Annotated in this window: 106 protein-coding genes, 15 pseudogenes and 1 riboswitch (1 of these 122 cut by a window edge); of the genes and pseudogenes, 51 read left to right on the top strand and 70 right to left on the bottom strand. The window is 69.2% G+C overall.

Annotated features, from left to right (window positions below; genetic code table 11):
* Window positions 1–283: 283 nt before the first annotated feature.
* Complete coding sequence (locus tag AB5J51_RS38505) at window positions 284–541, top strand: hypothetical protein (protein WP_369779919.1); 258 nt, start codon at window positions 284–286, stop codon at window positions 539–541.
* A 181-nt stretch (window positions 542–722) separates the two neighbouring features.
* Window positions 723–1,499, top strand: coding sequence for an SDR family NAD(P)-dependent oxidoreductase (locus tag AB5J51_RS38500; RefSeq protein WP_347878304.1), 777 nt, complete (start codon window positions 723–725; stop codon window positions 1,497–1,499).
* Window positions 1,500–1,707: 208 nt separating this feature from the next.
* On the opposite strand, the gene AB5J51_RS38495 is transcribed toward AB5J51_RS38500, so the two are convergent.
* From AB5J51_RS38495 to AB5J51_RS38455, 9 genes are all read right to left on the bottom strand, one after another.
* Window positions 1,708–2,520: an alpha/beta fold hydrolase gene (locus tag AB5J51_RS38495; protein WP_369779918.1), complete on the bottom strand. Its 813-nt coding sequence runs from the start codon at window positions 2,518–2,520 to the stop codon at window positions 1,708–1,710.
* Between the two features lie 354 nt (window positions 2,521–2,874).
* Entirely contained in the window at window positions 2,875–3,288 is a 414-nt protein-coding gene (locus AB5J51_RS38490) for a CBS domain-containing protein (protein ID WP_199828082.1), read from the bottom strand.
* Between the two features lie 60 nt (window positions 3,289–3,348).
* Window positions 3,349–3,681: a glutamate-cysteine ligase family protein gene (locus AB5J51_RS38485; protein ID WP_369780389.1), complete on the bottom strand. Its 333-nt coding sequence runs from the start codon at window positions 3,679–3,681 to the stop codon at window positions 3,349–3,351.
* A gap of 763 nt (window positions 3,682–4,444) precedes the next feature.
* On the bottom strand, window positions 4,445–4,921 hold the full coding sequence (locus AB5J51_RS38480; RefSeq protein ID WP_369779917.1) for a transposase: 477 nt from the start codon (window positions 4,919–4,921) through the stop codon (window positions 4,445–4,447).
* 536 nt (window positions 4,922–5,457) lie between these two features.
* Complete coding sequence (locus tag AB5J51_RS38475; protein ID WP_369779916.1) at window positions 5,458–7,008, bottom strand: long-chain fatty acid--CoA ligase; 1,551 nt, start codon at window positions 7,006–7,008, stop codon at window positions 5,458–5,460.
* A gap of 79 nt (window positions 7,009–7,087) precedes the next feature.
* Window positions 7,088–8,797, bottom strand: coding sequence for an aldehyde dehydrogenase family protein (locus AB5J51_RS38470; protein WP_369779915.1), 1,710 nt, complete (start codon window positions 8,795–8,797; stop codon window positions 7,088–7,090).
* Between the two features lie 82 nt (window positions 8,798–8,879).
* The gene (locus AB5J51_RS38465; protein ID WP_369779914.1) at window positions 8,880–10,235 is read right to left on the bottom strand and encodes an MFS transporter; all 1,356 of its coding nucleotides are present in this window, start codon (window positions 10,233–10,235) and stop codon (window positions 8,880–8,882) included.
* A 51-nt stretch (window positions 10,236–10,286) separates the two neighbouring features.
* Entirely contained in the window at window positions 10,287–11,210 is a 924-nt protein-coding gene (locus AB5J51_RS38460; RefSeq protein WP_053788179.1) for a TauD/TfdA family dioxygenase, read from the bottom strand.
* Window positions 11,211–11,356: 146 nt separating this feature from the next.
* Window positions 11,357–11,959, bottom strand: a complete 603-nt coding sequence (locus AB5J51_RS38455; RefSeq protein ID WP_053788178.1) for a TetR/AcrR family transcriptional regulator — start codon at window positions 11,957–11,959, stop codon at window positions 11,357–11,359.
* A gap of 491 nt (window positions 11,960–12,450) precedes the next feature.
* Here AB5J51_RS38455 and AB5J51_RS38450 point away from each other — a divergent pair, with 491 nt between their 5' ends.
* The gene (locus AB5J51_RS38450) at window positions 12,451–13,398 is read left to right on the top strand and encodes an NmrA/HSCARG family protein (RefSeq protein WP_369779913.1); all 948 of its coding nucleotides are present in this window, start codon (window positions 12,451–12,453) and stop codon (window positions 13,396–13,398) included.
* A gap of 148 nt (window positions 13,399–13,546) precedes the next feature.
* Window positions 13,547–13,608: riboswitch (guanidine-III (ykkC-III) riboswitch) on the bottom strand.
* Between the two features lie 7 nt (window positions 13,609–13,615).
* Here the strand turns inward: AB5J51_RS38450 and AB5J51_RS38445 are convergent.
* Complete coding sequence (locus AB5J51_RS38445; RefSeq protein WP_369779912.1) at window positions 13,616–14,302, bottom strand: helix-turn-helix domain-containing protein; 687 nt, start codon at window positions 14,300–14,302, stop codon at window positions 13,616–13,618.
* 3 nt (window positions 14,303–14,305) lie between these two features.
* Window positions 14,306–14,530: pseudogene (locus AB5J51_RS38440) on the bottom strand (HNH endonuclease); the annotation flags it as partial.
* Between the two features lie 233 nt (window positions 14,531–14,763).
* Here AB5J51_RS38440 and AB5J51_RS38435 point away from each other — a divergent pair.
* Entirely contained in the window at window positions 14,764–15,150 is a 387-nt protein-coding gene (locus AB5J51_RS38435; protein WP_369779911.1) for a hypothetical protein, read from the top strand.
* Window positions 15,151–15,487: 337 nt separating this feature from the next.
* Here the strand turns inward: AB5J51_RS38435 and AB5J51_RS38430 are convergent.
* Window positions 15,488–15,676 (bottom strand): annotated as a pseudogene (locus tag AB5J51_RS38430) (MerR family DNA-binding transcriptional regulator); the annotation flags it as partial.
* Between the two features lie 836 nt (window positions 15,677–16,512).
* Between AB5J51_RS38430 and AB5J51_RS38425 the strand changes: the two are divergent.
* A complete protein-coding gene (locus tag AB5J51_RS38425; protein WP_369780388.1) occupies window positions 16,513–16,941 on the top strand; it encodes a phosphatase PAP2 family protein in 429 nt (142 codons plus the stop codon).
* Window positions 16,942–17,021: 80 nt separating this feature from the next.
* A complete protein-coding gene (locus tag AB5J51_RS38420) occupies window positions 17,022–18,293 on the top strand; it encodes an IS256 family transposase (RefSeq protein ID WP_369776550.1) in 1,272 nt (423 codons plus the stop codon).
* Window positions 18,294–18,545: 252 nt separating this feature from the next.
* Here AB5J51_RS38420 and AB5J51_RS38415 read toward each other — a convergent pair whose 3' ends face one another.
* The 4 genes from AB5J51_RS38415 to AB5J51_RS38400 form a co-directional block, all read right to left on the bottom strand.
* Window positions 18,546–19,238 carry a DUF6766 family protein gene (locus AB5J51_RS38415; RefSeq protein ID WP_136224149.1) on the bottom strand — a complete coding sequence of 231 codons (693 nt, stop codon included), beginning with the start codon at window positions 19,236–19,238 and terminating at the stop codon, window positions 18,546–18,548.
* Between the two features lie 81 nt (window positions 19,239–19,319).
* A complete protein-coding gene (locus AB5J51_RS38410) occupies window positions 19,320–19,688 on the bottom strand; it encodes a hypothetical protein (RefSeq protein WP_369779910.1) in 369 nt (122 codons plus the stop codon).
* Window positions 19,689–19,759: 71 nt separating this feature from the next.
* The gene (locus tag AB5J51_RS38405) at window positions 19,760–20,236 is read right to left on the bottom strand and encodes a hemerythrin domain-containing protein (RefSeq protein WP_136224148.1); all 477 of its coding nucleotides are present in this window, start codon (window positions 20,234–20,236) and stop codon (window positions 19,760–19,762) included.
* 493 nt (window positions 20,237–20,729) lie between these two features.
* Entirely contained in the window at window positions 20,730–20,885 is a 156-nt protein-coding gene (locus AB5J51_RS38400) for a hypothetical protein (protein WP_168724221.1), read from the bottom strand.
* Window positions 20,886–20,996: 111 nt separating this feature from the next.
* Between AB5J51_RS38400 and AB5J51_RS38395 the strand changes: the two are divergent.
* Both AB5J51_RS38395 and AB5J51_RS38390 read left to right on the top strand, forming a co-directional pair.
* A pseudogene (locus AB5J51_RS38395) lies at window positions 20,997–21,312 on the top strand (cysteine hydrolase family protein).
* Window positions 21,313–21,386: 74 nt separating this feature from the next.
* Window positions 21,387–21,729 (top strand): annotated as a pseudogene (locus AB5J51_RS38390) (transposase); the annotation flags it as partial.
* Window positions 21,730–21,805: 76 nt separating this feature from the next.
* Here the strand turns inward: AB5J51_RS38390 and AB5J51_RS38385 are convergent.
* Window positions 21,806–22,132 (bottom strand): hypothetical protein, encoded by a 327-nt coding sequence (locus AB5J51_RS38385; RefSeq protein ID WP_053788214.1) that lies wholly within the window; start codon window positions 22,130–22,132, stop codon window positions 21,806–21,808.
* Between the two features lie 182 nt (window positions 22,133–22,314).
* On the bottom strand, window positions 22,315–23,325 hold the full coding sequence (locus AB5J51_RS38380) for an ATP-dependent DNA ligase (protein WP_369779909.1): 1,011 nt from the start codon (window positions 23,323–23,325) through the stop codon (window positions 22,315–22,317).
* A 170-nt stretch (window positions 23,326–23,495) separates the two neighbouring features.
* Between AB5J51_RS38380 and AB5J51_RS38375 the strand changes: the two genes are divergently transcribed.
* Window positions 23,496–23,843 (top strand): hypothetical protein, encoded by a 348-nt coding sequence (locus tag AB5J51_RS38375; RefSeq protein ID WP_369779908.1) that lies wholly within the window; start codon window positions 23,496–23,498, stop codon window positions 23,841–23,843.
* A gap of 163 nt (window positions 23,844–24,006) precedes the next feature.
* On the opposite strand, the gene AB5J51_RS38370 is transcribed toward AB5J51_RS38375, so the two are convergent.
* Window positions 24,007–24,420 carry a CBS domain-containing protein gene (locus AB5J51_RS38370; RefSeq protein WP_369779907.1) on the bottom strand — a complete coding sequence of 138 codons (414 nt, stop codon included), beginning with the start codon at window positions 24,418–24,420 and terminating at the stop codon, window positions 24,007–24,009.
* 198 nt (window positions 24,421–24,618) lie between these two features.
* Between AB5J51_RS38370 and AB5J51_RS38365 the strand changes: the two genes are divergently transcribed.
* Window positions 24,619–24,912, top strand: a complete 294-nt coding sequence (locus AB5J51_RS38365) for a hypothetical protein (RefSeq protein ID WP_369779906.1) — start codon at window positions 24,619–24,621, stop codon at window positions 24,910–24,912.
* Between the two features lie 610 nt (window positions 24,913–25,522).
* Here AB5J51_RS38365 and AB5J51_RS38360 read toward each other — a convergent pair.
* Complete coding sequence (locus AB5J51_RS38360; RefSeq protein ID WP_369779905.1) at window positions 25,523–26,428, bottom strand: DUF2199 domain-containing protein; 906 nt, start codon at window positions 26,426–26,428, stop codon at window positions 25,523–25,525.
* Window positions 26,429–26,718: 290 nt separating this feature from the next.
* Between AB5J51_RS38360 and AB5J51_RS38355 the strand changes: the two genes are divergently transcribed.
* On the top strand, window positions 26,719–26,856 hold the full coding sequence (locus tag AB5J51_RS38355) for a hypothetical protein (protein WP_369779904.1): 138 nt from the start codon (window positions 26,719–26,721) through the stop codon (window positions 26,854–26,856).
* Window positions 26,857–27,102: 246 nt separating this feature from the next.
* Here AB5J51_RS38355 and AB5J51_RS38350 read toward each other — a convergent pair whose 3' ends face one another.
* Window positions 27,103–27,765, bottom strand: coding sequence for a hypothetical protein (locus AB5J51_RS38350; RefSeq protein ID WP_240805268.1), 663 nt, complete (start codon window positions 27,763–27,765; stop codon window positions 27,103–27,105).
* 254 nt (window positions 27,766–28,019) lie between these two features.
* Here AB5J51_RS38350 and AB5J51_RS38345 point away from each other — a divergent pair, with 254 nt between their 5' ends.
* Window positions 28,020–28,496 (top strand): hypothetical protein, encoded by a 477-nt coding sequence (locus AB5J51_RS38345; RefSeq protein WP_369779903.1) that lies wholly within the window; start codon window positions 28,020–28,022, stop codon window positions 28,494–28,496.
* Between the two features lie 132 nt (window positions 28,497–28,628).
* Here the strand turns inward: AB5J51_RS38345 and AB5J51_RS38340 are convergent, their stop codons facing one another.
* From AB5J51_RS38340 to AB5J51_RS38325, 4 genes and pseudogenes are all read right to left on the bottom strand, one after another.
* Window positions 28,629–29,111 (bottom strand): hypothetical protein, encoded by a 483-nt coding sequence (locus AB5J51_RS38340; protein WP_369779902.1) that lies wholly within the window; start codon window positions 29,109–29,111, stop codon window positions 28,629–28,631.
* Window positions 29,112–29,970: 859 nt separating this feature from the next.
* Window positions 29,971–30,378 (bottom strand): PPOX class F420-dependent oxidoreductase, encoded by a 408-nt coding sequence (locus tag AB5J51_RS38335; RefSeq protein ID WP_369779901.1) that lies wholly within the window; start codon window positions 30,376–30,378, stop codon window positions 29,971–29,973.
* Window positions 30,379–30,837: 459 nt separating this feature from the next.
* The gene (locus tag AB5J51_RS38330; RefSeq protein ID WP_369779900.1) at window positions 30,838–31,068 is read right to left on the bottom strand and encodes a hypothetical protein; all 231 of its coding nucleotides are present in this window, start codon (window positions 31,066–31,068) and stop codon (window positions 30,838–30,840) included.
* 613 nt (window positions 31,069–31,681) lie between these two features.
* A pseudogene (locus tag AB5J51_RS38325) lies at window positions 31,682–31,802 on the bottom strand (transposase); the annotation flags it as partial.
* A 413-nt stretch (window positions 31,803–32,215) separates the two neighbouring features.
* Between AB5J51_RS38325 and AB5J51_RS38320 the strand changes: the two are divergent.
* The gene (locus AB5J51_RS38320; RefSeq protein ID WP_369779899.1) at window positions 32,216–33,079 is read left to right on the top strand and encodes a helix-turn-helix domain-containing protein; all 864 of its coding nucleotides are present in this window, start codon (window positions 32,216–32,218) and stop codon (window positions 33,077–33,079) included.
* 238 nt (window positions 33,080–33,317) lie between these two features.
* Here AB5J51_RS38320 and AB5J51_RS38315 read toward each other — a convergent pair whose 3' ends face one another.
* The gene (locus AB5J51_RS38315; protein ID WP_369779898.1) at window positions 33,318–35,048 is read right to left on the bottom strand and encodes an ice-binding family protein; all 1,731 of its coding nucleotides are present in this window, start codon (window positions 35,046–35,048) and stop codon (window positions 33,318–33,320) included.
* 1,128 nt (window positions 35,049–36,176) lie between these two features.
* On the opposite strand from AB5J51_RS38315, the gene AB5J51_RS38310 reads away from it, so the two are divergent.
* Window positions 36,177–36,638 carry a hypothetical protein gene (locus tag AB5J51_RS38310; protein ID WP_136224139.1) on the top strand — a complete coding sequence of 154 codons (462 nt, stop codon included), beginning with the start codon at window positions 36,177–36,179 and terminating at the stop codon, window positions 36,636–36,638.
* 85 nt (window positions 36,639–36,723) lie between these two features.
* On the opposite strand, the gene AB5J51_RS38305 is transcribed toward AB5J51_RS38310, so the two are convergent.
* Together AB5J51_RS38305 and AB5J51_RS38300 are read right to left on the bottom strand one after the other, a co-directional pair.
* The gene (locus AB5J51_RS38305) at window positions 36,724–37,155 is read right to left on the bottom strand and encodes a hypothetical protein (protein ID WP_369779897.1); all 432 of its coding nucleotides are present in this window, start codon (window positions 37,153–37,155) and stop codon (window positions 36,724–36,726) included.
* 75 nt (window positions 37,156–37,230) lie between these two features.
* Window positions 37,231–37,449: pseudogene (locus AB5J51_RS38300) on the bottom strand (ATP-binding protein); the annotation flags it as partial.
* A 218-nt stretch (window positions 37,450–37,667) separates the two neighbouring features.
* Between AB5J51_RS38300 and AB5J51_RS38295 the strand changes: the two are divergent.
* Entirely contained in the window at window positions 37,668–38,051 is a 384-nt protein-coding gene (locus AB5J51_RS38295; RefSeq protein WP_133899366.1) for a hypothetical protein, read from the top strand.
* A gap of 40 nt (window positions 38,052–38,091) precedes the next feature.
* Here the strand turns inward: AB5J51_RS38295 and AB5J51_RS38290 are convergent, their stop codons facing one another.
* Window positions 38,092–39,069 (bottom strand): helix-turn-helix transcriptional regulator, encoded by a 978-nt coding sequence (locus tag AB5J51_RS38290; protein WP_369779896.1) that lies wholly within the window; start codon window positions 39,067–39,069, stop codon window positions 38,092–38,094.
* A gap of 90 nt (window positions 39,070–39,159) precedes the next feature.
* Between AB5J51_RS38290 and AB5J51_RS38285 the strand changes: the two genes are divergently transcribed.
* Window positions 39,160–39,321, top strand: a complete 162-nt coding sequence (locus AB5J51_RS38285; RefSeq protein WP_369779895.1) for a hypothetical protein — start codon at window positions 39,160–39,162, stop codon at window positions 39,319–39,321.
* 250 nt (window positions 39,322–39,571) lie between these two features.
* Here AB5J51_RS38285 and AB5J51_RS38280 read toward each other — a convergent pair whose 3' ends face one another.
* Both AB5J51_RS38280 and AB5J51_RS38275 read right to left on the bottom strand, forming a co-directional pair.
* Window positions 39,572–39,787, bottom strand: a complete 216-nt coding sequence (locus AB5J51_RS38280; protein ID WP_369779894.1) for a hypothetical protein — start codon at window positions 39,785–39,787, stop codon at window positions 39,572–39,574.
* A 22-nt stretch (window positions 39,788–39,809) separates the two neighbouring features.
* A complete protein-coding gene (locus AB5J51_RS38275) occupies window positions 39,810–40,043 on the bottom strand; it encodes a hypothetical protein (RefSeq protein ID WP_369779893.1) in 234 nt (77 codons plus the stop codon).
* 31 nt (window positions 40,044–40,074) lie between these two features.
* Between AB5J51_RS38275 and AB5J51_RS38270 the strand changes: the two genes are divergently transcribed.
* Entirely contained in the window at window positions 40,075–40,287 is a 213-nt protein-coding gene (locus tag AB5J51_RS38270) for a hypothetical protein (RefSeq protein ID WP_369779892.1), read from the top strand.
* 277 nt (window positions 40,288–40,564) lie between these two features.
* Here the strand turns inward: AB5J51_RS38270 and AB5J51_RS38265 are convergent, their stop codons facing one another.
* The 4 genes and pseudogenes from AB5J51_RS38265 to AB5J51_RS38250 form a co-directional block, all read right to left on the bottom strand.
* On the bottom strand, window positions 40,565–41,179 hold the full coding sequence (locus AB5J51_RS38265; protein WP_369779891.1) for a GNAT family N-acetyltransferase: 615 nt from the start codon (window positions 41,177–41,179) through the stop codon (window positions 40,565–40,567).
* A 285-nt stretch (window positions 41,180–41,464) separates the two neighbouring features.
* A complete protein-coding gene (locus AB5J51_RS38260; protein WP_369779890.1) occupies window positions 41,465–41,836 on the bottom strand; it encodes a hypothetical protein in 372 nt (123 codons plus the stop codon).
* Between the two features lie 203 nt (window positions 41,837–42,039).
* A pseudogene (locus AB5J51_RS38255) lies at window positions 42,040–42,180 on the bottom strand (hypothetical protein); the annotation flags it as partial.
* Window positions 42,181–42,233: 53 nt separating this feature from the next.
* The gene (locus AB5J51_RS38250) at window positions 42,234–42,620 is read right to left on the bottom strand and encodes a transposase family protein (RefSeq protein ID WP_369779889.1); all 387 of its coding nucleotides are present in this window, start codon (window positions 42,618–42,620) and stop codon (window positions 42,234–42,236) included.
* Window positions 42,621–42,865: 245 nt separating this feature from the next.
* Between AB5J51_RS38250 and AB5J51_RS38245 the strand changes: the two genes are divergently transcribed.
* Together AB5J51_RS38245 and AB5J51_RS38240 are read left to right on the top strand one after the other, a co-directional pair.
* Window positions 42,866–43,378 carry a hypothetical protein gene (locus AB5J51_RS38245; protein ID WP_369780387.1) on the top strand — a complete coding sequence of 171 codons (513 nt, stop codon included), beginning with the start codon at window positions 42,866–42,868 and terminating at the stop codon, window positions 43,376–43,378.
* A 355-nt stretch (window positions 43,379–43,733) separates the two neighbouring features.
* Window positions 43,734–44,558, top strand: a complete 825-nt coding sequence (locus tag AB5J51_RS38240; RefSeq protein ID WP_369779888.1) for an IS5 family transposase — start codon at window positions 43,734–43,736, stop codon at window positions 44,556–44,558.
* Between the two features lie 254 nt (window positions 44,559–44,812).
* Here the strand turns inward: AB5J51_RS38240 and AB5J51_RS38235 are convergent, their stop codons facing one another.
* From AB5J51_RS38235 to AB5J51_RS38225, 3 genes are read right to left on the bottom strand one after another with little or no spacing between them, the layout of a single operon-like run.
* Window positions 44,813–45,208 carry a GNAT family N-acetyltransferase gene (locus AB5J51_RS38235; RefSeq protein WP_369779887.1) on the bottom strand — a complete coding sequence of 132 codons (396 nt, stop codon included), beginning with the start codon at window positions 45,206–45,208 and terminating at the stop codon, window positions 44,813–44,815.
* Between the two features lie 39 nt (window positions 45,209–45,247).
* Entirely contained in the window at window positions 45,248–45,748 is a 501-nt protein-coding gene (locus AB5J51_RS38230; RefSeq protein WP_369779886.1) for a transposase, read from the bottom strand.
* Window positions 45,709–46,755, bottom strand: a complete 1,047-nt coding sequence (locus tag AB5J51_RS38225) for an ISL3 family transposase (RefSeq protein WP_369780386.1) — start codon at window positions 46,753–46,755, stop codon at window positions 45,709–45,711. The genes AB5J51_RS38230 and AB5J51_RS38225 overlap by 40 nt, the downstream gene beginning before the upstream one ends.
* A gap of 357 nt (window positions 46,756–47,112) precedes the next feature.
* Here AB5J51_RS38225 and AB5J51_RS38220 point away from each other — a divergent pair, with 357 nt between their 5' ends.
* Both AB5J51_RS38220 and AB5J51_RS38215 read left to right on the top strand, forming a co-directional pair.
* Window positions 47,113–47,871, top strand: coding sequence for a GntR family transcriptional regulator (locus AB5J51_RS38220; protein WP_369779885.1), 759 nt, complete (start codon window positions 47,113–47,115; stop codon window positions 47,869–47,871).
* A 49-nt stretch (window positions 47,872–47,920) separates the two neighbouring features.
* Window positions 47,921–49,180, top strand: coding sequence for an MFS transporter (locus AB5J51_RS38215; protein ID WP_369779884.1), 1,260 nt, complete (start codon window positions 47,921–47,923; stop codon window positions 49,178–49,180).
* Window positions 49,181–49,429: 249 nt separating this feature from the next.
* Here the strand turns inward: AB5J51_RS38215 and AB5J51_RS38210 are convergent.
* The 4 genes and pseudogenes from AB5J51_RS38210 to AB5J51_RS38195 all read right to left on the bottom strand — a co-directional run.
* Window positions 49,430–49,672, bottom strand: a pseudogene (locus AB5J51_RS38210) (transposase); the annotation flags it as partial.
* A 3-nt stretch (window positions 49,673–49,675) separates the two neighbouring features.
* Window positions 49,676–49,798 (bottom strand): annotated as a pseudogene (locus tag AB5J51_RS38205) (IS630 family transposase); the annotation flags it as partial.
* Between the two features lie 17 nt (window positions 49,799–49,815).
* Window positions 49,816–50,625, bottom strand: a complete 810-nt coding sequence (locus AB5J51_RS38200; protein WP_369779883.1) for a hypothetical protein — start codon at window positions 50,623–50,625, stop codon at window positions 49,816–49,818.
* A gap of 585 nt (window positions 50,626–51,210) precedes the next feature.
* Window positions 51,211–52,395 carry an alcohol dehydrogenase catalytic domain-containing protein gene (locus tag AB5J51_RS38195; RefSeq protein WP_369779882.1) on the bottom strand — a complete coding sequence of 395 codons (1,185 nt, stop codon included), beginning with the start codon at window positions 52,393–52,395 and terminating at the stop codon, window positions 51,211–51,213.
* 331 nt (window positions 52,396–52,726) lie between these two features.
* Between AB5J51_RS38195 and AB5J51_RS38190 the strand changes: the two genes are divergently transcribed.
* On the top strand, window positions 52,727–53,116 hold the full coding sequence (locus AB5J51_RS38190) for a hypothetical protein (RefSeq protein WP_369779881.1): 390 nt from the start codon (window positions 52,727–52,729) through the stop codon (window positions 53,114–53,116).
* A 418-nt stretch (window positions 53,117–53,534) separates the two neighbouring features.
* Here the strand turns inward: AB5J51_RS38190 and AB5J51_RS38185 are convergent, their stop codons facing one another.
* Entirely contained in the window at window positions 53,535–53,873 is a 339-nt protein-coding gene (locus tag AB5J51_RS38185; protein WP_369779880.1) for an isoamylase early set domain-containing protein, read from the bottom strand.
* A 501-nt stretch (window positions 53,874–54,374) separates the two neighbouring features.
* Window positions 54,375–55,016, bottom strand: coding sequence for a DUF488 domain-containing protein (locus AB5J51_RS38180; protein ID WP_369779879.1), 642 nt, complete (start codon window positions 55,014–55,016; stop codon window positions 54,375–54,377).
* Window positions 55,017–55,261: 245 nt separating this feature from the next.
* Here AB5J51_RS38180 and AB5J51_RS38175 point away from each other — a divergent pair, with 245 nt between their 5' ends.
* The 4 genes from AB5J51_RS38175 to AB5J51_RS38160 all read left to right on the top strand — a co-directional run bounded on the left by AB5J51_RS38175 (window position 55,262) and on the right by AB5J51_RS38160 (window position 58,987).
* Window positions 55,262–55,891: a flavodoxin family protein gene (locus AB5J51_RS38175; RefSeq protein WP_369779878.1), complete on the top strand. Its 630-nt coding sequence runs from the start codon at window positions 55,262–55,264 to the stop codon at window positions 55,889–55,891.
* Between the two features lie 37 nt (window positions 55,892–55,928).
* Window positions 55,929–56,822, top strand: coding sequence for an SDR family oxidoreductase (locus tag AB5J51_RS38170; RefSeq protein WP_136224127.1), 894 nt, complete (start codon window positions 55,929–55,931; stop codon window positions 56,820–56,822).
* Entirely contained in the window at window positions 56,819–57,820 is a 1,002-nt protein-coding gene (locus AB5J51_RS38165) for a PHP domain-containing protein (RefSeq protein WP_369779877.1), read from the top strand. The genes AB5J51_RS38170 and AB5J51_RS38165 overlap by 4 nt, the downstream gene beginning before the upstream one ends.
* Window positions 57,821–58,006: 186 nt before the next feature.
* Window positions 58,007–58,987, top strand: a complete 981-nt coding sequence (locus tag AB5J51_RS38160; RefSeq protein ID WP_369779876.1) for an L-threonylcarbamoyladenylate synthase — start codon at window positions 58,007–58,009, stop codon at window positions 58,985–58,987.
* Window positions 58,988–59,005: 18 nt separating this feature from the next.
* Here AB5J51_RS38160 and AB5J51_RS38155 read toward each other — a convergent pair whose 3' ends face one another.
* Both AB5J51_RS38155 and AB5J51_RS38150 read right to left on the bottom strand, forming a co-directional pair.
* Complete coding sequence (locus AB5J51_RS38155) at window positions 59,006–59,641, bottom strand: carbonic anhydrase (RefSeq protein ID WP_053790705.1); 636 nt, start codon at window positions 59,639–59,641, stop codon at window positions 59,006–59,008.
* Between the two features lie 334 nt (window positions 59,642–59,975).
* Entirely contained in the window at window positions 59,976–60,425 is a 450-nt protein-coding gene (locus AB5J51_RS38150) for an SRPBCC family protein (protein ID WP_369779875.1), read from the bottom strand.
* A 281-nt stretch (window positions 60,426–60,706) separates the two neighbouring features.
* On the opposite strand from AB5J51_RS38150, the gene AB5J51_RS38145 reads away from it, so the two are divergent.
* Window positions 60,707–61,363, top strand: coding sequence for a hypothetical protein (locus AB5J51_RS38145; RefSeq protein WP_369779874.1), 657 nt, complete (start codon window positions 60,707–60,709; stop codon window positions 61,361–61,363).
* A gap of 273 nt (window positions 61,364–61,636) precedes the next feature.
* On the opposite strand, the gene AB5J51_RS38140 is transcribed toward AB5J51_RS38145, so the two are convergent.
* Entirely contained in the window at window positions 61,637–61,771 is a 135-nt protein-coding gene (locus AB5J51_RS38140; RefSeq protein WP_369780385.1) for a DUF5133 domain-containing protein, read from the bottom strand.
* A 450-nt stretch (window positions 61,772–62,221) separates the two neighbouring features.
* Here AB5J51_RS38140 and AB5J51_RS38135 point away from each other — a divergent pair, with 450 nt between their 5' ends.
* Window positions 62,222–62,389: a hypothetical protein gene (locus AB5J51_RS38135; RefSeq protein WP_168724217.1), complete on the top strand. Its 168-nt coding sequence runs from the start codon at window positions 62,222–62,224 to the stop codon at window positions 62,387–62,389.
* A gap of 7 nt (window positions 62,390–62,396) precedes the next feature.
* Window positions 62,397–63,346 (top strand): annotated as a pseudogene (locus tag AB5J51_RS38130) (oxygenase MpaB family protein).
* On the opposite strand, the gene AB5J51_RS38125 reads toward AB5J51_RS38130, so the two are convergent.
* Window positions 63,343–63,606, bottom strand: a complete 264-nt coding sequence (locus AB5J51_RS38125) for a hypothetical protein (RefSeq protein WP_369779873.1) — start codon at window positions 63,604–63,606, stop codon at window positions 63,343–63,345. The pseudogene AB5J51_RS38130 and the gene AB5J51_RS38125 sit on opposite strands and share 4 nt — an antisense overlap.
* 363 nt (window positions 63,607–63,969) lie before the next feature.
* Here AB5J51_RS38125 and AB5J51_RS38120 point away from each other — a divergent pair, with 363 nt between their 5' ends.
* On the top strand, window positions 63,970–65,541 hold the full coding sequence (locus tag AB5J51_RS38120; RefSeq protein WP_369779872.1) for an alpha/beta hydrolase: 1,572 nt from the start codon (window positions 63,970–63,972) through the stop codon (window positions 65,539–65,541).
* Between the two features lie 73 nt (window positions 65,542–65,614).
* Here AB5J51_RS38120 and AB5J51_RS38115 read toward each other — a convergent pair whose 3' ends face one another.
* From AB5J51_RS38115 to AB5J51_RS38100, 4 genes and pseudogenes are all read right to left on the bottom strand, one after another.
* Window positions 65,615–65,737, bottom strand: a complete 123-nt coding sequence (locus AB5J51_RS38115; protein ID WP_267887525.1) for a hypothetical protein — start codon at window positions 65,735–65,737, stop codon at window positions 65,615–65,617.
* Window positions 65,738–65,828: 91 nt separating this feature from the next.
* A pseudogene (locus AB5J51_RS38110) lies at window positions 65,829–65,939 on the bottom strand (DUF4259 domain-containing protein); the annotation flags it as partial.
* Window positions 65,940–66,028: 89 nt separating this feature from the next.
* Window positions 66,029–66,565 (bottom strand): IS5 family transposase, encoded by a 537-nt coding sequence (locus AB5J51_RS38105; RefSeq protein WP_369779871.1) that lies wholly within the window; start codon window positions 66,563–66,565, stop codon window positions 66,029–66,031.
* 178 nt (window positions 66,566–66,743) lie between these two features.
* Window positions 66,744–67,322, bottom strand: a complete 579-nt coding sequence (locus AB5J51_RS38100) for a dienelactone hydrolase family protein (RefSeq protein WP_369780384.1) — start codon at window positions 67,320–67,322, stop codon at window positions 66,744–66,746.
* Window positions 67,323–68,149: 827 nt separating this feature from the next.
* On the opposite strand from AB5J51_RS38100, the gene AB5J51_RS38095 reads away from it, so the two are divergent.
* Window positions 68,150–68,434, top strand: a complete 285-nt coding sequence (locus AB5J51_RS38095) for a chaplin (protein WP_369779870.1) — start codon at window positions 68,150–68,152, stop codon at window positions 68,432–68,434.
* 45 nt (window positions 68,435–68,479) lie between these two features.
* Here AB5J51_RS38095 and AB5J51_RS38090 read toward each other — a convergent pair whose 3' ends face one another.
* Window positions 68,480–68,710 (bottom strand): IS3 family transposase, encoded by a 231-nt coding sequence (locus AB5J51_RS38090; RefSeq protein ID WP_369780383.1) that lies wholly within the window; start codon window positions 68,708–68,710, stop codon window positions 68,480–68,482.
* 964 nt (window positions 68,711–69,674) lie between these two features.
* Between AB5J51_RS38090 and AB5J51_RS38085 the strand changes: the two genes are divergently transcribed.
* The 9 genes and pseudogenes from AB5J51_RS38085 (at window position 69,675) to AB5J51_RS38045 (ending at window position 79,970) form a co-directional block, all read left to right on the top strand.
* The gene (locus AB5J51_RS38085; protein WP_369779869.1) at window positions 69,675–69,977 is read left to right on the top strand and encodes a hypothetical protein; all 303 of its coding nucleotides are present in this window, start codon (window positions 69,675–69,677) and stop codon (window positions 69,975–69,977) included.
* Window positions 69,926–70,675, top strand: a pseudogene (locus AB5J51_RS38080) (RHS repeat-associated core domain-containing protein); the annotation flags it as partial. The gene AB5J51_RS38085 and the pseudogene AB5J51_RS38080, both read left to right, overlap by 52 nt.
* A 158-nt stretch (window positions 70,676–70,833) precedes the next feature.
* Entirely contained in the window at window positions 70,834–71,355 is a 522-nt protein-coding gene (locus AB5J51_RS38075; RefSeq protein WP_136224117.1) for a hypothetical protein, read from the top strand.
* 715 nt (window positions 71,356–72,070) lie between these two features.
* Complete coding sequence (locus AB5J51_RS38070) at window positions 72,071–72,682, top strand: NUDIX domain-containing protein (protein WP_369779868.1); 612 nt, start codon at window positions 72,071–72,073, stop codon at window positions 72,680–72,682.
* Window positions 72,683–72,816: 134 nt separating this feature from the next.
* Entirely contained in the window at window positions 72,817–74,682 is a 1,866-nt protein-coding gene (locus AB5J51_RS38065) for an ATP-binding cassette domain-containing protein (protein WP_369780382.1), read from the top strand.
* Between the two features lie 380 nt (window positions 74,683–75,062).
* Window positions 75,063–75,974 carry an NUDIX domain-containing protein gene (locus tag AB5J51_RS38060; RefSeq protein ID WP_369779867.1) on the top strand — a complete coding sequence of 304 codons (912 nt, stop codon included), beginning with the start codon at window positions 75,063–75,065 and terminating at the stop codon, window positions 75,972–75,974.
* 226 nt (window positions 75,975–76,200) lie between these two features.
* Window positions 76,201–78,576 (top strand): methyltransferase, FxLD system, encoded by a 2,376-nt coding sequence (gene fxlM, locus AB5J51_RS38055; RefSeq protein WP_369780381.1) that lies wholly within the window; start codon window positions 76,201–76,203, stop codon window positions 78,574–78,576.
* A 10-nt stretch (window positions 78,577–78,586) separates the two neighbouring features.
* A complete protein-coding gene (locus tag AB5J51_RS38050; protein WP_369779866.1) occupies window positions 78,587–79,135 on the top strand; it encodes a GNAT family N-acetyltransferase in 549 nt (182 codons plus the stop codon).
* 58 nt (window positions 79,136–79,193) lie between these two features.
* The gene (locus tag AB5J51_RS38045) at window positions 79,194–79,970 is read left to right on the top strand and encodes a PIG-L deacetylase family protein (protein ID WP_369779865.1); all 777 of its coding nucleotides are present in this window, start codon (window positions 79,194–79,196) and stop codon (window positions 79,968–79,970) included.
* Window positions 79,971–80,095: 125 nt separating this feature from the next.
* On the opposite strand, the pseudogene AB5J51_RS38040 reads toward AB5J51_RS38045, so the two are convergent.
* The 3 genes and pseudogenes from AB5J51_RS38040 to AB5J51_RS38030 form a co-directional block, all read right to left on the bottom strand.
* Window positions 80,096–80,242, bottom strand: a pseudogene (locus AB5J51_RS38040) (glycosyltransferase family 2 protein); the annotation flags it as partial.
* Between the two features lie 162 nt (window positions 80,243–80,404).
* Window positions 80,405–81,115, bottom strand: a complete 711-nt coding sequence (locus AB5J51_RS38035; protein ID WP_369779864.1) for a hypothetical protein — start codon at window positions 81,113–81,115, stop codon at window positions 80,405–80,407.
* Between the two features lie 265 nt (window positions 81,116–81,380).
* Window positions 81,381–82,073: a hypothetical protein gene (locus tag AB5J51_RS38030; RefSeq protein WP_369779863.1), complete on the bottom strand. Its 693-nt coding sequence runs from the start codon at window positions 82,071–82,073 to the stop codon at window positions 81,381–81,383.
* A gap of 394 nt (window positions 82,074–82,467) precedes the next feature.
* On the opposite strand from AB5J51_RS38030, the gene AB5J51_RS38025 reads away from it, so the two are divergent.
* Window positions 82,468–85,245, top strand: a complete 2,778-nt coding sequence (locus tag AB5J51_RS38025; protein WP_369779862.1) for an AAA family ATPase — start codon at window positions 82,468–82,470, stop codon at window positions 85,243–85,245.
* Between the two features lie 791 nt (window positions 85,246–86,036).
* On the opposite strand, the gene AB5J51_RS38020 is transcribed toward AB5J51_RS38025, so the two are convergent.
* Both AB5J51_RS38020 and AB5J51_RS38015 read right to left on the bottom strand, forming a co-directional pair.
* On the bottom strand, window positions 86,037–86,666 hold the full coding sequence (locus tag AB5J51_RS38020; protein WP_369779861.1) for a CAP domain-containing protein: 630 nt from the start codon (window positions 86,664–86,666) through the stop codon (window positions 86,037–86,039).
* 384 nt (window positions 86,667–87,050) lie between these two features.
* On the bottom strand, window positions 87,051–88,121 hold the full coding sequence (locus tag AB5J51_RS38015; protein ID WP_369779860.1) for a polyprenyl synthetase family protein: 1,071 nt from the start codon (window positions 88,119–88,121) through the stop codon (window positions 87,051–87,053).
* A 224-nt stretch (window positions 88,122–88,345) separates the two neighbouring features.
* Here AB5J51_RS38015 and AB5J51_RS38010 point away from each other — a divergent pair.
* Together AB5J51_RS38010 and AB5J51_RS38005 are read left to right on the top strand one after the other, a co-directional pair.
* Window positions 88,346–88,477: pseudogene (locus AB5J51_RS38010) on the top strand (ATP-binding protein); the annotation flags it as partial.
* A 366-nt stretch (window positions 88,478–88,843) separates the two neighbouring features.
* Window positions 88,844–89,110: a hypothetical protein gene (locus AB5J51_RS38005; protein ID WP_369779859.1), complete on the top strand. Its 267-nt coding sequence runs from the start codon at window positions 88,844–88,846 to the stop codon at window positions 89,108–89,110.
* 387 nt (window positions 89,111–89,497) lie between these two features.
* Here the strand turns inward: AB5J51_RS38005 and AB5J51_RS38000 are convergent, their stop codons facing one another.
* From AB5J51_RS38000 to AB5J51_RS37985, 4 genes are all read right to left on the bottom strand, one after another.
* Window positions 89,498–90,535, bottom strand: a complete 1,038-nt coding sequence (locus tag AB5J51_RS38000; RefSeq protein WP_369779858.1) for a hypothetical protein — start codon at window positions 90,533–90,535, stop codon at window positions 89,498–89,500.
* Window positions 90,536–90,666: 131 nt separating this feature from the next.
* Window positions 90,667–91,803, bottom strand: a complete 1,137-nt coding sequence (locus tag AB5J51_RS37995; RefSeq protein ID WP_369779857.1) for a hypothetical protein — start codon at window positions 91,801–91,803, stop codon at window positions 90,667–90,669.
* Window positions 91,804–92,140: 337 nt separating this feature from the next.
* Window positions 92,141–92,470: a contact-dependent growth inhibition system immunity protein gene (locus AB5J51_RS37990; RefSeq protein ID WP_369779856.1), complete on the bottom strand. Its 330-nt coding sequence runs from the start codon at window positions 92,468–92,470 to the stop codon at window positions 92,141–92,143.
* Between the two features lie 336 nt (window positions 92,471–92,806).
* The gene (locus tag AB5J51_RS37985) at window positions 92,807–93,076 is read right to left on the bottom strand and encodes a hypothetical protein (protein ID WP_369779855.1); all 270 of its coding nucleotides are present in this window, start codon (window positions 93,074–93,076) and stop codon (window positions 92,807–92,809) included.
* Window positions 93,077–93,821: 745 nt separating this feature from the next.
* Between AB5J51_RS37985 and AB5J51_RS37980 the strand changes: the two genes are divergently transcribed.
* Both AB5J51_RS37980 and AB5J51_RS37975 read left to right on the top strand, forming a co-directional pair.
* Window positions 93,822–95,861, top strand: a complete 2,040-nt coding sequence (locus AB5J51_RS37980; protein ID WP_369779854.1) for a protein kinase — start codon at window positions 93,822–93,824, stop codon at window positions 95,859–95,861.
* A gap of 639 nt (window positions 95,862–96,500) precedes the next feature.
* Window positions 96,501–97,241, top strand: coding sequence for a nucleotidyltransferase domain-containing protein (locus tag AB5J51_RS37975; RefSeq protein ID WP_369779853.1), 741 nt, complete (start codon window positions 96,501–96,503; stop codon window positions 97,239–97,241).
* 142 nt (window positions 97,242–97,383) lie between these two features.
* Here the strand turns inward: AB5J51_RS37975 and AB5J51_RS37970 are convergent, their stop codons facing one another.
* From AB5J51_RS37970 to AB5J51_RS37960, 3 genes are all read right to left on the bottom strand, one after another.
* Entirely contained in the window at window positions 97,384–97,665 is a 282-nt protein-coding gene (locus AB5J51_RS37970) for a hypothetical protein (RefSeq protein WP_369779852.1), read from the bottom strand.
* Window positions 97,666–97,682: 17 nt separating this feature from the next.
* Window positions 97,683–98,093 (bottom strand): hypothetical protein, encoded by a 411-nt coding sequence (locus AB5J51_RS37965; protein ID WP_369779851.1) that lies wholly within the window; start codon window positions 98,091–98,093, stop codon window positions 97,683–97,685.
* 396 nt (window positions 98,094–98,489) lie between these two features.
* The gene (locus tag AB5J51_RS37960) at window positions 98,490–99,137 is read right to left on the bottom strand and encodes a hypothetical protein (protein ID WP_369779850.1); all 648 of its coding nucleotides are present in this window, start codon (window positions 99,135–99,137) and stop codon (window positions 98,490–98,492) included.
* Between the two features lie 533 nt (window positions 99,138–99,670).
* Between AB5J51_RS37960 and AB5J51_RS37955 the strand changes: the two genes are divergently transcribed.
* Window positions 99,671–100,210 carry a winged helix-turn-helix domain-containing protein gene (locus AB5J51_RS37955; protein ID WP_369779849.1) on the top strand — a complete coding sequence of 180 codons (540 nt, stop codon included), beginning with the start codon at window positions 99,671–99,673 and terminating at the stop codon, window positions 100,208–100,210.
* Window positions 100,207–100,743 carry a transposase gene (locus AB5J51_RS37950; RefSeq protein WP_369780380.1) on the top strand — a complete coding sequence of 179 codons (537 nt, stop codon included), beginning with the start codon at window positions 100,207–100,209 and terminating at the stop codon, window positions 100,741–100,743. Before AB5J51_RS37955 ends, AB5J51_RS37950 begins: the two co-directional genes overlap by 4 nt.
* A gap of 5 nt (window positions 100,744–100,748) precedes the next feature.
* On the opposite strand, the gene AB5J51_RS37945 is transcribed toward AB5J51_RS37950, so the two are convergent.
* Window positions 100,749–101,504 (bottom strand): ASCH domain-containing protein, encoded by a 756-nt coding sequence (locus tag AB5J51_RS37945; protein WP_369779848.1) that lies wholly within the window; start codon window positions 101,502–101,504, stop codon window positions 100,749–100,751.
* A 506-nt stretch (window positions 101,505–102,010) separates the two neighbouring features.
* On the opposite strand from AB5J51_RS37945, the pseudogene AB5J51_RS37940 reads away from it, so the two are divergent.
* Window positions 102,011–102,330: pseudogene (locus AB5J51_RS37940) on the top strand (hypothetical protein); the annotation flags it as partial.
* A gap of 531 nt (window positions 102,331–102,861) precedes the next feature.
* On the opposite strand, the gene AB5J51_RS37935 reads toward AB5J51_RS37940, so the two are convergent.
* From AB5J51_RS37935 to AB5J51_RS37925, 3 genes are all read right to left on the bottom strand, one after another.
* On the bottom strand, window positions 102,862–103,833 hold the full coding sequence (locus AB5J51_RS37935) for a phenylalanine 4-monooxygenase (RefSeq protein WP_369779847.1): 972 nt from the start codon (window positions 103,831–103,833) through the stop codon (window positions 102,862–102,864).
* A 316-nt stretch (window positions 103,834–104,149) separates the two neighbouring features.
* Window positions 104,150–104,497: a hypothetical protein gene (locus tag AB5J51_RS37930; RefSeq protein WP_369779846.1), complete on the bottom strand. Its 348-nt coding sequence runs from the start codon at window positions 104,495–104,497 to the stop codon at window positions 104,150–104,152.
* A gap of 706 nt (window positions 104,498–105,203) precedes the next feature.
* A complete protein-coding gene (locus AB5J51_RS37925; RefSeq protein WP_136224234.1) occupies window positions 105,204–105,929 on the bottom strand; it encodes a peptidylprolyl isomerase in 726 nt (241 codons plus the stop codon).
* 514 nt (window positions 105,930–106,443) lie between these two features.
* Between AB5J51_RS37925 and AB5J51_RS37920 the strand changes: the two genes are divergently transcribed.
* From AB5J51_RS37920 to AB5J51_RS37910, 3 genes are all read left to right on the top strand, one after another.
* Complete coding sequence (locus tag AB5J51_RS37920; RefSeq protein ID WP_369779845.1) at window positions 106,444–107,310, top strand: hypothetical protein; 867 nt, start codon at window positions 106,444–106,446, stop codon at window positions 107,308–107,310.
* A 365-nt stretch (window positions 107,311–107,675) separates the two neighbouring features.
* Window positions 107,676–108,359, top strand: coding sequence for a hemerythrin domain-containing protein (locus AB5J51_RS37915; protein WP_369779844.1), 684 nt, complete (start codon window positions 107,676–107,678; stop codon window positions 108,357–108,359).
* 81 nt (window positions 108,360–108,440) lie between these two features.
* A complete protein-coding gene (locus AB5J51_RS37910; protein ID WP_369779843.1) occupies window positions 108,441–109,346 on the top strand; it encodes a TIGR03619 family F420-dependent LLM class oxidoreductase in 906 nt (301 codons plus the stop codon).
* Between the two features lie 18 nt (window positions 109,347–109,364).
* On the opposite strand, the gene AB5J51_RS37905 is transcribed toward AB5J51_RS37910, so the two are convergent.
* Window positions 109,365–112,032, bottom strand: partial view of a BTAD domain-containing putative transcriptional regulator gene (locus AB5J51_RS37905; protein WP_369779842.1) — the 3' portion only. It continues 767 nt past the right edge of the window; 2,668 of the gene's 3,435 nt are visible here — the last part of the coding sequence; the start codon falls outside the window, past its right edge; it ends in the stop codon at window positions 109,365–109,367.

Genomic DNA, 112,032 nt, shown 5'->3' with positions numbered 1-112,032 from the left:
TCCGAGGCCGGATGAACCTTGCTGGTCAGTCCGCCACGAGACCTGCCGAGCAGGGCTCCCTTCAGACGGAGCTTGCGGCGACGTCGGACGCGTCGACGATCGGCCTGTACGTTCTGACACGTCGGGGCCGCCCTTGCCTCCTACTTGCCGACCGGGTCGCGGCCGTCGAAACCGCGCCCCGGCCTGATGGGCCACGGTTCACCAGCGCAGCGCATGGTGTCGGCAACGGTTGAAACGAGGGCCACGGTCAGCGCATGAAAAGAGGGCGGCCGGTGGGGGTCTCGTGATCATCCTGGTTCCAGCGGTGCTGGACCAGGATGAAGCGGCCGACTCCTGGCCCGCGCCCGAGTCGGGCGAGGTGGACTGTCTGGTCGCCATCGCTGGTGCAGTCACCGAGGTTGACGGGCGACGCCGCGCCTGCCCACCGTACCCGGGTATCGCCCCCTCCGGGCTCGGCCGCGTCGTGTGCCCTCCGCAGGTCCGGGTGAACAATCCGTTCCGCTCGCCGACGGTAGCCGGTCCGCTGCCCGGCAGCGCTTGAAACGCAGACCGCCGGGCAGCCGCTTTGTGAAAGGACTCCCGACAGACGCCTCCGTGGAGGAAGCGCCGCCCCAAGGCGCTGCCGCTGCGGCGGTCAATGAATGCCAGTGGGACGGCCGACCTGTCGGTGCACCGTAAGAGAGGCCCAGAATGCCATGGACAAGACCTCGCACGCCCTTGCCGTGATCACCGGCGCCTCAAGCGGCATCGGGTTCGAGCTGGCCCGGGAGTTCGTCCGGCACGGATACGACGTGTTCGTCACCGCCGATGACGAACTTCTCGACGACGCGGTGGCCCGGTTGCAGCCCTACGGCACGCGGGTCCACTCGGCCCGCGTCGACCTGGCGGCCGCCGACGGCGCGGAGACCTTGCTCGCGGAGCTCCGCGCGCTCGGCCGGCCGGCGAGCACCGCCGTCCTGAACGCGGGGATCGGCCATGGTGGCCCCTTCCTGGAAACCGACCTCCCGGATCTGGCCCGCGTCCTCGACGTCAATGTCTTCTCGACCGTCTACCTGACTCACCAGCTGCTCAGCGACATGGCTCGGCGGGGCGAGGGGCGAATACTCATCGTGACGTCAGTGGCCGCCGAGATTCCCGGGCCGTACCACGCGGTCTACAACGCCTCCAAGGCCTTCCTGGAGTCCTTCGCAGAAGCCCTTCACAGCGAGGTGAGGGATTCCGGCGTATCTGTCACCGCGCTGATGCCCGGTGCCACTGATACCCGGTTCTTCGTGCGTGCGGGTCTGCTCGACACCCGCCTGGGGCGTGCGAAAAAGGACGATCCCGCGCTGGTGGCGCGCCAGGGCTACCGAGCGCTCATGGACCGGAGAACACGCAAGGTTGCGGGATCTCTGCGCACCAGGGCACAGCATTCGGTGACCCGGCTCCTCCCCTCGGGGGCACGTGCCGCCGTGCACCGCCGGTGGGCGCAGCCGCACGGCAGCCGAAGCCACCTCTGACCGCGCTCCGGCCCGGTCTCGCGGATCAAGCGACACGTGGGAGCCCCGTATCCACCCGCCGGCGCCACGCGAGGGCGGCGCGCGGGCGATGACCGTCACCGTTCGGCCAAGAGCGTGCGCTCCTTCCGCTACCTGGCTCCGGGCGACTACTTGAGCGCGCGTGCTTTGAGGCATGCCGTGTTGGCGAGGCCGCTGCCGCTATCCGCGCTCACTCGGCGGTGACGAAGTTCGCGATACGAAGTCCCCAGGTCTGCACGTCGGCGCGGGTGCGGGCAATGTGAAGTTCGGTCTGCGGTAGGTAGTGGGCCAGGGTGGCCGCCGTCGTTACGGGGTGGCCGGGGTCGTCCGCCCACGTCAGGATCAGTACCGGGCGCTCCAGCGCGGCGAGCGCGGTGGTCGGGGGCAGGTCGGATCGGGCCAGGCCGCGCAGAACGGCGGGCAAGATCAGCTCGGGTGGCGTAGGAGGGAACTCCGGGACGTCGGCGGCGGCAGCGGGGCGGCGCGCCTCGCCCCTGGTAGCGAGCCAGTGCTCGGCTCCTTGCCGCTCGATGGTGTCGGCGGCGGCCCGGTTGGCGCGGGCATACCCCTCCCGGGTCGCCCAGGCGGTCGGCGGGAGCAGCAGCACCAGCCGGGAGAAGCGGTCCGGCTGCCGGACGGCGGCGTGAAGGCAGGTGCCGCAGCCCATCGACGCGCCAATCGCGTCGACGGGCTCCCGGGCGTCCAGGTGATCGAGCAAGCTCATCAGGTCATCGGCGAGAGAGACGTAGGTGTAGTCCTCATCGACGGGCCGGCCGGTGGAACGGCCGTGCCCGCGTGCGTCGTAGCGGACCAGGCGCCGGCCCGCCCGAAGGACCGGCTCCCAGTCGAAGAGGTTCATCCTGTGCTCGACGTCCTGGCTCGTGAACCCACCGTGCGCGTACACCGCCAGGAGCCCTTCGCCTGCGTCGTCGTACACGAGCTCGGCCCCGCGGTGGCGGAACCGGCCTTCGGTGACCGGCCCCGTCTTGGGCGTCGTCCCCATACTTCCGCCTCTTTCCGCCCTCGGGGGCTCCCAATCCCCCCACTGCGAGGTGAAGAGCCGACGTCCGAGCAGATACGGGCAAGTCGCCGTCGACAGGGTGCTCAAACGGTGCTGGCGGCATGAGCGTCGCGGACCACGCCTATTGCGGCCCATCGGACGAGCAGTACTGCGGTGATGAGTGCGGCGGCAGCGATGGCGTACGTCCGCCAGGAGTGCTGAGCCGCGGAATTCCTTTCGGTTTCAGCCAGGTGCCGGGCAGGCCACAACGAACTATGGAGGTGCGCGTTGGACGGCAGCGGGCTCTCAAGTGGGATCGCCCAGGAGGAGCCGGTGCGTCCTCCGCGGCAGCGGTCGTCAGCTGGAGATGGCTTCGAGGAGATCGCCGACCTGGGGATCGGGCAGGGCGCGGGCCACGTCAGCCTGGGCGACGATTCCGACCAGGTCGTGGCCGTCGATCACTGGCAACCGCCGTACATGGTGCTCGGACATGGTGCGGAGGATCTCGGAGGCGTCGTCGTCGGCGCCGATCGTCACGGCTTCGCCCTGTGCAAGCTCGCCCGCCTTACAGCTCGCCGGGTCCTTACCCACAGCGAGGACCTTGGTGACGATGTCCCGGTCGGTGATCATGCCCTTGAGCTTGTGGTCGGTGCCGCAGATCGGCAGCGCACCGACGTCAAGGCGTGCCAACTTCTTCGCCGCCTCCAGCACGGTGGATTCGGCATCGATACATTCAGGTTCCGGAGTCATGATGTCGCGTGCGGTAGTCATCACAGCCATCCCGTCTCGGAGGATCGAAAGACTCTTAACGGGCCCCTGCCCCTTCCTCCATCACCTACGCATCAAACAGGCTCGTGTCCCTGGGATAGGGAGCGGACCAGGACGGGTGCGATGTGGTGCATGAGCGCGTACACGACGTCGCCACTCCACCAGCGCATCCGAGTGCCGCCCGTAGTCGGCGAGCCCGGCGAAATGCGGGGTCGGAACGCTGACCGCCCACCGGCCGAAGACAACGGTGCGCCAACTGGCGAAGCTGGTGTCCCGACTGTCCCGGAACGGCGAGTTCACGGACACGGCCAGCAGGGTCGGGAGCCAGGGCCGGAGCCGATTCAGCACGGCCACGCTAGTGTCGCGTCGGGACCGCCCACGTGGACGTGCATGCATCCTCAGCTGCTCGTCAACCAGCTGTCGCGCCTCGCCTTCCATCCGAAAGTACGCGCGGCGTAGCCACAGCAAGTGGCCTCCGGCCTCACCAAGCTGCCGACACACGGGAGCCTCGATCTGGGCCTGGAGCAGCTCCTCCTGCACCTCGCTCTCCCCGGCGAGGGGAGCGATACCGGCCGTACCGCGCACTTCCTCCACAGCGGAGCCCGTATGCCCTGCGGGCCGACCAGCACATGCTCTTCCTCGACTCCCACGGTGATCATGTCTTGCGGCTACCCGCCCGCTCTTTGATCACCCGCAGCCTGGACCGCTCAGGTTGCGGGCCGCGGGCTGCGGGCCTCCTCGAATGGCGCGGCGCGTCCCCGTACCGGGTGCGGGCCTGCCGCACGGCGGCCGACACCGTCGGCGACCTGCCACCGGGTCCGGTGGACGCCGCCGAGGCCAGACAGCAGCGTGCGGTGGGCCCAGTCACCGCGGAGGTGATCTCCCAGGCATCGACTGGCGCGGTACCGCGCTACCCGGCCCGCCTGGAGGCCGAGGCCGACCCGGACGCCCGTGCCGGCTGGCACCTGGCGGCGGGGGGACTGCCACCTGCACTCCGACTGGTCGGACGGCGGCAGCCGCTGCATCGATCGCCCTCGCGTTGCCGGACGGCATGGACGCGCGGGCGATCTTCTCGGTCAGCTCCAGGTCACGGACCGCACGGGGGCCGGGAATGCCGTTGCGGCGGGCATAGAAGGCTGTGCGGGAGACCTTGAGCAGATCACACGCGCGCTTGACGTTGTGGATGCTCTGCTTCTCCGCCTCGATGAACGGCTGCACCGTCACCGGTCGCCTTCGCGAAGAAAGCCGTCGCACGCTTGAGGATGTCGACGTCCTCGCGCAGGCGGCGGTTCTCCCGCCGCAGCGCGGCCAGCTCCTCGCGCTCGCTGCTGGTCAGCCCGTCACGCCCGCCCGCCTCGACCTCGGGCTTGGCCCAGTCCCGCACCGCGGTCTCGGTCAGGTCGAAGTCCTTGGCTATCTGACCGACCGAGCGGTCACCGCGCCGGCACAGCTCGACGATCTCGGCCTTGAACTCCGACGTGAACGAACGGCGAGGGCGAGGCTTCTCGAGCGGCGGTTGCCGTTTCCGGCGGAAGGGGCGCGGCTGTGTGAGCCGGCCGAGCTCACGCAGGCGCGGCTCGCGGGCCGCCGTGAAGACGACGCAGACGGTGAAGAACCGGGGGAACGGCCGCTCCATGCCGAAAGGCCCCGACCAGCCGGGGGGGGTGGGCTGGCCGGAGCCTGCCCGGGCCGGCGGGGGGGCGCTCGGGGGCACGCGGGGCAGAGCCGCAAGGGCAGGTCACTTAACAGCGGATCCCCCGACTCCAGCCGAACGATCCTCGCAGGCGAACACCCGCCAAGCCCGCCGGACATGCATCCCGGCGGATACCACGCGCACGGACCGCGCGCGGGCCGGTAAGGATTGGGCGCTGTTCCAAATTCCTGGAACAGCACCCCCGGCCCGCATCCTTGACCTGATGGACCGGCGCAATATGAGTTGCTCGGGCCTGCCCGGTCTCGAAGCGACTGATGCTTGCTGGGCGGGCGCGAAAGGACTCGCGCAGCGGCCTGGGGCCGGCTGACAGCTCGCGGTCCAGGAACCGGCGCAGCCGAGTATGGGAATTGGGCACTCCGGAGGTCAGGCCCTCCGCAGGCCACCGCCTCCACAAGACATCGTCCCCGCTGCTGGGACGAGAGTCCGTTTGCTTGTCGAGCTGAGTCGATCGTGCGGTCCTACGCGTCCCTCAGCTCGCGCTTGAGGATCTTGCCGGTGGCATTGGTGGGCAGGGCGTTGCGAAACTCCACGAGGCGGGGGTACTTGTAGCCCGCCATCTCGTCCCTGCACCAGTCGATCAGCTCCTCCTCGGTGAGCGTCGCGCCTGGGGCGCGGACCACGCAGGCCTTGATCTCCTCGCCGTGGCGGTCGTGGGGCACGCCGATGACGGCCGCCATGCTCACGTCGGGATGAGTGGCCAGTATCTCCTCGATCTCCCGTGGGTACACGTTGAATCCACCGCGGATGATCATGTCTTTGGCGCGGTCGACGATGTAGAACCAGCCGTCGGCGTCCCGGCGGGCCAGGTCGCCGGTGCGGAACCAGCCGTTGCGCATCACCTCGGCGGTCGCCTCGGGTCGGTTGTAGTAGCCCTTCATGATGTTGTGGCCGCGGACGACGATCTCGCCGATCGCGTCGACGCCCTGGACCGGTGTCCAGTCCTTGTCGATCAGGTCCACCTCGACGCCCCAGACGGGGCGCCCGATGGAGCCCGGACGCACCTCCTCGCCGGGCGGCACGAAAGTCGCCGCCGGGCTGGTCTCCGAGAGGCCATATCCCTCCATGATGGTGACCCCGAATCGCTCACTGAACCGGCGGTGGACGTCGACCGGCAGTGCCGAGGCTCCCGACCCGGCCATCCGCAGGTTCTTGGCGATCAGCGACAGGTCGACATCGGGCGCCTCCTCTTCGAGCAGGGCCCAGTACATCGTGGGAACACCCGCGAAGAAGGTGACCGCATGACGCTGCATCAGGGCCAGCGCGGACGAGGCGTCGAAGCGTGGCAGCAGCACCAGCGTCGCCCGCGAGGCGAGGCCGGCGTTCATCTGGACGACCTGGCCGAAGGAGTGGAAGAGCGGCAGCGTGATCAGGTGCACGTCGTGCTCGACTTCGCCGAACAGCTTGTGGCAGGTCAGCACATTGAGCATCACGTTGGAGTGGGTGAGCTCGGCGCCCTTGGGCCGGCCGGTGGTGCCGGAGGTGTACAGGATGAGCGCGGTGTCACCGGACTCGGTGGCCACCGTCTCGAAGTCCGCGCTCTGGCCGGCCAGCGCCGCGGTCAGGGTCTCGGCGCCCCCGATCGGCGAGAGCTCGGTGGGGGCGGCGGTCACCAGGAAGAAGTCCTCGCAGCCGGGGGTATCACCGAAGCCGGACCAGCCCTCCTGCCCCATCGGGAGGTCTGCGGTGCCCTCGAAGCAGAAGTAGGCCTTGGCCTCGGAGTCCGCGAGGTGGTACGCGATCTCCCGGCCCTTGAGCAGCACGTTGAGCGGGACGACCACCGCGCCGGCCTTGAGGATGCCGTAGTAGGCGATCGGGAACCAGGGGAGGTTCGGGCAGGACAGTGCGACCTTGTCTCCGGGCTGGATGCCGCGCGAGCGCAGCAGGTTGGCCACCCGACGGGCGGCCGTGTCCAGCTCGGCGTAGGTCAGCCGCTGGGTGCCCAGCACGACTGCCGTGCGGTCGGGCACGGTGCGGGCGCTGTTCTCCAGCAGGGCGGCGAGATTGAGCATGAGGTCTCCGTTGGGGATGCTTCTGTGAAGCCGTAGGCGTGGCGGCTGCGGGGGTCGGCAGGACCGAGGGCGGTCGGGGTCAGCCCCGCAGCGCGGCGGCGAAGAGTGCGGGCAGTTTCGTCAGGCTCGGCGCCGCTGTGAAGCGGGTGAGGCGCTGCACCGTGGTCAGCGCCGTGCTGTGGGTGACGAAGTACGGGGGGCGCGGGGACAGCGACGGGTCGCCCGTGACCAGGCTGCGGGGGGCCGGTGTGAACGGGGCGCGCAGGACTGTCTTCTCGATGTCTTCGAGCATGAAGGCGTTGTGCACGAAACCGATGCCGCTGCCGATGTCCTGGCGGGTGTGGCCGGGGTGGGCGCCCCACGGTGTGAAGCCGAGGAGAAAGCCGACTCCCGACCAGCAGTTGACGCCCAGTGTGCCGTAGCGCAGATCGGCGATGGCGGTGCGCACCGTCTCCCGGTGGGCCTTCTCGGTCTTCGGGTGGACGATCAGGGTTGCGCCCAGGGTGCCGGGCAGGGTGTCGTTGGCGAAGTCGACGGCGTGGCGGAGGAATTCGGCCGGGGTTGCGCCGGGCAGGCGCAGGACGCCCAGGGCGCTGCCGAAGACCTCGTCGGTGATGAGGACGTCGTCGTGGTGGTCGGTGATGTCGGGGACGAGCAGCCGGCAGTCGTCGCCGTGTGTCTCCGCCTGCGGGTGGGCGTCGCGCACTGCGGCGAGACGGTCTGCGGCGCCGGGGTAGTAGTCGGTGCGCGGGGGCAGATCGCGCAGTACCCGCCGGATCTCGTCGAGCAGCCTTTCGGCGCCGTCCCAGTCGCGCGGCAGGACCAGGATCTGGCTGGCGATGCAGTTGTGGCCGGAGTTGTTCATCTTGCTGGTGACGATGTGCTCGGCCTGGAAGCGGAAGTCGGCTTCGCTCCATGGGCCCGGCGCCACGATGCACGGGCTGACGCCACCGAGTTCGCTGCTGAAGGGCTTGGCGATCAGCGGGAGGTCGTCTCGGCGGCGTTGCTCCGCTTCCTCGTCCGTGCCCCAGACGATGGCGTCGTGGGTGCGATCGCTGCCGGTGACGTGGATGGTGTCGATGCCGTCGTGGCGGGAAAGATAGCTGCCTTCGGCCGCGCCGCCGTCGACGAAGCGGACCCAGCCGCGTCCGACGAACTCGGCGAAGACGTACTCGAAGTGGGGGCGGAGATAGTCGTTGACCGGGTTCATCTTGGCGATGACGACCTGGCCCTCGGCGTAGAGCTTGTGCAGGATGTCGAGCGCCGTGATGGCGGCGACGTTGCCGGCGCCGAGTACCAGGGCCAGGGCCGGGTCTCCCTGCCTACCCCGGTACTCGCCCGCGGCGCGCTCCCGCGCCTGCTCCGCCGTGACGCCCGGGCGCATCCACACCTGCGCCCGGAACCCGTTGAGCAGCAGGGTGTCCCAGCCGGTGGCGGGAAAGACGTCCACCCGGGTGCGGCCGTGCTCCTGGTGGACAGCCTTGGCTTCCAGCGGATCCCGGCCCGCGGCTATCCGGCGCAGGACGTGTAGGAGCGCCGCGGTGTTCTGGGCCAGGGCCCAGGGGCCGCCCATCCAGTCTTCCGCCGCCCAGGAGGAGTCCGGTTCGTACCCTTTCGCGTGGGAGCCCGCAGCGGCCATCTCGGCCGCACGAGCGATGACACGCGGCAGCAACCGCTCCAGGAGGGCGATGCGTTCGGTGAGCGGGGTGGTGGACCAGGACTCGGCGTTGCCGCGCACCTGGGCCACGGTGCGGTCGAGGAAGGAGGTGTCGAGGGCGCTGGTGTTCAACGTCGTCCCTTGCGGAAGGTCGGGAGTGGGAAGGGCGGGGCTGCCCCGTGCGCTGTGACCAGGAGCAGGCCGGTACGTGTCGTCACACGGAGAGCAGGCGGGCGTCGCGGTCGGGGTTGATCAGTGTGACGGCGGCGGTTCCGCCCGCCAGGAGCAAGGCACCGGTGATCAGGACCGCGTACTGGTAGCCCCCCGCTCCATGGGTGTCCACGAGGCTGCCGATCAGCGTCGGGGCGACCAGACCGGCGGTGGTCACCGCGGCATTCATGAGGCCCAGGGCGCCGCCGCGACGATTGGCGGGAGCCAGCTCCATGATGGTGGTGGCGGCGATGCTGCCCATCGCCCCAGCGAGGCCGAATGCGCCGATCAGCAGCACGACGGTCACGGCACCGGCCGGGGCGACGGACAGGGCCAGACAGGAAACTCCGGAGGTGAGCAGAAGGGCGCCGCCGACCCAACCGCGGGCCCGCCGGCTCGTGATTCCGCGGCGCAGCATCCATCCGGTCAGGCCCGCTTGTGCGAGCACCAGGATTCCGCTCAGACCCCAGAACAGCATCAGCAGCTGTGTGGACACGGCCGAGGAGTAGCCCAGCCCGTCACGAAGGTAGGAGGGGAGCCACACCAGGGCGAAGGCGATCACCCAGTAGGTGCTGAAGTAGCCGATCGTGACACCGATCCAGGTGCGGGTCGCGAGGATTCGGCGGTACGGCATCTTGGGCTGTGCTTCGCCCGCGGTCCCGGTCCCGGCCTCCTTGCCCGTCCCCGGCCCGTCGTCGGAGACCGCCCCGGCCGGGGAGTCGTTGTCCGACATGGTCGCGTACGGGCCCTCCCCGCCGAAGGGGATCCACAACAGCGTCCACACCGCGCCGGCCAGCGCCACCGCGGCTACGGCCGAGCGCCAGCCATGATGGTTGATCAACCACGTCAGCACGGGAGCGGCGACCAGGACCCCCAGTGTGATGCCCAGGACGATCAACGCCCCGGGCAAGTTGCGCCGGTGGTTCGGGAACCAGGACAGGGTCGTCTGCTGGGCGACCGGGTAGGCGGGCCCCTCGGCGGCGCCGAGGAGAACACGTGAGGCGATGAGCACCGCGAGCCCTCCCCCGACGGCCAGTGGCGCCTGGGAGACGGACCACAGGACAGCCATGATCAGCAGCAGCCACTTCGGCCGTACGCGGTCGGCGAGCAGCCCCACCGCGGCGCCGGAGAGCGAGAACAGCAGGAAGAAGGCGCTGCTGGCGAGCCCGAAGGCCGATGCCGACAGGCCGAGGTCCTGTCGAATCTCTTCCGCGGCCAGACCGAGCACGGACTTGTCGGCGAAATTGATCATCATGAAGACGACGAGCAGCGCCGTGACGATCCACGCGCGGCCTCTCGTTCCGCTCGGCGCCATCGGGGGGCCGGCGGGCACAGCAGGTGCGACGTCGGTATCGGTCACAAGGGCTCCGCGGAGACTGGATGGGGAGGGGAGGACGGGCCGGGAGCTCGATCAGGAGAGCGGGACGCCGGCGATCGCGATGCGCTCCATGACACGGCGCTGCGGGAAGTAGTCGTTGATCGCGTAGTGCTGGGTGGCGATGTTGTCCCAGATCGCGACGGAGCCCGGCTGCCAGCGGAAGCGCACCTGGTACTCGGGAATGCGGGCCTGGAGGACGAGCTCGCCCAGCAGTTCGCGGCTTTCCACGTCCGACAGGCCGAGGATCCGGGTGGTGAAGGGCTCGTTGACGTAGAGCAGCTTGCGGCCGGTGCGCGGGTGGCGGACGACCACCGGGTGCTCGACGGCCGGCAGGTTCTCACGGTGCGCCGCGAGCTGGGCCTCGGTCATCAGCGACCCCCAGCTGGGCACCCAGTCGTGCACTGCGGTGAGGCCTTCGATGCGGTCCTTCATGGACTCGGTGAGGTTGTCGTAGGCGGCCGCCATGTCGGCCCACATGGTGTCGCCGCCGGCGGACGGAACCTCGACGGCGCGCAGGACGGAGCCGAGTGCCGGCGCGGCCATGAACGAGTGGTCGCTGTGCCAGATGTTCTCGGTGCCCATCGCCATGGCGTCCTTGGCCAGACGGGAGACGCCGACGGTGTTGCCCTTGGGAAAGAAGGGGTTCGGCTCCGGCTCGCCCCACAGTCCGGAGAAGGCGAGCTGGGCCTGCGGGTCGAAGGCTTGCTGGCCGCGGAAGAACAGCACCTTCCACTCCAGCAGGGCCTGCCTGATCTCCGCCGCGAGGTCCTCGCCGATCGGGAGCGAGAGATCGACGCCCTCGATCTCGGCGCCGATGTGCGGCGTGAGCGGGCAGATGTCCAGAAGGAGGTAGTCGGGCTGCTCCGCGCCCGGCGCGATGCGGTCGAGGGTGCGCTTCCCGTAGTGCATGAGCGGCTTGTCGAGCGCAGGGGCGGGGGTGGTGACGGCGCTGTCCATGAGGCCTCCGTAACGAGAGACGGAAAATCGTTACCGGAAGTATCGTTATTGAGTCATGGGGAGGCAAGAGACCTGGTGCCACGAAAATATGAAGCCGGAGGCCGGAGGCCGGAAGCCGGAGGCCGGAAGCCGGAGGCCGGAAGCCGTCAGCCGCCCGCGCTGACCGCCCGGGCGACGAGATCGACCAGCGCGTCCACGAAGCGGGCGTCCGGCAGCTCCTGCTCACCGATCAGCCGGAAGAGCAGTGGTGCGGCCACCAAAGTGGCCGCGGCCCGGACGTCGGTGCCCGGGTCCACGTCACCACGGGCGATCCCCCGTTCGAGGATGCGCCTCGTCTCGCTCGTGATCCGCTCGGTGTACTCCGCGTACTGGGCCCGGCCCGCCCCGATCTCGGCCGCCGCACCGATGAGGCCCGCGATCAGCCGGTCGGAACCCGGCAGCCGGTAGGCCTCCAGACGAGCGGTGAGCACGAAGCGGAGCTCCGCGCGGAAGTCGCCCAGATCAGGCACCGACAGGACGCCGATGCGCGTCTCGGCAGCAGCGATGATCAGCTCCTGCTTGGTGGGCCAACGCCGGTAGATGGCGGGCTTGCTCACCCCGGCCCGCGCGGCGACGGCATCCATCGTGACCGCCTCGATCCCCTGCTCGGTGACCAAGTCCACGACCGCGTTGAGAACGGCACGTGTGACCCGCTCCTCCCGCGGTCGCCCCGGTCCCCGCTCCGTACCGCGCGACTGCGTATCCACCATGCTCCGAGCCTACGATCTCCACCGACCCATGTGGACCAGGGGGTGCGTAGCGACCGACGTTCAGCCGGGGATCAGTCGCCCAGAACTGATGGGCTGACTCGCGGGTGATTGGGTGTGCGGCCTGAGGTCTGGCTGCGTGTGACAACGGGCTTCCGGAAGGCGATGGCGTACCTGTGGCAGGCCCTCATCCGTGCTGCCGGCCGGTTGCACAGCGCCGTCGTCGCGAAGTTCGAGGGCCTCATCGCCGAGCCCCAGCTGGGCGAGCCCACATGGTGTCGTCGGAACCACTTCGTACGGGGAGTTCATGACCGCGGGCGGCTTGTTGCGCGCCTTCCCGCGGCCGCACCCCCATGCACGGCCGCCCAGGGAAAGGTGCGCCCATCCGGGCGGGGTCAGCGTGTATCGCCGGTCGGGGTCAACCCCGTGGACATAGGTTCGCAGCGGAATGTGCCTGGCTGGGCACCTAAGTAAGTAGGAAGTGAGTGCCGGCGATGACCGAGCAGCGAACCGTCACCGTCTTCGGCGCGACGGGACACCAGGGAGGCTCACTCGTACGGGCGATCCTCGCGGACCGGGACAGTGGATTCGTGGTCCGCGCGGTGACCCGTCGGCCGGACTCGGACCGGGGCAAGGAGCTGGAACGGCTCGGGGCCGAGGTGGTCCGGGCCGATCTGGATGACGAGGAGAGCCTGGTCGCGGCACTCGAGGGCGCGTACGGGGCGTACCTGGTGACCAATTTCTGGGAAGACATGGACGCGGCGCACGAGAAGGCGCAGGCCGCGGCCCTGTCTCGGGCGGCGTCGCAGGCGGGTGTGCAGCACGCCATCTGGTCCACCCTGGAGGACACGCGCGAGTGCATTCCGCTGGACGACGGCCGGATGCCCACGCTCCAGGGCTCGTACAAGGTCCCGCACTTCGACGGCAAGGCCGAAGCAGACCACTACTTCACCGACGACGGTGTACCGACCACCTTCCTGCGCACCACCTTCTACTGGGAGAACCTGTTCGAGGCGTTCGCCCCGGAGCGCGGCGAGGACGGCGCCTTCGAGCTGAACTTCCCGATGGGCGACAGCAGACTCTCCGGCATCGCCGTCGACGACATCGGCAAGACGGCGCTCGCCATCCTCAAGCGCGGCACCGACTTCATCCCGGCCACTGTCAGCATCGCGGGCGAACACCTGCCCGTCGCCGCCATGGCCGCGGCGCTCTCGGAGTCACTCGGGGAGCCCGTCCGCTACCGCCCCCTGACGCCGGCCGCGTTCCGCGCGCTGGGCTTCCCGGGCGCCGACGAGGCCGGCAACATGTTCCAGTTCTACGCCGATTGCGAGGCCCGCTTCACGGGTGCCCGCGACCTCGACGCCGTCCGCGCCCTCAACCCGGCCCTCCAGGACTTCTCCACGTGGCTGGCCGCGCACCGCGACAGGTTCCACTGGAGCTGAGGGCTGCGAGCACCGTCAGTGTGCAGGTGGGCACGGTGGTTCTGTACAGGCTGCGGGTGAGTGGCGCGGTCATGGCTTTCGGCCCGTCTCGCTCGACGGGGACGCTGTCCCGGTGCGGGCAGCGGACGGCGCTGGTCGGGCAGCACCTCGCGCGTCGTCGTGCGTCACCGGGTACGGCACATCTCGTCCGGGGCCTTGGAACCGGCCGCCGGAAAATTCAAGGCGGCCGCCCGGCGCCTGACGGTGGTGATCTTTCCTCACCCGCCGTCGGCCCCGCCGCGATCCGGAGCCGCGGGCCGGTGCCGGTTGCGGTACGCCCCGGGAGGCATGCCCTCCCACCATGTGAGGCACGGACCAGGGCCGTCGCGCCGCTCAGACCGGAGAGGGGGGCGATCCGGTCCAGCGGCAGGGCTGTGGTCTCCAGCAGCCGCCTGGTCCGGCCGTGGCGGGCCGCGTCCAGGAGCGCGCGCCACGCCGTGCCCTCCGTGTGCAGGGCCCTGCGCAGGGTCCGGACGCTGAGGTTGAGCTCCTTGGCGGGAGCCTCGTGGCCCGCTCCCGCGAGTGCGGCGTGTTCCAGCCGCTGCCCTACGCGCTCGGCGACGTGGCGACCTCGGACAGCTGGTGCAGGAGCCGGTCGGCGTAAGCCCGGTGCAGGGCGTTGAGCGCCGGATCGTACAGGGGGCCGGCGCCTGTCGAGGTCCTCGTTGGCGACCGTGATCGCGTTTTCCCGGGCGTCGAAGGCGACGTGGCAGCCGAGGACGCGGACGTAGGACTCTGGCGACCCCGCAAGGGGGTGGGCGAAGACACGGCCAGGGGCGCCCAGTCGTCCCCGGCGATCCAGCGGGGCGGGCGGTGCGTGGAGGGCCGCCACTCCACGCAGGCGGTGGCCTTTCACGCACCGCATCGGCTACGGAGCCGGGGTGAACTCCACGACGGTGTCGCCGCAGCCGGCGGCGATGTCCAGCAGCCGCTCCCGCTCCGCCCCATCGGCGGCCAGGCCCCAGCGGAGCTTGGTCGCCGTCCACTCCGCGGCGTACCGGCACAGCGCGTCCGGCGCCGGCGGCAGCCACTGCGCCGGGTCCCGGGCCGCCTTGGATCGGTTCGAGCGGGCGGTAACCGCGAGCAGGGAGGACAGTGGCAGATTCGGCCACGCAAGGAACGACGGTTGTCACCGGATTGGCGCGCTACCTGTCACCAAGCGCGCGTGAAGCAGGGCAGGTGTCACCGGCCCGGTGCTGCATCGGCACCCCGAGCAGTGCAGTTGTCCAGGCCCTGTTCTCGCGCAGCTACGGCGAACGGACATGTAAGCGCGGGCCGCGCGTCGCACAGCCCGGACGGGCAGGTCCGACGTTAACGTCGGGCGCCATGACGGAGCCCATCTTCCACATCGACCGTTCGGACATTCTCGACGGCAGCATCGAGGAGGTCAGGGTCAGGATGCGCGATCTGGCCGCGTTCGCCGAGGAGCGTGAGCCGCAGCTGATCGCCTACCACTTCTACGTCGATGAGTCCGAGTCGACAATGAGCGTCATCGCCGTCCATCCCGACACGGCGTCGATGGAGCTCCACCTGGAGATCGGTGGGCCGAAGTTCCGCGGCTTCGGTCCGTTCATCCGGATGAGGTCCATCGACCTGTACGGCAGACCAAGCCCGGCAGTCGTGAATCAGCTCCGCCAGAAGGCCGAGATGCTCGGCGGTGCCCCCGTCACGGTCCACACCATCGAAGCCGGCTTCAGCCACCTGAACGGCTGAAGCCCCAGAACCGAGGTCTTCCCCCCCGGCCGAGTCGACCATGGCAGCCACACAGCGCTACATGTCCGTTCGCCGTGGCGATACGAGAACAGGGCGGTCTCGACAGTCCGCCCGTGTGCCGGAACACGCTAGTTGTCACCGGGGGTGGAGCGTGGCCGTGGCCTGCGTGTTGTCCAGGTGGCAACTAGCGTGTCCCGGCACAGCCCGGCGCCGTGCCGGGCGTGGACTCGCTGCCCCTCAACAATCTGGCGAACACTTCGAAGGACCCCCTGAGTTCGTCCGTCGCTAATGAGGGCTGGGCCGGGGGGCCTGACCAGTTCCCTGTCCAACCTCGACATGCGGCGATCCGCAGCTGGTAACGGGAGTAGCGGCGGTGGCCGCCGGCGGAGCGGAGCGGGGTGATGAGGCGGGCTTCGCCCAGAGCACGGAGGAAGGCCTGGGTGGCGCCGAGGATTTCGGCGGCCCGGCCCATGGTGCAGGCGGGGTAGTCGTCGTCGAGACGGCCGAACGAGTCGTCTGCTGTCACATGGAACCCCTCTCTCGTGGAACGCGTCGAGGGCCCTGGTGCCGTACGGCACCAGGGCCCCGAAGGAACTGCTACACCATCTGCCGGCCCTGATCCTGCGCCGGGCTACTGTGTCCGCGGGTCCGACCGGAATGCTGCCGGGGCCGCGGGGATCGCGTTTGCTTGACCGGAGACCACCTCACTATCGATGTCCTGCGGTACCCGGACTCGACTTCCGCCCGGGCGATCCTGATGGCGCTTTGTTCCTCCGTTTCTTCCCTCGGTGATCGACTGCATCTTGCTGTACTGCGTATTGCTGGTGAAGCGAACTGTTGAGCGGCCTGTCACAGCGCCACTCTCCGGCAGCCAGCCCCGTCGCCCATCCTGCGGCTGCTCTGGCTCAGAACCCCACTGCCGAACCTCCCGGTGCGCGCGCCCGCAGCCGACGCCTTCACCGAGGTACTGCTCACTGACTTCACTGCTGGGTACTGCGAACTGCATTTTCAGGTACCGCTTCAGGTACTGCCACTGCGGGAACTGCGGTACTGCTTGCGGCGACCCCTGATCACTGCGGGTCACCCGGTCCGGTCGTCAGTCCCGTCACCGTCCTGCAACCGCGCTGGCTTCGAGACTCCACCACCGCACCGTTCTGCATGCTGCAACTGCGGGTCCTGCTGCCCGGCAGTTCGTCTCTGCCAGGCCATTCGTTCTCTCTGCGCTACGAGAGAAACCATAACCACGCCACCGTCCAATGTCTACTGCGGCCGTAATAGATTTACTCATCCGGCGGATAAGGAGAGAGTCCCCGGACCCCACGGCCACTCCCCAGCCCTGCCCAAGCCCGGACAAGGAAGGCCATCCACGCCCCGCTGCTCCACCCGCAACGTCCCGCCCAGCCGGGCCGGGCCAGCCCGGGCCACCTCAACGACGCGTACCACGCCTCGCCTTGGCCTGCCCCGATGCAAGAACTGAGACCTCTCAGCCCCGCTCTGCAACGCAGACAGGCGATGCGATCTGGAGCAAATCACAACTCGCGAGGCATGGCCTTGGCCCGAGCAGCTCGCTCCTCCTTCCCATCCGGGCACGCCGCTGCTGCCGTCGCCTTCGCCGCCGCCGCTCCCTCGTGGCCACTGGCCGCCGCCGCGTGCGCCGTCCCTACGCTCCTGGTGGGACTCGAACGGATCCACGCCGGGGCGCACCACCCCTCCGACGTCGCAGCAGGCACCGTCATCGGCCTGGCCTCCGCCGCCCTCGTCCGCGCGGCGCCACGCCTGGAGCGTGTCTGAAAGATCGTGTAAGTCCGTGATGTGGAAGCCTGGCCCGGGGCTCGGCCTCGGGCCTGTGGGCCAGGCGGATCGGACGAGTCATGGCAGACAAAGACGAAGCGGCCGCGTCCGTGGCCGGCGACAAGACGGTCGACGAGGTGGTCGAGCGGCTGCTCGACAAAGCTGACTCCTCGGGAGCGGCCCTGCTCGGCGAGGGCGGGCTCCTGACGGAGATCACCAAGGCTGTTCTGGAGCGGGCTCTGGAAGCCGAGATGAGTGAACACCTCGGCTACGAACGCGGAGATTCCGCAGGTCACGGCTCTGGAAACTCCCGGAACGGGACGTCGCCCAAGAGGGTCCTGACCGATGCCGGCGCCGTCACTTTGGCGGTGCCCAGAGACCGCAACGGTGAGTTCGAGCCGCGTCTGGTCCCGAAGAACGCCCGCCGGCTGGCGGGATTCAACGACCGGATCCTCTCGCTCTACGCGCGCGGGATGAGCGTGCGCGACATCCGCTCCCACCTCGCCCAGATCTACGGAGTCGAGGTCAGCCCAGACCTGATCAGCAAGGTCACCGACGCCGTGATCGACGAGCTCGTGACCTGGCAGAACCGGCCCCTCGACGCGGTCTGGCCGATCATCTACATCGACGCATTGTGGGTGAAGATCCGTTCTGGCTCGGTGACATCGAAGCCGGTTTACCTGGCCGTCGGCGTCGACATGGACGGCCGCAAAGACGTCCTCGGCTTGTGGGTTGGAGCCGAGGGTGAAGGCGCGACCACGTGGATGGCGGTGCTGTCGGAACTGCGGAACCGGGGTATCGAGGACGTGTGCATCGTCGTCTGCGATGGTCTGAAAGGCCTGCCCGACGCCGTCACCGCGACCTGGCCCAAGGCCACGGTCCAGACGTGCGTGATTCACCTGACCAGGGCCTCGCTCAGACTGTCGTCCGTGCGGGACCACCCGAAGCTGGTGCCGGCTCTGAGAGCGATCTACACAGCGCCGACCGAGACGGCCGCCGAACAGGCCCTTGACGCGTTCGAGGCCTCTGACCTGGGCGAACGCTACCCGGCGATCGTGCGGACCTGGCGGTCGGCCTGGCCGGAGTTCACTCCCTACCTGGCGTTCCCACCGGCCATAAGGACGGTGGTCTACTCCACGAACATGGTCGAATCGATCAACTCGCGGCTCCGCAAAGCCACCCGCAACCGCGGCCATTTCCCCTCGGAACAGGCAGCGTTGAAGGTCCTCTACCTCGCAGTCCGCGAGCAGATCAACCCCAAAGCGCGCGATGCCAACCACGTCGCCCCACACTGGAAGGAAGCGCTGAACCAGTTCTCACTCTTCTTCGAGGACCGGCTCAGCATCCAATGACACCAACCGACTTACACAAGATCGCTGACACGCCCCACGCCTGCTGCTGAGCGGATAGGTCGGCACGTGGGCAGGGCAGGCGCTCCTCGCCTGGGGGGCGAGGGCTGTGCCTGGGCACCTGTGGTGCCTGCCGGTGATGCGGACCGGGGCGTCCGATGAGCCTGGGCACTGATCCCGCTCAGCCGAGTCCGCAGCTGGTTCGGCCCTGCGTGCTGCTTTCATGACCGGCCGGTGTTCGTGTCGCGCGTGGGTTCAGCCCTCGACTCCGGTGGAGGTGTGGGGGGCGCCGACGGGCTTGGATTCCGGGGAGCCGCGCTGGCGCAGGTAGACGGAGAGGATGGCCATGGCGGCCACGGCGAGGAGTTCCGACTGCCAGTTCTGCAACGATCGGTTCCAGAAGTCGGCGGAGGCGAGGTAGCCGCCCCAGGACACCGGGGGCAGGAGGTCGCGCAGCTGCCGCTCGTTGTAGGCGGCCGTGCCGGCGATGGACTGGGCGAGCCAGGACAGCACGAAGAGCAGGGCCATCACGGTGCCCAGGGATCGCGAGTACAGGCGTTGGCGCCAGTCGTTGGTGCCGGCCCAGCGGGGTGAGTCGGCATGGGCGTGGTCGCCGATGCGTTGCTCCTGGTCGCTTTCCGGTCCTGCCTTGTGGAGTTCCTTGGATTCGGGCGAGCCGCGCTGGAGGAGCCAGACGGTGCCGAAGATGTAGAGGAAGAACTGCAGGAACTCCGACTGCCAGTTCTCGGTCACGTCGACGGCGAAGTCCGAGGACATCAGGTACTCGCCGAGGGTGAGCTGCTGGAGTCCGTCGGTGGCGAGGTCCTCGTTGAACCCGGCGTGGCCGGCAAAGGCCTGGCCGGCCAGGACGATGAAGAACGCGCCCCCGAAGGCCAGAGTGAGGCTGTTGTCCCGCCAGAACCCGCCCCGGCGGCGGTCGCCGTTCACCGGTGCATCGCCCCGATCGCCATGAAGTAGCCCAGGCCACCCAGGATCGTCACCAGACATGCGATGAACAAGGCCCGCACGTCAGTCTCCCTTCAGCGAGCACCGGTAGGGCTTGTCGGCCTCGGGTGTGCAGCCCGCTGCGACCACTTTCCACCCGTCGTCGAACTGCGACAGGAACAGGGTGTCGTCGCTCAAGCGCAGCAGCGCCTGCCGTCCGTACAACTGCGTACTTTGCACGTCACCGGCGGTGGGCAGCTCCTGGCCCTGCAGGGCCGGGCCGCAGGGTTTGCTCTCGTCTGCTTCGAGCTGCCGGCGCGTCTGTGGGGCGAGGAGTGCGCACGCGCGGGGGTAGTCGGTGGCCGCGAGGGCCTGCTCGAAGGCGGTGCCGGCCTGCCGGGCTGCGTCCAGCCGCGGCGCGGGCGCCCCGCACCCGCACAGCGCCACCACCACGGCAGCCAGAAAGGTCGGGACGGGACAGCAGCGCCGGATACGCAGGTAAGGGTGGGGAGGCTCGGGGCAGATCACTTGCTGGCTGCGCTGGGGACGGCGAGCGGATCACGCGGGGCCTTGTTCTTCTCGGCTTCGAGCTGATCGCCGAGCTCGGTGAGCCGCTTGCGGCCCATCGCCTTACGGACTTGCGGGAACCACTCCTGCTCTTCCTCTTCGACGTGGTGGCGGACGTTCTCCATGAGGACGCTCATCTTCGCCTTGAAGCGTTCGTCGGCGGGATCCATGTTCTTCAGCTCGGAGAGCATCCATACGACGGCGTGGTGTTCCTCGATGCTCTCGAGAATGTGATCGGTGGTCTCGGGGGCGGCTTCACGGGCGGCGGGATAGAAGATGCGCTCCTCGACCCACGCATGCACGGTGAGCTCTTCGATCACCTCGTCGGCGATCGTCCGCCGCTCGGCGACATCGTCGTCACCGGTCTTCTCGAACCGCTTGAACAGCTTCTCGACCGTCTTGTGATCATCGCGCAGCAGCACGATCGCGTCCATGTCCGTACCCTCCACCGCGGCCTAAGGGCACCCGTGCTCGGGGACCAGCACCACCATGACTCCGCAGATGAGCGCGAGACCCGTTCAGACACAGAACACCGTCAGAGACCGCCCGCCCGGACCAACAGGGCATCGTGCCCGGAAGGGCGGGGTTGTCGTGCCGTGACGGTCCGCGGATGCGCCCGCAGGGCGCGCGCCCGGGCTGCGGGCACTGAGCTCGGGGCTGATGAGCGCAAGGCTCGGCACGCGGGTAGGCACTGTTCGACGCCCGCATGCACGGCCGGTCTCCGGGCAGGCGCCCGACGGCACATCGTGCCGTCTCGCTCCCGTTCGGGAGGAGTGCTGATCATGCCGAGCACACGCGAGATCATGACCCTGGGGGCACGGGCAGCGGGCGCCGGGGACAGTGTTCTGGACGCGGCGAAGAAGGCGACCGACGGAGGCAGCGACGCGCTGCCCATCTGCGGCACCGATAACGAGACCCTCCTTCCTGTCAGGCTGGCGACTTCGTCCAGGGCGAAGCCGCCACCCTCGGCACCGGCAGCGACGCCGCCGAGGCAGCCCTGCGGACGATGACCGAGCACAAGGCCGTCGGCTGCCCGCCCTGCGCGGACACGCCCTCGGCGGCGTCGTCGCCCAGGCCTGCCATCGCCCGCACCTTGCCCAGCCCCCAGAGCCGGATCTCATCCCCCCTGACCGCCGATTGAAGTCACGCGCCCAGTCACTCCCGTGGCACCAGCGGCTGAGAGGCGGCGATCCCATGACGAGCACGGCGCTCATCGTGATCGACCTGCTGAACACCTACGACCACGAGGACGCCGACGCCCTGGTCTCCTCGGTGCGCGAAGCGCTGCCCGACGCCCCTGAGCTACCTGCTGGGCCAGCTGGACGTGCGCCGACTCGTCCTGTGCGGACAGGTCACCGAGCAGTGCATCCTCTACTCCGCGCTCGACGCACACATACGGCACTTCGACGTCAGCATCGTCCCCGAGGCCGTGGCCCACATCGACCCCGAGCTCGCCAGGGCCGCACTGCGCATCACGCGGCCGCCGGTCTGGGCGCCCAGGCCTTGGTAGCCGGCGTCGGCCAGGATCTCCACCGGACTGCTTTCACACCAGCAGACCGCCACCCGCGGACCCGGTCAGCCACAGTGACCCAGTTGCTGCCGCTGCTGGACGGCGTCCCAGCAGTTCGGGGCCGGCGAGGACGCTCCCCGCCGCAAGCCCCGGCGTCTGTATGCCGATCGGGGCTACGACTTCCACAGGTACCACCGCCTGCTGTGGAAGCGCGGCATCAAGCCCGTGATCGCCCGACGCGGGGGCGCCCACGGCTCCGGGCTGGGCAAGGTGCGCCGGGTCGTCGAGCGCGCCTTCGCCTGGCTGCACCGGTTAGCGGCTCCGCATCCGCTACGACGACGCGCGGATCTGCACTACCGCCTGCTCGAACTGGCCTGCAGCCTCATATGCCTTCGCCGTCTCCGAACTTCATTCTGAAAGATCAGTGAGGGGCAACATGCCGGAGTCGGTGGCAGGGCGGCAAAGTCGGGTCCTGCCCATGGAGGGACTGAACTCAAGGGAGGTCGAAGGTGATGCTTTCCGCACCGTCCCCGTCCGGCGCCTCCGTGAGCGTGAGAGTTCCATCCTCTGCCTCGAAGACTCTCACCAAGATCCCGCCGTTGTCCTCGCCGGGAAACACCATGGAGAAGTAGGGGTCCATCTCCATGAGGAAGTCCCAGCCCTCGCGCTGAGTCGTGTCGAGGGCATTGGCATGCTGACCGGTTGCCCGCCACGTACCGACCGCGTCGACAGTGACGGTGATGTCGATGTCGTACTCCTCAAGGCAGGTCGCGTGATTGGCCCACCATTCGAGGCGGGCCTGACCCACGAATCCATCCATGAACACACTATGCACGTGCCCACGCCGGACAGGGGAGTCTGTGCGGCTGCCGGCCATCGTGGGTCAGGCCGTGAGACAGAGCTGCATGGGCCGGCCGGACAGGCCCTCGCCTCAACCGGCTGCACCTCATATGCCTTCGCTACCTCCGGATCCCATTTTGAAACCATCAGTTAGCCGGGGGCCTAGCTGGGGTCTACGCTGAACAGCGGCACCTCCTCCACGGTCACGTCCAGGCGCAGCCGTTTGAAGCGGACCGGGTGACGGAAGACGCCGCCCCGGTCGAGGGCGGTGTCGGCGCTGATCTCCGCAACCAGTTCGGGGTGTACGAGGGTCACCTCCAAGGTGTCCCGGCTGCCCCACGCCGAGGCAAACCGGCGGCCTTCCCAGGGATGTCCGGTATCGGCCGCGGTCACGTTGCCCCCGACCAGGCGTGCCATCTCGGCACGGAGTGGTGCCGTGCGGCCGATCGGGCGGAGGTGGCCCTCGGCGTCGCGGCGGCCCAGCAGGAGGAGCTGGGGTCGGATCAGGATGCCGGTGATCGCTCCGATGATCGCTTCTGTCGTGTTGCGGCGGCGCAGTTTGTACCAGCCTCTGTGCCCGGGCCGGTAGGGCTGGTTCATGGCTTTGACCACGATGCCTTCGACCCCGGAGATGTCGGTCCACGACTCCAGCCACTGCTGCGCCTTGATCAGGTCCGTCGTCATCGGGCACACCGTCCAGGGCGTCGCCAGCCGGTGCCCGGCGAACAGGGCTTCTAGCCTGAGGCGGCGTTGCCGGTAGGGGTAGCCGGTCAGCTCGTGTCCGTCCTGCTGCAGGATGTCGAAGGCGATGAAGAACGCGGGCAGGGAGGCAGCGAGCCCGCGCGCGCTGCGGCCGCGGGCAGCGCTGCGGTGCTGCAAGCCCTCAAACGACAGCCTGCCCGCCTTCGTGTCCCAGACGACGAGCTCCCCGTCCAGGACCAGGCCGGCGGGCAGCTTGTCCGCTGCGGCGACGAGGTCGGGGAACCGGTCCTGGATCAGCGACCCGCGCCGGGTCTGCAGCAGCAGCTTGCCGTCCGGCGCGGTGGGGGTGAACAGCAGCGCCCGGTAACCGCCGAACTTCTGCTCGAACGCGAGCTCGCCCAGCACACCTGGGCCTGGCACCGACTCCACGGCCTGCGCCAGCATCGGCTCCACCGGCGGATCCAGCGTCACCCCAGGGCCTCCCTCACAGCTCGCCCCTCTTCCAGGGTCGCCCGGCCGCCCGGGTGTACGCGGAAGTCCGGGCCCGGATCCGGCCAACACGTTGCGGGCAGGCTGCGCCCGGCATTGGCGGAGCCTGTCACTACAGGGCTGGCAGGCGCGGGAGCCCTACAGTTCGGTGCGTGAATGATCAGGAAGCGCAGTTCCTGGACGCCGTACGGACCGTGCTGCAGGAAGCCGGATTCGCCCCCGCCGCGGCCGGTGCGGAAGGCGTCCACGTCATCCAGCACGCCCGCGGCGTGATGGTCGGCTGGATGCCCCAGGAGATCCAGCGCCTGTGGGCACGGGTGCGGGCACGGCGCCGCGGCCCCCGCCGCACCCGCACCGTCAACCGAAACGACCTGCCCGGACTGCGCCAGGCATTCGGACTCGCCCTCGCGGCAGCCTTCCGCAACGCCGGCTTCACCGTCGAGGACCGGGGTGACGAATGGCTCCTCGTCATCAACCCCGCCCACCGGCCCGAACTCTGACCCTCTACGGCCCTCGGCACCGGCGGGGCCGCTGATCACCACCTGGCCTCTGCCACCACCAGCGTCACCGCTCGGACCGGGAGTTCGCAGGGCTCCTGTTGAGCAGGGGGCCTCCGAACCTCAGCCGCGACACGGGCAACAGCGCACGGGCATGGCGGGAGCGTCAGCTGGAGATCGCTTCGAGGAGATCGCCCACCTGCGGGTCGGGCAGGGCGCGGGCCACGTCGGCCTGGGCAATGATGCCGACCAGGTCGTGGCCGTCGATCACTGGCAGACGGCGTACGTGATGCTCGGTCATGGTGCGAAGGATCTCCGAGGCGTCGTCGTCGGCGCCGATCGTGACGGCCTCGCCCTGTGCGAGCTCGCCCGCCGTGCAAGTCGCCGGGTCCTTGCCGACCGCAAGGACCTTGGTAACGATGTCCCGGTCGGTGAGCATTCCCTTGAGCTTGTGGTCGGTGCCGCAGATCGGCAGTGCGCCGACGTCGAGGCGTGCCAGTTTCCGGGCCGCCTCCAGAACGGTGGATCCGGCGTCGATGCATTCAGGTTCCGGAGTCATGATGTCGCGCGCGGTGGTCATCACCGTCTCCTCTCGTCTCTGCTGGGCGACTGCCCCACCTCCCGCCACCTACGCGTCCGCAGTCCGCCGTGTCCCCAGGGCATCCGTCGGGATCAAACCAATCGCGGCCGGGTTCCGGCACCTGGGAGGCTGATCGCCGCCAAGCAGACGGGCGAGACGATCGACAAGGCCGAGCCCGCGCCGAAGCCCACCGGCGCCGTGGACCTCATGGAGGCCCTGCACGCCTCCGTCGAACGGGCCCTCAGCCCCAAGGACACCGGCGAGAAGGCCAGCACCTCCACCAACCTTGCGAAGGGCACGGGGAAAGGGTCGGGCGGCGTGAAGAAGCGCACCACCCGCTCTCCGGCAACCTCCCGTTCGCGTTCGTTGCAGTCGCTGATGAAGGCGGAGCTGTACGAGAAGGCCACCAAGGCCGGCATCCGCGGCCGCTCCGGCATGAGCCACGACGAACTCGCCGACGCCCTCGCCCACCACCGCGCCAAAAGCGGCTGAGCAGCCGGTGCGGCCGACCGCGTGCAGCCGGCCGTCCTGGTCGTAGCGGCCCAAGAGGAGCAGCCAGGGGCGGGCCAGCGTGCCGGTGATCGCGCCGCCGATCATCTCCGTGGTGTCGCGTCTCCACTGGCGCATCGCGTTGACCGTGGCCTGCCATGTCTTGAGCGCACCGGCCTCAGAGTCGGCCACGCAATGCGCCTGAAGAGCGAGGACAGCAGTGCTGAAGGCGAAGTCGATTCTCTCCGCCGACACCTCGAGGCGCTCGACGCGGCGCGCCACCCGCGCGCTCATCCGCTCGGCGAGTCCAGCTGCATCGGGCCCAGCCACCAGATGACGGGCAACGGGCACAGCCACGGAAGGTCCCCTTGCTTATGTCGCATCACCTCGGAGTTCCAGCCGCAGCCGCCCGTGCGCTGACGCCTTCGCGACACCTCCCGCTGGCGCAGCATCCGACGGGCCGGGACGATGGGCGGCACCCGCCTTTGTTCCCCTTGGCCTCGGGGGCGTCGCGACGGCCGACCAGGCCCTCGGAACGTCGCACACTGACGCCCCGTCCGGCCGCTCTCGACGACCTGGTTCGCCCCCGGCGCCCTACGGCCTTTCTTTCGGGTCAGGACGGGTCAGTCCATTCGAGGGACCGCCAGACCTGCTGGGCCCAGGCGAGGTCGACGGGGTCTTCGTGGGTGCAGAACAGCCCGGCGGCGGTGCCGGAGGCCGGCACCGTGAATCCGTAGAACTCGTGTCGCTCCCGGCCGTGGTCGTCCGGGGTCAGCCAGAAGGCGTGGCGGAGGCCGCCGGGCAGAGGCTCGGTGAGCCGCTGCGCGGGAAGCTTGTCGGGCGCGCCGGCGAGCAGTGCGGACAGGAAGTCGTCGGAAGTGCGCCCTGGGGTGTCGTCCGTGAACACGGTCACGGCGGCGCTGCGGTCCGGCCCGGCGAACTGGTCCGCTCCGTCGGCGAACCGGGCGGTGAGGCCTGCGGTGCGGACGATGGACCAGTGGTCACCGAGGTCGGTGCGGACGTCGACGGGAAGCTGGTGCGGGAAGCGGCTGAGGACGTGGTCCCGGTCCCAGATGTCTTCCAGGACCCGGGCGGCCGTCGGGTGGTGGCCGGCGACGAGGTAGGGCAGCTCCTCGGGGTCGGCGACCCGGGCGGTGAACGGGACGCCCAGCAGGTCGTCGCCCCAGGGGCGAATCTTGTTGGCGAGCATCCCTCTGAAGGCGAGATCCGCGTAACCGTGGTCCTCCCACAGGTCGTGCGCCTTCCGGAGCGTGGCCTCGTCGACCTCCAGCCATATGCCCAGGACCAGCTCCGTGTCGTGCGTCAGCCGGATGGGCAGCAGACAGCGGATGAACGAGCCGGCGCCGTCAACCCGGAGGAGCGCGGAGGGGCCGGGCCGATGCCGGGCCTCTTCGGGTGCGCTGAGGGCAGCGTCGGGCAGGTTGAATCCGACGTCGATGCGCCGCTCGTGCGTAAGGGAGTCGCCGCAGCAGGAACAGGAGGGAATATGGCTGGTCACGCCGCCAGCCTAGGCAGCGGCCGCACCGCCCCGACGCCCGGGTGCGCCCACCGCCCGCTCGCTAACCGGCGACGACCGCCCTCTCATCCGGCCCCCGCTGCAACCCGTCCCCGACGTCATCCCCCAACGGCCCATCCCTGCCTCCTGGGCCACCCCCGGCAGCTCACGCGCCACCGAGCACTGACCCGGCGCCCGGGGCGCGCCGAGACGGGGTGACGAGACGGGCGGCAAGGCGTTGATCTGCTCATGGAAGAGATGCTCGACGCCCTGCTCGACGGAGCCACCGAACCGTGCCTGAAGCAGATCAGCGGGAACGAGGCCCGCGCTCTGATGATCCCCTCGGCGTCCTCGAGGAGCACGCCCCTGACGAGGAGATCCGCCGGTCCGCAGGCGAGATGCGCTTCCGTATCGGCTCTCGCCTCGCCTGACCCCCTGGGAGCGCCCCGCGGCGGCCGCTGGCACCGTGCAGGAGGTCAGCTCCTCTGGCGTGCCAGTCGGTATGCCTCTTGGAGGAGTTGGAAGGACTTGTGGTCGCCGTCGCTGGTGTCGGGGTGCCACTCGAGCGCGGCTGTTTTGTACACGCTTGTGGCCGTCTGGGGCGTCCGAGCACAGCGGAGCCGCCGGCCGACAGGGGCCGCACATACCCGGCCCAGTGCGAGGGGAAGCGGCGGCGGTCAGCCGATCGGCTGCCGGGACTCGGCTCGCACCTTCAGGGTGGTCTCGGCGACCTTGGCCAGGTCGACGGACCCGGGCTTCTGCGCCACGATCTCCGGGGTGACCACGCCGACCGAGGCGCCGGTGTTCTCATCCGCCCAGGCGCACATCGGCAGGGTGCTCTCGGCGCCGCCCTGACTCATGGTCAGCACCTGGCAGGACAGGGTGATGCCGGAACCGGGGGGCGTGATCTCCCGGGCGGGGACCGCCAGGGTCGCGCCTTCGGCGTCCGCCGCGCCGCCCAGCATCTTCCTGCGAGCGCTCTCGGGGTCCTTGAACTGGCCGTACATCCCGGAGAAAACCAGGGCACTCTGTCCCTTCGGGGAGTTGGAGTTGTACTGGCCGACGACCGGCATCGGATTGCGGATCTTCGAGTCGTAACTGCCCTTCAGGGCTTTCTTTCCCTCGGTGTCCGACAGGTCCTGGACCAGCTCGTACTTGCCGTCCAGCATGGTCTTGGGAACGGTGAGCCGGTACCGGGCCTCGGGGAAGCCGGTTCCGCTCGCCAGGGATCCGGCCCCCGCCAGCAGCTTCACGCCGAATCCGAGGACGCCGAGCACCACAAACGAGCCCGCGACGATCCCGATCACCCTGCCCGGCCGGTTCTTGCGCGGCGGGCCCATCGGGGGCCGGCCCCACACACCCTGACCGGCATACTGCTGTGGCGGGAAGGGGTGACCCGGGTAGGGGTGACCCGGGTAGGGCTGCTGGTGCGGATGGGGTGCGGACTGCGGGGCCGGCTGCTGTCCACCGTACGGATTCGGGGGCTGCGGAGACCCGTAAGGGCCAGGGGGTTGCGACATGCTCATGCCCGAACGCTACGTCAGCCCCGCATGCCGGAGCGGGCCCGGGGTGCGCCGGTCGTAGGGTTCACTGGGTGAGTGACATCTATGAGCTGATGATTGCCGTCGACCTGAGGGACGAGATATCCGAGCTGGAGCTCGCCGAGCTGAGCTGGCATCTGGGGACCGGGCCCCAACCTGAGCGCCTGTCCATCGTCACCGAGTTCCCGGTCGTCGTGGAGGACGACTCGGGGATCCCCGAGATTGAGGACGATCCCTATCCACTGCTGGCCGGGCACGGCACGGCCTGGCGGGTGGGTGGTGTGCTCTGCTCGGCACTGACCCGTCGCGCGGACCCGCCGTGGAAGGGCTGGTCGCTGACATCCCGCCAGGAGATCCACCCAGACGAGTTCGAGAAGGTCGGCGAGCTGCTCTGCTGGCTGGCCACAAGGGCTCACGACACGCACCTGCTCGGGGATAGCGCAGTCGGGATCGGATCCCTCAGGTTCTATGAAGCCGACGCTCCGGATGCACTTCAGGTCAAGAGCGGGCAGGTCAACTGGCCGACCTGAAGAGTGGTGAGGAGCCTCCTCCAAGCCGTCGCGCGCCGGGCGGCAGTGCTCAGAAGCGCCAAACCACCCCCAGGACACCGGCGTGGCCGGCTCAGCAGACCTTGCGGTGTTCGCGGATGGTGGCGACCTCGCCTAGAAAGGGAGACCGACCAGGCCCCATCGGCAGGCGCCGGCCTCCGTGGCCACGTCGCCCCATTCGCGCAACAGCGCTGCGGCGGCGTCGAAGCCGGTGGGCCGGCCCGCCCAGCCGGCGGCCTCGGCTTCGAAGGGCCCGCGCAGTTCCTCCAGCCGGGGCGCGGCCACCTGCCAGGAGCGGGCCAGCTCCGACACCTCGTCGGGCGCGCTGAGCAAGCGCACCCGGGGACGCCACGGAGCGGGGTCGTCGGGGAAGCCGCGCGCGGCGGGCCGTTCCTCCTCCGCGGCGGCCGTGGGGTCCGTCCCCTTGAGGTCGTCCGGGTCGTCCCAGAACAGCGCCGGCCATGACCCGGACGGCCGCGTCAGCCGAACCGTGCCAGTGTCGGTGGGCCGCATCACCATTCGGGGCGGCGGCGGCACGGCCGCGCGGTGCAGCAGCTGCGGGTAGGTGTGCGCGCTGGCCTCAGTTGCGTCGGACAAGACTTGAACGGTGACGGACAGCGCCTCACGCTTCGGCGTAGAAGATGCACGCACCCTTAAGGTCAACTGGACAAGCCAGCAACCGACTTACGGAGCAACCATGAGGATCAGAACCACCCTTGCAGCCCTCACAGCCGCCCTTACCATCATGGCTGCCACCGCAACCCAGGCCACCGCGCACTTCTCCCCGCCCTTCCCCACGTACTGAGTTGGCCGGGTCTGCGGAACGCAGGGCCTCCATGCCGCCTTCGCGTCAGGCATGACGCCAGCATTCCACCGACCGCACGCTCACCCGCAGGTCCGTCGCGATCAGCGTGGCCTCCTCACCCGCCGCGAGCCGCTGGCCGGCCTGGAGCCGGATCCCCACACGAAACGCCCGAGTTCAGCGGTCAGGCTCCCACCACACCCCAGGGTGGGGAATCGCGTGAGCATCTCTGGGGAGCGACCGAGCGCGGGGCGGGGAAAAACCAGGGAGCCTCATCAGAGTCAGCCGAGGAGAGCGGCACGGTGCCAGGGGCGCCCGTGGTGACCCGCCCCCTGGTCGGCGCTCTCTGGGGCCCGGGGCGGATATCGCGAACCGCTGACCGGACGTCACCAGCCGCACGTGGAGCCTTTGTTTGGGGCGGCCGGTGGTACTGCTACCCCCGGAGAGCCGGGCACCGGGCCTCACCCGCGCACGCCATATCGGCACGGCCGCCGCCGACCCTAACCGCCAGGAACAGGACCTGGTCCCCCGCCCCTGCTCGCGGTACCCCGAGCCTGTCGTCCCTCGAATCAAGCCGGAAAGTTCAGCGAGCAGGACACAGCTGCGCTCGGTAGCGGGGCTGGGGGCTGTCTCCCGTGATCGGCCGGACGGTTCCTAGAGCGAGCCGACGACCTTGTCCGGGGTGACGCGGACCACGACGCGCTCCGCGTCGTCGGCGGAGGCCGGATTGAAGTCCGCGTAGTCCTTGCCCGTGTACTTGCGTGAGAGCTCGTTAATCAACTCCTGGCCGCCCTCCCTGGTCACGGTGGCGGTACCTCGCACTTCGACATAGGTGTACGGCGCATTGTGCGGGTTGATCATGACAGTGATGCGCGGGTCGCGCCGCAGGTTCTTCTCCTTCCTGCGGCCGACCGTCGTGGAGATCAGCAGATCGTCCCCGTCACGGCCGAGCCAGGTCACCGACAACTGCGGCCTTCCGTCAGGCTGGATGGTCGCCACCGTCGCAAAGACGGGAGTGTCATCGATGATCTTCTGAAGATCGCCGGAAAGCGCGGCAGACACGAACGGCCCCTTCCACCGGGATGCCGCGCCCCAGTAGCGCGACAGCCACACACAGGCAACAAAGCGTCAGCTTACTGCGACACAGAGTCACACACGGTCACCGCTTCCACCCTTCCGTACCGCCCACGTCACCCGGCGCCCGCAGTGCCTCCCGGTCCGTGTGCCTCTCGAAGGACGATGCGGACCACGTCGTCACTCAAAACGTCCTCCAGACGTCGGGCCGCCTCAGAAGCGACCGCGCCCAATTCTCACCGGCGCCCGACGCCCGGCCCCCTGCCCGTCGGGGACGCCCGCGCTGACCCGCTCCCCAGGCCGGCGCCCCCTGGGGCCCGGGGCGGATAACGCCGACCACTGACCGGCCATCACCGGCCGAGCGCAGAGCAACCGGGCACCGGGCCTCACCCGAGCACGCCATATCGGCACGGGCCGCCGCCGACCCTGACCGCCAGAGACAGAACCTCAATCCCCCAGCCCCTCCCCCACCCGAGAGCCCTCGCCACCCGCTACGGCATCAGCACCCGCACCGCCGAACACCCAGTTCTCATGTTCTGCGGCATGTTCCAGAAGGAAGTCATGACCCTGCACTGGATCGCTCCCCGCCAGTGGGAAGCCGGCCAGGAAGACCTGAGGGCCGGTGACTGCATCCGGAGCGATGCATGCAAGCTTGCCTGCGTCGTAGAACGCCTTCACCCGTTCGGAAAGTCTTCCTGCTCGTGCGGACCGCCAACCCGCGCCGGGGGTCGGCGGCCAGCAACGCCTCAGCGACTTCGGCTGGCAGCATTCCGAACCTCAGCGGCCCCACACCGGCTCCGGAAAGCATTTCCCAGCGCTCCCGTTCCACATCCGCACTCATCCAGACCCTCCCCCTGGCCGGCTCGGGTCCGAGTCCGTTACCCAGCCGCAAATCGCCAAGGGCAAAGGTGCCAACTCAACAAGGCAGACACCAAGTGGGATAGTCGTTCACACCGCGGTCGGCTTCCTGGACCAGCTGGCGCGGGACCCTTGCGGGTCAGGCGCCGGGTCATGAGGGTGTTGAGTGCCCGGGTCAGGTGGGCCTCGGAGTTCTGGGGCAGCCGTTCGTCGTCCCGGACGTTGCGGCGGGATTTCATGATCCAGCGGAGGTGCGTTCGACTTTCCAGCGTCGGGCAGGACGACGAAGCCTTTCGCGCCGCGGGGCCGGGAGCCGGTTCTGAGCGTCATCCTCAGGAAGTCCTCGGACCAGTTCACGAGCTGGCAGGCGTAGGCGGAGTCGGCCCAGACCTGGGTGATTGCGGCTGCATCACGCGCAGGCGCCGGAGAAGCTCGCGGGCCGCGTCACGGTCGGTCATGTCGGCGGGTGTCACCGTGATCATCACGGGGAGGCCGAGGGTGTCCACGGCGATATGTCTCTTGCGCCCGTTGATCTTCTTCGCGGCGTCGAAGCCGCGGGTGGCCTTGGAGACGGTATGCCCGTGGCGCATCCCCGACATCAGGGACTTTTCGCGCGATGCGGGCCGGGCGGTCGGCGCGGTCCAGCGTGCCTCGACCGACAGGACCGTGACAGTTCTCGCAACAAGGGCCGACTGTGCGAAGGCGGGTCTGGGGGCGATCCCTCTGAGCTGGCATATTACGAAGAGCACAATCCGGCATTCGTAGACGAAAAAGCAGCATGAGGATATTCAAATCCTTGTTATTCGAGCAATAGAATATGGCCAGTCGGGTGAGAATTAATGCGAACCGAGGCCGCCATTCGCCCGGCTCTAATCGTCGTGCGCGACACGTCGCCAAAGCGGATCCAGCCGACCCGGCCGTGGCAATCTGCGCCTGTGCAAGGTTTTCGAGCGGAGGTGCGCGTCCTGTGAGTGCCACTGTCAATCCCACCGTCAGCAGGCGCCGGCTGGGGTCGGAGCTACGACGGCTCCGGGAGGTCAGCGGTATGACGGCACAGCAGGTGGCGGAGCGCCTGCTGATCTCCCAGCCCAAGATCAGCCTTCTGGAGAACGGCCGCCGCCTCGTCAAGCCGCGCGATGTGCGCGATCTCTGCGTGCTGTACGGAGTTCAGGATCAGCGGCTGATTGACCATCTGATGCAGCTGGCCACGGAGGCGGGTCACCAGGGCTGGTGGAACTCCTACGGCGACATCCCGTACGGCGCCTACATCGGTCTGGAGGCCGAGGCGGCCGCGATCCGGCTCTACGAGCCGCTGGTGGTCCCCGGCCTGCTGCAGACCCCCGCCTATGCCCGGGCGGTCATCGCAGGAACGATCCCTCATGTCACGCCCGAACAGGCCGCCGCACGCCTCCAGGTGCGGCTACGACGCCAGGACCGGCTGGGAGCCCCGCGGAACCCGCTGCGCTTATGGGCCGTACTGGACGAATCGGCGCTGCGGCGCGTCGTAGGCAGCCGCGAGGTCATGCGCAAGCAGCTGGCCCATCTGACCCACCTCGGTGCCCAGCCGCACATCACCTTGCAGGTCCTCCCTCACGATGTGGGTGCGCACCCGGGTGTCTCGGGGCAGTTCTCGCTGCTCGAGTTCGCCGACGCCACCGATGCGAGCGTGGTGTATCTGGAAAGGTTCACCAGCGACCTCTATCTGGAGAAACGTTCCGACGTGCGGCTCTACAGCGATATGTATGCGCACTTGCAGGCTCAGGCGCTGCGCCTGGATAGTACGCGGCGTTTCATCAACGAAGCCATGAAGGCGTACGCCGGCCCGGGATGACGTGAGGGCGGATCTTGGAGCTGATCACTCGCGAGCGCTACTGAGCCCCTGGACGATGTGTCCAGGGGCTCAGCCGCCGAACGGCGGACGGGACGCCCTACGCGCTTGACCGGGTTTCAGCCCCTGCCGCCGACCCGTACGCAGCAGTCGGTGACGGGAGGGCGGAGCGTTGGCCGATCCGGCCGAGTGCTCGAGACCCGAAGGGGCAGGGGCGTGAGGTGGTCACGTCTGCGAGGGGCTAGTCCTGTCGGGTTGCCGTACCCCGCCGGATTCTCTTCATGGTGAAGAGGACCGAGCCCGCGACGAATGCCAGCGCTGCTGCAGAGGCGGCCATGATGCCGGTCCCGCTGCTTGAGCCGGCCCCCGCCGGCTGCTGGCCGGTGGCGGCGCTCACGTGGGCGAAGTTGACGCTCCTGGCCGCCTGGCCGGGACCCTCGTCACCGGGATCACCGGGACCCTCGTCACCGGGATCGCCGGGACCCTCGTCACCGGGATCATTGTCTTGGCTGTTCGGCAAGAAGTCGGCCCACGGCGGCTTGCCCTCGTCGTGGTCGTCCTTACCGTTCTCGCCCTTGCCGTGGTCGCCGTCCTCGTCCTTGTCGTGGTCGTGGCGGCCGTTCTCGCCCTTGCCCTTGTCCTTGTCCTTGTCGTGGTGGCCGTCCTTGTCCTTGTCCTTGTCCTTGTCGTGGCCGTGGTGCCCCTTCTCGCCCTTGTCACCGCGAGGCCCCTTGGGTCCGGCGGGCCCGGTGGGCCCGACAGGCCCGGTGGGTCCGGCGGGCCCGGTGGGTCCGACAGGTCCCGCGGGTCCTGCGGGTCCGGTCGGGCCGGGGGCACCGGGGGATCCAGGAGCACCGGGGCTACCGGTCGGGCCGGGAGCACCCGTCGGGCCGGGGGCGCCAGGGGATCCGGGAGCACCGGGGCTACCGGTCGGGCCAGGAGCACCCGTCGGGCCGGGGGCGCCAGGGGATCCGGGAGCACCGGGGCTACCGGTCGGGCCAGGAGCACCCGTCGGGCCAGGAGCACCCGTCGGGCCGGGAGCACCAGGGGATCCGGGAGCACCGGGGCTACCGGTCGGGCCAGGAGCACCCGTCGGGCCAGGAGCACCCGTCGGGCCGGGAGCACCAGGGGATCCGGGAGCACCGGGGCTACCCGTCGGGCCAGGAGCACCCGTCGGGCCAGGAGCACCCGTCGGGCCAGGAGCACCCGTCGGGCCAGGAGCACCGGTCGGGCCAGGAGCACCCGTCGGGCCGGGAGCACCGGTCGGGCCGGGAGGACCGCTCGGACCGGGAGGACCAACGGCGCAGGTCGGCACCGTAATGGTGTTGTTGTCCATCGTGACCGCGGCCTCACGCGCCAGGGCGCGGCCTTCGATCACGGCGCTGTTGTTCAGCGTGATGGACTGCATGGCCAGGATGGTGCCCTTGAACTGGGTGGTCGTGCCGAGGGTGGCGGAGCTGCCCACCTGCCAGAACACGTTGCAGGCATTTGCTCCGTTGATGAAGGCCACGGAACTCGACGAAGCCGTGGTCAGGGTCGAGGGGATCCGGAAGATGAAGACGGAGTTGGGGTCGCCCTGGCCGTCGAGGGTGACCGTCCCGGTGAGCTGCAGGGACGGCGGGGACGCCGGAGCCGTGTAGACGCCGGGCGTCAGCGTCAGTCCGCCGATCTCGTCCGAAGCGAGAATGGTCCCGGGCCCCCGGCCTGCCGCGTCGTCGTAGGCGACGACGAGGTCGGACTTCGCCTGAGCGGCGGCGGCGTTGGGGGCTACGCGAATTACTCCGTTGACGATGCCGGGCGGGAAGCCGGTCACCGATGTGCCCGGATAGAGGCCCAGGTCGCCGTTGATGACGGTGGGGTTCGTGTTGGTGACCGTCGAACCGGCCAGGACCCCGTAACTGGCGGTGGTCCCCAGCAAAACGGGAGCTTCTGCGGCGTGGGCGAGGGTCGGGACCAGGGCGGCCGACGCCACGAGCGCTGCGGGGAGGAGGGCAAAGGCTCCCCGTTTGAGCAGACTGCGTTGAGGGCTTGTGTCGGGTGGAGCCGACCGGATGACATCCAATGCCATAGCAGGACCTTCCTTGTTGCTTCGATCCTCAGTCCTCCCGGAGGAGGATTCCGAGCGCCCGCGACGATGACTGCTCAGGGCCGCAAGCTCCCTACCTGCCCGGCGCGCAGGCTCGCTCTGAGGGGGACCCGCAGAACGACTCCCTGCCAGAGGTGGCGATGCGCCGTCACCCGGCAGTATTGACGCATATTTCAGGGCAATAGACCGCAAAACGAAAAAAGAGGCTGCATGAGTGACGCAGCATCAGGCAGGCGGATGTGCCACACACTCGTGCGAATCAGTGGGGTGATCACAGTGGGGAGCGCGCGCGGACAGGCCGGATCTGATCCGCTTGACGTACGAGATCAGCGGCCCAGGTCCCGAAGCCGTCGAAGCAGGCGAACGCGGCGGGGTGGCCTGCGGCGAAGGCGAAGCGTCCAAGCGAGGCCAGCCCCTACGCGTTTGCAGATGACCGTGGACAGGGACACGTCGACGGCCCCGTTCGTGTTTCAACGCGTCGTCGCACACGAAGAGACGACCGGGACCCAGGCGCGACCACAGCCCGTGTGCAACGGGGGTGTCGCCGTCACCCCCGCCTCATCGCCGCGCAGAGAGTCGTCTAACAGCGGTGGAGAGCTCCCGCCGGGGCTGGTCCTGGATGGTGAGCTGCTGGTCTGGGGTCCGGAAGCGGGCCAGCTGTCGTTCGAGACGTTGCAGCGCCGAGCTGCCGCCCGAGCTCGTAGCGTGCCCACGCTCGCGATCCGCATGGAAGTTGGCGGCGGGGTAGTGGTCCGGACCCGGCTGCTGTGTGTGATCCTCTGTTGCTGCCCCGGTCGCGGGGGAGCACAAAAAAGGGGGGGAACACTCATGCGAAACGTACTTCGCGCCGCCTTCGGGGCAGCGATATTGCTGGTCACGGCCTCTACGGGCTGCTCAGGCGGGGAAGGGACCGCTGCGAAGCCGTCGGCCACTCAAGCCTCCGCCTCGACCGCTGCGCCGACTCCCTCGCCTCCGGATCTGACCGCGGTGATCAACCGGAGCCGTACCACCCTGATGGCATCGGGGGCAGTGGGCCCCGACGCCCCCGGCTCCCAGGGCCTGATGCTGGTCGAGGCTTGGCCAACCGGCGCCGCCTACGCCTGGGAGACGTCCGACCGGCGCCTGTGCTGGGCGTCGGTCGGCGAAACTGGCTTCTCCGAGCGGGCCTGCGCCACCGATCCCATGGCCATCGGAAACTCGCGCGGGGTGGACCGGCTCGCAACCCTCTTCACCGATGGCTGGGTTCGTCTCTTCGCTACCGACCACCAGCAGGTGACCTCTGCGACGTGCAGCGGCGAACCCCTGGAAGTCCGCCGGGTCGGTACCGTCGCGGACGGTGCCCGGACCCTGTACGCGGTGTGGTTCCCGGACTACACGAAGGGCAGCATCACGTTGCTCCTGAGCCACGACGGCACGACGTCCAAGGCTCCGCTCCAGCTCAGCGACGCCGGCGACCGCACCTGTGCCCCTTCCTAGGACCTGTCCAACCAGTCCTGCCCGGAGCCAGACGAAACCGGTCCGGCCCCGGGCAGGCATTTGTCCGGCCCCTTTCTGCGCCGGGTCACCAGCACAACCGCGGGTCTTGTACGTGCTCCGGCGAGTGCCGGTCCTCTCCCCTGCCCAGACCGGTCCGGACCAGGAAGCCGGGATCCACGTCCCACGGCGAGGAAGCGCAGTGCACCCGCTGGGTGCCGGGGATCCCCACCTCCACGAGGACTCCGTCCCGGAACATCCACAGACCGAACAGGTCATCGTCCTCGTCGTGCAGCATGACCTGGACGCAGGCGGGCTCGTTCCAGGGCAGGGACTCCAGGTCCTTGAGCACCCCGAGGCGCCGGTTCCACCGCTCGAATTCGATGTGCCAGCCCCCGACGAACATGGGGATCTGCACGAAGCAGCCCTGCCAGGTGCGGGCTTCGTCCGGCCGCGTCAGCGGCTCCATCACCTCATCCTCGTACCGGGCCAACACGATGACCTGCGCCATTCTGCTCATGCCCACATGTCACACCGCGCTGGGCACCGAGGTCAAACGGTTTGGGACCCGGAGCCGTCGCGGTTCCTTCGTCACCGCGGCGCCTGGCGAGACGGGCAGCAGGCCGATGTCGACGATGATCAGGTCAGACCGGACGATATTCGCGAGGGCCCGGGTGATGGAGTCGTCTGCGTGGTGGCAGCGGACGAGGGCTCCGAGGTCCTCGATGGTGGAACCAGGCGACGGTCAGGCCGGCTTCGACCGCGGACTGCCCGAGGGCTTCGGTGAATGGCTCTTCCCCGTGCCCGACGGGCCGCGGGCGGGCTGCAACGGTCCATGGTCAGGGTGCCGGCTGGTCACCAGCCAAGCGCGCCCGTCGGGCACCCATAGAGGCGCTCGACGCACTCGCGCGGCCGAGGACGGCGGCGTGCACTGATGCGGCGCCGGCGCCTGCTTCGTTTTCCGGCTCGGCGCGTGAGGATCTCTTCGCGCAGCGGCTTTCGCCTGCGCCGCCGGGTCGCTGGAGTAGTTACATGCCACCCACACCGACCACACCGACCACCGAGCCTCCCGAGGACGGAACCAACGACGATTGCGAGCGGGTGCGGCGCATCTTGGCCCGAGCCGGTTTCGACACGACGTCGAAGTGGGGCGACGGCCTGCGTGTGTGGAGGGCGCCGGAGGGGGTCATGGTGGGGTGGGTTGCACGTGAGGTGCTGCGGCCGACCGTTCAAGTCCACGGGCACGAAGAAGACTTTTCCCGATTCACTTCGCTGGCCGGCCTGCACAAGGCGCTCCAGACTGCCCTCGCCGTGATTCTGCGCGAAGCGGGTCTCGATGTCGCCACGCGCGGGAATCAGCTCGTGGTCGTCTGGCCCGGGACGGCGTCGCCGACGGGCGAGGAGGCGGACGGTTAGGCCGAGGGGGACCACAGGGCTGGCAACCTGTGGTCCCTGGTCAGGATTCGGCCAGCGTGCGCCGGGGAGGGCCTCCGTAGGCGGCGCGGTAGGCGGCGGAAAAGCGTCCCTGGTGATGGAAGCCCCACCGGTTGGCGATGGCCGTCACCGTGTCGCGCGACGGATCCGCCGCGAGCAGGTCGGCATGGGCGAGAGCCAGCCGTACGCGGCGCAGGTAGGCCGTCGGAGTCGTCCCGAGGTGGCGTCTGAACGCGTACTGGAGGGCCCTCGGCGTGACGCCGGCGGCTGCGGCCATCTCGCCCAAGCCGATTTCGGCATCCGGCTCCGACTCGATGAAGGCGACCGCCCGGCGTACGGTCTCCGGCGTCGCGTCCCGGGTGTCCGCGAGCACGGGCTCGGGGCGGGCGTTATTGGGGAAGGTGGCGAGGACGGTGGCGGCGAGCATCCTGGCGACGGCGTCGATCACAAGGGGTTCGCTCTCCACCGGCAGGGCCGGGATGCTCTCCTCGACGTAGTCGACGGTCCTCTTCCACTGAGCGGCCAGGGCCTCGGAGGCCGGAGTGAAGCGGGTGAAGCGTAACGGGCGGGCGGACCCTCCGGGCATGCGGCCCGCGAGCTGTTCCAGCAGGGCAAGCGGAACCGTCACGGCGCGCAGCTCGGCCGCTTGCACGCGGCCCGCGTAGGGAAGGTGGGGCTGCGAGATCGCGAGGACGTCGCCTGGCCCGGCTTCGGTAACGTCGTCTGCGCACTCGCGTGCCATGCGGCCGCTGACCACGTGCGTGATGGCCACCGCCCCCAGGGGGTCTGTGGTGTAGGCGTAGTCCGTCGGCAAGGACAGGGTGCTGAGCGACACGGGACCGGCGGCGGTGCGGGTGTACCAGAAGGAGCTGTGCGGGGCAGGTGCCTTCATGCGCAGGCTCGTTCCGTACGCCGCCCTCAGCCAGTCGCGGGCGACGTCCACGTCGGTTGTCCGGACGCTCTTGATGCCGGGTGGGTCCGCGTGTGGCTGATCAGGCATGGTGGTGAGCGTCCTCTTCAGCAGGGAGCGCGGCACGGCGGGTGCGGCCGACAGTGCGTGCCCCAGCATACGTCGGGAACGCTGGAGCCCTTGCTGCTCGGAGCGCTGGTCGTCGTGGTCGTCACGGTGGTCGTGTCGGCCGCGGCCGTCCTCGTGACCCGCCTGACGATGAAGGGCACCCGCTCCGAGCACCGCGCGCGGGTTCTCAGGGGCGCCACGGAGGTCATCCGGACCGTCCGGGGACGGGAGTGAGCCACCTCCGCACCCGCCTCGGCACCCACATCGCTTCGGCGGCCATGGGGGCGGCGGTACGGCCCGTTGCCAACTCCTCGATGTCGCGCGGCGAACGCCGCGACCTCCGGCTCCAAACGCTCGAGGTGGGTCAGCCGATCGCGCAGCACTGTGCGCAGATGCTCAGCCTCGGCCCGGTCGGCGGTCAGACCTGGGCGCGCCGCTCCAAGCGCGCCAGGGCCTGCCCGTCGGCCGACCGGGCATGCGCCGCTCAGTCCCGCGCACTCATGGCAAGGATGTCGTTCACCGATCCCAGGTGGCCCCTGAGCTCTTCACGAGCGGCCTCGCCCTCCGCCGTGGCCAGCTCATGCACACCAGTGAAAACGGTGTCGGAAAGGGCTCTGAGCCTGTACCCGGTACCAGTGAAGTGCGCCGTGACCCATTTGTGCGTCACCTCGTCGAGCGCCAGCAGCCGTGCGTCGACCACGTCAGGCTCCAGTGCTGCGGCCTCAAGACAGAGGCGGCCAGTGCGAGGAACGGGTCGCGAGTTCGCCGGGAAGCGGGATGCCCACCATGTCTGCGAGCAGGTCGCGCAGCTGCTCACGGAGCTCGGCCATCCGCTCGGCGGCCGCGGCTTCCCGCTGGGGCCGGGAGGCGAACTCCCGCCCGGGACCGGTCGAGTAGTCCTCGGCACTCATGACCCGTTTGACCTCGCGGTCCCACCAGGTGAAGGCGAAGGTCACTCACGCGACGGTAGTCGTCGGGCAACGCGCCTTGACCGTGCTCGACCTCGCCGCCGGCCATCTCGCCGCCGGACGGGTCGAAGCCGCGTTCGCGCTCGCCGGGCGGGCGCTGGAGACGGGACTCAAGTACCGGTCGGGACGGATCGTGGACCGGGCGCGGGCGGTCCGCCGCTCCCTCGCGCTCACCTCTCCGCCCAAGGTGGTGCGGGAGTTCGATGCGCAGTTGCGCGACGTTTACCTGTAAAGCCAAGAAGGAGAAGGGGTTGAGCGTGCGGGTTGGGATCACCGGACACCGGGGACTGAGCACCGAAGGCGAGCAGCGGGTCCGGGCAATACTCGCTCGGTGACCGCAGGGGCCACAGCCAGCGCAACCAACACCCTGCAAGAGGCACCCAGCGGCAGCACTCCAGGTGACCACCGCCCTGAGCACCCCGCCGGCCCGCGCCGCCGCGCCGTCCCGGCCGCGACGCGAGGGCCCGGGCACTGCACGGATCCGTCCGCAAGGTCAAACGTCGGGTGTGTCAGAGCCGTCTCGTGGTGAACAAGGTGGTCCCGTGTACCACGTCCACTTCCTTCCGATCGGTCTCGGTGAACCCGACCTTGGCCAGCACTCTGCGAGAAGCAGTGTTCCAGTCCCAGACCGTGGCCCACAGACGTTCGTACCCAGACGATCGCGCCCATTCCAGAACCGCCAACGAGGCCTCGGTCGCGTATCCCTGACGCCACATTCGGCGTAGCAGCTCGAATGCCAGTTCCGGTTCCCCTACCGATCCTCGCCCGCTGTCGACCAGCCCGCAATAGCCGATGACGTCACGAGACGCCTTCCGTTCGACCGCCAGCAACCCGGTCGACCACACCTTGTTGGTGCGGATCGAATCCTCGAGCTCCGCGACCGTGGGGTGTCCGTCCGCGTCGATTCGGCGGTGCGGCGGCACTCGTGGATCACGTTCGGTCCACAGTTCACGCTGGACGACAGCCTCGTCTACCCGCCAAGGTCTGAGCAGCAGCCGACTCGTCTCGAGTAGAACCTCGCTGCCCGGCGCGCCAACAGTCATGACAGCAACCATCTCACGGGCGAACGCGCTGGCGTGCCACGGGGCATGGCGCCGATCGTAGACGCTCGATATGCCGGACAACCGAGATCCATCCCAGAGCGTCCCTTGACCTGTGCACGTTCGGCTGTACCCGGTGGGACAGGTTGACCTGCTGCGCCGACATCCCGCTTCTCGGACACGGCAGTGCCGTCATTTCTCGGTTCTGGCACAGACCTTGGGGAGTCGTTGCTGAGTGTCACTGAAGCAGGGTCACTATGCAGAGTAGTTCGAATCCGGCTCGACCGTAGAGCCGCCTCTTGATCTTCTTGATGCGGTTCACGGCGCCCCCGATGCTGCCGGAGCTCCAGTCGAGGGTGAGCCCGGCTGTCACGGCGTCGAGGTCCCGGAGCAGGTGGAGTGCGAAGCCGGTGAGGCCGGGTAGTTGGCTGGCATCGACTGTGGCCGGGGCGGCGCGTCGGACGGAGCCGTGCGGAGGGTGGCGAGGTGGGCGCGGACCATAGCGTAGGTGACGGGAGCTTGCTCGGCAACCAGTTCGCTGTGCAGGTGGGTGACGCTGGTACATCCCTCGGTGAATCGTTGCTGCAGGTAGGGCTCGTAGGGGTCCAGTCTGCTGGGCCGGGGCCGGTTCTCGTGGAAGGTGTCCTGCCAGCGTGCGGCGGACGCGTACCGGAGCACGGTGTTGAGGCCGCAGCCCAGGTACCGGGCGATCGCCCGGCGTGAGTGGCCTTGGGCGAGCAACTCGTGGACCAGGTGTGCGCGGCCTTCTTGCGCTCGGCCCGCCGGCCGACGGGTCCGAGTCGCCCAGCAGCCGACCGGAGTCCGGGCAAGTCGTCTCCAGCAGCACGCCGCTGGGCGACGGGTTGCGCACAGCCGCGGTGGGCGGCGACGCAGGTCTCCACGGCCCGGCCGAGGCCCTGCCACAGATGGAACCGGTCAGCGACCTGCAGAGCGTCGGGGGCGCCGCGCCGGGCACCCTCGGCGTAGGCGCCCGCCCGGTCCCGGCAGATAATCTCCACGCCGGGGTGTCGGATCAGCCACGCGGCCAGCGACCCGGCCTCACGTGTCGGGAGGACATCGACCACGCGGTGGTCTTCGATGCTGGTGAAGACGGTGGAGTAGGTCTGGCCGCGACGGATCACCGTGCGTACCGGGCCGCCAACCGGGAGAACGGCTCGGCGAACGCCCGGCGCGGACAGTCCGCCGCCCCACACACGAAACGCCGGACCACCAACCGGATCACGACGCCCTGCTCAGCGAGTGGAAGATCCTTCAACCTGCGCTGATGGCGGTCATGCACCCGGTCCGAGAAGCGGCCGCAGTCCGGACACTCCGCCCCGGCCACCCTGCCTCTCGCCACCACCTCGACCAGGCCGAACGCGGCAGCCACCGCCTCGACATCCACGTTGGCGATCCCGTCGAACACGAGCGAGTCCCAGAACGATGCATCGGTCTGCATGACCAGCACCATCACCGTCCACAGCCGACCACGAAAGAGACGGCCGAGGACCTGACGCAGCGTCATTCCCGGCTGTCAGACGGACAGGCGTACGCGGTCTCACGCGACCCAGCCCCTCCGAATCGAACATCCAGTAACCGGGAACATTCACCAGGTTGGTCGCCATAGACGATCGCCGGAGGGTTGGACAACCCAGCTGTCGGGTGATTGGGGGCCTCTTCAGGTCCTACCTCAGTGGGCGCACCGTCCCCCCGCAGGGGTAGGCAGCCCGCCGTAGCGGACGATGCGCAGCAGCGGTGTCCGAGGCCAGCATGTACGTCATGACGACAGCCAACGCTTCCCTCCCCGCCTTCGCCCCCGCGCCTGTCTGGGCTCGCCGCGCTGCCCACGCCATAGCCCTCTGCGCAGTCCCGTCCGGTCTGTGGCGCATCGCGATGGCCTCCGGTGTCTATGTGGGCTACAGCGACCAGGTGCTGCGCGACATCTTCGACATCCCGGGATGGGGCATCGCGTACGTCGTCGGCCTCTCCGTCCTTGCCGAGGTAGCCGCTCTGTTTCCGCTGCTACTCGTCAGCGACCGTTGGCAGCCGCTGCGCCCCCGGGCCCTCGCCACGCTGGCCTGGACCGCCTCGGGCGTCCTGGTCCTGATGGCGCTGTGGCAACTCGTGGTCGCCTTCACCGTCGAAAGCCAGACGTACATGTCGAGCGATACGGCACTGACCGTCTGGTGGCTCGCTTTCGCCCCGCTGTTCGCAATCCCTGCCCTGATGGCCGCGGTGACCTGGTCGTATGCAAAACGGCTCCGGGCATGGGGACAGGCATAGCCCTCACCGAGTGATGGGCATCAGCTACTCCCCTTTCTCGCGGCTTCCCGATCTGACAAGCGTGGTCGATGGCTGGGCTGCAAGGGCGGCGGGCCCTTAGTGAGCGTTTTGGTTATGTTCGCGCTGGTCTGATGCGGTTCTGAACCGCCGGTGCCGCAGAGTTGTCGTGCCGTCTGTGCTGGAATATGGCTTTTCTGAAGAGCAGTCGGCAGACGAAGTGACCCCGTTAACCCCGGAACATCCCGTCTCAATTACACATGCCCTACTTCGCGACATATCCAGGACACCTGCCAACGCTCCCGATGCCACCGCACACGCCCTCCCCGACAGCTCCAAGCGCCGGTATCCCCACATCATGCGACCACCCCGGCCCTACCCCAGCGACCTGTCCGACGCGCGATGGGAACTGATCCGCCCCACTCTCGAAACCTGGCGCCAGGCCCGCGCCGGAATCCGCCGGCCCCACCACGACCTGCGGGCCCTCATGAACGCCATCCTCTACGTCGACCGCACCGGCATCCCCTGGCGCTACCTACCGCACGACTTCCCACCCTGGCAGAGCGTCTACGGCTACTTCGCCCACTGGCAAAACGACGGCATCTTCGACCACCTCAACGGCCTCCTGCGCAGCCTGCTCCGCCAGGCCGAAGGCCGCGAACCAGAGCCCACCGCCTGCCTGCTCGACTCCCAAAGCATCAAGACCTCAGCCAACGTCCACCTCACCGACCAGGGAATCGACCCCGCGAAAAAGATCATCGGACGCAAACGGCACATCGCCACCGACACCCTCGGCCTCCTCCTGGCCGTCCTCGTCACCGCCGCCAGCGTCCACGACTCCACCGCCGGCACCCATCTCATCGACCACCTCGCAGCCCGCCATCCCACCATCACCAAAGCCTGGGCCGACAACGGCTACAAGAACAAAGCCATCGAACACGCCGCCACCCGCGGCATCGACCTCGAGATCGTCCAACGCGACCCCCACACCCGCGGCTTCACCGTCCAACCCCGCCGCTGGGTCGTCGAAAGAACCCTCGGCTGGCTCATGCACCACCGCCGCCTGGCCCGCGACTACGAAACCCACCCACACCGATCAGCAGCCATGATCCAAATCGCCGCCATCAACCTCATGACCCGACGCCTCACCCACCAAAACACCCCCAACTGGCGCGACACCTGACCCAAATGAAACAGACAACCGAGAATCAAACGCTCACTTAGCACCACCGCCAACCCGGTGAACGTCCTCGGTCATAGCACTAGGTGACGCTCCGCGACCTCTCCCAAGATCTGTGCCAGAACCCGAGAACGGCTCTGGTGCACTTCCTGTGGTGCAGTCACTCCCGGTGACGTCTGAGATTGGGTCAGGGGTCTGGCGAGGGCTTGCTGATACTGCTTCTGACCCTGTGCATCCTGGCCCAGGGCCTGGTCCAGTTACAGGGCGATCAGTCCGGCTGTCGTCTGCTTGAAGCCGCAGGCGTCGAAGTAGAAGGAACGAAGGTGCTCCTCGAAGTCAACGTGGAGCCACTCGCACTTCGCGGCACGAGCTTCCTGAACCGCTGTTGCAACCAGCGCGCCTCCAACACCGTTCCGCTTGCGATGCTGGGCGACCACCGTGTCCAGGACGAAGGCGTGAACTCCGCCGTCCCAGACCACGTTGACGAAGCCGATCAGCGAGCCGTCTTCCCAGGCGCAGACCCAGCCGAGGCTGTGGCGCTCAAGTCGTTCTCGCCAGTCAGTCTGAGTGACCGGGTGGTCGAAGCCATCAGCATGCAGCGCGTTGAGGGCGGTGTTTTCGAAGGCGCCCCGCCACTCGTACTCGATCGTCACTCCTCGATCTTAGAGTCCGGGCCAGGTCCAGCAATCGAATTACGGAGCGAGGAGAACTCGCTTGCGGAGGAGTTCGAAGCCGGCGCGACCGAACATCTGACGCTTGAGCATCTTGATCCGGTTGACGTGGCCTTCGACGACGCCTGAGCTCCAGGGGAGTGTCAGGCCGGCAATGACGGCGTCGAGGTCGCGTTCGAGGTGCTGGGCGAAGTGACGGAGGCTGGGCAGGTCGGTAGTGGAGGTGGCCGCTTCGATCCAGGTCGGCAACTGGTCGCCTTGGAGGTGGGCGACCATGTGGCCGAAGGTACGCACGTGCTCGGCGAGTGCTGTCGGTTCGGGGCAGTTGGCCAGGACGGATTTGAGCTGGAGCCGGTCGATTTCGGTCAGGGCGTCGGGGTGGGTGAGGATCCAGCGCGTGACGGCGCGGGCCGACGGCGGGCGGGGGCCGACCGGTTGGGGCTTGCCGCGGAGGTTCCTGCTGACGTAGTCGCGGACGCTGGCTAGCCGCGGGGATAGCCCTGTTCCTTGATCTCCTCCCATAGCTTCCAGGCGTTGGTGCAGCCTTCCTGCCGGCGCTGATCGAGGTAGGGCTTGTAGGCGTCGAGCCTGGTCGCACGGTTTTGCCACTGACCGGTGAACATCTCCTCCGGGCTGGCGGCGCGGGAGAAGCGCAGGATCGTGTTGAGGGTCATCCCGAGCTGCCGGGCGACGGACCGCTTGCTGTGGCCGGCGGCGAGGAGTGCGTGGATGGTGGCGTGCTTGGTGCGGGTGCGCTCGGCGAACCGGTGCCCTGTCGGCCAGGGCGATGACGCAGTCGGCTCTGGTTCCTCCTGGGATTCCTCCGGTTGTTCCTGCGCGGGACGTAGGCAGCTGCGGTGCCGGCAGACGCATTTCTCGGCGGCTTCGCCCAGGTTGTGCCAGAGATGCCATCGGTCGGCGACCTGGAAGGCCTGCGGGGCGCCGCGGGTGGCCCCCTCGGCAAAGAAGGGAGCCCGGTCACGGCAGACGATCTCGATGGCGGGCCGCTCGGCGAGCCAGGCCGCGAGCGTGTCCGCCTCCCGGCCCGGAAGAAGGTCGACCGGTCGACGTATCTCGACGCCGACGAGCACGGTTCCGTAGACACGGCCCTTGCGCTGGGCGTACTCGTCCACGCCGACGACGCGGGGTGCTGCGGAGGCGGGGTCCGGAAGCGAGGCGATCAGCCTCAGCAGGGTGTTCCGGCTGACCGAAGCCTTGAAGGCGTCCGTCATCCGGGCGCCGGCCCGGCCCGCGAGCGCAAGACCGACCGGCACCAGCGTCGACCGCAGCCGCTCGGTCCGTCGCCCGAACCTGCGAGTGAGGCCCGGTACTTGCTCAGCGAAGGTCCTGCGCTCGCAGGATTCTTCCTCGCAGACGAACCGCCGCATCCGCAACGACACCACGACGAACTTGCCCGCCGTCGGCAGATCACGAGGGAAGCGCATGTAGGAGCCGTGTATTCGCCCTGACCGACATCCACATCCCGGACAGGCCGCCCGCCCTGCGGTCGTACGGGCCCCGACTCGCACGACCGCGTCGGTCACCTCGACCGACTCCACCAACACGCCCTCGACCGAGGAAAACAGCAGCTCGTCCAACTCCGGCAGCACTTCGTTGACGGCGAAGGGCTGTCGACCACGCCACCAACCAGCCGGGCGCTTTTCGGGCGAACTCACCCTTTACCACACGGAGATCAACAGTCACCCTGCGTATGCACCCACAGGGAGTGGACCAGAGCCCGTTCTCGTGGACAGAGCCAAACTTCTGTGGGCGCATGATCGCCGAGGGTATTTCTACTCCAGCAGCTTTCACTCGGTGCAGTAGCTTGCCAACGCTCCGCTAGAAACAACCAATTGCCATCGAGTGAAACAACCGGAGGGTCGCCCATGCCCCGAGAGGCGCCGTACCTCGCAGTAGCCGACGTGCTACGCGCAAGGATTCTCGCGGGAGAGTGGGAGATCGGGGAGCGTCTGCCCTCCCGGGCACGGCTCGCCGTGGAGTACGGGGTCGGACGCAACGTCATGCAGAGGGCTGTGGACCGCTTGATCATCGACGGTCTCCTCGAGGGACGCGCCGGCTCGGGCACCTACGTCCGCATGCCGCGAGAGCGTCTGCGGCTGGTCCGTTCGCGGCACCGCGAACGCCGGGAGGTCTCTCCCCTCTGGCAGGACAGGAGGGAGCGGGGCAGGGCCGACGCCTGGGATTCACACAGTCAGGTGCGCGTCCCCGCCCCCGAGCCAATCGCCGAGCGGCTCGCCATCAGCCCTGGGGACCTCTGCGTCCATACGCATTACGAGTTTCTCGCCGACGGGCAACCCGTGCAGCTTTCCGAATCCTGGGAGCCGATGGCTATCACGGATGGAACGCCGGTTGTGCTGCCCGAGATGGGTCCCCTGGCGGGGAAGGGGGTGCTCGAGCGCATGCGTTCCATTGGCGTGGATATCTCCACTGTGGTCGAGGTGCCACGCCCAACTCGTGCCACCCAGGTGCAGGCGAACCTCCTGGGGATCAGCATGGGGGACCTCGTGCTTCAGATCGAGCGGACCATCTTCGACACGGACGGACGTCCGGTGGAGACGGCCGACATGGTCATTCCGGATGTACGCCGGGAAGTGGTCTACGAGTTCGGAGTCGACCGTCCGTAGCCGTTGAAGCCATTACAGAGACATCACAAATTCGACAGTAGGGTATTCCATGCCAAAACCATCCCGGCTCGGCCTCTTATGCGATCGGGACTTTGGGCGACTATTTGCTGCCACTGCGCTTGGTCAACTAGGCGACCGCATCATCTTTCTGGCTTTACCTCTGGTCGCCGTCGCGGCATTGCATGCAGACGAGTTCCAAGTGGGGTTACTTACCGCGATGACTGCGACAGGATCGCTTTTGGTCGGGCTGCCAGCAGGCGCGTGGGTGGACCGCATGCGGAAGCGATCGGTGATGATCTGCACTGATCTCACTCGCGCCCTGGTCCTCTTGGCGATACCGGTGGCGTGGTGGGCAGACGCTCTCACCGTCTGGTGGCTATATGCAGTCGCCTTGGTTCATGGAGTGTTGACTGTTTTCTTCGATGTTGCGTACGTCAGCTATCTCCCGCACTTGGTGGGACGCAGAAATCTCGTGGAAGGAAACTCAAAACTGTCGGCAATACGGTCGGCTACTAGTATCAGCGGGCCGACTGTGGCAGGGCCGCTAATCGGCCTGATTGGAGCTCCTGCAACGCTTTTGGTGAGTTCGGCTGGGATGGTCATGTCGGGGCTGCTTGCGGTCACCATCCGGAAGCGCGAGCAAAAGCCAGAGCCGAGTGAGCACCCTCAGCTGGCCCGAGAGATCAGGGAAGGGCTGAAGTTCGCAGTCGCGAACCATATCCTGCGTGCAATCATGCTGGGGGATGCGATATTCAATCTCTTCCTGGTCGTGTATCAAACCATGTTGCTGGTATTTTTGGAACGGGAGATGGGGCTCCAGTCCTTTGCTATTGGCCTCATGCTGTCGGGAATGGGTTGTGGTGCCTTGCTGGGCTCACTGCTGGCGACCAGGGTCTCGAAGCGGGTCGGGCGCGGTCGGGTCATCTGGCTCGCGTCACTGGCCACCTGTCCGTTGACCGTCCTCATGCCGATGGCTCGAGCGGGTTGGAGCGTGTACGTGGCTGCGATCGGACTCGCAGCTCTTTCACTGGGCGGAGTCGTCCGCGTGGTGGCTCAATCAAGCTTCCAACAGGCCCTGACACCGGATCGGCTTCTGGGCCGGGTGAGCGCAACAGCCCGATTCGTTGCCTGGGGCGGTATCCCTCTCGGTGGGCTTTTGGGCGGAGCCTTGGGATCTGCATTCGGATCAACAGGCACCTTGTGGATTGGTGCAGCCGGTATGACGCTGAGTGTCCTCCCCAACTTCTTGTCGCCGCTTCGAACAATGCGCGCACTGCCCACGGAAAAGGCCCCCGAACTTGCGCGTTGAGGGATCGGGTGTCCCCAGGCCAGGGCGATGGTGGCGGCGCCGGGCCAAGTCAGTCCCCCAGGTCCTTGGCGGGTGGTCTGATGACTGTGACGCCATCATGGCCTCCAGGGCTGGGCGCAGGGCTGCGTTCTCCACGGTGAGGCGACGCCGGATGTGATCCTCGTAGATGAGGAGGTGACGGGTGAGATTCTCCTTCTTCCCGTCGTAGGTCAGCGGTTGACGTCCTCGGCGCCGGCGCCGGTGCGCGACCACCGGCCGGTTCACCCCTCCGCTGGGCAGCCTCTCGACAGCCGGGCGGATCACCGTGCCCTCGATGACCGGCAGGAGCCCATCGTGCTCCAGCCACGCCGCGCGGTGGGCCAGGCGCGGGTGGAGCCGGTCCCAGGCCCGGGCGGTGGCGGTGCCGTAGCGGCTGGTAGCAGTGGTGGTAACCGCCTGCTCGGTGTCCCAGGTGGCGGGGTCGCCGAAGACGAACTCAGCTTCATCCGGCGGTCAAGAGGCCAGGAGCATCATCGCCCGCCGGAACCGCACAGAGTTGGTACTGCCCCACCGCACGATCTGCTGCAGCTTCTGCCCCTCCCGCTCGGACGGGCTGCGATCCCGGCCTTCAGCCAGGATCCCGATACGAACCCCTACTAATTTCCTTTTGACACTATGTACGGATTTTGAAACATGTCGGAAGACAAGCTGAGCTCTCTGGAAACTACCACAGAGTTGATCTTCAAGCTATTGCGGAAGTGGGCACCTTGATTCGAGTCAAGGCATTTGACGTCCCATTCCTTAAGCGTAGCGACCTGTTCGTATTCAGATTGTACGCATTCGAGTTGATCCAGCGGCACAGAGCATCCGCCAGCCGTATTCAATTCCCCTCGATGCGAATCCGTAACTCCGACCGCGTGACTCCCCCCACCTCCGGCATTTGCTACGCCAGAATATCCCTCGTAATACGAGCTGGAGTGGACGGCGCAGCTCCCGAACGCGAACATCGGCAGGCCAAATTTGTCGAATGTGTCACGATTGAGCACTGCCCGCGCGGTTCCGATCTTGATTTCTGGCTGGAACTTCCTGTTGTGCACAAAGATGCCCACCGACAGTACTTCGCCGGTCGGACTCACCAGTAGCTGAACCCTCTCCCACTCCCGGTCATATTGATGGATCGTGTTTCCTGAGGGAAGCGGCATCTTGTAGTGAGGTTTTTCCTTCATGATCTCGATGGCGCGCGTGAACGTTTCGCCTGGTCTCAGTTTTTGGATGAGGGCCTTCTCTTTTTCGAGTGGAGTTTCCTTTGTGATGTACTTGAAGGTCACCGCGACTCCTGTGATCACGGCGATGAGCGCGGCCAGTCCCGCGAGCACCCGCTCCACCGTGTTCCAGTTCCGCCAGGAGTGCCGACGCGCCCAGGAACTACGTTGGCCTTCCCCGCCCTGGTCGTCATTCGTCTCCATGCCGGTACCTCGATCCGTGGCCGACCCCCTAGTCAGGGTCGCGTGGAGATCAGCGGGGCGCAGTTGGGGAGGGGCAGAACGGGGGAGGCGGCCGCCTTCGTGACGACGAGGGCCAGGGTGTTCGGTAGTCCCGCCGGGTGCTGCGGCGGCGCCTGGTGCTGGTGGGGCAACCGGCTCGGTACACCGAGACGGAGGCCCGAACGTCTGAGACGCACCCAGGCGTCCCGGGCGCCTGGGGTCGTCTCGGGGTCCGTCCAGCACAGCACGACAAGTCCAGTGCTCATTGGACAGATGCAGTGCACAGTCACACGAGCGGCCCGGTGGCCTGCACTCGCGCCACAAATCGAACGTGATCAAATATGGTTCTGCCCGAGTTTGGTGGGATCGGGCATCGTCGCCGGGGTCAGAGGGATCCAGACCGGTTTGGGGGCGACGGCGTTGGCCCGGTTGCGTCGTTCGGTGAGCATCGGCGCCAGCCCATGTGGAGAGAGATCATCGCGGGCTTGGCATCGCGTAGGTCGTGGGTGCACGGGCGCTGCCGGGCCGGCGACGGCGACCCCTCGTGGCGGGGCGCGGGGCCGGTTGTCAGGGCTGGAAGAGGACCTTGACGGTGTTGTTGTTCTTGGCCTGGAAGTCCGCGTAGGCGGTGGGTGCCTCGTCCAGGGGGAGGTGGTGGGTGGCGAAGCCCTCGACGCCGAGGGGATCGCCGTCGGTGAGCAGCGGCATCAGGTCGTCGACCCAGCGGCGGACGTTGGCCTGTCCCATCCGCAGCTGGATCTGCTTGTCGAACATGGTCAGCAGCGGCAGTGGGTCGGCCATTCCGCCGTAGACGCCCGACAGGGAGATCGTGCCGCCTCGGCGTACTAGGTCAATGGCCAGGTAGAGGGCTCCGAGCCGGTCGACGCCGGCCTTCTTCATGAGCGTGGCGGCCAGGGCGTCGGGCAGCATACCGGTGAGGGTCTGGGCCGCCTTCACCGCGCTGCTGCCGTGGGCTTCCATGCCGACGGCGTCGATCACGGCATCGGGGCCGCGTCCCCCGGTGGCGTCGCGGACGGCATCGGTGAGCTGGTCACCGTACTGGCTGAGGTCGAACACGCGGGTGCCGTGTCCGGCCGCGCGGGCAAGGCGTTCGGGGACGAGGTCGATGCCGATGACGGTGCCCGCGCCGCGGTGGGCGGCAAGGCGGGTGCACATGTCGCCGATGGGTCCCAGGCCGAGGACGGCGACGCTGCCGGCGGGTGGGATGTCAGCGTAGACGACGGCCTGCCAGGCCGTCGGGAGGACGTCCGAGAGGTAGACGAAGCGGTCGTCCGGCGGCCCGTCGGGGACGGGGATGGGGAGGGTGTCTGCGAAGGGGACGCGCAGGTATTCGGCCTGTCCGCCGGGAATCTGCCCGTATAGCTTGGTGTAGCCGAAGAGACTCGCGCCGTTGCCGTGTTCGCGGACCTGGGTGGTCTCGCACTGCGAGTGCAGCCCCCGCTCGCACATGAAGCAGGTACCGCAGGAGACGTTGAACGGGACGACGACCCGGTCACCCACGGCGAGGTGCTTGACGTCGGAGCCGACTTCGGCGACGACTCCCATCGGTTCGTGGCCGAGGATGTCGCCTGCGTCCAGGAACGGGCCCAGCACTTCGTAGAGGTGCAGATCGGAACCGCACAGCCCGGTGGTCGTCACCTTGATGATCGCATCGGTGGGATCGGTGATGCCCGGATCGGGGACGGTCTCCACTCGCACGTTCCGCCGTCCCTGCCACGTCACTGCCTTCATCACGCCTCCAGCCCTAGGGTGGTTTCGTGCTCCGAATCCCCGGCGCCTACCCCGGGCGCCCGGCGATAGCGCGCAGCGCCGCCATGTTGTGGCGGCGGGGCGGCGGCCGGTCAGACCCATGGGCACCCGGCCTCCAACGCCTTGCGAGCCAGCAATCTGACAGGTTAGGGGCAGGATCAGCAGGCACCCTGCCTATGCGCCGGGCGAGCTCGCTGCACGCTCTTCACGCTGGCCGCGACCACCTGGCCGAACGGTGGGACGATGTCATTAGGCAGCGGTAGACACGCGGGAAACTGCGCGCCCATCCCCGAGACAGACAGCAGGCCAGGCCATGACGAAACAGCCGAAGCCCTCCCAGCCCAAGCACGGAGAGGGCCCCAGCCGCCACGAGGGCACCAAGCAACACGGCTGGTCACCGGACGTCGACGAAACCCGTCAGCAGGACAACCCGAGCGCCCACCGCTCGTTCCACCCCGACAAGTACGCACCAGCCAGGGGCCCTGAACCGGCGGTCTCCAAGGAAGAGGCCGGCGACCCCCACGGCAACCCTGTCAAGAGCCGCGGCAAGCGCGGGGAGGACCAGAGCAAGGGCTCCCGGGAGAAGGGCATGCACGATCTCGGCCCCCGAGGCCACTCCCAACGCCCCAGCGGAACCAAGGACGCCTCGGCCACCACCAGCATCAACCCGAAGGACCCGCCCGGCACACGCAGCGCCGGATAGCGGCAGCACCCAGCACCGCGATCAGCTCACCGCCGCCCGGACCGGGTCCTGGCTCGTCGACGCTCAGCCAGATCTCCTCACCGCTCTCGCGCACCTCGAGCAGGGAAAGCGCTCCGGTCAGATCGAGCAGGCGGCGCAGCTGTGCCGCCAGGGGCCCCGCCCATCCGGTGGGCGCAGGTCATGCCCTTGAGCTCTTCATCGCCGCCGCAGATCGCCAGCGCTCTGGCGCCCATCCGCGTCATCTTCTTCGCGACCTCAAGGAACTTCTCTTCGGTACCGATGCCCTTGGCGGCCCCGGTCAGCTCGCGAGCCGTGGTGGTTGGAGGTTTTCCTCTCGCCATCCGGCAGGAGCCAGCGGCCCGGCCGGTCGGAGGGCAGGGGTCAACTGCTTGGGTGAGTCCGCGCCCGAGGTGTCGGATCAGGTGTGCAGGAGGCTGTTGGTGCCGTCGTGGCCATCGGCGTGGTCTTCGTTGAACCAGTAGTCGCCCGCCGCCAGGTAGCGGAAGGAATGCACGCTCCTCGCCGGCAAGGCGACCGTGACCGCGCGCTTGCCGTCGCTGCGCGGTTCAGGGGTGTGGGCGCCTGGCTTCCAGCCGTTGAAGTCACCGACGACGCTGACCGCTCCGGGCGGAGTGTCGGCGGGCAGGACGAAGGTGACCTGAGCACGGTCCTTGAGACCGGGGGGCTGTTTCCGCTCATCCTGCGGTTCGCGCCGAGCCGGGCACCTGCCCGCGGCCGCTCGGCGCACCGGCTTCACCCGCCCGGTGCCACCAGCGCGTGCACGGCACGCCCCCGGCGTCGGAGCCCGGCTGGACCTGGCCGCCAGGGGAGCCGGGCCGTGACGGTCCTGGGGGTGAAGGCGTGCCTGCGGTGAGCACCCGGTGGCAGGAGCCGGGCCCGGGTGCGGTCAGTGGCTGAGGGCGCTCTTGAGCCGCTGCTTCGTCATTGTCGAGCGTCCCTCGATGCCACGCTTCTTCGCCTCCTGGTACAGCTCGTCCTTCGTGCGCTCCGACGAGCCGCCGCCGCGAGACCTCTCACCGCCCTCTGCGAGGCGGACTTCCCCTGCCGACAGCGAGCATGGCGCGCACCAGCGTGACTCGGCTCTCGCATTCGCCGCCGGATCTTCTCTGCAGCCGCTACGAGCGCAGAGCCGGCCTCCATCAAGGACTGCTGGGCTGACGGCCAACATCACCCGGATCCGGTGGCTGGAGATCATTCCGGAATGATCAGTTAGGCCCCTGAACAGCGGAGGCGCCCACTAGCTTGGACGGATATCCGTGACTGGCAGGCCGTGCTCGGCACGCAAGCGCTCGGCCACGAGCGAGCGGTGACATGCCTCCGGATCGCGCTCGACGCAGAAGAGGGCGGTCGCCGAGCCGCTCGGAAGCTCGGCCACGAGCGCGCCGAGGTCGAACGGGTCGAGGATCTCCAGGGTGTAGCGCTGGATGTACTCGGGCGCGAGCGCGACCCGGTTGCGCTTGCCCACACCTTGGCGGTCGTCCTCGCGGTACTGGAGATGACGCAGTTCCGTCGTCGGCGCCAGCTCCTTCACGTGCCGGTAGCCGATGTCCTCCGCGGCAAGCGCGCGCTGGAGCCGCACCGAATTCGCCCATGAATACTCGGGGCCCCGAACGCCACGGCGCTGGCGAAGGTCGAGCAGCAGCCCCACGCCCCCGCCGGCAAGCTTCTCGAGGAAGGCTCCGGCTGTGAAGCCGTAAACGCCGATCGTCGCGATGCGTCCCATCACCGCTCCCCTCACTCCCCCACTTTGCCAGCGCGCGGTGCGCACCGCGGCCCTCGCGCACCGCAACGCCGTGCACGTGGCCAAGCGGCTGCTGCGGTCGGTGGCCGCGGCCGACGAGGGGCGCATGCTGATCACCTCTTCCATCGCCTCCACCATGCCGGGCTCGTTCCAGGCCCCTATTCCGCCGTGCCGACATGTTCGCGGGCAAGGACAAGCTCGTCGCCGGATCGCCGAAGACCAGGGCGCAGGGCCTGGCCAACAAGGTCCTGCCTGCCCCGCAGCTCAAAGCAGAAGGACACCGCCGGATGTCCCATGAGCGGCCCCTCCGTCACGACCCTCGATCGGCGGGTATCACCGTGACGGGGCGGGATAGAGCATGACCATCGGGGTAGCCGGATCACATGGACACCACCACCGGAACCACGCCACTGCGCGCTGTCGCGCTGGTCTGCACGCTTTCGCCGTCGCCGAAACGGTCCAGCTCGCAGTTGCTGGCCGAGCAGACCATGGCCGCCTTGGCCGATCACGGCGTTACCGGGAAGGTGATCCGGATCGCCGACCACGACGTCAAACCAGGCGTCGAGGTCGACATGGGAGAGGAGGATTCCTGGCCGGAGATCCGCGACACGATCCTGGGCTGCGACATCCTGGTCCTGTCCACGCCCATCTGGCTGGGGCACCCCTCCAGCCTCGCCCAGCGCGTCCTGGAACGCCTCGACGCCGAACTCGGTGAAAGCGACGACGAGGGCCGCATGCTCACCTACGGCAAGGCCGCGGCCGTGTGCGTCGTCGGCAACGAAGACGGCGCCCACCACGTCAGCGCCGACCTGTTCCAGGGTCTGAACGACGTCGGTTTCTCCCTCGCTCCGAACGCGGTCACCTACTGGGTCGGCGAGGCCATGCAGGGCACCGACTACCAGGACCTCGACAAGACCCCCGAGAAGACCGCGGCCACGACCAGGACCCTTGCCGCGAACACCGCGCACCTCGCGCGCCGTCTCAAGGCCGCCCCCTACCCGCCCTCTTACTGACCGCCGTCCCACCCGTCCGAGCCGGAAGGAGACCGCGATGACTTCCCACGAGCAGGCCCGCCTCACCGATCCGGTGGGGCTGCACCCCCGTCCGCCGTTTCCCGAGCAGGACCAGGACCATCCCGGCTCGACCGAGGCGATGAAACCCCGCCCCGACCACGGTGAGGACACCTACCAGGGCCACGGCCTACTGAACGACCGCAAGGCCTTGGTCACCGGAGGGGACTCCGGGATCGGCCGCGCCGTCTGCCTGGCCTTCGCACGGGAAGGCGCCGACGTCGTCTTCACGCACCTGCCCGAGGAAGCCGAGGAGGCGGAGGAGACCGCCCGACTGATCCACCAGGCCGGCCGCACAGCGGTGGCCGTCGCCTGCGACATCCGGCACGAAGCCGAGTGCACCGCCCTCGTCGACAAGGCAGTGGGCGAACTGGGCGGCATCGACCTGCTCGTCAACAACGCCGCCTACCAGATGGCCCAGCCGGACGGGATCGAGGCGATCACCACCGAGCAGTTCGACCGGGTGATGAAGACCAACCTGTACGGGATGTTCTGGCTCACCAAGGCCGCGCTGGCCCACATGCCGGCCGGCGCCTCGGTGATCAATACCGCATCCGTGCAGGGCTACCAGCCCAGCCCGCACCTACTCGACTACGCCATGACCAAGTCCGCGATCATCTCCTTCACCCACAGCCTCGCCCAAATGCTCGCCGAGCGCGGCATCCGGGCCAACGCCGTGGCTCCCGGACCGGTGTGGACCCCGCTGATCCCCGCGACGATGCCCGACCCGACGAAGTTCGGCGAGCAGTCGCCGTTGGGCCGGCCCGCACAGCCGGCGGAGATGGCACCCGCGTACGTCTTCCTCGCCTCCGACCGGGCCTCCTACATCACCGGCGAAATCGTCAACGCCACCGGTGGAACACCCCTGCCATGACCCCGGACGAAGCGCTGCGCCGGATCGCCTTCCTCCTCGAATGGCGCGGGGCGTCCCCGTACCGGGTGCGGGCCTTTCACACGGCGGCCGACGCCGTCCGCCACCTGCCACCGGGCCCGGTGGACGCCGCCCAGGCCGCACGGCTGCGCGGGGTGGGCCCGGTCACCGCCGAGGTGATCGCCCAGGCATCGACCGGCGCGATGCCGCGCTACCTGGCCCGCCTGGAGGCCGAAGCCGACCCCGCCGCCCTGGCCGGCTGGGACCTCGCGGCTGCGAGCACCGGGGACTGCCACCTGCACTCCGACTGGTCGGACGGCGGCAGCCCGCTCGAGACCATGGCCGACGCGGCCCGCGCCCTGGGCCACCAGTGGGCCGTTCTGACCGATCACTCGCCGCGGCTGACGATCGCCCACGGACTGAGCCCCGAGCGACTCGAAACCCAACTGGAAGCCGTGGCCGCCGTGAACTCCCGGATGGGCCCGGATTTTCGGCTGCTGACCGGTATCGAGTGCGACATCCTCGAGGACGGCTCACTCGACCAGGAGGAGGGCCTGCTGGGCCGGCTCGACGTCGTCGTGGCATCCGTGCACTCCAAGCTCCGCTCGGAGCCCGAGCCGATGACCGCCCGCCTGCTGGCCGCGGTGAGCAACCCGCACGTCGACGTCCTGGGCCACTGCACGGGACGGATCATCACCGGCCGGGGGCGCCCGCAGTCCCGCTTCGACGCCGAGGCCGTATTCGCCGCGTGCGCAGAGGCGGGCACCGCCGTGGAGATCAACTGCCGACCCGAACGGCGCGACCCGCCAGACGACCTGCTCGTACAGGCCGCCGCCGCGGGCTGCCGCTTCGCCGTGGACACCGACGCCCACGCCCCCGAACAGCTGCACTGGCAGAGCACGGGCTACGCGCGCGCCGCACGGGTCGGCCTGGGCGCGGACCGACTGATCACGACCTGGCCTCTCGGGCGGCTGCTGACCAGCAGGAGCAGCCGCCCGTGAACCACCCCTGTCTTCCCGCCGCACGGCGGTACCCGACCCCGCTCCACGTTCAGCTTCTGCCCCTGAGGTCACGCTGGCAGTGGACGCCGGTCCGGGGCGGCATGATGGGGTCCGCAAGACGTGCGTGGCCTCGTCTCGTGTGCCGGCGAGGGCATGGATGTGGGAGCGAAACAGTGGAGTAATGCGATGGTGACGGCAACGACCAGCGACATCGAGAAGGCAGCCGAGGTATTGCGCGCCGGCGGTCTGGTGGCCCTTCCGACCGAGACCGTCTACGGCCTGGGCGCGAACGCGGAAGACCCCGTCGCCGTCGCGCGGATCTTCCAGGCGAAGGGGCGCCCGCCCTCTCACCCGCTGATCGTCCACATCGCCGCTGCAGAGCACCTGGACGACTGGGTCGAGACCGTGCCCACCACCGCGCGTCTGCTGGCCGAACACTTCTGGCCGGGACCGCTGACCCTGGTCCTGCGGCGCGGTCACCGGGTGCCCCTGGAAGCGACAGGTGGGTTGGAGACGGTGGCCGTGCGTGTGCCGGACCACCCAGTCGCCCTCGCCCTGCTGTCGGCGTTCGGGGGCGGCGTCACGGCCCCGTCCGCCAACCGCTTCGGCTCGGTCAGCCCCACCACCGCGGGCCACGTCCGCCTGGAGCTTGGTGATGCCGTCGACTTCGTGCTGGACGGCGGCGCGTGCGAGGTCGGCGTCGAGTCGACCATTGTTGACGTCACGGGCGACATCCCGAGCATCCTGAGGCCCGGCGGTGTGACCCGCGAGGACCTCGAAGCGGTGCTCGGGCGTTCCATCGGGGTGCCCTCGACGAATCATGTCCGAGTGCCGGGCCAGCACCCGTCGCACTATGCGCCAAGTGCGCGGGTCGTCCTGGTCGAGCCGGAGAGGGTGGTGGCCGAAGCCGAGCTCGCGCAGATGGCGGGGCACAAGGTTGGCGTCTTCGTTCCTGCCTCCTTCGCCGACGCTGCGGTCAAGGCGCACGCCGTGGTGACGATCCCCGATTCGATGGACGCCTACGCGCACGGCTTGTACGGATACCTGCGCGAGCTCGATCAACAAGGATGCGACCTCATCATCGCGTCCCTCCCGGTGGAGGACGGGTTGGGGCTGGCGATCGCCAACCGGCTTCGCCGGGCCGCCGGGCCGCGACCCTCCCGGTGAGCGGCCCGGCCCGGACGGTCAGGAAGCGGTGGGAGTCGCCGTAGCGAGGCCGCGGGCGGTGACGAGCTGTGCACTGCCGTCGGCCAGCCTGTAGGACAGCCCCACCACGCCCAGCCGGCCGTCGGCGACCCGCTCGGCCAGGACGCGGGAGCGCTCCAGCAGCAGGTCCACCGTGTGCTCGATGTGCTCGGCCAGTATCTCCTCGGCCGTCTCACGTCCTGCGGCGCGGGCTGCCAGCACGCTCGGGGTAACCCGTTCGACGACGTCACGCACGAATCCGCCCGGCGTCTGCCCGTCCTCCAGGGCCGAGCAGGCCGCGGCGACAGCGCCACACGAGTCGTGGCCAAGGACGACGACCAGCGGCGCGTTGAGGACGCTTACACCGAACTCGATGCTTCCGAGCACTTCCGTACCCGCGACATGCCCAGCGGTGCGGACCACGAACAGGTCGCCCAGGCCCCGATCGAAAATGATCTCGGCGGCCAGCCGCGAGTCGGAGCACCCGAACACCACGGCGAAGGGCTGCTGGGACGGCGCAGTCTCGGTGCGGCGGGTGGCGTCCTGGTTCGGGTGCTCGGGGGTACCGGAGACGAAACGCTGATTGCCGGCCAGCAGCAGGTCATAGGCGTTGTCAGGCATCTGGATCTCAGTCATGTCCGCAGCCTACGAGGCGGCACCGGCCTCCGCTGACTGGGCCCGCGGCAAGGCGACGAGTCGGGCAACGCCGCCGGCCCCAGCATCACCCCCAGACGCCGGGCGAGGGCGCCCTCGGCTCAGAGCCTGCGCGCGTGGCTCAGCTGCCGGACCCGTGCGGCGTCCCCGGCAGGTCACGGGGCAGGGCCCCGGGCACGATGCAACGCCCGGGGCCTCCTCAGCCGACCGCTGTCTCAGCGGAGCCACCCCGCTCCTCCATCACCGCCAAGGCGGGAGGCTGCGGTGTAGGGGCCCGGCCAAGCGGGGTGATTTCGAGCAAGGCCGGCTCCTGGGATCAGACTTCGCCGCGCCAGGAGCCGGTCTCGCGGCCGCGCTCCTCGATGTACGCCTTGAACCGCTTCAGGTCGCCGGTGATCTGCCGCTTCACGAAGCCGAGCTTGTCGCCGACGTTCTCCGCGATGCCCTCCGGGTCGTAGTCCAGCTGCAGCATCACCTTGGTCTTGGCCTCGTCCAGGCGGTGGAAGGTGACCACGCCGGCCTGCTTCACTTCACCGCCCAGCGTCGTCCACGCCACCCGTTCGTCGGGAATCTGCTCGGTGATCTCCGCCTCGAAGTCCTTTCGCACACCACCGATCTTCGCCACCCAGTGCGTCATCGTGTCGGTGCGCTGCTCGATCCGCTCGACCCCGTCCATGAAGTGGGGGAACGATTCGAACTGCGTCCACTGGTTGTAGGCGGTCCGCACGGGGACGTCGACCTCGACGGACTCTTCGACCTTCGACACGAAAATCTCCTTTCCTCTTCACCGGTCAGGCAGAACGCCCGGCCTCCGGGGAGCCTTGCCCCCACCGCGCCCTTGCCCGCAATCCCTTCACTCATGACCCCCGAATGACGGCGAGGGTGAGCACCGTCAGGCCGGGTTGCACGGGCAGTAGGGCCGCTATGCGGCGACCATCGCGCGACCGGGACTGGTGAAACGGTCCGGACGGTGGCTGCGGCGCTGGTCCCGTCTCCGTCGATGGTGCATTTGCCATGCGCACGCCAAAAATCTAGGGTCGGTGCATTGTGATCATCTACACGGGGGTCCCCGCCATCATGCGCATCCAACGGATCGTGGCCGTCAGCACCGCAGCCCTGCTCTGCCTCACGGCCCTGACTGCGTGCGGCAGTGACGAAGGGAAAGACTCCCTCAATGATTACCTGGACAATCAGGCGCCCGCCAAGAATGGCGGCACCGACGGACCGGGCGGCTCCGACGGCAACGGCAAGGCCAGACTGCCCAAGGCGGGCTCGATGGCGAAGGCCGCCCAGATCGTCAACGGGTATGGCGATTGCAGCGACATCTCCACCGACCCTCACGACGACGACTTCTTCCCCGGTGACGAGACCTACGACAGCAAGTGGGCCGTCAGCGAACGAGGGGCCTGCGGCAAAGGCACCCGCATCTTCATGATCAAAGATCTGAAGACCTTCCAGGCCACGTACAAGGCTGAACTCGACGCAGACCGAAAGGAAAGCCCGAACAAGGGACACCGCGGCAAGTTCCTCCTCGGCCAGGACTTCGCCGTCCTACCCGACCAGAAGCCTGTCATCCGCAACGCGATCAAGCCCGGCGGGCTGCTGATCCTAAACTGCCACCCCGATTTCAACCCTCCCAGCGGCTACCGCAAAGACCCCGCACTCGTGAAGGGCTGCGTCCTGACCGACTACTTCGAAGACTGACCGACACCCGAAGGGCGACCGGCTTGAGGCGAGGGCAGCAGGCGGTTCGCTTCCGGGCGCGGCCGACAGCTCCTCGCAGACGGACCCTTCGGAGTGTCCCAGCAGGCATGGTCCGGGCCAGCCGGCGGGCCGCTTCCCGCGGCAGGCAATATGGGGGGCTCCCGTATGCCACCGGGCGCCCAGCGATTCCATGCTCTAAAAGCAGCGCATGATCTGCTGCTCCCCCAGGGTGTGAGGAGGGGGAAACACCCCGTGGTGCGCCGCCCCGCAGGCTCAGGCCCCGGTGTACTGGAGGGCTTCGCGCACTGCCTCGGAGGCGGTTGGCCGGCCCATGAGGACACACAGAGTGATGAGTGAATCGGACAGGATGCGCTCTGCCTCGCGGGCCGGGGCGGGCGTGGTCGCCATCAATGTGCCCACCGCCCACACGGTCGCCCGGGTTTCCCGCACGCCTGGGGCTGGACGACGGGCAGCGTCGGAGCCTGTGGTGAGGGGGACGGACGCGGTCATGGCGTGTACCTGCTTTCCGGCGGCCACCGTCAGGTGAGCAGGGACCGGGTGGCGGTGAGATCAAAGAGCCGTTCGAGGCGACTGCTGGCGGCGGTCACATGCAGGGCGCGGCCGGCGCGCAGGGCGGCCAGACGAGCAGTCAGGAAGGTTGAGGCCGGCGCAGTCGCAGAAGGCGACCTGGCTCAAGTCCACGAGGAGGGTGCCCCGGCGGGACCACCTGCGCGGCCGAGGTACCCGACGGTGTGATGGGCGCGGCCTGGTTCTCGTACCGTCCGTGTTCGTCTGGCCCCGATCTTCTCCATCACGGCACCCGGCCGGCAGCCGACCCTTCGCTACCCGCCGAGCGATGTGGCCACCCGTCGGGACCGGCGGCCCGGAACCGCCGTACCGCTCGCCGCCCCGGCCGCCCTCATCGGGCTCGGCAGAGCCTGGATCCCGGCCGACCTCGACACCGCCGCCCCACCACCGAACGGCTGCCGCACGCAGGCCGGACGGACTGCGCCGCAGGAGGGATGATGGACACATGCTCTGGTCGCCTCCTCCGCTCGCCCGGCTCCGGGTCCGGGCAGGAGAAGAGCTCTTGCGCCGGGTCGCTGGCCCTTCGGCGCATCACAAACGTGCCCGTATCCATGGCGCTCCAGGACCCCGCTGGTTCGAGCCGCACAGTCCGATCCGGCTCGTGCATGCGGACGCGGCGATGTACGTCGGCGGGCTTGCCGCGCTGCTGCTGCAGTCGCTGCACCCAGAAGCCATGGCTGCCGTGTGGGCGCACTCGGGGTTCAGAGGAGATCCCTGGGGCCGGCTCCAGCGCACCAGCACCTTCCTGGCCGCCACCACGTTCGGGACGGACCGGGACGCTGCTCAGGCCGTCCTTCGGGTGCGCAGCGTCCACGACCGGATCAGCGGCGTCACCTCGGAGGGAGTGCCCTACCGCGCTTCCGATCCACACCTGCTGGCCTGGGTCCACATCGCCGAGGCGGAGTGCTTCCTGCGGGCCTACCAGCGCTATGGGCGCCAGCCCCTGGAGCGGGTCGGCCAGGACGCTTACGTGCGCGACATGGCGCTGGTCGCCGGTCGGCTGGGAGCCGAGGAACCGCCTGAGACCCGCGCGGAGCTGTCCGCGCGGCTCGCCGGATACCGCGGAGAGTGCCGGTCCACGCCGGAGTCACGCGAGACGACCGCGTACCTGCTGTCGCATCGCCGCTGCCGGGCGCTGTACGGATTCCGTATGCCTTCTTGGCGGCCGCGGCCGTGGATCTGCTGCCCCGATGGGCGAGAGCCCAGCTGCCCCTTCCCCGCACATCACGGCTCTTGCTGCCTCTGGCCGTTCCCGGAGGCCGTGCCGTAATAGCCGCGATCCGCTGGGCCACGCCACCTCTGCCTCTGCCGGTGGAGGCCGCCCGAATCTTCGCTGGCGCCGTCTTCTTCGCTGCTGCGGTCGTCCCGGTCGTCGCTGGTTCCTCCGTGGTTTAAGCGGCGCCTGTCTTGTCGTTGGCCGGCCCGAGCTGGGCCGGGTCCCGGAAGCGGGTGGTCTTGGTCTTGGCGCCAGAGCGGACGTCTTGGAGGTAGCGGGGGTTGAACCGGATGATCGGGGGACCGGCGGTCTCGGGATCCTGGTAGAGCGATGGGTCGAGACCGTTCATGCCTTCCGGGGTCCATCGCCGAGTCAGCGGCATCAGGTCGGCGGCGAGAACGGACCTGGGCCCCGCGGGCGTGGGCACGATGACACGCATGGTGGGGTAGTAGTCCACGAAGACCTGCCGATCGCGCCCGCACGGGCCGATGACCCCCCGCCCGTGGTTTCCCACGGCAACGATGCAGCGCATCTGGCGGGCGCCCTGGGCTCGTGCGGCTCCCAGAGCCACGAGTTCGGCGCAGGGTCCCCCGGTGAAGTGGTGCGTGGCCGGGACGGCCCTCGGCGCAGCCCCGCCGACGGTCTCCTCCCGGAGGAGGAGGCCGGACCGGGCCGCAGGTCCCGGAGCCGGGGGTGGACGGGACCGGGGTCCTCGTGCCCTTGGGCGATGTACCGTACCAGGGCGGGTTCCTAGCCTCGGGGCATGCGATCACACGAAGCGGACGATGCTCAAGGAGACCCCGTGACCACGGTCAGCCCCGCCGCACGCCGCGCCTTGGCCGTGGGCCTCACCCTCGCCGCCTGCCTCACGTCCTCCCCCGTCCTGGCCACGGCCGCCGAGACCCCCGCCCAGGACAGCTCCGGGGCCGGACTGGACCGGTACTACCGCCAGCACCTCGGCTGGGGCAGCTGCATCAAGGGCCCCGACGACACCACGGGCCGCGATCTGGACCAGGCAGGCGTGCAGTGCGCGGACGTGACCGTGCCCCTGGATTACGCCGACCCCCGGGGGCGCACGATCACCGTGGCGATCTCCCGGCTCAAGGCCACCGACACCCGCCACCGCATCGGCGCGATCCTCCTCAACAACGGCGGTCCGGGCGGGCCCGCGCTCCAGTCCCCGCCGCAGGCCCGCGCGTCGATGAAGGAGGTCGGCGCGCGCTACGACATCGTCGGCTTCGACCCGCGCTTCATCGGGCGCAGCACCGCGCTGGACTGCGGCTTGCCGGTCGGCATGACCTGGCTGTCCGCCGGCACCGGCCGGGCGGGCTTCGACCGCCAGGTCACCCTGCAGAAGAGCCTGGCCGACAAGTGCCGGGCCACCGACGCCGCGGTGCTCCCGCACATCACCACCCGCAACACGGCCCGCGACATGGACGTCATCCGCGGCACGCTCGGCGAGCGGAAGATCTCCTTCCTGGGCTACTCGTACGGCACCTACCTGGGCACGGTCTACACGCAGATGTTCCCCGGCCGCCACGACCGGATGGTGCTGGACGGGGCGATCAACCCGAGCGACTACCGCCCCCGGCTGCTGAAGGGCACCGAGCGCGAGAACGAGAAGGCGCTGTCCGACTGGGCCGCCTGGGCCGCGGAGCACCACGACACCTACGGCCTCGGCCGCAGCCGCGCCGAGGTGCTCGCCGCCGTCGACCGCATCGTCGCGGCGGCCGCGCGCGGTCCGCTGACCATCGGCGCCGGCGCCGATGCCTTCCGGATCGACGACAGCCAGGTGCCGCTCCTCCTCTTCTCGGGCATCGCGGACGACACCGCCCCGGCGCGGGCGTCGTTCGGCGAGCTGCTTTCCGTACTGGCCAAAGCCGCGGAGGGCCGGCCGACGACGGTACCGCCGATGCTCGTCCCGGAGCTCCGGTACGTGCTGCGCGGTGAGGGCGAGCCCACCGGCGCGCAGTCCGCCGTCATCTGCGGGGACGTGGCCGCCGCGCGCGATCCGGAGCTCTACTGGCGGGACATCGAGCGCAACCGGACCGCGCACCCGCTGTTCGGCGCTCTGACCAACAACATCAACCCGTGCGCCTTCTGGGACTCGCCGCGCGAAGAGCCCACCCGGGTGCGGCGCGATGCCCCGGCACTGATCGTCGCCGCCACCGGTGACCCGCGTACGACGTACAAGGGAAGCGTCGAGCTGCACAAGCAGCTGCCGAGCTCCAGGCTGGTCACCCTCGAGGGCGCCAACCGGCACGCCCTCTACGGGCGCTACGGCAACGCGTGCGTGGACGACCAGGTCAACCGGTACCTGGCCACCGGCAAGCTGCCGGCGAGGGACCGGACTTGCGTCAAACAGGCTGGGTAGCGGCCGCGTGACCGGCCCCCGAGCCTCATGGATCCGGAGGCTCGGCGGGGCCGATCTGTAGGGTCGAGCCGCCTCAGGACTCGATGATGCTGTTGAGGAACATGACGGTTCCAGCGAAGGGAACCACTGCAGCACCGGCCGCGACAGCCGGATCGAAGCGCCAGGTCCAGATGCCGGCCGCAGCCGCGACGATCACGCCGCGGAAAGGATGAGGGCGGATCGCAGGGACACGACCGGCCGCCCACCAGGCGTGGTCACGCGGCGGCTCCCGGGGTCTTCACACGTGTGAGAGCACTGCGGACGATGCCCTCACGTTCGGCTGCAGCTGCCTCATCAAGGTCACCGCCAAAGTCCGCTGCGGTGTCGTTGTCGAAGGGGCCGACGTCCCAAGCGCCCATGGTCTCTCCTGATCACGATGTTGGCCGGGGCATCCTGACAGAGGCCACTGACACAAGCCGTGCAGTCCAGAGCGGGGAGTGTCGGAGCCTCACACTGACTGGTCCAGCCCGTCCACACGGACGAGTCGGCGGTGGCAGATGAGGGCTGCGGCTATGCCGGAGAAAGCGAGGAAGTGTTCTGCCTTGCGTTCATAGCGCCGGTGGAGTCGGCGGCAGCGGGCGAGCCAGGACACGGTCCTCTCAACAACCCATCGGTGGCGGCCGAGCCGCTGTGAGGACTCGATCCCTTTGCGGGCGATGCGGTGGCGGATGCCGCGCTTGCGGAGCCACCGGCGCAGGTGGTCATGGTCGTAGCCCTCGTCGGCGTGCAGCTTCGCCGGGCGGCGACAGGGTCCGTGGGAGAACGAATGGGTGGGATGCCGCGCACGAGCGGCTGAAGTCCCTGGCTGTGGTGCATGTTGGCCGCCCGAGATGCCCAGTGACAGCGGGAGTCCGTTCCGGTCCGTGATCAGGTGGATCTTCGATCCCGGCTTGCCACGGTCGGTCGGGTTCGGTCCGGTCAGTGGCCCCCTTTTGCAGCCCTCAGACTGACGGAGTCGGGCACCGGCCCGCCTCCGGCCCCCCACCCTGCGGACGTATCACCACCGTCGGCGGCACCACTCGCCGGAACAAAACCCACAACTCGTCCGGCACCAGCCGGTCGATGAGATCCGTCATGCACGGTTCTACGAACGATCACGCCATAAGAGACGACGTCTTATGCGAACCGCCGCCTTGCCGCCGACAGGATCAGTCGTTGATGCCCTACTTAACGCGGTCGAGGAAGCCGAGCACCCGATGGTTGACCTGCATCGCGGCCTGTTCGTCGTAGGACGGCAGGCTGCTGTCGGTGAACAGGTGCCTGTCGCCGGGGTAGAGGAACAGCTCCGCATCCGTCACCGTCTCGACGACCGCGCGGGCCGCGTCCGCATCACCCTCCCCGGCGAAGAACGGATCTGAGTCCATGCCGTGGATCTGAACTGGGACGTCTTGGGGCCAGGCCGCGCCGAACTCCGAGACTGGGACGCACGCCTCGAGCAACAGTGCACCCTTTGCTCCGGGGCGAGTCTGGGCCAGCTTCTGCGCCGGCAGGACACCGAGCGAGAAGCCAACATAGATGAGCTCCGCAGGCATTCCCTCGGCGGCGACGGCTCCGCGCGCGGTGATCGTGTCGAACCCGACGCTCTCGGCATAGGCGGCGCCCTCCTCGAGGCTGTCGAACACCTGCCCTTCGTACAGATCTGGAGCGTGGACGGTGTGTCCGGCCCGTCGCAACTGCTCGGCGAAACTGCGAACGCCGGCGGTCAGCCCGTGTCCATGGTGGAAGACCAGCACCTCAGCCATGTTGCTCCCCTCGTACTGCGGTGCCCGGGTGGCGCCGCGGCACGAGTATGGACCGCAGCACTGACAACCACGGGCCTCGGCCGGACAGGACCAGGCCGGTGGTCCCTGTTCGGTGAGGCGGACTTCGATGACGGCGACTCGCCGGTCTCGGAAGCGCAGGTTCGAGCGGGCAGCCTTCAGCCGCTCGTCGAGAGTGCAGTTGTCGGTGGTGAGCTGGAGGACGCGTTGCTTGAATGTGGTGTTCTCGGTGGCGATCCGTGGGATGGCTTCCCCGGTCCATTCGGCCTGCGAGTCGCGGATCTGGCCCAAGAGTTCACGATGCAGGTCCGCTGGGTGAGGATCTCGGCATGGGCGGCTTCAACGAGGCAGAGCTGACAAGTGGCACCGTTGCCTGTCGACTCAGGCGCAACGACAGTCTTGCCTCGGTGACCGTGCTGCTATTCCCCGTGAACGTCCACGGGCCTCAAGACCCGCAACTGGTGTCGAATCCGGCAGACAAACGCTGTCGCCTGAGGGGCTGGGACAGTCGGGCCTTCGGCCGGGACCGGGGCCGCCTGCCGGGTCGCGGCCGCGGCGGGGGCGGTGGTGGCCCGGGCCATGCCTGATCGACCCATCGGCCGCGACCGTCGCCGATCATCTGCTCGGGCGTGGCCAGGGCCGCCGCCTTGGTTCAGCCCGGTCGGCTGGCGTTCGCGAGCGGGCCTTTCGGCTGCCGCACCAATGCCCGGTCACTGATTCGGCCCATTACCCGTGACGGGAGGGCGGCTCGGGCAGTTGTGGGGGACGTCGTTCGTGCCGTACTCCGGCGTGAGTTCAAGGAGATCTCTATGTTCCGTATCGCCAAGGCCGTAGCCGTTACCGCCGCCGCTGGTGCTGTCCTGGCAGGCGGGGCCGGCATGGCCGCCGCCGACGCCGTGGCAGAAGGCGCTGCCATCGGCTCCCCCGGCGTCCTGTCCGGCAACGTCCTCCAGGTGCCCATCCACATCCCGGTCAACATCTGCGGCAACACCGTCAACATCGTCGGTATCCTCAACCCCGCCTTCGGAAACACGTGCATCAACGACGGCGGAGACATCAAGGGCGGCCACCACAAGGCCGACCACCACGGCTAGTACTGACAGCACCAGAGCCTGAAACCCGGCGCGCTCATCGCGCCGTCACAGCAGCGCCGCCATCAAAACCAGCCGCAGCGCACAGCCCCGCACAGATCGGCCTCCCCTCATCCTCCAGGGGAGGCCGATCTCATGACGAGAACCAGTGATGTTCCGCAGCGGCCCGTCTCGCGTACGGGGGGCCTCTTCTCTCCGGCGCCCGATGGTCCGCATGATCCTCGCGACCCGCTTGTGGTTCACCACCCGGCCGCCTTCCTCACGGAGCTCGGCCGTGATCCTGGGGCTCGGTAACTGCCGTCGGAGTCCTGGTGGGCCTTGCGTATCCGGGGCGCGGGCCGCGCCTCGGCGGTCTGCCGGGCCGCTCTTGCGGCCGCGGTGCGGGGCCAGTAATAGACGCTCGAGCGGGAGAGGCCGAGGACGTCGCCGAGCCGTTTCGCGCCGTGACGGTGCTGGTGATCTTCAACGAACTGGCAGCGGCTCACCAGCGCGTCTCCGTTGCGAAATACCGGGCCGCCTTGCGGAGAATGTCGCGCTCTTCCTCCAGCTCGCGGATCCTCTTCCGGGCTGCTGCCGGCTCCGCCTGAACGTCGTCACCGCTGGCCTGTGCGGCGGCCTGCTTTGCATCGAGTGGGCGCCTGGCCCGGCGCTCGTCGGCGGCCCGGATCCAGTTCCGCAGCGCTCGGTGTTCACCCCGAGACCAGCGGCGCCCGACTTGATCGTCGCTCCCGGCCTCGACCGGTAGACCGCGACCGCGTCCGCCTTGAACTCGGCGGGGCAATGCTTCATCCCCACCGGAACTCCATTCTCCTGGACCATCAAGATCCAAGTCTCTCCGGTGTCCCAAATCCGGGGGCAAGGCCCTCGACCAATTGACCCTCGAAATGGTCGGGGCCGCTCACCCGGTCCACAGCTCAGGCCTGCGGCGACGTTCTCCAAGAAGTGCAGGACGTTGACCGTTCCTGAGGTGACGAGGAAAGCCGCGCCCCCACGCGCCGCACTCACGCTCACACGTGACGTGGATCACAACGATTTTCCGGAATTGAAGATTCCATCTTTGGGTGACGCTGGCCTGATTCTCCCTCTTTCGCTCCTCGTTACGTTCCTTTCGCGCCACCCAAGTGGCCTGAAATCAATACGATCGAGCGGCAATGACGGCAATCCAGTCCGATCCCGCGGAGGAACGCGGGCGGCTGTGGTCGGGGCGGAGTCTGCGTCTCGTCGGGGCTCCATCGCCCTGGTCATGGCAGTCGCCTTGGTGGACGGCACCAGCGCGGCCATCGCCGCGGAGCATCGCCACCCCACCGCCGCGAAGCCGGAGGCGGTCACGCAGGCCGCCGACATCCCGTCGGCCCGCGTGGCCGCCCGGCTGTCGGGCAAGCAGGTAGAGGCCCTCTCCGAGCGCACCGAGACCTGCACGACGTGGGTCAACAAGAACGGCTCGCTGACCACCGAGCTGAGCGCCGGGCCCACTGCTGTCGGCTTCCCGCTCCGGACGGCGACAATCCGCGCTGGATCACCGAGGACACCGCCACAGGAAGCCTGACCCGCAACATCGAGTCAGCCTCCGGTGACCTGGCCGCCACCACCAGCAAGACCGGCGACACCGTCCTCCAGCTGACCACCATCCACGGCGATGTGGCCCTCCAGCTCCCCCTGGACATCACCAAGCCGCCCGTCGCCCTGGACAACGACGAGTACGGCAACCCGCGCGCCGGCCAGCCGGTGACGCGCTACGACTGGCTCGGAGGCAAGCAGCGCTCCAGTGAGACCCTCACCGGTCTCACGCTGATGGGCGTCCGTCTCTACAACCCGCTCAGCGGACGCTTCCTGTCCCTGGACCCGGTCCAGGGCGGTAACGACAACGCGTACGGCTACCCGGCCGACCCCATCAACCAGTACGACCTCGACGGCCGCTTCGACTGGGGCAAGTTCCTCGACCGCGTCGGTACCGGACTCGCCATTGCCAGCATGTTCGGCTGCGGCGCTTGCGCGCTCGTCTCCGCGGGGATCAGCCTCGGCCGCGGCATCTACAAGGTGTCCAGGGGCGATCGCGAGGGCTGGATGGACATCGCCGGGGCGGCGACCTTCGGTGCGGGACGCGCCGTCACCCGGTTCAACAACGTCCGCAGGGCCAGCCGGATGGCGAAGGCTCCCAAGGGCGTGCGAGGCCGGTCACGAGCCCACAAACGGGCCCGGAGCAGGGCCAGCAAGGCGCACCGGCGTACAACCGACGCGTCGTGAGGCGGGTCCACGGCGTGGACCGCTACTACGGGTACTACAGCACCGGCTACTCGCTCTACGGTGAGTGGAGGGACCACCGAGGCCGCTGATCAGCGCAAGCCGTGGGCGGGGGCGGTTCCGTACCGCCCCGCCCTCGCCGTACATCGAGAGGAGCGGGTATGCCTTCGCAAGCGTCGAAGAGCGCAGTCCCGTCGAAGAGCCCCTTCCAGTGGGCCGACCGTACGATCACCTTCGCGTTCCTCCTGGCCTCGGCTCGGGGCGACGGCGCTGAGGCCGCGCGGGAACGCGCAGAGATTGAGGAGGCCATGCGGAAGACGGCGGCCGCGACCGCCGGGCGGATCGGCATGAAGGCCGAGCCCCTGTGGGTGCGGGCCATGTCGATCCTCGGATTCCGGGCGGGCGCCTGGTTCCTGATCACAGCGCTCGTCCTCGTCGGCGGACTGCTCCTGCCCCGTTCGGAGCTGTCCGGTTACCTGACCGTGACGGTGGCGGCGTTCCCCGCTGCCCTGTGCGCCTCCCGTGAGGCCGCCCACGAGATCGCCCGCTCGGCGCTGCGCCGGGAACGTCTGACGCAGCGCGGCAGGTGCTGGTACTCCCGCGTCCAGCACGACGGGTTCGTCGCGCTGCTGGTCCTGCCCCTGTGGGCGGCCTGCGCCGCGGCGGTCCAGCCCTGGGCCTGACCCTGCGCCTGCCCTGTGTGCCGCGGCTCCCTGACGGGAGTCGCGGCACACAGGTGTCCGGCCCGGGGCTACAGGCTGAGGGCGGCCTCCGCGTTGCTCGTCCACGCGGTCACGGAGTTTTTGGTGGGCGACACGGATGGCCCGCCCCGTTCTCAGGGAGCCCTCCGTGGGAGGACGCCATCGTGTGGTCCCCGATTCCAACCACTGGTGTCGGGGAAAATGCCAGCCATCTCTTCCTGGCATCTACCTGACAGAAGCAGCAGCCCTACGCTCAGCGGCGCCCCCCTCAAGGCGCCATCAACACTCGTCACGACCAGGCCCTGACCTGTCAAACAAGGCACCTGACGCACCATCAAGGGTATGGACGCCGGCGCCGATTCCCGCCAACGCTGCCCCCGTCAGCCATGCCCAAAACCTCCGGATGAAGCTCTGCAGCGGCCCCCGCCTCGACCTCCCGCAGTCCGCCCCGTAACGGAGTCGCGGACCCTTCGCGCAAGACCCTGATCGGGTGCCGCTGCTCCTTCTCCACTCGAACGTGTGAGTTCAAACGTCCCCACCCCCAGAGGAACTGCCCTACACACCTACACCGCATCTCAGTTCGAAAAATTCCCCCTCCCGGGTCCGTTACGACACCCAGGCGCGGGGGGTTGTTCGACCATCGCTCGGTTCCACGTCAATTCAGGGAGGACCAGTGCCGACAGCGCACCACCCCCGTATGGCTGCTGCCCGAATCGAACAGGTGAGGCCGGGCTACCGGCCGCTGACGAAGGTGGTGCTGCTCCTGCTGCGCTCGGACGGGAAGGTGGCGCTGGTCCGCCGGGCCCGATGCCCCGAACGGGGCCAGTTGGCCCTGGTGGGCGGACGGCTGGAGCCGGCGGAGTGGCTGGACGAGGCGGCCTGCCGGGGGGCCTCCCACGCGCTGGGTATCGGAGTGGGCGTGCAGGACATCGAGCTCAGCGGACTCCTGCACTACCGCAGTGAGCGGGGCGCGGGCCGCCTGTGCGTCGTCTTCGCCACGCAGCGCTGGTCCGGGGAGCCCAGCAACTCCGCGCCGTGCGAGTACAGCGAGGTGGTGTGGGCGGATCCGGGCGGCCCTCCGGCTGACTGCCGGCCGCTCACCCACGCCGTCCTCAACCAGTACGTCGCCGGCACCCTGTACGCCGCCGTCGCCATGCCGGACGCCCGGACCGCCCCAGCCGAAACGGCGGCGATCCGGGCAGCGGGGTACGAGCGCGAGATCTGGCTCGGTGCCTCCGGCTCGGGCATGCCGGCAGCTTCCAGTGAGAAGAACACCGGTGCACGACCGGATGCGAGGGAGACGAAGTGAGCAAGACGGCCAGCGGTGACTCAGGGGAGTCGGCGGTGTCGGAGTCGGAGCGGCTGCTGTTCGGCGGCGAGCTCGCGTACGACGTCGGCTGGGAGGCGCACGAAGGGGCCTGGCTGAAGCTCGGCCTGTGGACCATGGCCAGGGGTTTACCCCGCATGGTCATGGCCGGGTTGAACCTCGCTCATCTCGCTGACGCCCGAGCCCTGCGCCTTGTCCTCGGCGCCGAGATCGGACGGGGCATCACGCAGGCGATCGGGCTGGTCGCAGTCAACGGCGTCCTGGGCCACATCCTGGCCGGTGGCACGACGAACGAGCGGCTGGCGAGAGCCGTTCCGGCTCTCGCGGCGGTCGCGGTCACCGCGCTGCTGGGTTCGCTCCTGCGGTCCGCGTCCACGGCGGCGACCGGCGAGCTCGAGCCCAAGGTCCAGCGCGTCGCTACCGAGCGGTACCTGGGGCTGGTGCACCGCGTGGAGCTCGCGGCGATCGAGGACGACGAATTCCACCGCCTGCTGGACGCCGCCCGCTACGGGGCCGATTCCGCCCGCCGGATGATCCGGTACTGCACCAACACACTGAACGCGGGGATCTCCCTGATCGCGGCCGCGGGTGTGCTCACGGTGCTCCACGTCGCGCTCTTGCCTCTTCTGGTCCTGATGACCCTGCCGAGTGCCTGGAGTTCGCTGACGATCTCCAAGCAGCGATACATCTCCTTCCACACCTTCGTGCAGCACGCGCGGGCCGGTCACCTGCTGGGGCAGCTACTGACCCAGCGGGAGGCCGCGGCCGAGGTCAGGGTCCACGAGGTCGGGCCGTTCCTCCTCGGGCACTTCCGGCAGATGGCCGAGACCAGCGAGCGCGAGCAGACCCGTCTGGCCCGCAACGCCGCCAAGATCGGGCTGATCGCGGACGGCGCGTCTGGGGCCGCGACCCTGCTCACGTACGGGGCGCTGGGACTGCTGCTGTGGAGTGGTCGGATGGACCTTGCGGTCGCGGGCACCGCGGTACTCGCCATCCGCGCCGGCGCATCGAGCCTTGATGGCCTGGTCCTGCAGATGGCAGATCTGCACCAGGAGTCGCTGTTCGTCGCCGACTACGAGCGGCTTTGTGCGGAGGCTGAGGCCCGCGCGATCCCGGAGACCGGGGAAGCTCTACCCGAGCAGGTGCGGGAAGTCCGATTCGAGAAGGTCACGTTCACCTATCCGGGCTCCGGGGGCGAGGCGCCCGAGCCGACTCTGCGCGAGGTGTCGCTGTCCTTTCCGATGGGCAAGGTCATCGCCTTGGTCGGGGCGAACGGTTCGGGCAAGTCCACCCTCATCAAGCTCCTGGCCGGCCTGCACCTACCCGACGAGGGCGGCGGCACGATCTGGTGGGACGACGTGGATGCCGCCAAGGCCGACCGCGGCCAGATCTTCGCCCGCATCGCCCTCATGTCGCAGTCCTTCTTCCGGTGGCCCTTCACAGTGCGGGTCAACATCGGCATCGGCCGGCCCACCACGCCCATCGAGGACGAAGCGGTGCAGGACGCGGCGACCTTCTCCGGCGCCGCCAAGTTCATCTCCGCCCTGCCACGGGGCTTCAGCACCCTCCTGGGCCGGGGATACAAGGGCGGGCGCGAGGCGTCCGGCGGCGAATGGCAGCTGATGGGCATCAGCCGCGCCTGGTACAAGCGGGCGGGGATCTTGGTGGTCGACGAGCCGACCAGTGCCCTGGACGCGGTCGCCGAGCAGCGGGTCTTCGACCAGATTCGCGCGCTCGCCGCAACCGGCCAGACGATCATCTTCATCACCCACCGACTGCATTCGGTGCGGCACGCCGACGTCATCCACGTCATGAAGGACGGCCGGCTCGCAGAGTCCGGGACCTTCTCCCAACTCATGGACGAGGAAACCGGCACAGGGGACTTCCGAGACGCCTATCTGGTCCAGGCCGCCGCGTTCGCGGACACCGTCCCTGTCCAGCGTGCCCCCTCCGCGGACACCAAAGCGGAGGAGCGCTCGTGAACGCCGCGTTGGGCCTCCGGGTCCAGGCGGGCACCGATGGTCTGACGTGTCCTCCGCTCCGGAATGCCGGGCCTCGAAGCCTCAGGCGACCGGGATGCCGGGAGACCTCACCATGCCCGCTGCCACCGTGCCGCTGCTCCTCGTCGACGGCCACCACCTCCTCTACCGCGCGCACTTCGGGTTCCCCAAGCGCTTCCACTCCCTGGAGGGCACCGATGTGACCGGCGCGCCGATCGCAGAGTCTTGCCGGCCGGGCCCTCGTCTTCGTCGTGCCCGCATTTGTCCTGGGTAGCTCCCCGGTCTACCGCCTCACCTCCATGCCCGTCCCCGCGTCCACCGCGCCCACCGGTATCACCAACCACCGATCCTGAGGAGTCCACATGGCCAGCCTGTCCACCGAGCCGCGCGGCACCGCAGCACTTCTGGTCAACACCGCCGGTCAGTACCTGCTGCATCTGCGGGACGCCAACAAGCCGCACATCTGTGACCCGGGTACGTGGTCGATCCCGGGTGGTGGCCGCGAGGGCGAGGAGAGCTGCCGCCAGGCGGTCGAGCGCGAGCTGTTGGAAGAAACGGGCCTGAGGGTGCCGCTTGAGCCCCTCACCATCGTCGACGCCCACGGTCCCACCGGCGACAAGGGCCAGATCCAGGTGTACGTCGGCGCCTGGGACGGCGACGACAACACGTTGCCGTGCCCTGAGGGGATCATGTTCCGCTGGTTCGACGCCGAGACCACGGCCTGGCTGACCATGTGCCCGTGGACAGCCGAGGTCATCGCCCTGCACCAGAGGACCGCCTCCGTCCCGGCGCCCCGGTCGCCGAGCTGTCCGGCGCGGGCCGGGGGCAGCCGGGCCCGGCTGAACGCGATCGGCGTCCACCTCTACCTCGAACGTGAAGACGGCCGGATCCTGCTCGGCCGGCGTCACCCCGATGTCGCCTTTGCCGGGAACCAGTTCCACGCCCTCGCCGGCCATCTGGAGACCGAGAACGCGGTGGCCGGGTTGGTCCGGGAGGCCGAGGAGGAGGCAGGTCTTGTGATCGCCCCGGAGGACCTTGAGCTGGTGCACACGGTGCACATGCTCGACGAGGGCGGTGATGGGCAGCCCCGGCTCGGCCTCTTCTTCCGTGCCCGCACGTGGAGCGGAACCCCCGAGGTGCGGGAGCCGGACAAATGCCTCGAATGGGTCTGGGTCGATCCGACTGCGCTTCCCGAGCCGATCGTCGCCTACACCCGGAACGCGATCGAGGCGATCGGCCGCGGCGTCGCCTACTCCGAGCTCGGCTGGACCTGACCCCGCAGCCCTGCCGCCCCGCCACGTCCCGTCCCCGGATGCCAAGGAGCCTGCCCATGACCGATCACTCCCTCTCCGGCGGACGTATGACCGCCGGAGTGCGCACGACGATCCAGCTCGTCGAGCGCGGCCGGCGGACCCTGGCCCGGCTGCGCACAACGGGCCACCCGTGAACACCACACCATCCACCGCATCCACCGCACTCGACCAGGTCAGGAGCAGCACCGTGGGGTACGCCGTCCGCGAGGAGTGGCAGCAGCACTACGCCGACGGGAAGGGGTTCCGGCCCCTCGGTGACGCCGAGCGGGTGCTGCTCGCTGAGCGTGTTCCCGTGCCGGAGGCCGGCGGGCGGGCCCTCGATGTGGGATCCGGGACCGGGGAGTTGGCCGCCTACCTCGGAGCGCTCGGCTACGCGGTGGACGCCGTCGACTTCGCCGGCAGCGCGATCGAGCGTTCCCGCCAGGAGCACCCGGATGCGCGGGGTGTGCGGTGGATGCGCCTGGACATCGAGCACGACGACCCGGCCGGCCTGAACCCGGACGGCTACGACCTGATCACCTTGCGCCTGGTGGTGCCGTTCCTGAAGGACCGCAGCCGTGTCCTGCACGGGCTCGGGGAGCGGCTGCGGCCCGGCGGCGCGCTCGTGATCACCACGCCCACCGCCGAACTGACCGCCAAAGAGCGGCGGGACATCGCCCTCGACGAGGGGGAGATCCTCCAGATCGCCGGGGGCTGGAAGGAGTCGGCACGGCTGGACGCGGACGGTCTCGCGGTCCTGGTCCTGCGCGGGTCCTGCCACACCGACACGACAGCGGCTGAGAAGCGGCCGACGACCAGCCATGCCCTGACCGGCGCCGTGGCCGTGGTCACCGACCTCTCGGGCAGGGTCCTGCTCGGCAGGTCCACCGGCGGAATGTGGGAGCTGCCCGCAGGGAAGACCAGCGGATCGGAGGACTTCGCCGCCGCGGCCGTACGGGAGCTCTTCGAGGAGACCGGCCTGACGGCGGCCGCATCCGACGCCCACGTGGTGACGATGCTCGTCGATGACAGCCACGACATGCCCCGCCTCACCGCGGTGGTCCGGATCACGGCCTTCACCGGCACCCTGACCAACCCGGAGGAGCGGCTTTTCGAGCGGTGGGAGTGGCACGACCTGCACGCCCTGGCCTGCGTCGGGCCCGTGTTCGCACCGGCCGCCCAGTCACTCGAGGCGATCTGGCCCGGGATCATCCCCGGTCTGCCGGCCGTCCACTCCTACCCGCTCGCCGCCATCCACCCGCCCGTCCCCGGCGAACCTGCGGAGGCTGTGCGGCTGCGCGAGCAGATGGCTGACGCCGTCATCGCCGGCGGCTGGGCGCCCTCCGAGGCGGTCCAGGAGGCACTGCGTACCGTTCCTCGCCACCGGTTCGCGCCGGAGATGAGCCTGAGGACCGCGTACGACGACGATCTGGCGGTCGTCACCCGCCGCGACGAGATGGGCCGGGCCATCAGCTCGGTGTCCGCGGCCTGGCTGCAGGCCGACATGATCGAGTCTCTGCGGCTCGTCCCGGGGGCACGCGTGTACGAAGCGGGCTCCGGCGGCTACAACGCCGAACTGATCGCCCACGTCGTCGGACCGGCGGGTTCTGTCGTCACCGGGGACATCGATCCGTACGTCGTGCACCGCACCCAGCGGTTCATCGCCGAGGCCGGCAGCGGACGGGTCACCGCCTTCCAGGGCGACGCGGCCTTCGGCGCCCCGGCGAACCTCGTTCCTAGGGGCGGGTTCGACGCCAGCGTGATCACCTACAACGTGTGGGACATTTCCGCTGCTTGGCGCGAACAGCTCGCCGAGGGCGGTCATCTCGTCCTGCCTCTGGAGATGCACGGCTACACCCGCGCGATCAGCTTCCAGCGTCGAGGAGACGTCCTCCACGCAAGGAAGTTCACGTACTGCGGCTTCGTCCGGGACCAGGGACAGCACGGCCGGACCGTTCCGGTCGTGGGCCTGCTCGACGGCGAGCTGCAGCTCCGATTCGAGGACGGGCTTCCGCTGCCGGCCGAGGGCCTGGAGGAAGCGCTGCGCGGACCACGCCACGAGGTCGCCACCGGGCTGATCATGGGGTTCCAGTTCGACTTCTCATCGCTCCAGCTGTACGCGGCCACGACGCTGCCGGGGTTCTGCCGCCTGGCCGCCCACGCGGACAAGGGATCCGGTGTCACCTTGATCGCGAAGGGATCTGATGCCCCTGCCGTGCTCGGCGACCGGTCGATCGCCTACCTCGTCCACGTCCAGATTCACCACGGGGACACCGTGCAGGAGGGCGGGTGGGAGTTCGTCGTCCACGCCTTCGGCGAGCAGGGCCCTCAGCTTGCACAGCAGTTGGTGGACACGGTCAGGGCCTGGGAGCGCGACGTGCGCGCGGGCGCCGAACCCGCCCTGTCCGTCCACCCGGCCGGGACCCCCGATCACCGGCTGCCCCCGGGGGATGTGCTGGACAAGCCGCTGTGCCGGCTGGTGTTCCAATGGCCGGGGCGTGACGGCCTCCTCCGGGCGCCCGTTAGTGAAGTTGAAGGAGTGATGTCGGGGCCTGATGCTCCCGCCACGGTGGAGAGTCTGTAGGTTGCCTGTCATGGCTGAGCTTGGTCCCGTTGTGTGGCCGCCCGCCCCCTTGCGGACCGGGCGGCTCGTGCTCCGCGAATCGGTGGCCCGGGACCGTGCGGCGTTCATTGAACTGTTCGCCTCGTCGGAGGTGCGGACGTACCTCGGTGGCCCCCGACCACGTGCTGAGCTTGAGAGCGCAGTGCCTGAAGTGCCCGGTCGGCGGCCTGGCGTGTTCGTGGTCGATCACGACGGGGCGATGATCGGCGTCGTCACGCTCGACCGGCGGGACGTGGAGCGTCCGGGGCACGTCCGTCCTGATGCCGGGGAGGCCGAGCTCAGCTACATGTTCCTGCCCAAGGCGTGGGGACGTGGGTACGCCTTTGAGGCATGCTCGGCGGCGCTCGGCTGGGTCGCCGACGCGCTTCCCGGTGAGCCGGTGGTGCTCTGCACTCAGGTGGCCAACGACCGCTCGGTACGTGTCGCGGTGAAACTGGGGTTCACCGAGGTGGAGCGGTTCGAGGAGTTTGGCGCCGAGCAGTGGTTCGGTGTGTGCTCCTCGGGTCCGCGGTCTGGTTGAGCGCGTACCCGATAGCCGTGCGACCCACCCCCCCTCAGATCTCAAGAAGGGTCCGCCCATGACAACACCGTCCCCCTTACCGTCCCTGTTGGCTGTCTGCGCACACCCAGACGATGAGGCGCTCGTGGCCGGTGGAGTCCTCGCCCAGCACGCGGCGGCCGGGGCGCGCACTGCCGTCGTCACGGCTACGTGGGCTCCAGACAGCCTTCGCGCCGCCGAGCTCGCACACGCCCTGCACCTTCTTGGCGCGGGCAAGCCCCGCATGCTCGGATTCGCCGACCTCCGCGTCCCCGACTCCGCCCCCGGTCGGCCCCGCCTCTGTGACGTTCCCCAGGAAGAGGCGGCGGAACGGCTCGTGTCACACGTGCGCGCATTCCGGCCTCAGGTGATCGTGACCCACGACGCGTTCGGGTCGGGGCACCCCGACCATGTCCGCACCCACGAAGTGGTCCTCCAAGCTGTACGCACCGCTGGCATCGAGGGGCTCTGCCCTCAAGCTGGGCCCTCCTGGCGTCCCAGCGCGGTATATGGCGCATCGCACCCTCGCTCGGAGAGCGACGCCCTGGCCGGTCTCCTGTCCACCGTCGGAAAGCGCGTCCACACCGTGCCGGACGAGATGGTTCACGCAGCCGTCGATATCCGCCCCTGGCTGGACCGCAAGCTCGCCGCGATCATGGCGCACGCCAGCGAAGTGGCTCGCGAAAGGTCCCTCCCGGGTCTCCTCGCCCGGCTCCCGAAGCCTGAACGGGAGGCGATCGTGGCGACGGAGTTCTTCACTCGCCTGGACGCCGGGCACTCGCCAGGGCCAAGCAGGCTCAAGGTGTTGACCGTCTGACCAAGCCAACGAGGATCCGGCTGCCGCCGCACCGAATCGCCACGCGGCACAACCACGGGTCGGGGCCCGGTCAGGCACCCTCCGGAAACGGTCGCGCACCGGCTCCCCAAGCGCGCGAACGGGTGCTAGATCCGCGACTTCCGCAACGAGTGCCACGCCGCCCCGACCAGAGCCCGCGTCGACCGGAACACCGAGAGCTGTTCGTGCCGGCGGTACAGGGCCCAGTTGTACGGGACGAGCGACAGCTTGTTCGGCGAGAGCGACCCGGCCCGCTGACTGCCGCTCGCTGTGCGCGCCGCCGAGGGAGCCATCGCGTCGTCGGCTACATCGGACCGAGCGTCGCCGGCCGCGTCCGAACGCCTGGTGGCCGGCCTGCCACTGCTGGGAGGTCGTGGCTGGCGTTGCTCCCCGTGTATCGGCCTGGCAGTAGGCGCTCAGTAGGGGCCGGAGTCGTGGTAGCTGGTGGTGGCGGTGAGCCCGGAGGTCCGGCCGACCGCCCGGACGTGGATGGTGCTGCCGTTCTTGATGGCGCGCCGGATGCTGTAATCGATCCTGCCGCCGTCATCGGCCTGCCTCGGGCCGTACTTCGCCTCACCGCGGCTGTCGGGCCAGGTGTAGTACAGGTCGACCAGCTCGCCGGGCGCGAACCCGCTGCCGTACACACCGCAGCTCGCCCCGTTGCTGCACGGCAGACCGTTCGGAACCAGTCGGGCCGGGCCGGCCGGGGGCTTGGGGCTGCTGCCCTTGCCCGGCTTGGGGGTGGTGCCGCCGTCGGCATCACCCCGCTTCCCGGAACTGCTGTTGCCGCTGTTGCCGCTGTTCCCCGAACTGCTGTTGGCCGAGCCGGTCTCGGTGCCGGACCCGGAGGTCGGCCCCGAGCCGCCGCGGCCGTCGACGGGGCCCGAGCCGGCACCCGAGGCCTGCCACGGCAGGGCGAGGGTGCCGTTTTGCACTGCGGTGAAAGCGAGGACGGCGAGCAGCAGGGCCGCGAGAGAGGCCAGGAAATTCTTCACGACGGTTCCTTCCGGGTGAGCGGGAGTCCGGAGCCGGGCCGACTGGGCCGGCATGAGGGCCCCGGCGATGACCGTGACGACCACCTGTACCGCCGTGCCCGCCACGCCCGCCGCGAAGCCCTTTCGGGACATCGGCGACCGAGAATGGCGGGCAGCGTCTGAGCAGGGGGAGGACGCGGGCGGCGGTGAGCAGGCGGCCGGCCCAAGGCCGGTCCGGTTCTGACAGTGGGACAGCCGGGCGGCAGATCGGTCCGGCTCATGCGGTTCCCTGTCCGCGCGAGGTGGTGGTCCGGCGCGCTCCCCGCAAAGGAGTTGACGTTCGCGCCGGCCGGGAGAAGCTCCTGGGACCCGCCGGCCGGATGCGCTTCTGCCGGGACGACGGGGCCTTCTGGAGCGCCTAGACCGGTGCCTTCTTGTAGATGTGGGCGAGGCTGCCGCACATCACGTTGGAGGAGCCGATCCACATGATCGTGAAGGTATGGCCGTTGCTCTTCCGGGTCACGGCGTCGGCGCAGTAGTCCGGCTTGATCTCGTCGGGTGCGATGCCTTGGGTCGGCAGCGGGAACGGGAGCCGCTTGGGCAGCCAGCAGGCCCCGATGTCGGCGATCCCCTTGAGGTCCTTGCGGACGACCGCCACCAGACCGATCGACCAGGGCGTGCCGTCGTGCTGGTACACCCCGACGGCGAGGCGGTCGGTCGCGTAGGCGCACTCTGCGAGGTCGTTGGCCGCGTTCAGCTTCCCGACGAACTGGCCGAGCCCATTACGGAAGCTCGTGTACTTCGGGTTGCCGCTCTTGGGGACGAAGCCGAGAATCTGGTCGGCCACCCCGGCAAGGGGCAGGCACGGATTCTGATTGATCTTGCTGACCTTGTCCGCCCGCGGGAAGGCGGGGAGCTGGGATCCGGTGAGGGGCCCGGGGGTGGGGCAGGCTGGCTTCTTGGTACTGGCGTCGCCGCCGCTCCGGCCGGCCCCGGCCGAGGACTTCGGGTCGGGTGACGCCGCATGGCGCTGCTGGTCCCCGCCGCCGTGGCCCGACCCGGGGTTCGGCTGCGCGCATGACACGCCCGTCAGTGCGACGACAACCGCCACCGTTGCCACCATCGTTATCCGCCGGCCCTTCGTGGTCGCCCCCAGCGATGCACGTGTCCCCCGTACGGGTGACGACTGCGGGGCGCGGGGCATCGGGCTTTCGGAGCGCAATGAGGGATGATCCGGCTGGTTCGGAGCGGGACGGCCCTCGGCCGTGTCGCCGCGGCTCGCAACGGCCGTGACCACGGCGCGCCGGCGTGCTCGCATCATGTTCTCCCCTTGGGGTGTCGCAAGGTGGGTGTCCGGTCGAGTCGGGTACGATCCCGAGCCGCCTCCGGGTGTGTGCCGATAACAGTGGCGTGCGCAAGCCGCCCGGGGCATCAGTACTGCCACTGAACCGTGGTACGCAGCCGCGGCCGGTCCTCGTCGAGTGCGTCTGCGGGATACTGCCGGTGTGGCCAGTGAATTCATCGGCAGGGCATCCGAGTTGGCGGTCCTTGCCCAGCGGATCGAAGCGACGGCGCGGGGCTGCGGATCCGTGGTGCTGCTCGCGGGGCCGGCGGGCATCGGCAAGAGCACGCTCGCGGCCGAGGCTCTGCGCCGCCACGCCGACCGTGAACGTGTCACCGTCGTGCGGGGCCACTGCCCCAGAGACACGGTGGCACCACCCCTGTGGCCGTGGCAGCATGCACTGCGCGTGGCGGGAGTCACCCTCGCGTTCCCCGGACCGCAAAGCGCCGAGCCGACCGGGGCCGGGGCTGTGGCGCCGCAGCATCAATGGAGTGTGACGGAGCCGGCTGACGCAGCGGCGGCGCGGTTCTTGGAGCTGGCCCGGATGAGCGAGGCGCTGGCCGGGGCGGCCGCCGAACGCGCTCTCGTCGTCCTGCTCGAGGATTTGCACTGGGCCGACACAGCCAGCCTCGATCTGTTGCGGCAGCTGACCAGTGAGGTCACCTACCGTGGGCTGCTCGTTGTCGGCACCTTCCGGGAACCAGCCCCCGAGGAACCCGCCGGGGCGCTCGCGGAACTGGGCCGCTATGGCGCCGAGACGCTGCGCCTGGCGCCCTTCACACCGGCAGAAGTCGCCCAGTGCGTCGGGGAGGCGGACGCGGCGCAGTTCTACCGAAGGACGGGTGGGCTGCCGCTTCTCGTCAGTGCACTGCGCACCCATGCCGGCAGCCTCTGCACCGTCGTCAGCGGCCTGCTGACCGGACTCACCACCGAGCAGAGACTCGTGGTACGGGCGGCGGCCGTACTCGGCGAACCGCTGGACACGGATCTGCTCACCCCGGTCCTGCCACAGCTTGAAGCCACTGCCGTCAGTCGGGCGCTGGAAGCGGCCTGGCACGCCGGGATCCTCACCGCGGAGAACGGCGCCGACACCGGACGCACCTACCGCTTCACCCACGACTTGGTTCGTGAGGAGGTACTCGGCCGAACCACCCCGCCCGCCTCACGTGCTCTGCACCAAGCGGCTGCGCGGGCACTGGAGCAGGCCGGGGACCCTGGCGAGGCAGCCCGTATCGCGGCACACTGGCGGCACTCCGGCACGGAGCCCGCGCACCGCGCCGCCGCAGCACACTGGTCGCGGACCGCCGCGGATCTGGCCCGCGAGCGGCACGCCTATGCGGACGCCGTCCGGCATCTGGCGGACGCCGCCGCCGTCCTCGACGCGGCGGACCCGCAGCGGGCGTCGGCGCTCATCGACCTGGCCCGCGCCGAGTACCTGGTCGGGGACTACGACGCCAGCCTGCGTCACTGCGACGAAGCCTGCGACGCGGCGAAGGCGAAGCGCCGACCCGCGCTGCTCGCCGAGGCTGCCCTGGTGGTGCAGGGCGTCACGTACCCCCATGCCTCGCAGGCCATCACCCGGCTGTGCAAAACGGCCCTGGCCGTCGAGGACCTTGAGGACGCGGTGCGCGCCCGGGTGCTCGCTCAGCTCGCCACCGTCTCGGCCGATCTGGGTTCGCTCGAAGAGGCCGCCGAGCAGGCCCACGCCGCCCTCGAACTGGCCGAGGCCACCGGTGATGCCCGGGCCGAACTCGACGCCGCCCGGGCGTTGCAGATGGTCCTGGCCCATCCTGACGACACCGCCGAACGCCTGCGCCTGGGCGAGTTGGCCGTGTCCGGGGCCGAACGGCTCGGTGACCCCCTAGTCGCCGTCCTGGGCCACCAGTGGCGCGTTCAAGCCGGTTACCTGCTCGGCCGGCTCGACTTGGTGGACGACGCGATCCGCGGCATCGAGGCTATCGCGGACCGGTCATCGCTGCCGCTGACGCGCTGGCACCAACTGCGCGTCACCGCGGCCCGGGCAGCACAGGAAGGACGGTTCGCCGACGCCCGGCGCTGCAACGCGGACGCCACCGAACTCGCCCGGGCCAGCGCAGACCAGTACGCGATCACGATGAGCTACGTACTGCAGCAACAGCTGGCCCTGGTCCGCGGCGACGCCGCGGAACTGTGCGAAGAGATGTGGCGTGACCTCGACCGCGCGCCCGAGAACCCGCTGATCCAGTCCATGCGGGCACGGGCGCTTTTCGTGGCCGGGCGGCCGGACGAGGCACGGGACGCCTACGAGCGGCTACGCCCGCTGCTACCGATCCCGACGGCGAACCCGACGTGGCCCGCGGTGCTGCTGAACCTGGTCGACCTGATCGAGCTGGCTGGTGACGCCTCCGTCGCACGGCTGGTGTACGACCAGCTCGCGGTGTTCAGGCCGTACCCGGGAGCGCTCGGCACCCCCACGGCGTACTTCTCCGGCACGGTCAGCCGCGAACTCGGCCGCCTCGCCCTCACCGCCGGCCGACCGGCACAGGCCGAGGAACTGCTCCGTGAAGCGCTGATCCGCAACCGAGCCCTCGGCGCAAGGCCATATGTGGCACTGACCTGCCTCAACCTCGCCACTGTGGAACGCGACAAAGGCGCCCTCGCCGATGCGGCCGCCCTCGCCGGGGAGGCCGTGGCGATCGCCGACCGGCTGGACCTGCCCGGTCCCTCCGCCGCCGCCGCACGCCTCCTCGACGAGATCGCTGCGCGGCGCGACGACACCGGCCCGCTCACCCCGCGCGAACGGCAGATCGCCGAACTCGTGGTCCGGGCGCGCACGAACCGCCAGATCGCCGACGACCTGATCATCTCCGAACGGACGGTGGAAAGCCACGTCCGCAGCATCCTCGCCAAACTCGGATACGCCAACCGAACCGAAATGACAGCGCGATGGGCAGACCACTGACCCCATCATGGCGACGGGTTTGGACGGGTCCTGGTCGGGCATGATCCGGCCTCTCGATCGGATCGGGCATGACGCGGCGGTGACCAGGCCAGGGGGAGCACCTACGGGCCCCGGTTGATGGTGCCCCGACGCCAGCGCACCTCTTCGGGCGGCACCGCAAGCCGCAGCTCCGACGCCTTGCGCAGCAGCGTCGACAGCACCGCGTGTTCGGCGCAGCTCGAGAGGTATGTCGTCGGTATCGGCGCCGAGCGGACCGTCGGCGGTCCACATGGGCATCCACTCCAATGACTGGGCCACGGTGCGCACTTCGGACATTGCGAATGAGACAGTGGCCCGTCCCCGTCCCGGCCCGGCCCGGCGGCTGCACTGATTGACCTCACTGCCCTGGCGCTCTCCTCCCTCGGGGCTCTTCATGGCTCAACCCGCGCCCTGGATGGGCCCGAGTAGAAGCATGGGCGAGAACCTGCAGTCCGGCGCCGACTGCCAGGTGCAGGTCACTGACCCGCGATCACAACGAAACACCGGCGCCCCTGTTCCCCGGGTCGGAGGGGGGCACGTCGCCGCGCTGGCGGTCACGTGTCACCGCCACGCCCGCCGAGCACGGCCCAGTCCTGGGGCCAGCCGTGGGGCCGCCCCCAGGACATTTTCAGGCGGCCCCGAAGAGGCCGGCCGACCCGCCGTCAGCCCTGCGGGGCGGCCGGTTCGACGTCCTTGGACAGCGGAACCTCTCCGGTGTTGTCGACGTGCCGGGCGGCGACCCACGCGGCCTTGTCACGCAACGCACCGGCTCGCTACTTCTCACACCGGCCGAGGTTGACCACGTAGGTCCCCGCATCGCTCTTCCCCACGCCGGCCGGGTCCGCCGATCCGCCCCTGGGCGCGATGCCGAACTCGGTCAGCGAGGGGTCGCGGATGATCTCGGCGTGGCCGCCTTTGCTGATGTTCAGCCACCAGTTAACGGCCGCCCGCGGAGTGCCCTCTCCGTCCCAGTCGTTGTAGGCAATCTCGTAGCCGGCCCACGACCTGCCGTTCGCGCAGTACCCGGCGTCCTTGATGCGGGCCGCGATCTGCTGTTCCGCCGAACCGGCGACCCGCGGATTCTGGTGCGGATTCTTGCCTGCGCCCCACCACTTCTGAGCCAGCGCGGCGGTCACGTGCTTGTTCGCCGCGTTCCTGAGCTCAGCGGATTGCGAGAGCGGCCGGAGCCCCAGCCTTTGGCGCTCCGCGTTGATGAGGCAGGTGATGCCCTCAATGGCGGGCAGCACCCCGTACCCGAAGCGGCCCGGGTCGGCGGGGGGCGGTTTGTCGTACGAGTCGGGGCTCGCATCCGCGCAGTGCGGCCACGGCTGAGCCACGGCCACAGCCGTGGCCATCGGAACGAGCGGGACGATCAGAACACCCGCCGCCGCCACCGACGTCACAGCCCGTGTATACGGAGTGCGAGTGCGCGGGGTCCTGTGATTGCGCATCCTCATGGAGATTCTCATCTCTCCCCGAGGCCTGTTCTCGCGGTCCCCGTTCCCGGGGACCAGCCTTGGCGCGCCTGTCCCATGATGCGCGCGACGGGGTCGCCGCGCCATTCAAAAAAAGACCGGGGTGCTCCGAGCGCACACGCGCCGACGGCACCCGCACGCCAGGCTCCACCGCCAGGTGTCCCGGCCGGGACGCCCCCGGGCCGCTCCCCCGCACCGCCCCGGAGCCGGGCTTCCAGCCGTCCGCCCAGCGCTGCGCACCCACCGGATGCGACCTCATGAGCAGCAGCCCGCGGGTCGACCCCCGACCAGGCACTCGCCTGCCTGCGCTGGTCACCTGGCTCGCTCAACGCTCCACAGCGGCAGCTGCTCGAAGAAGGTGACCGACTCCTCCCTCCACTGTGACCGCCACCCGGCGGCCACCGCGGACGCCTGCTGCGCATATCGGCGCATATCCGCCTGCATCCTGACTGTCACGCCCCGGCGCTCCCCGATCTCCCGAACGGCAGCAATGGTCTGCGGCGTGCAGGACGGGTCACCAAGTGCGGCTTCCACCACGCGACGCTCGGCGTCGTCGACGGACGCCAGCAGAGCACGGACGGTGTAGCTGTGTTTCCCGTCGCGAATGTCAGTCCCGGTCGGCTTGCCCATGGCGGCCGCGTCTCCGAACAGGTCCAGGTAGTCATCGCGCATCTGCCCGCATATCCCCACCAGCCGCGCATATTCGCGCAGCTCCGTCTCGAAGAGCGCCGGCTGCGCGCCTGCGGCCAGGAGTCCGAGCTGCATGGGCGCGAGGATCGAGTAGCGGGCGGACTTGTAGTCGGCCACGCAGTGGAGGGCGTCCTCGTCCGGTGCGCCGACGAAGTCGCGTTCCAGGTCGATGATCTGGCCCACGAAAGTGTCGGCCGCCGCTCGGGCGAGCGCCTCGACCATGGCCTGCCGCACCGCCCCAGACGTCTTCGCTTCCAGCAATACCTGCAGGGACAGGGCGAGAGCGAGGTCGCCGGCGAGCACGGTCAGACCGAGAGCCGTCTGCGGGTGTTCGGAGAACCGCTCACGGTAGGCGTAATAGGTGGACGGGCCGCCGCGGCGGGTGGGACTGTCGTCGATGAGGTCGTCGTGCACCAGACCGTGCGTCTGCAGCAGCTCGATGCTCAGCGCTGCGGCGTCGAGTCCTCCGACCGGCTCGTCCGTCACCAGACGCGCCGCCTCATGCAGCACAACCACCCGTATCCGCTTCCCACCCCGCAAGGACAACTCTCTGAGAAACTGCAGGCAGTCGGGAGTGAAACGGCTGAACGACGGCGCATCGAGTCCGGCTCTCACCGTGTCGAAGTACTGCTCGAACAGCGTGTTGAACCGCTGCTCATATCCGGCGACACGCTCGAGGATCTGCTGGGTCATGGCGCGTTCTCCCTGCTCGGGGTCGGGGCACCGCTGTAGACGTGCGGCGGTACGAGCTTGTCCCATGATCGGTTGCGGCGGGTTCAGGAGGGGTACCGGGTGGCCTTGACCGCCAAGCCACGCAGAGCGTGATCCGCAGCCGGAGGGAGGCCGGCCAGCACCCGCAGCACAGCGCGCTACCTCGCCGCACCAACGTGGAGTGTGCCTGATGCGCTGTCTTCGGCGACGAGACCGTCGCCGCCGCCATGATCGACCGCCTCGTGCACCACGCCGAGGTCCACTACCTCAAGGGAGATTCCTACCGCATGAAAGGACGCGAACTCGGACGCGCCCCCACCGCCAACGACAACGACTGAACCGAAACCAAACTGGTCCACTTTTCAGCCGACGCCGACATGCTCCCCGCCGACGCGGGGGGGGGGGCTCAGGCCCACCACCTCCGGAGCAGGCGCCGGGGCGGGCCGCCGGGGCGGGGGGGGCGGCCCACGGGTCGGGGGATGCTGCGGCCCGGGAGGGCGGGAGACTGGCTGTGGGCGCCGCGGCGCCGGCTCCACCGTCCAGTGGCTTCCAGGTCACGAGTGCGGCCGCAGGCTCGGCTCGAATTCCGCGCCCGAAGGACCGGCGAAGGGTCACCGCTGCCCCGCGGCCAGCTCGGTGATGCTCGCGTCGTGTTCTGCCGCGCGGGCGCAGGCTACTCGCGTCCGGCAGAGGACACTGGACCCATGAGCGAGCACCGTTTCACCCTCGACGACACCAGCGCCGCCGTCGCCCCGGCCGCTGTCCGCCCGCCCCACTACCTGCACAACCTCCGATACAGGAAGCCGACGGAGGCGACCCGGACCAGCCCCGAGGGGCACACCCTGCGCGCTCTGTCCGACCTCACGGTGGTGACCTGTGCCTGCGGCCTCACGACCCCGGCGCTCCCGAACGACGAGGCACGACTCGTTTACGAGGAGCACCGCAACGAGATCCGTGACGAGATGGCCTGAGCGCCGGCTCAGCGGCCGTTCGCGTGGCGGACCAAGCCTGCGGCGTCACGGGGCGCAGCAGGTCGGTCCGCCGGCCTCTGCCTTCGGCCTTCGTACGGGCGATGCCGTCGGCGACCGTCTGATGGACGGCAGCGGTCGTCCAGCCCGACTGCGGCAGAGTCGCAGTCTCCTGACATCAAGCTGCAGAAACGCCTCACGGCCGGACGCGCTGGCGTCTCCCTCCTCCATCACCGCGTCATCCTGATCGCCCACCTCCGCCGACGCTATGCAGACCGGCCGACGGTGTCACCGAGATGATCTCCGCCTACGAAGGTCTTTCCAGAGCCACGAAAGTGCTCACCGAGGTACGGCGCTACGTGCCCATCCCGCGCGCTCTGGGCCGGCTGTTCAGGGCACGTCGGAGAAGCACACTCGCACTGCGAGGAGGCCACCCGATGAATCCAGATCGGCGATCACCGGGAAGAAGCCATCGCCCCAGCTCGTCATTGCGCACAGTACTCGGGCATCACCGAGTTCCACGGATCCGGCCCCGACTTGCGAAGCACGTACCTCGCGCATGATCTGCCAGTGATGGGAGTGCGGTCGGAAGTCCACCGCCATGCGCCGTCCAGTCTCGTCCTTCCATCTCAACAGGGCGCGTGCTCTGTGCATTGCCTCCGAGACGGGCAGGCCAGTCCACCCGCGAACACCGTCCTCGCCAAGCTCGCCCAGTTCGGGTGCAGCAAACGTTGCAGCCGCTTCGTCTGCCGCGGCACCCCAGAACGCCACATCGGCCAAGCCGTCCACCGGCTCATCGTGCTGCCAGAGGCTCAGGGCGTCGGCATCGCCGAAAAGCACACGTGCCCAGTCCACGCCGATGTCACCCAAGGAAACCGATGACGTCACCTGGCCCTCACTCATCCGGATCGAGATCTCGGACCAGCGTTCCCCGACACCGTCGCCATAGTCGACCCGTGTAGCCAGTACGGGCAGGTGCCGACTTCGGGGTACGCCACCTACTGCAACGACGGGCACGCCGAACATCAAAAAGCTGCCACCGCCCTCTTCGCCTGTCCGACGGGCCCTGTGGGCATGGGCCTCCCGAACCGGCAGGGCCTCCAGCCTCGCGTCAAGGCCGGAAGATCGGCAGTGCTCATCGAAAGTCGCCTCGAATTCGGCGGCTTCCGAGGCCGGGATGTCATGGAGCCTGGAGCCTGGCTGGCGGCCAAAGCACCGAACGGCTTCGGAAGCGTCCGGCCCGGTGACCACGAAGTCAATGGCGCCCGTGACGTCGGCGGCCATTGCAGCGTCTTCAATACCCAAGGAAGCCGGATCGATGTCCGCCGGCGACAGCTCCCCGCTCCACAGCCCCAGGTAACCACCGTCAATGAGCACCAGGGTGCCGGACGGGCAACTGATGGCCCCCAGCTCGAACGTCTCTTCCATGGCGCGCGAGTCTACGACCACCCGGCAAGCCGTCCGCAGGCGGATGGCTCAGCTTCGGACAGCCACTGGGAACCTGCGCTGTGTCCCAGGGCTGTGCACGTTTCCGGGCTCTGTCGCCGATTTTGTGATGGTCAGCCGTCGAAGCGGAGCCAGTCGATGGGGAGGTCGGCCAGCGGGCTCAAAGCGGTTCGGTGGGTGGCCCCAGCCCAGGCGTCGAATTCTTCGCCATCCTCGCTGCCGACACGCATCACCAGGCCGGGTGCCACGTAGAAGCGCGTGGGAACCCAGGGCCAGAAGGGACGCAGTGGCACGGGCTGGAGGACTTGGGTGATCAGCTCGACCTGTGGTGCGGTGAGTCTGCGGGGCAGGGCCAAATGGTCGGCGCCCATGGAAGCCTCGAAGAGGGAGAACTGGATCAGAAAGCCGCTGAGCGGCTCCTGTTCGGCGATCGGTTCCTCATCGAACTCACCGAACCAGACCGTCGGATCGACCTCCGGTTCGTCGAGCGTCCAGAGGAGTGACCAGAAGAAGCCTCCTTGGCTCTCGTCGCCAAAGATCCGCATCTCCCCGCGAAGGTCGGTTTGCAGGCGGGTCTCGGGCAGGATTCTGTTCTGGACTCCGAGGACGTACGGCCGCCGCTCCGCAAGCCGGTACAGCTGTCTCAGCCCATCGGGCAGGGGAGACGCGGTGCGGGGGGTGGGAGGATCGGCCTCTTCGGTCTCCGACTCGGTGGGAGCCGGGTACCAGCCGGAGATGAACTCATTCAGCGCTGCCGCCCTGTCGCCGTTCACATGCCTGAGCCACTCCAGGCCCGGCAGGTCCCCCGCGGGGAGCGGTGGACGTACTCGGTCGAGCGAGTCCCTGCTCAGCGGGGATTCAAGGCGCAATTCGCAGTCGGTCATGACGCCGTCGGATGCGCTGGCCCGGCTTACCTGGCTGGTGCCCAGGTAGAGAACTTCGTCCCCCACACCGACCGCGATGTGGACCGGAAACGGGCCTTCGTCCCCGCCCCGGGGCGACCCCATGAGTCGCTCTGCTACCGGCCCCGGTGCAGGCCCGAGCAGACGGACCTCCTCCGCGTTCCATACACCGCTCACACCAGGGGCATCTCCTGCTTTCGCGATGATCACCGTTCCGGCCGGACCTATGACGACGACGGCACCACCCACCATGTAGCGCCCGGCTGTCGCCGAGCCGCCGACGAGCACGGGTATGCGCTCGTCATCGAACACGGGTGCCGGAATCAGGAAGGGGACTTGATCAGTCATCCCCGCATCATCCTCGACCACCATCGGTCACCCGCAAGCCTGCCCCCCTGCGGCCGTCACAAGATCAGCGCCAGAGTCCGTTTCCGCGTACCGCCCTGTGCACTTTCACGCGACCGCCGACAGCCAACCTAGCGACCGGGAGAGAGGGCTGTGTCGGCCCGTGTTCGGGGTTACTGCCGCGCAGGGGTGGACCATCGCGCGCCCTGGAGCGGAGTCGGGGGCTTCGTTCACCCGCGCCTTCATCAGCAAAGCGATTCGGCGCGCGCGACGAATCGGGCGAGTTCTTCGGCGGCGCCGCGGGGCAGGCCTGCGAGGACTTCCTCCGGCAATGCCGTGATCACGGCAGAGAGCTGCGCGGCGAGGTCCGGCAGCAGGGACCAGGCCGAACGGGGACGCTGGCGGTGGCGAGCAGGAGGTCGCCCTCGTAGAAGTAGGCGTCGAGCAGCGGCTCCTCGAGCAGCAAGCGCACGGCGAGCGGAAGCACGTACGACAGCGCCACCTGCTGCGAGATGAGGGTCCGCAGATCCGCCGGCCCGAGTTCACCCAGCGGAATGCGCCGCAGCTCATGGACCTTGCGGACCAGACGGGTCGCGTCAGAGACAGGAGGCGCCCAGCGGGGTGGGTCCAGCTCATCGAGCGTACGGCCGAGGTGCAAGAGACGGTCCATGGTTCATTCTCGCCAGAGAAGGCAGAGAGTCTCCGGCGAATAGTCCCTGGCGCGCGGGCAGCGGCGCCGTGCAGCAGTCGTGTGCCGCCTAGGGTCGGCCTCCGAATGTCATCGCTCTCAGCACCCCGGACCATCCGCCCCGACAGCAGACACAGCAGCGCCCCGGACCGAGTGGATCCGCCAGCGCCCCTGACGGTCAGGTGGGGCGCACGTTCATCCGTTTCAGGCGGAGGATCTGTGGGCCAGCAAGTCAGGCACGTCGCGATGCCGTTCATCCGAACCACCCCGAGGAGCGTCCCTTTGAAGTGAGCCGGTCTATCTACGTTGTGGTTCGGTCTAAACGCTTGGCCCGTTGTACAGCTCACTCCATGTCCATGGTGCCGCGGTGCGACCGTCCGTCTCTCTCCCGTACTTCGGAATGACATTCTCCTTCGTGCCGGCCTCCATCAGTGCTGACAGCAAAACGATGCCGAGCGGGCTGGTCAGGTCGGCGTGGGCGGCGGGTTGCCGAGCGAGCAGCCGCTGCACCGCCTCCTGCGCCCCAGCCTCCTTCAGTTCCGACAGCAGGGAGACGACACCGCGGGTGTCGGTCAGGTCGGTGTCCATGAGATCGCGTAATTGCCTGGGGTATAACCGGACAGAGTCCGAAAGTCCCGGTTCATGTGTGCTGGTCGTGGTATCCGCTCATGGCCGCGAGCTCGGCCAGAGAGCGGTAATCGGGACGGCAGTTTGAGAGCGTACTGGAACCGAATGATCCGGGACAGGGTCTGCGGCGGGATCCCTACGTGCTCACGGAAGAGAGTCTCTATGCGTCGGCTTCCCCTTCCGGTAGTCCGGCACAGCTCGCGAACGGCCATCCCGCCACGACTGGACCAAAGCTCGTTCCATGCCTCAGTCATCAGAGGCGAAACAGGCGGACGGTCGGTCACCCGTTCCGCCAGGGCGTCGTCGACCACGGCCCACCGACTTGTCCAATCCCGGGCCGCTGCGAGCCGTTCAGTGGTCCTGGCGGTCCCATCAGGTCCTGCGCCTCGGTCAACTGCATAGGCGGGCGCGGGCCTGGCGGCGGAGCTCGACTATGCCCGTCGGGGATGTGCCGGGGGTAGTCCAAAACGGGTGGCCGTACAGACTGCGGAGGGCCTCGACGAGCTCGTGCGGCAGTCGGCGACGGACAGGACGACCGTCGTCTGCCCCGGCCCCGGACGCCGTGCCGTCGGCCGGGTGCGGGGCCCAGGAGCACTGGTTGCCAAGGGCATCCGTGTCGGGTCCCGCATGGGCCTCGCTTGACTGGTGGACGGCGCGACGGGTAGGGAGAGGCTGTTCATTGCGCAAGGTGTGAAACGGGGGACATATGAAGCCGCTCGAAACGGGCGATCCCACCTCGCTCGGCGAGGGTCGCTACCGGCTGGTGGGACGGCTCGGCCAGGGGGGCATGGGCGTGGTCTACCTGGGCCGTTCCCAGTCCGGCCGTGCGGTCGCCGTCAAGGTCGTACGTCCCGAGTTGAGCACCGAGCCCGGGTTCAAGCGCAGGTTCGCCGACGAGGTCGCGGCCGCGCGGCGGGTCGGCGGCTTCCACACCGCGCCGGTGGTCGACGCCGACCCGGACGGGGAGCCGGCCTGGCTGGTGACGGCCTTCGTGCCCGGTCCCACCCTGCAAGCGGTACTCGCGCGCGTCGGATCGCTGCCTCTGGACACGCTCACCGTCCTGGCGGCCGGCCTGGCCGAGGCACTCGAGGCGATCCACCGAGCGGGGGTCATCCACCGCGATCTCAAGCCCGCGAACATCATCGTCGCGGAGGACGGGCCGCGTGTCATCGATTTCGGCATCGCGCGCGCCCTGGACGGAACGTCCCTGACACAGACCGGGCTGCAGGTCGGCACCCCGGGATTCCTGGCACCCGAGCAGCTCACCGGTGGTGGCGCGGTCACCCCTGCGGTCGACATGTTCGCTCTAGGGGTGGTGCTCACCCAGGCGGCGGGTGGCGCCCCCTTCGGTGACGGCCCCTCCGCGGCCAGGCACTTCAAGGTGGTCTACGAGGAGCCGGACCTGACGGCGGTGCCCGGTGAACTCCGCGAAGCCATCGGTGCCTGCCTGTCCAAGGACCCGGCGGCGCGGCCCACCCCGGCCGCCTTCCTCGACACTCTCACCGTCCGCCACCCGGACGGTGGCTCCTGGCTGCCGGAGGCGGCAACGCAACTGCTCCCGCCCCCGGAACCGGCGGTGCGTCCCACCGTGCCGGACGGCCCGTCGGACACGGCGCAGGACCTCGCGGTACCGGACGCCGTCCCGCCGGTCGTCGTGGAGCCCCGTACGGAACAGCCGCGCACCGTGACGGGACCCGCGGCGCGGCTCTCCCCCGCCCCCGCCCCTGCGCAGGTACCGCAGGCGGATGCAGATGCAGACAGGCCCCGGCGGCGCCGCGCGGTGGTGGCGGCGGCGCTCGTGGCTTCTCTCGCGGTCGTCGGCCTGTACGTGTGGCAGCCCTGGAGCGACTCCACCAAGGACAATTCCAAGCCCGGCGCCGCCACGCCCACCGGATCCGCCCCTGCCCCTGCCCCGTTCCCGGCCGATCCCCTGCTGATCCGGCAGGACACCGCCCCGGGCTGGCCCGGGACCTGCCACAGCGTCATCGCCCGCCGGGACGCCGCGACAGAGAAGCCCGTGGGGCTCATCGCAGGGGGCGCAGGCGCATGCGACACCCTGCCCCAGTGGTCCCCTGACCGCAGGTCGTTCGCGTTCACCCGCAGCACACCCGAGGGCACGGCCGTCTGGACCGCCAATGCCGACGGTTCGAACGCCCGGCGGATCACCTCCATCGCCGGCGGCAGGGTGTCCTGGTCTCCGGACGGCAGCCAGCTCGCCGTGCTCCGCAAGGAGGACGGTGTCCAGCAGCTGTTCGTGGTCGGCGTCGCCGACGGCACGGCCCGCCAGCTCACCTCGGGCGGGAGCCAGGTCGAGGATCCCGCGTGGTCGCCGGACGGCAAGAGCATCGCGGTCTGTCTGCAGACGGCGCCCGAGAACTGGCAGATCCACCTGGTCGACCCCGCCGCCCCGAGCCGCGCCCCACAGCAGGTGACCCGGCTGCCCCGTCCGGCACTCGACCCGGTGTGGTCACCCGACGGCTCCACCTTCGCCTATACGGCGGGGACCTACGGCACGGGCACGCAGGGCGACATCCGCCTCGTGGACGCCGACGGCAGTAACGATCGTGAACTGGTCGCCACCAGCGCCCACGAGATGGACCCCGCCTGGTCCGTCGACGGCACGTGGGTGGCCTTCGTCCGCGGCCCGTACGAGAAGCCCGTGATCTGGGCCGTGCGCGCGGACAAGACCGGCGAGCGTACCCTCACCACCGGCGGCGGCGCCGAGGGGCATCCCTCCTGGCGCTGAGAGCGGAAGAGGCCTCCGGGCGACCCTGCACAGGCTCGTGGGTTCCGATGATTCGTGACCTCGTAGGAAACAGGACCGGGCTTCGTGCACTACGGGCAGTCGTTGCGGTGTGTGAATGGACGCCCGGGGCAGACGTGGCACTCAAATAGGTACACACCACCAAGGTCGCCCAGCACCAGGCCAGGACCCGTGGAGAGAGTGTGCCCCTCCTCAACCGGGGTCCAGGCATGCTGGGACACAGCGTCCGCTTCCGTGCTCTCCACTGTCAGCAGGTGTTCCATTCGATTCCCGCATTCGGCGCATTCCGGCCATTCTGGATCCTGGCACCAGCCGGGGTATCCAACCAGTTTCGTCCCGGGCGCGGTGGAGAGGTGGCTCTGGTAGTCCCAGCCCGTCTCCTGGTCCAGGTCCAAGAATCGGACTGGTCGCGGCGGGGTATGGCGGGTCACATCGACAGGCTACGAGAGGAACGGCCGCGCACGGCCGCCGGTCTCACGCGTGCTGCGGAGGAGGCTACTCACCCCTCACGAATAGCTGTCATCACCAACAGACGGTCCGTCGCTTCGGCATCGAGTCGCTCGGACCACGCCGTGCGGAATCGACTCGCCTCTGATCAAGGATCCTGGCACTCTGCCCCTCATGCATGCAGACCCCATCGACCAGGCGCGACGTCTCGTCCGCAGCCGCTTTCCCGATGCGCTCTCCGTGGTCCTCGCCGGCTCCACGGCTACCGGACGAGTCACTGCCAGCAGTGACCTGGACATCGCGGTGCTCATCGAAGACGGCGGCGTGACCTGCCGGGAAACGATCCGGTTCGAGGAACGTGTCGTAGAACTCTTCGTCCACACTCGCACCGGTCTCCTCGAGCTCTTCGCCGCAGACATCGCCGCACGGCGGGCGGTCCTTCAGAACATGTACGCCTCCGGTCTCGTTCTGGTCGATTCCAATGGCCAGGCCGGCCGCGCTCGCGCCCTGGCCGAAGCGGACCTTCGCGAAGGTCCGTCTCCACTGGATCCGGAGACCGTCGATACGAAACGCTACGGGCTGACGGACGCACTGGACGACCTCGCTGACGCGAGTGACCCCATCGAGCGTCTGGCCGTGGCCGGGTACGTGGTCAATGCCGCCGCCGATCTGCTCTGCGACCACCATCACGCGTGGATCGGCGGCGGGAAATGGCTGCCCCGACGCCTGCTGGAAGCCGACCCACAGCGCGGAGCCGCCCTCCTCGAAGGACACCACCACTTGTGCGGGTCAGGCGACCCCACAGCACTGATCAGCGCAGCGTCGAAGGTGCTCGACCTCGTCGGCGGCCCTCTCCGCGAGGGATACCGCAGGACCTGGCACGGCACCATCGACTCGGTTGCCGCGGCGCGCTGACACAGAGTGCCAGCACCGCGGCCGACAACGGACAGCTGGCAACCCCGTCCACAACTTCTTCTCCAGGGCCAAGCCGTCCGCCAGAACGCCGGGACCGGGGACGGACGCGGCGGCCCGGGCGAGCATCGACTCGAAGGGAGGGTCAGGACCACTCGGGGTTGACCTCCTTCACCGCCGCTCCGGGCCAGCGCTCAACGGCGCGCCCTTCACGCCGTCGGAGAACGCGGTGGTCTTTCGGGCCGGCGGCTCGGGGCGGTTTTGCTTCCACCACCAGCACCATCGTCTTGTCGTACTCCCGCCAGGCCATGACGGACTCGGGCGGAAGCTCGTACGACTTCTCGACGGTCCCGGCGGGGCCGCTCCACCGGACCGTACTGGTCGCCCAGGTCCAGGCGACCACTACGTCGGGTTCTGCTGCTGCCACTGGACTCTTTCTCCGGCTCATCGCCAGTGGTTGGTGTCCACGATCTCGCCGGTCTCCAGGTCGATGCGGCCCTGGAAATCACCCGCGTTGCGCGTGACCATGATCATGAGCGGTCGGCCGTCCTGCGGCACAGCGAGGTAGAAGCCGTGCACTTCGCTCGGCGTGTACACCAGGCCACGCGGCGGGTGCAGCCGGAACCGTTCCGAGCCGTCGGCCCGGAAGACCACCGCGTTGTCCGCCGGGGTGAACGGTGCAGTGTTGATGGCTTCCACCACCACGACCAGCGTCTCGTCGTACTCCCGCCACGCCATGACATCCTGCGGCGGACGCTCGTACGACTTCTCGGCGCTCCCCGCCGGGCCACTCCACCGGACCGTGGTGTCACCCGGGGCCCAGGTGACCACGACGCCGGGATCTGCTTCTGTCACTTGGGGATCTCCATGGGTGGGCCGACTGGGATCAGTCCCAGCCGGAAGTCACTCCGGATCGTGACTGGTCTTCGACTGTGATTCCCTTCGGTCCGCCTGCGTGGAAGTGCGGTCCGGCGGGATCGTCGGTGTGCTCGACAACAACCGGGCCCAGGTCGTGGGCGGAGCGGGGACGGCTGAACGTCCGTCTGTGGACGGGTCTGCACCGCCACTTTGAGGGCCGCCAGGGCAAGGGCTATTCGCCTGCACGCAGTCACTCCCCGGCAGCCCCGTGGTCACCCCGTGACAGCAGCCGACCGGGCATGGATCCTCCCCCACCAGGCGTGCCGCACGCGCTACCGCTGACACCCACCCGCTGCCACCAGCACGCACATGCACAACTACACGGCATCGGGCCTAGAAGGGAAGACCGACCAGGCCCCATTGCCGGGCGCCGGCCTCCGTGGCCACGTCGCCCCATTCGCGCAACAGCGCTGCGGCGGCGTCGAAGTCGGTGGGCCGGCCCGCCCAGCCGGCGGCCTCGGCTTCGAAGGGCCCGCGCAGTTCCTCCAGCCGGGGCGCGGCCACCTGCCAGGAGCGGGCCAGCTCCGACACCTCGTCGGGGGCGCTGAGCAAGCGCACCCGGGGGCGCCACGGAGCGGGGTCGTCGGGGAAGCCGCGCGCGGCGGGCCGTTGCTCCTCCGCGGCGGCCGTGGGGTCCGTCCCCGTGAGGTCGTCCGGGTCCTCCCAGAACAGGCCGCGCAGGAAGTGGTCCAGGGCGTCGCGCAGTTCGGGCGCCACCGAGGTCCGGACCTCCTCCCAGGCATTGCCCAATCGGGGGTGCCAGGCGTAGGAACCGGTGGTTCCGTGGAAACGGTACTCGGCGCACCAGGACACCTGCCGCTGCCACACCCAGCCGCCCGTCACGGCATAGTCGGCGTCTTCGCACACCTCGCAGCAGAAGTCGGGGCAGGCGGCATCGCCCAGTACCTTCACCCTGTCGTCCGCCGGTATCCGCGCCAGGTGCTCCCAGTCGACCATGAGCACCGTGATGTCGAGTCCCATCGGGACAGGCTAGTACCAACGCCGTGTGGTCCTGGTTCAGGGCCAGGGGTCAGTGTGTCAAGCAGACTGAAGGAGAGATGGGGCTCCTGCTAGAACCGTGTCGACCAAGATCGCTGTTCAGCAGGGGCCCCATGGACGCCCAGTCTGTCGCCTCTCATGAAGGAGCGGTTGCCGCAGGTCCGTTCGCACCGGGCCATCTGGCAGAGTCCCACACGAAAGGGCAGCTCAACGAGCGAACGAAGGAGCTGGAAGCCGCTCGCGCAGCCAACCGAAAGCTGACTCGTGCCCTCAACTCACCAGCATCCGGATAGCCGGATTGCTCTGCAGGGGCGACCACCCCCAGCAAGAACTCACTGGCATGGTCCTTGGCCGCATCCCAGCCCAACCGGTCGGGCGTCATCATGCGTCGACCAGCGCCGTCTTCTTCGCTGCTGCGGTCGTCCCGGTCGTCGCTGGTGCCTCCGTGGTTTACTGAGGATTTCGCGTTGTCGTCGGGTAGTGACGGTTCATGATCCCTGCGGTATGCCGGTGAGGTGAGGTATCCAGAGGGTGGGGGCCTGACGGCTGAGCGTCGGGCGTTTCGTGAGGGGATCCGGCTTCAGGCCGGGATGCGGTTCGCGGCGGGTGAGAAGACCGCGGTGATCGCGAAGGATCTGCGGGTGAGTGTGCGGTCGGTGGAACGCTGGCGTCGTGCCTGGCGCGAGGGCGGCATGGAGGGCTTGCGCTCGGCGGGTCCGGCGAACGCCCCGACCGTCACCGACGCCCAGTTCGCCGTGCTCGAGGAGGAACTCGGCAAAGGCCCCTCGGCGCACGGCTTCGACGACGAACGCTGGACGCTGGCCCGGGTCCAGACGCTGATCCGCCGCCGGCTGCGGCTGACCCTGTCGGTGCCGACGGTGTGGCGGCTGCTGAAACGGCACGGCTGGTCCTGGCAGGCACCCGCCCGCAGAGCCCTCGAGCGTGACGAGCACGCGGTGGAACTGTGGAAGAAGGAGGTCTGGCCACGGGTAAAAGCCTCGCGGCGGCGTCCGGGGCATGGCTCGTCTTCGAGGACGAGGCCGGCTTCTCGATGACTCCGCCCCGGGCCCGCACCTGGGGCCGACGCGGACAGACCCCCGTCATCCGCGTCCGCGGCCGTTCCCGCCGCCGGACCTCGGTCGCCGCGCTGTGCTGCTACAAACTCGGCGAGAAGAGCCGCCTCATCCACCGACCCCGCAACCATCTCCTGCTCAAGGGCGCCCGCAAGAGCTTCTCCTGGAAGGACTACCGCGACCTCCTGGTCCGCGCGCACATCCAACTCGACGGCCCCATCGTGGTGGTTTGGGACAATCTCAACACCCACCTGGCCGCCGGGCTGAAGCGGTACGAGGCGGAGCACGACTGGCTCACCACCATCCGCCTCCCGGCATACTCACCAGACCTGAACCCGGTCGAGGCCGTCTGGTCACTCGTGCGCAGAGCGATGGCCAACACCGCCTTCGACACACCCGACGACCTCGACCGCACACTCCGCCGCGAGCTACGCAGAATCCAACTCCGGCCCCACCTTGTCGACGGCTGCCTCACCGCCACCGGTCTGGCCATCAACCCACCGACCCCACCCTGAAATCTTCAGTAAGCGGCGCCTGTCTTGTCGTTGATCTGGAAGGTGATTACGTCGACTTCGTCGGTTCCCGCCAGATCTGGGTAGTGGCCCTTGAGGACTTCCCAGAGTTCGGTAGCGGTCGTCAGCCCCTCGGCTTGGGCGTCCTGGTTGGTGAGGTCGCTGACCAGGCAGTGCCTGATGCCGGTCACCTCTGCCGGCAGGACGACTTCGGGGTCGCTTTCAAACACCAGCCGTGCCGGCCCGAGCTGGGCGGGGTCCCGGAAGCGGGTGGTCTTGGTCTTGGCGCCAGAGCGGACGTCTTGGAGGTAGCGGGGGTTGAACCGGATGATCGGGGGACCGGCGGTCTCGGGATCCTGGTAGAGCGATGGGTCGAGACCGTTCATGCCTTCCGGGGTCCATCGCTGAGTCAGCGGCATCAGGTCGGCGGCGAGAACGGACCTGGGCCCCGCGGGCGTGGGCACGATGACGCGCATGGTGGGGTAGTAGTCCACGAAGACCTGCCGATCGCGCCCGCACGGGCCGACGACCCCCCGCCCGTGGTTTCCCACGGCGACGATGCAGCGCATCTGGCGGGCGCCCTGGGCTCGTGCGGCTCCCAGAGCCACGAGTTCGGCGCAGGGTCCCCCGGTGAAGTGGTAGAGGTTCACGCCAGCGAACATCCGGTAGTCGGCGGCCATGACCGCAGCCCCCATCGTGTGGATCCCGTCTTCGTCGGGCCCGGCGTCCGTATGCGCGTCTATGGTGCGGCGTGCCAGCTCCACGAGCTCACGCTCGTCATCATTGAGAGCTCGTGCAGATGACGGTACGTACACGTTTTCAGCCTTCCCTTTCTCGTCAGCAGTCGCCAAGATCATTCCACGCCATGCAGGTGGGCTCCACGGGATTTCGGCTTGCCTTGACTGGGCCCCTATGGTGGTCCCGTGGGCAGGGATGGAGCGCCCTGGCTGAGGCTGGTCGTGGTCACGGACGACGATCCCGGGCCGCGGTTCTGCCGTGACTGTGGTGGCCATTGATGCCGACGGTGAGGGCGGCGGCGGTGTTCTGCACGTCGGTGTGCGGTTCGCGGCACTGGCGGCGGATGCGGCGGGCAGGCGCGAGGGCCCGGGCGGTGCAAGGTGCCAGGGCTGCCACCTGCCCGGAGTGTGGGGGTGTCCTGAATCGTTGGCGTCGAACGTGCTTCCTCGGTGTCGGCGTACGACCCGAGCTCCCCAGCCGCGTACGGTGAACGTCCCCAGCTATGCCGCGGGAAGCAGCACGGCTGAGATCAATGAGTCGCAGCGCATCGCCCGGATCGGTCGAACGAGGTTGGGACGGGCCGTGGTACCGGGTCCGCACGGACGCCTTCGAGGCATCGTTCCTGCCCAGTCCAGACGAGGAGTCGGACTCGGTGTGCAACCTCGATCTCTTCGTGGACTCAAGGACGGCTCCCGGTGGAGCGTGACTGTCTTCACGGTCGCAGAAGTCGAACGCTTGATGCAGACCTGGGCAGGAAGCGGTGAGGCTCTCGGCGGCCGCTACTCCTGGTGCTCGGACGGCCTGATCGTCCGGGATCCCGGCATCGACAGCATGACCCATGTGATCGCCGGCGGGCATCCGCCACCAGCGACGACAACTGCCCTGATCGTTGGCGTACGCCTCACGCCTCTTCGCGGTCCACGAACTGGCCCCAGCTGGCGGGGGCGTGGCGCGCCTTCGCCAGGTCCGTCTTCATCGGACGGAGCGTCCACGGAGCGGTCAGGTTGTGATCGGTGAACAACTTCTCCAGGTGAGTCCTGCAGTGCCTGTAAGGCGCGTGGAGCAACTCCTCGCCGTCGACCTGAAGGACATCGAACGCGACGAAGGAGGCGGCCGCCGAGCGGCCGTGCCGGCGGCACCGCGGGCGCGGGCGACCGCCCGGCGCTGCAACGCCTCGAACGACAACCGACCCGCTTCCGCGTCCCAGACGACATCGAGGACCAGGCCGTGCGGCAACTGCTGCTCGGCGGCCGCCAGCAGGTCCGGCCACCGGTCCTGGACCAGTGCCCCGCGCCGGGTCTGCACCAGCACGGCCCCGCCGGGCCGGTCCGCCACGATGCGCTCCGCGCGGCGGAGGCCTCGTCGGCTGGGGCCGGCGAGTGGTCAGTGTGCCCGTGGCCGGGCCAAGTAGCCGCGGTCGGCCTGCACCGGCAGGTTGTGGCGGGCGCCAGTCTCCTCGTCGAAGTCGTCGAGAAAGCCGTGCAGGACGTCCGCAAGGTGGTCCAGCGAGGCGACGGTGAACAAGACGGGCTGGTAACCGGCCACCTGGTAGGGCAGGCGGACCAGGTCCGCAAGGTTCCACGGACGCAGGTCGGCACGGGTGAAGCGGGCGAGCTCCCCGGAGGATGACAGCAGGGCCGCCCCATAGGCCCTCGGACAGCCCGTTGTCAGGACAACACCGTACTCGAGGGTGAACCAGTACACGCGGCTGATCAAGTCCAGGGCATCGGCGCTTTCGACGCGGGCTGCCGCACGGCCGACGGTGCGGTACAGGTCAGCGAAGCCCGGATCCGCAAGGTGAACGCCGTGCCCGAACACGTCGTGCAAAACGTCCGGCTCCGGGGTGTAGAGAGGGAGGGCGGAGTGACGGACGTATTGAACGGCGTGGAAGAAGCCGTCTGCCATTGCGCCAAGGAACCGTTTGTTGGGAACGATCCCGCCCGCGAGGGTGAACCGGAACCCCGTGAGGGCCTGAAGGACGTCGGAGACCTCAAAGTGCTGCGGGACGCCGTCGGCCGGGATCAGGGCAGCCTCCCGCGCCGCCAGGACCTCCGGGCAGGCCCACACGTCCTGCGCCGTGCGCACCGCGGCGTGGGCGATGCGCCAGGTCGCGTGCTCGGCAGGCGTGTAGGCAACCGGCTCATACGGCTCCCCGACCACGTGCCCGGCCGCGAGCCTGGTGATTTGGTTGCGGCGGCGCAGGTAGACGGGATCGGCGAAGCCAGGATGCCGGCCAGCGTCACCCAGTTCCGAGCCAGCCCGATCCAAGGGGGTCAGACTCATCCAGTCGATCACGAAAGGATCATGACCGCTGATGTGCCGGGCATCCGCTCTGTCGGCCTGGATCACCCGCACCAGCGACTACCGTGCCGTCGCGTGTACCCCCGCGTCAATTGCGCGAATCCCGGCACCGCCAGCCGCCACAAGGTCACCCGCAGGCGCCCTCCCCCGCAGTGACTGAACGAGTACGGGCGTATCAACTCTTCGCGGGGAGGACGCTCCGGCCGGCAGCTCTCTCGCCGAGGCTTGCCTCTGGGCTCGAGAAATCTGGTTCTGGCCGCTCTTGCGTGACGACTACGTCAGAAGGACTGCGAGTCCGGACTCGGCAGCCACCTCAGCAGCGCCGGGCTCTCAGCTCAAAGCACCCATGGCCAGCGACAGGGGCGGGCGGCTACCAGCTCTGCCACGCCGGGGCGCGGTAGCGGGATGCACGCCGCTTGCGGGCTTCGAGTCCGAGGAACGTGGCTCCCGAGGCGAGGGTCGCGAGGAACGACACCAGCATGGCCAGCGGCAGCAGGACGCCGGAGGGTTCCCCCAGCCCCAGCCACAGCGCCGCCGTACCCGTCGCCACGGCCACCAGCAACGAAACCCTCGCCGTGAGCGACAGCTTGCCGCTCACCGCGACGAAGGCATACCCGACGAGCAGGCCCGCCACGACAGCCACCATCAGGCCCAGGAACAACAGGAACAAGAAGACGAGCAAGGCGATGAGCAAGGCGATGAGCGAGACGATGAGCATGTCGTACCGACCTCTGGATCTCGCGCCCAACTCGTGCCGAAGGCAGACGGATCCACGTCCCCCTGGCCTGGCAGGCCTTTCCGCACGCCATGCTGTCAGAGCTTCTGAACACGTTCAACACAGCTCGTGGACGGTGTCCAAGAGGAGGACCAACAGCTTGTCCAGCCCATCCAAGGCGCGCCGCGGTCGCGTAGGCCGGCACCAGCACGCCGAAAAAAGGGAACAGCCATCCCGTCCCGGCTGACGCCCATCCAGTGCCACCGCCGCACCCATTCACACGAAACCGAGAGATCGCACCCACCACGTGGCTCGAAACCAACCCCACCCCATGGCCACGCCACATACCGAGGGCCAGCGAAACCGCGCAGTACCCAACCAACCTGCGCAACCACACCCGGTCCCGAGGAACACCGCAGGTCAGACGACCAACGGTCCCAGACGCTGCGCAGATTCAGTGAGCCACCCCATCGCGAAACCCGCTCACCCAAACTGCACAACCCCAGTTCAGAAGCATGACCGTTGGTGCAGTTTCACTGACCCCCGACATCGGCGATCAGTGAAACTGCTGTGACACCGCGTCTCCCTGTCCAGCTCATCTCATCCCGGTGACGCCGCACCCAGACGCTTCACCCTGCCGGCGTAGTCCGCCTGGGGCGGCCACAGGCGCCAGGCACGCTCATCGAAGACGTGCCGACGCCGCGGTGCGTCAATGCTGGCAGGACGGCCTGACGCGGAGCAGCTCGGTCCGCAGCACGGGTGTGCCGTCGACCGGTGCCGGGTCCTGCGCGGTCGGTTCGATGCCTCCGGCGGCGACTTTGTCGAGTGTCGTCAGGCCGTCGGCGCCGACCGTGCCGAACACCGTGTAGTTCGGTCGCAGCGCGGAGTCGCCGTAAACGACGAAGAACTGTGAACCGTTCGTGTCCGGACCGGCGTTGGCCATCGCCAGCAGGCCGCGCCCATAGAGGCGGCGCGCGCCGGTCGGATCGGTCGGTGCCGGCGGCAGGTCCACCGGCAGCTCGTCCTTGTACTTGTACCCGGGCCCGCCCTCACCGGTACCGGTCGGGTCGCCGCACTGCAGCACCTTCAGCGTCGGGTACGCCGTCAGACGGTGGCACACCGTACGGTCGTAGAACCCATGCCGTGCCAGGTGCAGGAAACTCTGCACCGTGCACGGCGCCTTGGCCCGGTCCAAGTGCAGCGGGAGCGGGCCCTGGCTGGTCGGAACAGCCATATCAACCGTGCCACGACCGGGGGTGCGCCGCGGGTCAGGCGGCAGTGGAACAGAGCGCGCCGGCGGCTCGTCCGGGGTCTGTGTGTACTGGCAAGGGCCGTGCGTCGTGCGCGGCGGAGCACCGTCGGAAGCGGTGGCGACGCTCCCCCCGGACACGACTAACGCCACGGCCGCAAATGCGCTGATCAGTGCTCGTTTCATCTCGCACGCCCTCCCGATGATCGCCAAGTCCTGGAGCGGTCGCAGTCTAGGGCGTGGGTTTGGTCCGCGGGAATAGTCAACGGCAGGAGGCCGGCCCGCCCGACCCCGAGGACCTCGCCCTCCAGCTCACGTCCCTGCTCGACGGGGCCACTGGCGCTGTAAACGTCGGCCGTACCACAGGCTCCAGACGGCCCTCTCTGTCAGGCCGAGATCTGCCGACCTCTGCCGGGCGGAGTACCCATGGGCGCCAAGCCGAGGACTTGATCAACGTAGGGAGAGGCGTCCTTGGAGCGTCCCCGCTCCGTCCTTGCGGGATCCGGGACGCCGGGACGGACCTCGACGCCGGGAGGCGGGCGGACCGGGAAACGGGGAGACTGAGGGAGAGCGTGACGCCTGACCGCTGCGGCCCGGACGGTCCGCGGCGGACGGTCCCGCGCAGGGGCCGGACCATCGGCCTACGCCCGCGCGCGCCCCCGGGGGGTGGGTGCCACGGCCCTGTCCAGGAGTCCCCATCGTGACTTTGACCCCACAGCGATCCGAACGCCCTCGGCGCACGGCCCGACGGGCCGCGCTCCTGCTCGCCGCCGCGGCGATGCCGGCGGTCCTGGTAGTGCCCGCGGCGCCCGCCGCAGCGGCGCCCGTGACCAAGACCTTCACCGCCGGCGCCAACCAGCGGTTCGTCGTCCCGGCCGGCGTCACCCGACTGACCGTCACCGCCACAGGCGAGCCGGGACGGTCCGCCATCGAGGGCGGAGCGGGCGGGACCGGCGCCACCGTCACCGGCACCCTCACCGTGGTGCCCGGCACCACCTACTACGTCAACGTCGACACGGGCGGCGGAGCCGTCACCGGTCAGCGCCCCGGCGGCAGCGGCGGCGGTGCCAGTGACGTCCGCACCTGCAGCTCGGCGCGCGCGAAGTGTGCCCTGACCGGCGTTCCCGGCACCGACCCCCGCCTCATCGTCGCCGCCGGCGGCGGGGGTGGCGGACGCGGCTCCAGCTTCACCGGTCCCGACCGCGAGGCCACCGGCGGAGACGCGGGCGATACCGGGAAGCCCGGCGGCGAGCGACCGGACAGCGGCGGCGGGGGTGGCGGCGGAACCCAGACCCTCGGCGGCAAGGGCGGAGCCGCCTGCCCCGAGGGCTCCAAGGCCGGCACCGACGGCACGCCCGGTACCGGCGGCACGGGCGGTGGCGGATTCGGCGGGGGCGGTGGCGGCAGCGGCTGGCACGGCGGCGGCGGAGGCGGAGGCTGCTTCCTGGTCACCGCCACTGCCGACGGGCCCGGCGGCGGCGGTGGCGGGTCGAACCTCGTCCCGGCGGGCGGCACTTCCGGCGCCGCCACCGGATCGGCGCAGGTGTCCATCACCTACGGTTCCTGAACCGTCGTCCGTGGGGTGCAAGTACGGCCTTGTTGTACTGACACGGTGGCGTTTGGCCTTGTCGGGGGCTGCTACGAAACCGGGAAGGAACCACCGAACGTCTGCAGCCGACGCGAAGCCGCCGAGCCTCCGGCCCGGCGGATCCTGGGGTTCACCGAGTCGGTCTGCTTCGTGGGGCGGGCGATCCGCCGGGGCACCGTGGGTCGGCGGCGGGCTTGGCAGGCCTCACCGCAGTGGTCGGCGCGGGCTTGAGCTCCGTGGCCGGGTTCGGGCGTACAGCCCAGGCGTCGTGTCACGTTCGCGTGAGCCGCCTACGGCAAGTCGGGTGCAAGTGCCTGGCAATCGGGCTGCGAAGACTGGGGGTCATGACTACGAGCAACGCTTCAGACTCCGCCCTTCACCCCTACACCCGCGAGATGGCGATGATCCACCAGGTGTTCCGCCGCGAGTCGCGCCTGCTGGCCGAACTCGTCCAGGACGTTCAGCCCGCCGACACCGCGCGGGCCCGGATCCTCGCCGAGCACTGGCGGCTCTACTCGATCGGCTTGCACGCCCACCACACCGGGGAGGACGAGATGCTCTGGCCGGTACTGATGCCCCACCTGGACCTGGATGCCGAGCAGGTCCTGGCGATGGAGGCGCAGCACCGGGAGCTCTCCGACGGGATCGGCGAGGTCCAGGTGCTCATGGACCGGTGGCAGGCGAAGGCTCTGTCCGAGGACCGTGACGAGCTGGCCGAGGCGCTGCGCCGGCATCACCGCCAGCTGTGCGCCCATCTTGACGAAGAGGAGCGCACGGTCATGCCTCTTGTCGCCCTCCACGTGAACGAGAAGGACTGGCACGCGGTCGGGGAGCGGGGTCTCGCCGAGACGCCCCGGAACCGGCTGATGATCGCGCTGGGCGCCATCCTGGAGGACACCTCTCCCGAGGAGCGCAGGGAGTTCCTCGCCCGGCTGCCCGTGCCGGCCCGGGTGCTGTGGAAGCTGCTGGGGCAGCGGCAGTACCGCCGCGAGACCGACCGGGTCCGGGGGCGGCGTACGCGCGTGTGAGCCCCTCCGTCCCGCGGCCGGACGCGTTCCAGGACGCCCGGCCCTCTTGCCCGCCACTCACCGATCGAGGAACCCTCACCGATGCGCGTCGGATTCTCCGTCCCCCAGTTCGGTCCGTTCGCCGACCCCCGCCTCTCCGCCGGCATGTGCACGGCGCTGGAAGCGTTGGGCTGCCACAGTCTCTGGGTGGCCGACCGTCTCTTGGCCCCGCTCACCCCGCCTGACGGGTACCCGGGCGGGCAGATGCCCGTCCGGTACGGCACTCACCTCGACCCGCTGCTCGCGCTGGGCGTGGCGGCCATGGCGACCGAACGGGTACGTCTGGGCAGCAGCACGCTCAATGCTCTGTGGCAGCCGCCCCTCGTGCTCGCCCGGGCGCTGACGACACTCGACCTGCTCAGCTGCGGGCGCCTGGACGTGGGCATCGGGCTGGGCTGGATGCGAGAGGAGTACGAGGCTGCCGGGGTGCCCTGGGAAGGCCGGGGCGCCCGGCTGGAGGAGACGCTTGACGTTCTCGAAGCCGTGTGGCGGCCGGGCTCGGTCGTCCACACCGGCCCGCTGTGGACGATCCGCGAGTCGACCGTTCTGCCCAAGCCCCTCCAGAGCCCGAGGCCACCGGTGCTACTGGGGGGATTCACTCCCCCTGCCCTGGAGCGGGTGGGCCGGCGTGCCGACGGCTGGCTCGCGGCCTCGATGCCGTTGGAGTACTTCCGCGGTCTGTGGGACGTGGCTTCTGCGGCGGCCGAACGGGCGGGGCGGGACCCGGCAGGACTGCGGCGGGTGCTGCGTGTGAACCCCGACGTCACCAAGTTCGCTGCCGATCTGGCGGAGGGTCACCGCCGTGGCACCGTGGGCCAGATCTGCGACCACCTGCGGACGATGTGCGCGGCGGAGACCGACGAGGTGCTGGTGGATCTCCAGTTGACGACGGACTCGCCCGAACGGTTCCTCGAGCTGGCGGCGGAGTTCATGGCCGAGCTGACCTGACGTTGCGCGGTCCGGGCGCTACCCGTGCGGCCGCTGTCGTGCCGCTTGCGGGAGCCGGGCCAGGGCCGCCTGGGCGGCATCCGACCAGTGCGGGGAGTCCCATGCGGCTGCCACCCGCGCGGCTTCCCGGTAGTGGCGCTGCGCATCCTGCGCATGGCCCAGGAATTGGGCGAGTTCGCCCAGGGTCTGCGCGACGGGCCGGAAGACGAGGCTGAGGCTGCTCGCTCCGCCTGCCAGCCCCTGAAAGGGAAGGAGATCGCGGTAGACCTCGGCGGCCGCTTGCCTGTCGCCGAAGGCGATGGCGGCGATGCCGCGCAGGGCGGTCAGGATGGAGTAGACGAAGTCGCGGCGGATCGGCACCCTGCGGGCGAAGACCTCGCGAGCCTCTTCGGTGCGGTCCGCGGCCAGCAGGGCGAGGGCGGTGAGGGCTTCATTGAGCGGCTGGTACTGCTCCCACACCGCGAGCACCACCGGCAGGACCTCGGCGAGCCGGTCCTGCTGCAGGCGGATGCATCCGGCGGCCAGGCCCGCCAGGCCGCTGAGGTCCACCGCCCCACGCGCTCGCAGTTCCGCCACCGCGGACGCCAGGTCCTGCTCCGCCTCGCCGAACCGGCCCTGGGCCATGGCGACCATGGGGCGGCGCAGCTGGGCGATGGCGAAGGCACCGCCCAGCTCGTAGGTGCGGGCGATTTCGTCGGCGCGGAGGAGGCACCGCTCCATCTGCGCCGGGTCGTTGCGGGCGGCGGCGATCCGGGCGGCGGTGTAGGCGCTCATCCAGGAGTATTCGGGGCTGTCCTGGGAGGCGGCGACCTCGGCGAGTTCTTCGTGGAGTTCGAGATAGGCGGCTGGTTCGAGTTCGCAGTCGATGCGGCGCAGCAGGGAGGTGAGCGTAAGGCCCCGCAGGCGGGGGTCGCCCACGGTTTTGGAGAGCTCCACGGCCTGGCGTGCCACGGTTACGGCGCGGGGGTCGGTGTCGTCGAGTGCGTCGGCGAGCTGGTCGAGGAGGAGGCACCGCTGCCGGTCGTCCGGGTGGTGGTTCTCCAGCAGGTTCGTGAGCTCCTCTACGGCTTCGGGGTCGCAGGCCGCGTACGGGCGGACGCGCCAGGGAGTCGGTTCGGTCCATGTCGTGTAGGCGGCGGTCAGCAGGTCTGCCCGGCCTTCGGCACGGGCCACCCGGACGGCCTGCTGCTGTGCGTCGCGGGCCGGTACGACGGCTCCCATACGGATCCGGCAGTCGACGAGCTGGCCCAGCAGCATGACCCGCAGCAGGGCCGGGTCCTGGTCGGCGAAGGCTGCCGGTTGGTCGGTCAGGAGGCCGAGGGCCGTGTTCAGGAGGGCTTCGGCGTTCTGCGGGGCGTAGCGGCGCACGGCTTGCTCGCATGCGAGCCGGGCATGGTGGACGGCGGGGCCGGCGTCGGCGGTGACGACAGCGGCTGCCCGCAGGAGGTGGTGGGCGGTGGCTGCGACGTCGTCCGAGCCGAGGGCGATCAGGCTCCTGCCGAGTCGGGAGTGCATCCGGGCCAGCCGCAGACGCGTGAGGTCTGCCTCCAGGGCGTCGCGTACGAGGGCGTGGCTGAAGCGCACCGTACCCGGGCGCGGTTCGGTGAGCAGTCCGGCGGTGATTCCGGTGTCCAGGGCGTCGAGGAGTTGGTCGGGGTCGCTGTCCGCAGCGTGCACGAGGAGGGCGACCGGTGCCTCGCGTCCGGCGACGGCGGCGAGCCGCAGTCCTGCCGTGACGGTCGGTGCGAGCAGGGCGAGCCTGCGCCGCAGTACGTCCTGGACCCCCTGCGGGATGCGGGCCAGTGCCTGCTGTTCGCCCTCGCCGGCCACCAGGAGGGAGCTTTCCCGGAGGTAGAAGGGGTTGCCTCCGGCCCGTTCGGCCAGGGCCGCCGCCGCCTGGTCGCTGATGTCGGTCGTTGAGCGCCGCAGCAGTTCCTTCGCCTGGGCGTCCGACAGGCCGGCGAGATTGATTCGTACGGGCGAGCAGGCGGCCAGGCGTGCCAGTGCGCCGGTCAGGTCGCCCTCCCCGGTGCGGTACGAGCCGACCAGGACCAGTGGTACGTCGCGCAGCTGCTCGGCGCACAGCAGGAACAGCTCGATGCTCTCCTGGTCGCCCCGGTGCAAGTCGTCCAGCACGATCGTCAGCGGCTGCCGCGCGGCTGTATCGCGGAGCCAGCCGAGCAGCGCCCGGTGCAGGCGATAGCGTCGGGCCGGGCTGCCGTCCGGCTGGGCGGAGCCGCTTGCCGTGCCCAGGCTGAGCAGGGGCGCCAGCTCGTCGGCGTACGGACCTGGTGGGGCGTTCTCGGCGAGGTCGGGGAGGAGGTCGAACCAGGCCCGGCCGGGCGGGGCGCCCTCGGTCTCCGGGCACTGTCCTGATCCGACCAGCCAGCCCTGTGCGGGCAGTTGGCGCAGGGTGGCCTGCAGGAGGGTGGACTTGCCGATTCCGGCTTCGCCGGAGACCAGGACCACCTGTGCTCGGCCGTCGCGTGCCCGGTCCGCAGCGGCGGCGATCGCTGCCAGCTCCTCGTCACGGCCCACGATGGGGCCGGCCGTCAGCACCGTCGACGCGGCCGGTCCGGTCTGCGCGGCCGGTGTCGTATGTCCGGCAGCAGCGATGGAACTGCGTACCGTCGTGGGGGTGGTGGCTGCTTCGGCTCGGGCGGTGGCCGTGACGGGTGTCCCGGTT

The sequence above is a fragment of the Streptomyces sp. R33 genome, from assembly GCF_041200175.1.
Taxonomy (GTDB): Bacteria; Actinomycetota; Actinomycetes; order Streptomycetales; family Streptomycetaceae; genus Streptomyces; species Streptomyces katrae_B.
Note: the sequence above shows the minus strand (reverse complement) of the source record. Positions and strands in the feature narration are given on the sequence as shown.

Excerpts from the sequence above, each read along its gene's own strand:
- AB5J51_RS38495 (WP_369779918.1), bottom strand. The coding sequence starts at position 2,520 with ATGGGGACGACGCCCAAGACGGGGCCGGTCACCGAAGGCCGGTTCCGC.
- AB5J51_RS38490 (WP_199828082.1), bottom strand. The coding sequence starts at position 3,288 with ATGACTACCGCACGCGACATCATGACTCCGGAACCTGAATGTATCGAT.
- AB5J51_RS38485 (WP_369780389.1), bottom strand. The coding sequence starts at position 3,681 with ATGCATGCACGTCCACGTGGGCGGTCCCGACGCGACACTAGCGTGGCC.
- AB5J51_RS38480 (WP_369779917.1), bottom strand. The coding sequence starts at position 4,921 with ATGGAGCGGCCGTTCCCCCGGTTCTTCACCGTCTGCGTCGTCTTCACG.
- AB5J51_RS38475 (WP_369779916.1), bottom strand. The coding sequence starts at position 7,008 with ATGCTCAATCTCGCCGCCCTGCTGGAGAACAGCGCCCGCACCGTGCCC.
- AB5J51_RS38460 (WP_053788179.1), bottom strand. The coding sequence starts at position 11,210 with ATGGACAGCGCCGTCACCACCCCCGCCCCTGCGCTCGACAAGCCGCTC.
- AB5J51_RS38455 (WP_053788178.1), bottom strand. The coding sequence starts at position 11,959 with ATGGTGGATACGCAGTCGCGCGGTACGGAGCGGGGACCGGGGCGACCG.
- AB5J51_RS38450 (WP_369779913.1), top strand. The coding sequence starts at position 12,451 with ATGACCGAGCAGCGAACCGTCACCGTCTTCGGCGCGACGGGACACCAG.
- AB5J51_RS38445 (WP_369779912.1), bottom strand. The coding sequence starts at position 14,302 with ATGCGGTGCGTGAAAGGCCACCGCCTGCGTGGAGTGGCGGCCCTCCAC.
- AB5J51_RS38435 (WP_369779911.1), top strand. The coding sequence starts at position 14,764 with ATGACGGAGCCCATCTTCCACATCGACCGTTCGGACATTCTCGACGGC.
- AB5J51_RS38420 (WP_369776550.1), top strand. The coding sequence starts at position 17,022 with ATGGCAGACAAAGACGAAGCGGCCGCGTCCGTGGCCGGCGACAAGACG.
- AB5J51_RS38405 (WP_136224148.1), bottom strand. The coding sequence starts at position 20,236 with ATGGACGCGATCGTGCTGCTGCGCGATGATCACAAGACGGTCGAGAAG.
- AB5J51_RS38400 (WP_168724221.1), bottom strand. The coding sequence starts at position 20,885 with ATGGCAGGCCTGGGCGACGACGCCGCCGAGGGCGTGTCCGCGCAGGGC.
- AB5J51_RS38385 (WP_053788214.1), bottom strand. The coding sequence starts at position 22,132 with ATGGATGGATTCGTGGGTCAGGCCCGCCTCGAATGGTGGGCCAATCAC.
- AB5J51_RS38370 (WP_369779907.1), bottom strand. The coding sequence starts at position 24,420 with ATGACCACCGCGCGCGACATCATGACTCCGGAACCTGAATGCATCGAC.
- AB5J51_RS38350 (WP_240805268.1), bottom strand. The coding sequence starts at position 27,765 with ATGGGCCCGCCGCGCAAGAACCGGCCGGGCAGGGTGATCGGGATCGTC.
- AB5J51_RS38310 (WP_136224139.1), top strand. The coding sequence starts at position 36,177 with ATGGCATCGGGGGCAGTGGGCCCCGACGCCCCCGGCTCCCAGGGCCTG.
- AB5J51_RS38305 (WP_369779897.1), bottom strand. The coding sequence starts at position 37,155 with ATGAGCAGAATGGCGCAGGTCATCGTGTTGGCCCGGTACGAGGATGAG.
- AB5J51_RS38295 (WP_133899366.1), top strand. The coding sequence starts at position 37,668 with ATGCCACCCACACCGACCACACCGACCACCGAGCCTCCCGAGGACGGA.
- AB5J51_RS38290 (WP_369779896.1), bottom strand. The coding sequence starts at position 39,069 with ATGCCTGATCAGCCACACGCGGACCCACCCGGCATCAAGAGCGTCCGG.
- AB5J51_RS38250 (WP_369779889.1), bottom strand. The coding sequence starts at position 42,620 with ATGACGCTGCGTCAGGTCCTCGGCCGTCTCTTTCGTGGTCGGCTGTGG.
- AB5J51_RS38245 (WP_369780387.1), top strand. The coding sequence starts at position 42,866 with ATGTACGTCATGACGACAGCCAACGCTTCCCTCCCCGCCTTCGCCCCC.
- AB5J51_RS38240 (WP_369779888.1), top strand. The coding sequence starts at position 43,734 with ATGCGACCACCCCGGCCCTACCCCAGCGACCTGTCCGACGCGCGATGG.
- AB5J51_RS38230 (WP_369779886.1), bottom strand. The coding sequence starts at position 45,748 with ATGGGAGGAGATCAAGGAACAGGGCTATCCCCGCGGCTAGCCAGCGTC.
- AB5J51_RS38220 (WP_369779885.1), top strand. The coding sequence starts at position 47,113 with ATGCCCCGAGAGGCGCCGTACCTCGCAGTAGCCGACGTGCTACGCGCA.
- AB5J51_RS38215 (WP_369779884.1), top strand. The coding sequence starts at position 47,921 with ATGCCAAAACCATCCCGGCTCGGCCTCTTATGCGATCGGGACTTTGGG.
- AB5J51_RS38200 (WP_369779883.1), bottom strand. The coding sequence starts at position 50,625 with ATGGAGACGAATGACGACCAGGGCGGGGAAGGCCAACGTAGTTCCTGG.
- AB5J51_RS38195 (WP_369779882.1), bottom strand. The coding sequence starts at position 52,395 with ATGAAGGCAGTGACGTGGCAGGGACGGCGGAACGTGCGAGTGGAGACC.
- AB5J51_RS38190 (WP_369779881.1), top strand. The coding sequence starts at position 52,727 with ATGACGAAACAGCCGAAGCCCTCCCAGCCCAAGCACGGAGAGGGCCCC.
- AB5J51_RS38180 (WP_369779879.1), bottom strand. The coding sequence starts at position 55,016 with ATGGTGGAGGCGATGGAAGAGGTGATCAGCATGCGCCCCTCGTCGGCC.
- AB5J51_RS38175 (WP_369779878.1), top strand. The coding sequence starts at position 55,262 with ATGGACACCACCACCGGAACCACGCCACTGCGCGCTGTCGCGCTGGTC.
- AB5J51_RS38170 (WP_136224127.1), top strand. The coding sequence starts at position 55,929 with ATGACTTCCCACGAGCAGGCCCGCCTCACCGATCCGGTGGGGCTGCAC.
- AB5J51_RS38165 (WP_369779877.1), top strand. The coding sequence starts at position 56,819 with ATGACCCCGGACGAAGCGCTGCGCCGGATCGCCTTCCTCCTCGAATGG.
- AB5J51_RS38160 (WP_369779876.1), top strand. The coding sequence starts at position 58,007 with ATGGTGACGGCAACGACCAGCGACATCGAGAAGGCAGCCGAGGTATTG.
- AB5J51_RS38155 (WP_053790705.1), bottom strand. The coding sequence starts at position 59,641 with ATGACTGAGATCCAGATGCCTGACAACGCCTATGACCTGCTGCTGGCC.
- AB5J51_RS38140 (WP_369780385.1), bottom strand. The coding sequence starts at position 61,771 with ATGGCGACCACGCCCGCCCCGGCCCGCGAGGCAGAGCGCATCCTGTCC.
- AB5J51_RS38125 (WP_369779873.1), bottom strand. The coding sequence starts at position 63,606 with ATGCGTGTCATCGTGCCCACGCCCGCGGGGCCCAGGTCCGTTCTCGCC.
- AB5J51_RS38100 (WP_369780384.1), bottom strand. The coding sequence starts at position 67,322 with ATGGCTGAGGTGCTGGTCTTCCACCATGGACACGGGCTGACCGCCGGC.
- AB5J51_RS38095 (WP_369779870.1), top strand. The coding sequence starts at position 68,150 with ATGTTCCGTATCGCCAAGGCCGTAGCCGTTACCGCCGCCGCTGGTGCT.
- AB5J51_RS38085 (WP_369779869.1), top strand. The coding sequence starts at position 69,675 with ATGGCAGTCGCCTTGGTGGACGGCACCAGCGCGGCCATCGCCGCGGAG.
- AB5J51_RS38075 (WP_136224117.1), top strand. The coding sequence starts at position 70,834 with ATGCCTTCGCAAGCGTCGAAGAGCGCAGTCCCGTCGAAGAGCCCCTTC.
- AB5J51_RS38070 (WP_369779868.1), top strand. The coding sequence starts at position 72,071 with ATGGCTGCTGCCCGAATCGAACAGGTGAGGCCGGGCTACCGGCCGCTG.
- AB5J51_RS38065 (WP_369780382.1), top strand. The coding sequence starts at position 72,817 with ATGGCCAGGGGTTTACCCCGCATGGTCATGGCCGGGTTGAACCTCGCT.
- AB5J51_RS38060 (WP_369779867.1), top strand. The coding sequence starts at position 75,063 with ATGGCCAGCCTGTCCACCGAGCCGCGCGGCACCGCAGCACTTCTGGTC.
- AB5J51_RS38050 (WP_369779866.1), top strand. The coding sequence starts at position 78,587 with ATGGCTGAGCTTGGTCCCGTTGTGTGGCCGCCCGCCCCCTTGCGGACC.
- AB5J51_RS38045 (WP_369779865.1), top strand. The coding sequence starts at position 79,194 with ATGACAACACCGTCCCCCTTACCGTCCCTGTTGGCTGTCTGCGCACAC.
- AB5J51_RS38035 (WP_369779864.1), bottom strand. The coding sequence starts at position 81,115 with ATGTCCCGAAAGGGCTTCGCGGCGGGCGTGGCGGGCACGGCGGTACAG.
- AB5J51_RS38015 (WP_369779860.1), bottom strand. The coding sequence starts at position 88,121 with ATGACCCAGCAGATCCTCGAGCGTGTCGCCGGATATGAGCAGCGGTTC.
- AB5J51_RS38005 (WP_369779859.1), top strand. The coding sequence starts at position 88,844 with ATGAGCGAGCACCGTTTCACCCTCGACGACACCAGCGCCGCCGTCGCC.
- AB5J51_RS38000 (WP_369779858.1), bottom strand. The coding sequence starts at position 90,535 with ATGGAAGAGACGTTCGAGCTGGGGGCCATCAGTTGCCCGTCCGGCACC.
- AB5J51_RS37995 (WP_369779857.1), bottom strand. The coding sequence starts at position 91,803 with ATGACTGATCAAGTCCCCTTCCTGATTCCGGCACCCGTGTTCGATGAC.
- AB5J51_RS37990 (WP_369779856.1), bottom strand. The coding sequence starts at position 92,470 with ATGGACCGTCTCTTGCACCTCGGCCGTACGCTCGATGAGCTGGACCCA.
- AB5J51_RS37985 (WP_369779855.1), bottom strand. The coding sequence starts at position 93,076 with ATGGACACCGACCTGACCGACACCCGCGGTGTCGTCTCCCTGCTGTCG.
- AB5J51_RS37980 (WP_369779854.1), top strand. The coding sequence starts at position 93,822 with ATGAAGCCGCTCGAAACGGGCGATCCCACCTCGCTCGGCGAGGGTCGC.
- AB5J51_RS37975 (WP_369779853.1), top strand. The coding sequence starts at position 96,501 with ATGCATGCAGACCCCATCGACCAGGCGCGACGTCTCGTCCGCAGCCGC.
- AB5J51_RS37960 (WP_369779850.1), bottom strand. The coding sequence starts at position 99,137 with ATGGGACTCGACATCACGGTGCTCATGGTCGACTGGGAGCACCTGGCG.
- AB5J51_RS37950 (WP_369780380.1), top strand. The coding sequence starts at position 100,207 with ATGACTCCGCCCCGGGCCCGCACCTGGGGCCGACGCGGACAGACCCCC.
- AB5J51_RS37930 (WP_369779846.1), bottom strand. The coding sequence starts at position 104,497 with ATGCTCATCGTCTCGCTCATCGCCTTGCTCATCGCCTTGCTCGTCTTC.
- AB5J51_RS37925 (WP_136224234.1), bottom strand. The coding sequence starts at position 105,929 with ATGAAACGAGCACTGATCAGCGCATTTGCGGCCGTGGCGTTAGTCGTG.
- AB5J51_RS37915 (WP_369779844.1), top strand. The coding sequence starts at position 107,676 with ATGACTACGAGCAACGCTTCAGACTCCGCCCTTCACCCCTACACCCGC.
- AB5J51_RS37910 (WP_369779843.1), top strand. The coding sequence starts at position 108,441 with ATGCGCGTCGGATTCTCCGTCCCCCAGTTCGGTCCGTTCGCCGACCCC.